The organism is Clavibacter rahimiani, assembly GCF_052654495.1.
In genome coordinates this window covers 1062168-1173070 of sequence record NZ_CP199790.1, presented here as the reverse complement: position 1 = coordinate 1173070, position 110903 = coordinate 1062168, and the positions used below count along the sequence as shown (strand labels likewise).

Annotated in this window: 109 protein-coding genes and 4 tRNA genes (1 of these 113 only partly in view); 36 read left to right on the top strand and 77 right to left on the bottom strand. The window is 73.7% G+C overall.

All coding sequences use genetic code 11. The annotated features are described in order from the left end of the window. On the top strand, window positions 1-390 hold the 3' portion of the coding sequence (locus tag ACT7CP_RS05670; RefSeq protein WP_445443685.1) for a methylated-DNA--[protein]-cysteine S-methyltransferase. The gene continues 222 nt to the left of window position 1, outside the view; only the last 390 of its 612 coding nucleotides appear in the window; its start codon lies beyond the left edge, outside the window; it ends in the stop codon at window positions 388-390. Continuing rightward, window positions 387-980: a DNA-3-methyladenine glycosylase I gene (locus ACT7CP_RS05665; RefSeq protein ID WP_445443684.1), complete on the top strand. Its 594-nt coding sequence runs from the start codon at window positions 387-389 to the stop codon at window positions 978-980. The genes ACT7CP_RS05670 and ACT7CP_RS05665 overlap by 4 nt, the downstream gene beginning before the upstream one ends. A 95-nt stretch (window positions 981-1075) precedes the next feature. Here ACT7CP_RS05665 and yaaA read toward each other — a convergent pair whose 3' ends face one another. From yaaA to ACT7CP_RS05605, 12 genes are all read right to left on the bottom strand, one after another. After that, on the bottom strand, window positions 1076-1831 hold the full coding sequence (yaaA, locus tag ACT7CP_RS05660; RefSeq protein WP_445443683.1) for a peroxide stress protein YaaA: 756 nt from the start codon (window positions 1829-1831) through the stop codon (window positions 1076-1078). Between the two features lie 192 nt (window positions 1832-2023). After that, window positions 2024-2293 carry a F0F1 ATP synthase subunit epsilon gene (locus ACT7CP_RS05655; RefSeq protein WP_307502380.1) on the bottom strand — a complete coding sequence of 90 codons (270 nt, stop codon included), beginning with the start codon at window positions 2291-2293 and terminating at the stop codon, window positions 2024-2026. 1 nt (window position 2294) lies between these two features. Continuing rightward, window positions 2295-3755, bottom strand: a complete 1461-nt coding sequence (gene atpD, locus ACT7CP_RS05650; protein ID WP_191148681.1) for a F0F1 ATP synthase subunit beta — start codon at window positions 3753-3755, stop codon at window positions 2295-2297. A gap of 33 nt (window positions 3756-3788) precedes the next feature. Next, window positions 3789-4688, bottom strand: coding sequence for a F0F1 ATP synthase subunit gamma (locus ACT7CP_RS05645; protein WP_445443682.1), 900 nt, complete (start codon window positions 4686-4688; stop codon window positions 3789-3791). Between the two features lie 49 nt (window positions 4689-4737). Then, window positions 4738-6375, bottom strand: coding sequence for a F0F1 ATP synthase subunit alpha (atpA, locus tag ACT7CP_RS05640; protein WP_413964008.1), 1638 nt, complete (start codon window positions 6373-6375; stop codon window positions 4738-4740). A 55-nt stretch (window positions 6376-6430) separates the two neighbouring features. Beyond that, window positions 6431-7222 (bottom strand): F0F1 ATP synthase subunit delta, encoded by a 792-nt coding sequence (locus tag ACT7CP_RS05635; protein WP_413964007.1) that lies wholly within the window; start codon window positions 7220-7222, stop codon window positions 6431-6433. Further along, complete coding sequence (locus ACT7CP_RS05630; RefSeq protein ID WP_445443681.1) at window positions 7222-7788, bottom strand: F0F1 ATP synthase subunit B; 567 nt, start codon at window positions 7786-7788, stop codon at window positions 7222-7224. The genes ACT7CP_RS05635 and ACT7CP_RS05630 overlap by 1 nt, the downstream gene beginning before the upstream one ends. Before the next feature lie 11 nt (window positions 7789-7799). Continuing rightward, on the bottom strand, window positions 7800-8033 hold the full coding sequence (locus ACT7CP_RS05625; protein ID WP_012037850.1) for an ATP synthase F0 subunit C: 234 nt from the start codon (window positions 8031-8033) through the stop codon (window positions 7800-7802). A gap of 46 nt (window positions 8034-8079) precedes the next feature. Further along, window positions 8080-8904 (bottom strand): F0F1 ATP synthase subunit A, encoded by an 825-nt coding sequence (atpB, locus tag ACT7CP_RS05620; protein WP_413964110.1) that lies wholly within the window; start codon window positions 8902-8904, stop codon window positions 8080-8082. Window positions 8905-9082: 178 nt separating this feature from the next. Further along, window positions 9083-9553: a Cg1360 family ATP-synthase-associated protein gene (locus ACT7CP_RS05615; RefSeq protein ID WP_445443680.1), complete on the bottom strand. Its 471-nt coding sequence runs from the start codon at window positions 9551-9553 to the stop codon at window positions 9083-9085. Beyond that, window positions 9550-10869 carry an MraY family glycosyltransferase gene (locus ACT7CP_RS05610; RefSeq protein WP_445443679.1) on the bottom strand — a complete coding sequence of 440 codons (1320 nt, stop codon included), beginning with the start codon at window positions 10867-10869 and terminating at the stop codon, window positions 9550-9552. Before ACT7CP_RS05610 ends, ACT7CP_RS05615 begins: the two co-directional genes overlap by 4 nt. Next, a complete protein-coding gene (locus ACT7CP_RS05605; RefSeq protein WP_445443678.1) occupies window positions 10866-11834 on the bottom strand; it encodes an L-threonylcarbamoyladenylate synthase in 969 nt (322 codons plus the stop codon). The genes ACT7CP_RS05610 and ACT7CP_RS05605 overlap by 4 nt, the downstream gene beginning before the upstream one ends. Before the next feature lie 83 nt (window positions 11835-11917). Here ACT7CP_RS05605 and ACT7CP_RS05600 point away from each other — a divergent pair, with 83 nt between their 5' ends. Then, window positions 11918-12571, top strand: a complete 654-nt coding sequence (locus ACT7CP_RS05600) for an HAD-IA family hydrolase (RefSeq protein ID WP_413964002.1) — start codon at window positions 11918-11920, stop codon at window positions 12569-12571. Window positions 12572-12602: 31 nt separating this feature from the next. Here ACT7CP_RS05600 and prmC read toward each other — a convergent pair whose 3' ends face one another. From prmC to argS, 9 genes are all read right to left on the bottom strand, one after another. Beyond that, entirely contained in the window at window positions 12603-13478 is an 876-nt protein-coding gene (gene prmC, locus ACT7CP_RS05595; RefSeq protein WP_445443677.1) for a peptide chain release factor N(5)-glutamine methyltransferase, read from the bottom strand. A gap of 33 nt (window positions 13479-13511) precedes the next feature. Beyond that, the gene (gene prfA / locus ACT7CP_RS05590; RefSeq protein ID WP_413964001.1) at window positions 13512-14591 is read right to left on the bottom strand and encodes a peptide chain release factor 1; all 1080 of its coding nucleotides are present in this window, start codon (window positions 14589-14591) and stop codon (window positions 13512-13514) included. Window positions 14592-14594: 3 nt separating this feature from the next. After that, window positions 14595-17135 carry a transcription termination factor Rho gene (rho, locus tag ACT7CP_RS05585; protein WP_445443676.1) on the bottom strand — a complete coding sequence of 847 codons (2541 nt, stop codon included), beginning with the start codon at window positions 17133-17135 and terminating at the stop codon, window positions 14595-14597. A gap of 294 nt (window positions 17136-17429) precedes the next feature. Beyond that, a complete protein-coding gene (gene thrB / locus ACT7CP_RS05580) occupies window positions 17430-18383 on the bottom strand; it encodes a homoserine kinase (protein WP_445443964.1) in 954 nt (317 codons plus the stop codon). Between the two features lie 11 nt (window positions 18384-18394). Beyond that, entirely contained in the window at window positions 18395-19471 is a 1077-nt protein-coding gene (gene thrC / locus ACT7CP_RS05575) for a threonine synthase (protein ID WP_413963999.1), read from the bottom strand. After that, complete coding sequence (locus ACT7CP_RS05570; RefSeq protein ID WP_445443675.1) at window positions 19471-20802, bottom strand: homoserine dehydrogenase; 1332 nt, start codon at window positions 20800-20802, stop codon at window positions 19471-19473. Before ACT7CP_RS05570 ends, thrC begins: the two co-directional genes overlap by 1 nt. Next, entirely contained in the window at window positions 20799-22298 is a 1500-nt protein-coding gene (locus tag ACT7CP_RS05565; RefSeq protein ID WP_445443674.1) for a diaminopimelate decarboxylase family protein, read from the bottom strand. Before ACT7CP_RS05565 ends, ACT7CP_RS05570 begins: the two co-directional genes overlap by 4 nt. A gap of 156 nt (window positions 22299-22454) precedes the next feature. After that, a complete protein-coding gene (locus ACT7CP_RS05560) occupies window positions 22455-23303 on the bottom strand; it encodes an LmeA family phospholipid-binding protein (protein WP_445443673.1) in 849 nt (282 codons plus the stop codon). A gap of 11 nt (window positions 23304-23314) precedes the next feature. Continuing rightward, window positions 23315-24979: an arginine--tRNA ligase gene (gene argS / locus ACT7CP_RS05555; protein ID WP_445443672.1), complete on the bottom strand. Its 1665-nt coding sequence runs from the start codon at window positions 24977-24979 to the stop codon at window positions 23315-23317. Window positions 24980-25191: 212 nt separating this feature from the next. Here argS and ACT7CP_RS05550 point away from each other — a divergent pair, with 212 nt between their 5' ends. Next, window positions 25192-25836: a hypothetical protein gene (locus ACT7CP_RS05550; protein WP_445443671.1), complete on the top strand. Its 645-nt coding sequence runs from the start codon at window positions 25192-25194 to the stop codon at window positions 25834-25836. A gap of 16 nt (window positions 25837-25852) precedes the next feature. Here ACT7CP_RS05550 and ACT7CP_RS05545 read toward each other — a convergent pair whose 3' ends face one another. The 4 genes from ACT7CP_RS05545 to ACT7CP_RS05530 form a co-directional block, all read right to left on the bottom strand. After that, the gene (locus tag ACT7CP_RS05545) at window positions 25853-26647 is read right to left on the bottom strand and encodes a transglutaminase-like domain-containing protein (protein ID WP_413963993.1); all 795 of its coding nucleotides are present in this window, start codon (window positions 26645-26647) and stop codon (window positions 25853-25855) included. 48 nt (window positions 26648-26695) lie between these two features. After that, window positions 26696-27466 carry a gamma-glutamyl-gamma-aminobutyrate hydrolase family protein gene (locus tag ACT7CP_RS05540; protein WP_445443670.1) on the bottom strand — a complete coding sequence of 257 codons (771 nt, stop codon included), beginning with the start codon at window positions 27464-27466 and terminating at the stop codon, window positions 26696-26698. A gap of 97 nt (window positions 27467-27563) precedes the next feature. Next, entirely contained in the window at window positions 27564-28256 is a 693-nt protein-coding gene (locus tag ACT7CP_RS05535; protein WP_445443669.1) for a pyridoxine/pyridoxamine 5'-phosphate oxidase, read from the bottom strand. Window positions 28257-28716: 460 nt separating this feature from the next. Then, window positions 28717-28788: transfer RNA gene (locus tag ACT7CP_RS05530), tRNA-Arg, on the bottom strand. Between the two features lie 206 nt (window positions 28789-28994). Here ACT7CP_RS05530 and ACT7CP_RS05525 point away from each other — a divergent pair. The 10 genes from ACT7CP_RS05525 (at window position 28995) to ACT7CP_RS05480 (ending at window position 38232) form a co-directional block, all read left to right on the top strand. Continuing rightward, window positions 28995-29234 carry an antitoxin gene (locus ACT7CP_RS05525; RefSeq protein WP_307502439.1) on the top strand — a complete coding sequence of 80 codons (240 nt, stop codon included), beginning with the start codon at window positions 28995-28997 and terminating at the stop codon, window positions 29232-29234. After that, the gene (locus ACT7CP_RS05520; RefSeq protein WP_445443963.1) at window positions 29231-29800 is read left to right on the top strand and encodes a 2'-5' RNA ligase family protein; all 570 of its coding nucleotides are present in this window, start codon (window positions 29231-29233) and stop codon (window positions 29798-29800) included. The genes ACT7CP_RS05525 and ACT7CP_RS05520 overlap by 4 nt, the downstream gene beginning before the upstream one ends. Before the next feature lie 88 nt (window positions 29801-29888). Beyond that, a complete protein-coding gene (locus ACT7CP_RS05515; protein ID WP_445443668.1) occupies window positions 29889-31934 on the top strand; it encodes a TPM domain-containing protein in 2046 nt (681 codons plus the stop codon). A gap of 99 nt (window positions 31935-32033) precedes the next feature. Next, window positions 32034-32777 carry a PspA/IM30 family protein gene (locus tag ACT7CP_RS05510; protein WP_307502446.1) on the top strand — a complete coding sequence of 248 codons (744 nt, stop codon included), beginning with the start codon at window positions 32034-32036 and terminating at the stop codon, window positions 32775-32777. A 94-nt stretch (window positions 32778-32871) separates the two neighbouring features. After that, window positions 32872-33522: an NADPH-dependent F420 reductase gene (locus tag ACT7CP_RS05505; protein WP_413963988.1), complete on the top strand. Its 651-nt coding sequence runs from the start codon at window positions 32872-32874 to the stop codon at window positions 33520-33522. A 102-nt stretch (window positions 33523-33624) separates the two neighbouring features. Next, a complete protein-coding gene (locus ACT7CP_RS05500; protein WP_445443667.1) occupies window positions 33625-34467 on the top strand; it encodes an arginase family protein in 843 nt (280 codons plus the stop codon). A gap of 92 nt (window positions 34468-34559) precedes the next feature. Beyond that, window positions 34560-35411: a crotonase/enoyl-CoA hydratase family protein gene (locus tag ACT7CP_RS05495; protein ID WP_445443666.1), complete on the top strand. Its 852-nt coding sequence runs from the start codon at window positions 34560-34562 to the stop codon at window positions 35409-35411. Window positions 35412-35534: 123 nt separating this feature from the next. Then, a complete protein-coding gene (locus ACT7CP_RS05490; RefSeq protein WP_445443665.1) occupies window positions 35535-36968 on the top strand; it encodes a dihydrolipoyl dehydrogenase family protein in 1434 nt (477 codons plus the stop codon). Beyond that, window positions 36965-37357: a Fe-S oxidoreductase gene (locus tag ACT7CP_RS05485; RefSeq protein WP_445443664.1), complete on the top strand. Its 393-nt coding sequence runs from the start codon at window positions 36965-36967 to the stop codon at window positions 37355-37357. Before ACT7CP_RS05490 ends, ACT7CP_RS05485 begins: the two co-directional genes overlap by 4 nt. Beyond that, window positions 37354-38232: an SDR family NAD(P)-dependent oxidoreductase gene (locus tag ACT7CP_RS05480; protein WP_445443663.1), complete on the top strand. Its 879-nt coding sequence runs from the start codon at window positions 37354-37356 to the stop codon at window positions 38230-38232. Before ACT7CP_RS05485 ends, ACT7CP_RS05480 begins: the two co-directional genes overlap by 4 nt. Before the next feature lie 60 nt (window positions 38233-38292). On the opposite strand, the gene ACT7CP_RS05475 is transcribed toward ACT7CP_RS05480, so the two are convergent. Beyond that, window positions 38293-38691, bottom strand: a complete 399-nt coding sequence (locus tag ACT7CP_RS05475; RefSeq protein WP_445443662.1) for an SIP domain-containing protein — start codon at window positions 38689-38691, stop codon at window positions 38293-38295. 2 nt (window positions 38692-38693) lie between these two features. Further along, on the bottom strand, window positions 38694-39668 hold the full coding sequence (locus ACT7CP_RS05470) for a siderophore-interacting protein (RefSeq protein WP_445443962.1): 975 nt from the start codon (window positions 39666-39668) through the stop codon (window positions 38694-38696). Window positions 39669-39799: 131 nt separating this feature from the next. Between ACT7CP_RS05470 and ACT7CP_RS05465 the strand changes: the two genes are divergently transcribed. Next, entirely contained in the window at window positions 39800-40537 is a 738-nt protein-coding gene (locus ACT7CP_RS05465) for a TSUP family transporter (RefSeq protein WP_445443661.1), read from the top strand. Between the two features lie 15 nt (window positions 40538-40552). Here ACT7CP_RS05465 and ACT7CP_RS05460 read toward each other — a convergent pair whose 3' ends face one another. The 3 genes from ACT7CP_RS05460 to ACT7CP_RS05450 all read right to left on the bottom strand — a co-directional run bounded on the left by ACT7CP_RS05460 (window position 40553) and on the right by ACT7CP_RS05450 (window position 45709). Further along, window positions 40553-41980 carry an amidase gene (locus ACT7CP_RS05460; protein WP_445443660.1) on the bottom strand — a complete coding sequence of 476 codons (1428 nt, stop codon included), beginning with the start codon at window positions 41978-41980 and terminating at the stop codon, window positions 40553-40555. A 100-nt stretch (window positions 41981-42080) separates the two neighbouring features. Then, complete coding sequence (locus ACT7CP_RS05455) at window positions 42081-44228, bottom strand: bifunctional metallophosphatase/5'-nucleotidase (RefSeq protein WP_445443659.1); 2148 nt, start codon at window positions 44226-44228, stop codon at window positions 42081-42083. Window positions 44229-44338: 110 nt separating this feature from the next. Continuing rightward, complete coding sequence (locus tag ACT7CP_RS05450) at window positions 44339-45709, bottom strand: LuxR C-terminal-related transcriptional regulator (protein ID WP_445443658.1); 1371 nt, start codon at window positions 45707-45709, stop codon at window positions 44339-44341. 120 nt (window positions 45710-45829) lie between these two features. Here ACT7CP_RS05450 and hxlB point away from each other — a divergent pair, with 120 nt between their 5' ends. Continuing rightward, window positions 45830-46441 carry a 6-phospho-3-hexuloisomerase gene (hxlB, locus tag ACT7CP_RS05445; RefSeq protein WP_445443657.1) on the top strand — a complete coding sequence of 204 codons (612 nt, stop codon included), beginning with the start codon at window positions 45830-45832 and terminating at the stop codon, window positions 46439-46441. Window positions 46442-46500: 59 nt separating this feature from the next. Further along, window positions 46501-47124, top strand: coding sequence for a 3-hexulose-6-phosphate synthase (hxlA, locus tag ACT7CP_RS05440; protein ID WP_413963976.1), 624 nt, complete (start codon window positions 46501-46503; stop codon window positions 47122-47124). Between the two features lie 85 nt (window positions 47125-47209). Here the strand turns inward: hxlA and ACT7CP_RS05435 are convergent, their stop codons facing one another. Beyond that, on the bottom strand, window positions 47210-48214 hold the full coding sequence (locus ACT7CP_RS05435) for an NAD-dependent epimerase/dehydratase family protein (RefSeq protein ID WP_445443656.1): 1005 nt from the start codon (window positions 48212-48214) through the stop codon (window positions 47210-47212). Continuing rightward, window positions 48214-48411, bottom strand: coding sequence for a hypothetical protein (locus ACT7CP_RS05430; RefSeq protein WP_413963974.1), 198 nt, complete (start codon window positions 48409-48411; stop codon window positions 48214-48216). The genes ACT7CP_RS05435 and ACT7CP_RS05430 overlap by 1 nt, the downstream gene beginning before the upstream one ends. A 131-nt stretch (window positions 48412-48542) precedes the next feature. On the opposite strand from ACT7CP_RS05430, the gene ACT7CP_RS05425 reads away from it, so the two are divergent. Then, window positions 48543-49715 (top strand): CPBP family intramembrane glutamic endopeptidase, encoded by a 1173-nt coding sequence (locus ACT7CP_RS05425; RefSeq protein ID WP_445443655.1) that lies wholly within the window; start codon window positions 48543-48545, stop codon window positions 49713-49715. On the opposite strand, the gene ACT7CP_RS05420 is transcribed toward ACT7CP_RS05425, so the two are convergent. From ACT7CP_RS05420 to ACT7CP_RS05405, 4 genes are all read right to left on the bottom strand, one after another. Next, complete coding sequence (locus tag ACT7CP_RS05420) at window positions 49597-50286, bottom strand: GNAT family N-acetyltransferase (protein WP_445443654.1); 690 nt, start codon at window positions 50284-50286, stop codon at window positions 49597-49599. The two genes, ACT7CP_RS05425 and ACT7CP_RS05420, sit on opposite strands and share 119 nt — an antisense overlap. Before the next feature lie 52 nt (window positions 50287-50338). Next, on the bottom strand, window positions 50339-51025 hold the full coding sequence (locus tag ACT7CP_RS05415; RefSeq protein WP_413963971.1) for a uracil-DNA glycosylase: 687 nt from the start codon (window positions 51023-51025) through the stop codon (window positions 50339-50341). A 10-nt stretch (window positions 51026-51035) separates the two neighbouring features. Beyond that, on the bottom strand, window positions 51036-51758 hold the full coding sequence (locus ACT7CP_RS05410) for a Type 1 glutamine amidotransferase-like domain-containing protein (protein WP_445443653.1): 723 nt from the start codon (window positions 51756-51758) through the stop codon (window positions 51036-51038). Between the two features lie 140 nt (window positions 51759-51898). Continuing rightward, window positions 51899-51971: transfer RNA gene (locus ACT7CP_RS05405), tRNA-Glu, on the bottom strand. A gap of 168 nt (window positions 51972-52139) precedes the next feature. Here ACT7CP_RS05405 and ACT7CP_RS05400 point away from each other — a divergent pair. The 3 genes from ACT7CP_RS05400 to ACT7CP_RS05390 all read left to right on the top strand — a co-directional run bounded on the left by ACT7CP_RS05400 (window position 52140) and on the right by ACT7CP_RS05390 (window position 54568). Continuing rightward, entirely contained in the window at window positions 52140-52778 is a 639-nt protein-coding gene (locus ACT7CP_RS05400; RefSeq protein WP_413963969.1) for an MBL fold metallo-hydrolase, read from the top strand. A gap of 42 nt (window positions 52779-52820) precedes the next feature. Continuing rightward, window positions 52821-53243 (top strand): sortase, encoded by a 423-nt coding sequence (locus tag ACT7CP_RS05395; protein WP_413963968.1) that lies wholly within the window; start codon window positions 52821-52823, stop codon window positions 53241-53243. A 230-nt stretch (window positions 53244-53473) separates the two neighbouring features. Beyond that, window positions 53474-54568 carry a TerC family protein gene (locus ACT7CP_RS05390; protein WP_445443652.1) on the top strand — a complete coding sequence of 365 codons (1095 nt, stop codon included), beginning with the start codon at window positions 53474-53476 and terminating at the stop codon, window positions 54566-54568. Between the two features lie 88 nt (window positions 54569-54656). On the opposite strand, the gene ACT7CP_RS05385 is transcribed toward ACT7CP_RS05390, so the two are convergent. Both ACT7CP_RS05385 and ACT7CP_RS05380 read right to left on the bottom strand, forming a co-directional pair. Next, window positions 54657-55616 (bottom strand): aldo/keto reductase, encoded by a 960-nt coding sequence (locus ACT7CP_RS05385; RefSeq protein ID WP_445443651.1) that lies wholly within the window; start codon window positions 55614-55616, stop codon window positions 54657-54659. A gap of 80 nt (window positions 55617-55696) precedes the next feature. After that, window positions 55697-56494 carry an SDR family NAD(P)-dependent oxidoreductase gene (locus ACT7CP_RS05380; RefSeq protein WP_445443650.1) on the bottom strand — a complete coding sequence of 266 codons (798 nt, stop codon included), beginning with the start codon at window positions 56492-56494 and terminating at the stop codon, window positions 55697-55699. Window positions 56495-56549: 55 nt separating this feature from the next. Here ACT7CP_RS05380 and ACT7CP_RS05375 point away from each other — a divergent pair, with 55 nt between their 5' ends. The 3 genes from ACT7CP_RS05375 to ACT7CP_RS05365 all read left to right on the top strand — a co-directional run bounded on the left by ACT7CP_RS05375 (window position 56550) and on the right by ACT7CP_RS05365 (window position 59389). Then, window positions 56550-57164 carry a TetR/AcrR family transcriptional regulator gene (locus ACT7CP_RS05375; RefSeq protein ID WP_307502520.1) on the top strand — a complete coding sequence of 205 codons (615 nt, stop codon included), beginning with the start codon at window positions 56550-56552 and terminating at the stop codon, window positions 57162-57164. A gap of 73 nt (window positions 57165-57237) precedes the next feature. Further along, window positions 57238-58248 (top strand): aldo/keto reductase family protein, encoded by a 1011-nt coding sequence (locus ACT7CP_RS05370; protein WP_445443649.1) that lies wholly within the window; start codon window positions 57238-57240, stop codon window positions 58246-58248. Between the two features lie 130 nt (window positions 58249-58378). Continuing rightward, window positions 58379-59389, top strand: coding sequence for an aldo/keto reductase family protein (locus ACT7CP_RS05365; protein ID WP_445443648.1), 1011 nt, complete (start codon window positions 58379-58381; stop codon window positions 59387-59389). Window positions 59390-59526: 137 nt separating this feature from the next. Here the strand turns inward: ACT7CP_RS05365 and ACT7CP_RS05360 are convergent. From ACT7CP_RS05360 to ACT7CP_RS05335, 6 genes are all read right to left on the bottom strand, one after another. Further along, window positions 59527-59598 (bottom strand) — tRNA-Gln (locus ACT7CP_RS05360). A 90-nt stretch (window positions 59599-59688) separates the two neighbouring features. Beyond that, window positions 59689-60654 (bottom strand): NAD(P)/FAD-dependent oxidoreductase, encoded by a 966-nt coding sequence (locus tag ACT7CP_RS05355; protein ID WP_445443647.1) that lies wholly within the window; start codon window positions 60652-60654, stop codon window positions 59689-59691. After that, the gene (gene gltX / locus ACT7CP_RS05350) at window positions 60647-62167 is read right to left on the bottom strand and encodes a glutamate--tRNA ligase (RefSeq protein WP_445443646.1); all 1521 of its coding nucleotides are present in this window, start codon (window positions 62165-62167) and stop codon (window positions 60647-60649) included. The genes ACT7CP_RS05355 and gltX overlap by 8 nt, the downstream gene beginning before the upstream one ends. A 13-nt stretch (window positions 62168-62180) precedes the next feature. Then, window positions 62181-62954 carry a hypothetical protein gene (locus ACT7CP_RS05345; RefSeq protein WP_445443645.1) on the bottom strand — a complete coding sequence of 258 codons (774 nt, stop codon included), beginning with the start codon at window positions 62952-62954 and terminating at the stop codon, window positions 62181-62183. A 2-nt stretch (window positions 62955-62956) separates the two neighbouring features. Continuing rightward, window positions 62957-63730: a fumarylacetoacetate hydrolase family protein gene (locus ACT7CP_RS05340; protein ID WP_445443644.1), complete on the bottom strand. Its 774-nt coding sequence runs from the start codon at window positions 63728-63730 to the stop codon at window positions 62957-62959. 10 nt (window positions 63731-63740) lie between these two features. Beyond that, on the bottom strand, window positions 63741-64211 hold the full coding sequence (locus ACT7CP_RS05335; RefSeq protein WP_445443643.1) for a MarR family winged helix-turn-helix transcriptional regulator: 471 nt from the start codon (window positions 64209-64211) through the stop codon (window positions 63741-63743). Window positions 64212-64294: 83 nt separating this feature from the next. On the opposite strand from ACT7CP_RS05335, the gene ACT7CP_RS05330 reads away from it, so the two are divergent. Next, window positions 64295-65152 carry an NAD(P)H-binding protein gene (locus ACT7CP_RS05330; protein ID WP_445443642.1) on the top strand — a complete coding sequence of 286 codons (858 nt, stop codon included), beginning with the start codon at window positions 64295-64297 and terminating at the stop codon, window positions 65150-65152. An 82-nt stretch (window positions 65153-65234) separates the two neighbouring features. Here ACT7CP_RS05330 and ACT7CP_RS05325 read toward each other — a convergent pair whose 3' ends face one another. Beyond that, on the bottom strand, window positions 65235-66347 hold the full coding sequence (locus tag ACT7CP_RS05325; RefSeq protein WP_445443641.1) for a branched-chain amino acid aminotransferase: 1113 nt from the start codon (window positions 66345-66347) through the stop codon (window positions 65235-65237). A gap of 8 nt (window positions 66348-66355) precedes the next feature. Next, window positions 66356-67423, bottom strand: coding sequence for a 3-isopropylmalate dehydrogenase (locus ACT7CP_RS05320; protein WP_413963953.1), 1068 nt, complete (start codon window positions 67421-67423; stop codon window positions 66356-66358). Between the two features lie 114 nt (window positions 67424-67537). Here ACT7CP_RS05320 and ACT7CP_RS05315 point away from each other — a divergent pair, with 114 nt between their 5' ends. Further along, the gene (locus tag ACT7CP_RS05315; RefSeq protein ID WP_307502545.1) at window positions 67538-67792 is read left to right on the top strand and encodes a DUF6458 family protein; all 255 of its coding nucleotides are present in this window, start codon (window positions 67538-67540) and stop codon (window positions 67790-67792) included. Window positions 67793-67884: 92 nt separating this feature from the next. Here ACT7CP_RS05315 and ACT7CP_RS05310 read toward each other — a convergent pair whose 3' ends face one another. Beyond that, complete coding sequence (locus ACT7CP_RS05310; RefSeq protein WP_445443640.1) at window positions 67885-69426, bottom strand: MFS transporter; 1542 nt, start codon at window positions 69424-69426, stop codon at window positions 67885-67887. 120 nt (window positions 69427-69546) lie between these two features. On the opposite strand from ACT7CP_RS05310, the gene ACT7CP_RS05305 reads away from it, so the two are divergent. Continuing rightward, window positions 69547-70149: a TetR/AcrR family transcriptional regulator gene (locus ACT7CP_RS05305; RefSeq protein WP_445443639.1), complete on the top strand. Its 603-nt coding sequence runs from the start codon at window positions 69547-69549 to the stop codon at window positions 70147-70149. An 83-nt stretch (window positions 70150-70232) separates the two neighbouring features. On the opposite strand, the gene serA is transcribed toward ACT7CP_RS05305, so the two are convergent. Next, window positions 70233-71822, bottom strand: a complete 1590-nt coding sequence (gene serA / locus ACT7CP_RS05300; protein WP_413963950.1) for a phosphoglycerate dehydrogenase — start codon at window positions 71820-71822, stop codon at window positions 70233-70235. Window positions 71823-71884: 62 nt separating this feature from the next. Between serA and ACT7CP_RS05295 the strand changes: the two genes are divergently transcribed. After that, a complete protein-coding gene (locus ACT7CP_RS05295; RefSeq protein WP_445443638.1) occupies window positions 71885-72286 on the top strand; it encodes a DoxX family protein in 402 nt (133 codons plus the stop codon). A gap of 10 nt (window positions 72287-72296) precedes the next feature. Here the strand turns inward: ACT7CP_RS05295 and ACT7CP_RS05290 are convergent, their stop codons facing one another. From ACT7CP_RS05290 to ACT7CP_RS05220, 15 genes are all read right to left on the bottom strand, one after another. After that, a complete protein-coding gene (locus ACT7CP_RS05290) occupies window positions 72297-72659 on the bottom strand; it encodes a hypothetical protein (RefSeq protein WP_445443637.1) in 363 nt (120 codons plus the stop codon). Next, window positions 72656-73159: a hypothetical protein gene (locus tag ACT7CP_RS05285; protein ID WP_445443636.1), complete on the bottom strand. Its 504-nt coding sequence runs from the start codon at window positions 73157-73159 to the stop codon at window positions 72656-72658. The genes ACT7CP_RS05290 and ACT7CP_RS05285 overlap by 4 nt, the downstream gene beginning before the upstream one ends. A gap of 138 nt (window positions 73160-73297) precedes the next feature. Further along, window positions 73298-74323, bottom strand: a complete 1026-nt coding sequence (gene ilvC, locus ACT7CP_RS05280) for a ketol-acid reductoisomerase (RefSeq protein ID WP_307502563.1) — start codon at window positions 74321-74323, stop codon at window positions 73298-73300. A 147-nt stretch (window positions 74324-74470) separates the two neighbouring features. Further along, window positions 74471-74980: an acetolactate synthase small subunit gene (ilvN, locus tag ACT7CP_RS05275; RefSeq protein ID WP_012037781.1), complete on the bottom strand. Its 510-nt coding sequence runs from the start codon at window positions 74978-74980 to the stop codon at window positions 74471-74473. Then, complete coding sequence (locus tag ACT7CP_RS05270) at window positions 74977-76785, bottom strand: acetolactate synthase large subunit (protein ID WP_413963945.1); 1809 nt, start codon at window positions 76783-76785, stop codon at window positions 74977-74979. The genes ilvN and ACT7CP_RS05270 overlap by 4 nt, the downstream gene beginning before the upstream one ends. Before the next feature lie 71 nt (window positions 76786-76856). Beyond that, window positions 76857-78551, bottom strand: a complete 1695-nt coding sequence (gene ilvD / locus ACT7CP_RS05265; protein ID WP_445443635.1) for a dihydroxy-acid dehydratase — start codon at window positions 78549-78551, stop codon at window positions 76857-76859. Window positions 78552-78608: 57 nt separating this feature from the next. Beyond that, window positions 78609-79178 (bottom strand): monovalent cation/H(+) antiporter subunit G, encoded by a 570-nt coding sequence (gene mnhG / locus ACT7CP_RS05260; protein WP_445443634.1) that lies wholly within the window; start codon window positions 79176-79178, stop codon window positions 78609-78611. After that, window positions 79175-79450, bottom strand: a complete 276-nt coding sequence (locus tag ACT7CP_RS05255; RefSeq protein ID WP_413963942.1) for an MrpF/PhaF family protein — start codon at window positions 79448-79450, stop codon at window positions 79175-79177. The genes mnhG and ACT7CP_RS05255 overlap by 4 nt, the downstream gene beginning before the upstream one ends. Beyond that, window positions 79447-80121 (bottom strand): Na+/H+ antiporter subunit E, encoded by a 675-nt coding sequence (locus tag ACT7CP_RS05250; protein ID WP_445443633.1) that lies wholly within the window; start codon window positions 80119-80121, stop codon window positions 79447-79449. The genes ACT7CP_RS05255 and ACT7CP_RS05250 overlap by 4 nt, the downstream gene beginning before the upstream one ends. Further along, window positions 80118-81710: a Na+/H+ antiporter subunit D gene (locus ACT7CP_RS05245; protein ID WP_413963940.1), complete on the bottom strand. Its 1593-nt coding sequence runs from the start codon at window positions 81708-81710 to the stop codon at window positions 80118-80120. The genes ACT7CP_RS05250 and ACT7CP_RS05245 overlap by 4 nt, the downstream gene beginning before the upstream one ends. Beyond that, window positions 81707-82267, bottom strand: a complete 561-nt coding sequence (locus ACT7CP_RS05240) for a Na(+)/H(+) antiporter subunit C (protein ID WP_445443632.1) — start codon at window positions 82265-82267, stop codon at window positions 81707-81709. Before ACT7CP_RS05240 ends, ACT7CP_RS05245 begins: the two co-directional genes overlap by 4 nt. Next, window positions 82264-85269, bottom strand: a complete 3006-nt coding sequence (locus ACT7CP_RS05235) for a Na+/H+ antiporter subunit A (protein ID WP_445443631.1) — start codon at window positions 85267-85269, stop codon at window positions 82264-82266. The genes ACT7CP_RS05240 and ACT7CP_RS05235 overlap by 4 nt, the downstream gene beginning before the upstream one ends. An 86-nt stretch (window positions 85270-85355) precedes the next feature. Then, complete coding sequence (otsB, locus tag ACT7CP_RS05230; RefSeq protein WP_445443630.1) at window positions 85356-86183, bottom strand: trehalose-phosphatase; 828 nt, start codon at window positions 86181-86183, stop codon at window positions 85356-85358. Window positions 86184-86188: 5 nt separating this feature from the next. After that, window positions 86189-87784: an alpha,alpha-trehalose-phosphate synthase (UDP-forming) gene (locus ACT7CP_RS05225; RefSeq protein ID WP_445443629.1), complete on the bottom strand. Its 1596-nt coding sequence runs from the start codon at window positions 87782-87784 to the stop codon at window positions 86189-86191. A 100-nt stretch (window positions 87785-87884) separates the two neighbouring features. Next, the gene (locus tag ACT7CP_RS05220; RefSeq protein ID WP_445443628.1) at window positions 87885-88703 is read right to left on the bottom strand and encodes a fructosamine kinase family protein; all 819 of its coding nucleotides are present in this window, start codon (window positions 88701-88703) and stop codon (window positions 87885-87887) included. Window positions 88704-88855: 152 nt separating this feature from the next. Here ACT7CP_RS05220 and ACT7CP_RS05215 point away from each other — a divergent pair, with 152 nt between their 5' ends. Together ACT7CP_RS05215 and ACT7CP_RS05210 are read left to right on the top strand one after the other, a co-directional pair. Further along, window positions 88856-89731 carry a sugar phosphate isomerase/epimerase family protein gene (locus ACT7CP_RS05215; protein WP_413963934.1) on the top strand — a complete coding sequence of 292 codons (876 nt, stop codon included), beginning with the start codon at window positions 88856-88858 and terminating at the stop codon, window positions 89729-89731. Window positions 89732-89837: 106 nt separating this feature from the next. Further along, complete coding sequence (locus tag ACT7CP_RS05210; RefSeq protein WP_445443627.1) at window positions 89838-90140, top strand: putative quinol monooxygenase; 303 nt, start codon at window positions 89838-89840, stop codon at window positions 90138-90140. 72 nt (window positions 90141-90212) lie between these two features. Here ACT7CP_RS05210 and ACT7CP_RS05205 read toward each other — a convergent pair whose 3' ends face one another. From ACT7CP_RS05205 to ACT7CP_RS05190, 4 genes are all read right to left on the bottom strand, one after another. After that, window positions 90213-92108 carry a YhgE/Pip family protein gene (locus ACT7CP_RS05205; RefSeq protein WP_445443626.1) on the bottom strand — a complete coding sequence of 632 codons (1896 nt, stop codon included), beginning with the start codon at window positions 92106-92108 and terminating at the stop codon, window positions 90213-90215. Further along, window positions 92105-95029 (bottom strand): MMPL family transporter, encoded by a 2925-nt coding sequence (locus ACT7CP_RS05200; RefSeq protein ID WP_445443625.1) that lies wholly within the window; start codon window positions 95027-95029, stop codon window positions 92105-92107. Before ACT7CP_RS05200 ends, ACT7CP_RS05205 begins: the two co-directional genes overlap by 4 nt. A gap of 35 nt (window positions 95030-95064) precedes the next feature. Continuing rightward, entirely contained in the window at window positions 95065-95643 is a 579-nt protein-coding gene (locus tag ACT7CP_RS05195) for a TetR/AcrR family transcriptional regulator (RefSeq protein ID WP_445443624.1), read from the bottom strand. A gap of 83 nt (window positions 95644-95726) precedes the next feature. Then, entirely contained in the window at window positions 95727-96881 is a 1155-nt protein-coding gene (locus ACT7CP_RS05190; RefSeq protein WP_445443623.1) for an SLC13 family permease, read from the bottom strand. A 154-nt stretch (window positions 96882-97035) separates the two neighbouring features. On the opposite strand from ACT7CP_RS05190, the gene ACT7CP_RS05185 reads away from it, so the two are divergent. Then, a complete protein-coding gene (locus ACT7CP_RS05185; RefSeq protein ID WP_413963928.1) occupies window positions 97036-97224 on the top strand; it encodes a hypothetical protein in 189 nt (62 codons plus the stop codon). Window positions 97225-97284: 60 nt separating this feature from the next. Here the strand turns inward: ACT7CP_RS05185 and ACT7CP_RS05180 are convergent, their stop codons facing one another. Then, on the bottom strand, window positions 97285-98514 hold the full coding sequence (locus ACT7CP_RS05180) for a mechanosensitive ion channel family protein (RefSeq protein ID WP_445443622.1): 1230 nt from the start codon (window positions 98512-98514) through the stop codon (window positions 97285-97287). 223 nt (window positions 98515-98737) lie between these two features. Here ACT7CP_RS05180 and ACT7CP_RS05175 point away from each other — a divergent pair, with 223 nt between their 5' ends. After that, complete coding sequence (locus ACT7CP_RS05175) at window positions 98738-99370, top strand: hypothetical protein (RefSeq protein WP_445443621.1); 633 nt, start codon at window positions 98738-98740, stop codon at window positions 99368-99370. 65 nt (window positions 99371-99435) lie between these two features. Here the strand turns inward: ACT7CP_RS05175 and ACT7CP_RS05170 are convergent, their stop codons facing one another. Continuing rightward, window positions 99436-100818, bottom strand: coding sequence for a glucose-6-phosphate dehydrogenase (locus ACT7CP_RS05170; protein WP_445443620.1), 1383 nt, complete (start codon window positions 100816-100818; stop codon window positions 99436-99438). 57 nt (window positions 100819-100875) lie between these two features. On the opposite strand from ACT7CP_RS05170, the gene ACT7CP_RS05165 reads away from it, so the two are divergent. Beyond that, complete coding sequence (locus tag ACT7CP_RS05165) at window positions 100876-102750, top strand: glycoside hydrolase family 15 protein (RefSeq protein ID WP_445443619.1); 1875 nt, start codon at window positions 100876-100878, stop codon at window positions 102748-102750. Window positions 102751-102784: 34 nt separating this feature from the next. On the opposite strand, the gene ACT7CP_RS05160 is transcribed toward ACT7CP_RS05165, so the two are convergent. Together ACT7CP_RS05160 and ACT7CP_RS05155 are read right to left on the bottom strand one after the other, a co-directional pair. Beyond that, on the bottom strand, window positions 102785-103603 hold the full coding sequence (locus ACT7CP_RS05160) for an alpha/beta fold hydrolase (RefSeq protein ID WP_445443618.1): 819 nt from the start codon (window positions 103601-103603) through the stop codon (window positions 102785-102787). 76 nt (window positions 103604-103679) lie between these two features. Further along, on the bottom strand, window positions 103680-103865 hold the full coding sequence (locus tag ACT7CP_RS05155) for a hypothetical protein (RefSeq protein ID WP_445443617.1): 186 nt from the start codon (window positions 103863-103865) through the stop codon (window positions 103680-103682). Window positions 103866-104051: 186 nt separating this feature from the next. On the opposite strand from ACT7CP_RS05155, the gene ACT7CP_RS05150 reads away from it, so the two are divergent. Next, window positions 104052-104474 (top strand): MarR family winged helix-turn-helix transcriptional regulator, encoded by a 423-nt coding sequence (locus ACT7CP_RS05150; protein WP_413963921.1) that lies wholly within the window; start codon window positions 104052-104054, stop codon window positions 104472-104474. After that, window positions 104471-105799, top strand: a complete 1329-nt coding sequence (locus ACT7CP_RS05145; RefSeq protein WP_445443616.1) for an MFS transporter — start codon at window positions 104471-104473, stop codon at window positions 105797-105799. The genes ACT7CP_RS05150 and ACT7CP_RS05145 overlap by 4 nt, the downstream gene beginning before the upstream one ends. Before the next feature lie 76 nt (window positions 105800-105875). On the opposite strand, the gene ACT7CP_RS05140 is transcribed toward ACT7CP_RS05145, so the two are convergent. Further along, window positions 105876-106445 carry a hypothetical protein gene (locus ACT7CP_RS05140; RefSeq protein WP_445443615.1) on the bottom strand — a complete coding sequence of 190 codons (570 nt, stop codon included), beginning with the start codon at window positions 106443-106445 and terminating at the stop codon, window positions 105876-105878. Window positions 106446-106541: 96 nt separating this feature from the next. Here ACT7CP_RS05140 and ACT7CP_RS05135 point away from each other — a divergent pair, with 96 nt between their 5' ends. After that, window positions 106542-108074: an amino acid permease gene (locus ACT7CP_RS05135; protein WP_445443614.1), complete on the top strand. Its 1533-nt coding sequence runs from the start codon at window positions 106542-106544 to the stop codon at window positions 108072-108074. Window positions 108075-108084: 10 nt separating this feature from the next. On the opposite strand, the gene ACT7CP_RS05130 is transcribed toward ACT7CP_RS05135, so the two are convergent. The 5 genes from ACT7CP_RS05130 to ACT7CP_RS05110 all read right to left on the bottom strand — a co-directional run bounded on the left by ACT7CP_RS05130 (window position 108085) and on the right by ACT7CP_RS05110 (window position 110903). After that, entirely contained in the window at window positions 108085-108525 is a 441-nt protein-coding gene (locus ACT7CP_RS05130; RefSeq protein WP_445443613.1) for a hypothetical protein, read from the bottom strand. Window positions 108526-108676: 151 nt separating this feature from the next. Further along, entirely contained in the window at window positions 108677-109498 is an 822-nt protein-coding gene (locus tag ACT7CP_RS05125; protein WP_413963916.1) for an HNH endonuclease family protein, read from the bottom strand. A gap of 173 nt (window positions 109499-109671) precedes the next feature. After that, complete coding sequence (locus tag ACT7CP_RS05120; protein ID WP_413963915.1) at window positions 109672-109902, bottom strand: hypothetical protein; 231 nt, start codon at window positions 109900-109902, stop codon at window positions 109672-109674. Between the two features lie 134 nt (window positions 109903-110036). Further along, complete coding sequence (locus ACT7CP_RS05115) at window positions 110037-110531, bottom strand: CarD family transcriptional regulator (RefSeq protein ID WP_012298114.1); 495 nt, start codon at window positions 110529-110531, stop codon at window positions 110037-110039. A 296-nt stretch (window positions 110532-110827) separates the two neighbouring features. Beyond that, a tRNA-Lys gene (locus ACT7CP_RS05110) sits at window positions 110828-110903 on the bottom strand.

The following is a 110903-nucleotide window of genomic DNA, read 5'->3' as shown; positions in this document are numbered from 1 at the left end:
CTCCTGCCGCTCGACCACCTCGACGACCGCCCGAGTCCCGTCCTCCGGGAGGCCGCACGCCAGCTCGACGAGTGGTCCGCCGGGCGGCGGCAGGCCTTCGACGTGCCGCTGCGCCTCACCGGCACGCCCTTCCAGGTCGCGGTGTGGGAGGCGCTCCTGCGGATCCCCCACGGCGGCGTCACGACGTACGGGGCCCTGGCGCAGGCCGCCGGTCGGCCGGGCGGCGCGCGAGCGGTGGGCGGTGCCGTGGGCGCCAACCGGCTGTGCATCCTGGTGCCCTGCCACCGCGTCCTCGGTGCCGACGGCCGCGTCACGGGCTTCAGCGCGGGTGACGGCGTCGCCACGAAGGTGCGGCTGCTGGCGCTCGAGGGATCGGTGCTGGCGTCGTGACCCGGGAGTCGATCGTCGTCGGCGACGACGGCGTCGCGCGCTGCGCCTGGTCCGCCGCCGACCCGGAGTACCGCAGGTACCACGACGAGGAGTGGGGGCGGCCGCTGCACGGCGACCGGCCGCTCTTCGAGAAGCTGTGCCTCGAGGGGTTCCAGGCGGGTCTGTCCTGGATCACCATCCTCCGCAAGCGCCCGCGCTTCCGGGAGGTGTTCCACGGCTTCGACATCGACGCGGTGGCCGCCATGGATGAGGACGACGTCGAGCGGCTCATGGGCGACGCCGGGATCATCCGCAACCGCGCGAAGATCCTCGCCGCCTCCGGCAACGCCCGGGCGGTGCGCGCGCTCGTCGACGAGCGGGGCGACGGCGCGCTGGATCGCCTCGTCTGGGCGTACGCGTCCGACCCGTCGTCCCGGCCCCGTCCCGCCACCGCCGACGACATCCCCGCGGTCACCCCGGAGTCCACCGCGCTCAGCCGGGAGCTCAAGGCGCACGGACTGCGCTTCGTGGGGCCGACGACCGTGTACGCGCTCATGCAGTCCTCGGGACTGGTGGACGACCACGTCGTCGGGTGTCACCGGGCGGCCTGATCCGCGCGTCGCACGCGGCCGGTCCGGCCTTCCGCCCGGAGCGGACGCGAGTCCCGCGCGCGCGACGGCGGCGCGGCCGGGTCAGCGCGGCCGGATCAGTGCGGCGCGGTCACCAGCACGAGATCGCCGGATCCGCCGCGCGTGAGCTCGACGCCGGCCTCGGCGGCCCAGTCGAGCAGCTCATCGACGGAGGCGAGGTCGCGACCGGCGAGTACCAGCGCCCGCACCAGCTCGCCCTTGGCCTTCTTGTTGAAGTGGTTGAGCGCGCGCACCGTCCCGTCCTCGCCGCGGGCGACGACGCGCACCACGGTCGAGTCGGCGTGGTCGGGCCGCGGCCCGAGCGCGGCGTAGCCGTCGGAGCGGAGGTCGAGGACGAGGCCGGGGATCCCCTCGAGCACCCGACGGACGGAGGCCATCCAGTGCGCCTTCATCCGGAGGCCCGGCACCCGGCTGTCGTGGGACAGCCGGTACGCGGGGATCGGGTCGGTCGCCATGACGGGCCCGAACAGGGCCGAGTGCACGGCGACGTGGCAGCCGGCGAACGCGAGCTGCCCCTCGTCCAGCGCGTCGGCGCCGATGGGGTCGTAGAGCACGCCGGTGTAGCGCCGGAGCGCCGGCATGGTGGGCGAGGACTCCACGAGGCGGTCGCGCTCCACCTCGCCCGCCTGACGCGGACCCAGCTTGAGGGCGCGCGCCGCCGCGTCGGGGTCCCGAGCGAGGTCCGCGACGGCCCGGACGATCGTCCTCCGCTCGGCCGTCAGCTCGGGGAACGCGAGCCGCCCGAGGTCCAGGCGGGATCCCTCGTCCCCGCCGTCGCGCTTGGTCTCGGACGGGGGCAGCAGGACGAGCACGGGACCTCCGGGGTCGGTCGGCGGGACGGGACGGGATGCGGCGGGACGGGGTGCGGCGGGACGGGATGCGGCGGGACGGGGTGCGGCGGGACGGGGTGCGGCGGCGGCCCCGCCCGGCGCCGCCCACCGCCCCGGGACGCACGAAGGCGGACGGCCCCCGAGGGGACCGTCCGCCGTCGGACGGATGCGGCGCTACGCGACCAGGGAGGCCTGGCGCGCGACCACGGTCACGTTGTCGTTCTCCACCGAGAGGAAGCCCTCGTCGGCGTCGGCCGTGATCACGGATCCGCCGTCCTGCGTGATGCGGACGTTGCCGGTCGCGAGGATCGCCAGGAGCGGCTCGTGACCGGCGAGGATGCCGATCTCGCCCTCGCTGGTGCGCGCGACGACCATGGACGCCTGCCCCGACCAGACCTGCTGGTCGGCGGACACCACGGTCACCGTGAGATCAGCGCGGGCCATGTCAGCCGTTCTCCTTCTGGATCTCGGACCAGCGGCGCTCGACGTCGTCGAGGTCGCCGACGTTGAAGAACGCCTGCTCGGCGACGTGGTCGTAGTCGCCGTCGGCGATCTTCGAGAACGACTCGATCGTGTTCTTCAGCGGCACGGTCGAGCCCTCGACGCCCGTGAACTTCTTCGCCATGTAGGTGTTCTGCGAGAGGAACTGCTGGATGCGGCGGGCACGGGAGACCGTGACCTTGTCCTCCTCGGAGAGCTCGTCGACGCCGAGGATCGCGATGATCTCCTGGAGCTCCTTGTTCTTCTGCAGGATCGCCTTGACGCGGGTGGCCGTGTCGTAGTGCGCCTGGCCCAGGTACCGCGGGTCGAGGATGCGGCTGGTGGACGTCAGCGGGTCGACGGCCGGGTAGAGGCCGCGCGAGGCGATCTCGCGGCTGAGCTCCGTGGTCGCGTCGAGGTGCGCGAACGTGGTGGCCGGTGCCGGGTCGGTGTAGTCGTCCGCGGGGACGTAGATGGCCTGCAGCGACGTGATGCTGTGGCCGCGGGTCGACGTGATGCGCTCCTGGAGCACGCCCATCTCATCCGCGAGGTTCGGCTGGTAGCCCACCGCGGACGGCATGCGGCCGAGCAGCGTCGAGACCTCGGAGCCGGCCTGCGTGAAGCGGAAGATGTTGTCGATGAAGAGCAGCACGTCCTGGTTCTTCACGTCGCGGAAGTACTCCGCCATCGTGAGCGCGGACAGGGCGACGCGCAGGCGCGTTCCCGGCGGCTCGTCCATCTGGCCGAAGACCAACGCGGTCTTGTCGAAGACGCCGGCCTCCTCCATCTCCATGATGAGGTCGTTGCCCTCACGCGTGCGCTCGCCGACGCCGGCGAACACGGACACGCCGCCGTGGTCCTGCGCGACGCGCTGGATCATCTCCTGGATGAGGACGGTCTTGCCGACGCCCGCGCCGCCGAACAGGCCGATCTTGCCGCCCTGCACGTACGGGGTGAGGAGGTCGATGACCTTGATGCCGGTCTCGAACAGCTGCGTCTTGGACTCGAGCTGGTCGAACATCGGGGGCTTGCGGTGGATGGGCCAGCGCTCGGTGATCTCGATCGGCTCGCCGCCGACGTTGTTCAGGATGTCGCCGGTGACGTTGAAGACCTTGCCCTTGGTGATGTCGCCGACGGGGACGGAGATCGCCTCGCCGGTGTCGCGCACCTCCTGGCCGCGGACGAGGCCGTCCGTGGGCTTGAGGGCGATGGCGCGGACCAGGTCGTCGCCGAGGTGCTGGGCGACCTCGAGCGTGATCTCCGTCGACTCCTCGCCGATGGTGATCGTGGTCTTCAGGGCGTTGTAGACCATGGGGATCGAGTCGTGCGGGAACTCGATGTCCACGACCGGGCCGGTGACGCGTGCGATGCGTCCGACGCCGGCCACCCTGTCGGTGTCGACCGGCGCAGTGGCGGTGTCAGTCATTGTCTCTCTCTTCTTTCGTGAAGCGGGGAAGTCTTACTTGGCGGAAGCGAGCGCGTCCGCGCCGCCGACGATCTCGGAGATCTGCTGCGTGATCTCGGTCTGACGCGCGTTGTTGCGCAGCCGCGTGTACGTGGTCACGAGCTTGTCGGCGTTGTCGCTCGCCGACTTCATGGCCTTCTGGCGCGCGGCGTGCTCGGAGGCGGCCGACTGCAGCATGGCGTTGAAGATGCGGCTCTCGATGTAGACGGGCAGCAGCGCGTCGAGCACGTCGCCCACCTCGGGCTCGAACTCGTAGAGCGGCAGGACGGCGCCGTCACCGGGAGCCTCCACCCCCTCGACGACCTCGAGCGGCAGCAGCCGGACGACCTCGGGCTTCTGCGTGGCGATCGACACGAAGCGGTTGAAGACGATGTGGATCTCGTCCACGCCGCCCTCGGACGCCTCCGTCACGAACTTCTCGACGAGCGCGTCGCCGATCGACTTCGCGGTCTCGAACTCCGGCTTCTCCGTGCTGCCGGTCCAGATGCGCTCCGAGGAGCGCTTGCGGAACTTGAAGTACCCGACGGCCTTGCGGCCCACCAGGTAGTACACGATCTCCTTGCCCTGCGAGCGGAGCAGCTCGGCGAGCTGCTCGGACTCCTTCAGGACGCTGGAGCTGAACGCGCCGGCGAGGCCGCGGTCGGAGGCGAAGATGACGATCGCCGCCCGCTCCACCTTCTCGGGCTCGGTCGTGAGGATGTGGTCGACGTTGGAGAACGTCGCCACCGCCGAGACCGCGCGCGTGACGGCGCGGCTGTACGGCGCGGACGCCGCCATCCGCTGCTGCGCCTTCTGGATGCGCGACGCGGAGATCAGCTCCATCGCGCGGGTGATCTTCTTCGTCGTCTGCGCGGACTTGATCTTCTGCGTGTAGACCCGGAGTTGCGCTCCCATGAGTCTCCCTATCGGTCTCGGTCGGTGGCGGATCGGTGAGGCGAGCGCGTCAGCGCTTGCCCTTGACGATCTGCTCCTGGTTGACGTCCTCGGCCTTGGCGGGCTCGAACTTCTCGGATCCCACGGAGGCGAGCGGCTTGCCCTCGCCCGTCTGGAACTCGAGCTTGAACCGGTCCACAGCCTTGTCGAGCGCGTCGGTGATGTCGTCGGTGAGGACGTTCTTCTCCTTGAGCTGCGACAGCACCTCCGTGTTGCGGTGGAGGTGGTCGAGCAGCTCGCGCTCGAAGCGCAGGATGTCCTCGACGGGGACCTCGTCGAGCTTGCCCTTCGTGCCCGCCCAGATCGAGACGACCTGCTCCTCGATGGGGAACGGCGAGTACTGGGGCTGCTTGAGCAGCTCGGTGAGGCGCGCGCCGCGGGCGAGCTGGCGACGGCTGGCCGCGTCGAGGTCGGACGCGAAGATCGCGAACGCCTCGAGGGAGCGGTACTGCGCGAGCTCGAGCTTCAGCGTGCCGGAGACCTTCTTGATGCTCTTCACCTGGGCGTCGCCGCCGACGCGGGACACCGAGATGCCGACGTCCACCGCGGGACGCTGGTTCGCGTTGAACAGGTCCGACTGGAGGAAGATCTGGCCGTCGGTGATCGAGATCACGTTGGTCGGGATGTACGCCGAGACGTCGTTCGCCTTCGTCTCGATGATGGGCAGGCCCGTCATCGATCCGGCGCCCAGCTCGTCCGAGAGCTTGGCGCAGCGCTCGAGCAGGCGGGAGTGCAGGTAGAACACGTCGCCGGGGTACGCCTCGCGTCCCGGCGGGCGGCGCAGGAGGAGCGAGACGGCGCGGTAGGCCTCGGCCTGCTTCGACAGGTCGTCGAAGATGATGAGGACGTGCTTGCCGCCGTACATCCAGTGCTGGCCGATGGCCGAGCCGGTGTAGGGCGCCAGGTACTTGAAGCCGGCGGGGTCGGACGCGGGGGACGCGACGATGGTCGTGTACTCCATGGCGCCGGCCTCCTCGAGGGCGCCGCGCACGGAGGCGATGGTCGAGCCCTTCTGGCCGATGGCGACGTAGATGCAGCGCACCTGCTTGTTCGTGTCGCCGGACTCCCAGTTGGCCTTCTGGTTGATGATCGTGTCGATCGCGATGGCCGTCTTGCCGGTCTGGCGGTCGCCGATGATGAGCTGGCGCTGACCGCGGCCGATCGGGATCATGGCGTCGATGGCCTTGATGCCGGTCTGCATGGGCTCGTGCACGCTCTTGCGCTGCATGACGCCGGGCGCCTGGAGCTCGAGGGCGCGGCGGCCCTCGCTCGCGATCTCGCCCTGGCCGTCGATGGGGTTACCCAGCGGGTCCACGACGCGGCCGAGGTAGCCGTCTCCGACGGGGACGGAGAGCACCTCGCCGGTGCGGCGCACCTCCATGCCCTCCTCGATGCCGGCGAACTCGCCGAGCACGATCACGCCGATCTCGCTCTCCTCGAGGTTCTGGGCGAGGCCCAGGGTCCCGTCGGCGAACGTGATGAGCTCGTTGGCCATGACGCCGGGCAGGCCCTGCACGTGGGCGATTCCGTCGCCCGCGTCGAGCACGTAGCCGACCTCGGTGGTCGAGGCCTTGCCGGGCTCGTAGGACTGCACGAAGTCCTTGAGCGCGTCCCGGATCTCGTCGGGGCTGATCGAAAGTTCTGCCATCTTCTTTCCCTTTGCATTCACGGGAGCCGACGGCCCCCGAGGTGACGCCCGCCGGTCAGGCGAACTGGAGTCTCAAATCGTTGATCCTGGTGGCGACGCTGCCGTCGATGACGTCGTCGCCGATCTGGACGCGGAGGCCGCCGACGAGGTCGCGGTCCACGACCTGGTTCAGCTCGACCCGCCGGGAGTACCGGCGGCTCAGTGCCTGCGCGAGGCGCTCCGACTGCTCGGGCGACAGGGGCGAGGCGACGCGGACGGTGGCGATGGTGAACCCCGCCTGGTCGGCCACGAGGGTGGCGGCGTGGCGGACGAGCTCCCCGATGCGGCGGCCGCGGGGCTGCTGCACGATCTGCTCGACGATGACCACCGTCTGCGCGGACGCCCGGCCGTCGAGGAGACGGTGGACGAGCGTCGACTTGGCGTCGGCGTCCCCGAGCTTGTCCCCGAGCGCGAGCTCGAGGGCGTCGTCCGAGGCGACGGCGCGACCGAAGGTGAACAGCTCCGCCTCGACGGGCGTGCCGTGCGGTGCCGAGATGGCGGCGGCGCGGATGCCGAGCTCCTCGATGCCCGCCAGCAGCTCGTCGTGCGACGACCAGCGGCCGTCGACGACCGCGCGGATGACGCGCAGCGCCGGCTCCTGCACGGTGGAGCCGAAGATCCGGCCCACGATGCTGTGCTTGACCTCCGGCGCGATGCCGGTGTCCGCCAGGGCGGAGAGCAGGTGCGTGGATCCGCCGATGGCGCGACCGGCTCCGAGGAGCTGATCGGCCGTCGACAGGTCGACGCCCCCGAGCTCCGCGAGGACGCGGCGAGCCGCGTCCAGCGACGCGCGCGATGCACTCCCCATCAGCTGGCGGATCCCGTCCTGCCGGCGGTCTCGCTGGCCTCCAGGTCGGCGAGGAACCGGTCGACGAGCGCGGTGGAGCGCTGGTCGTCCGTGAGGCTCTGGCCGATGACGCCCGACGCGAGGTCGATCGCGAGCGAGCCGACCTCCGAGCGGAGCGAGACGACCGCCTGCTGGCGCTCGGCCTCGATCTGCTGCTGGGCGCTGGCGGTGATCCGGGCGGCGTCGGCCGTGGCCTGCTCCTTGATCTCCGCGGCGATCGCCGTGGCGTCGACGCGGGCCTGCTCGCGGATGCGGCCGGCCTCGACGCGTGCCTCGGCCAGCTGGGCGGTGAGGTCGGCCTTCGCGGCGTCGGCCTCGGCCTGGGCGCGCTCGGCCTTCTCGATGCCGCCGGCGATGGCCTCGGTGCGACCGTCGAGCATGGCGTAGACGCGCGGGAGCGCGTACTTCCAGACGACGACCAGGAGGACGACGAACACGACCGCCGACCACACGATGTCGTAGACCGCGGGAAGGAGGATGCTCGGCGCTTCTTCACCTGCCGCCATCACGTTGTGGGGCGTGAGCATGTGCGTGTCCCCTAGTTGGTGAAGATGAAGTAGGTCGCGAGGCCGATGAGCGCGAGCGCCTCGGAGAACGCGATGCCGAGGAACATCGTGGTGCGGAGGCTGCCGGCCATCTCGGGCTGGCGGGCCATGGCCTCGACGGTCTTGCCCGCGACGATGCCGACACCGATGCCGGGGCCGATCGCTGCGAGGCCGTAGCCGACGGTCGCGATGTTGCCGTTGATCTCGGCGAGAATGATGGGGTCCACTGGGGTTTCCTTCCGGTTGGGTGATCTCGTTGGTCGACGAGATCGCTTAGTGCTCCTCCGCCACGGCCATCTGGATGTAGACGGCGGTGAGGAGGGCGAAGATGTAGGCCTGCAGGACGGCGACGAGCAGCTCGAAGAGCGTGAACGCGAACCCGAGGACGAGGGTGCCGGCGCCCAGGATCTTGAACGCGCCCTCCGCCTCGAAGAGGAAGAACCACGTCGCGGAGAAGCAGAGCACCAGCAGGAGGTGCCCCACGACCATGTTCATGAGGAGTCGCAGCGTCAGCGCGACGGGCCGGATGATGAAGGTCGAGAGGAACTCGATCGGCGTCAGCAGGATGTAGACCAGCTTGGGCGCCCCGGGCGGGAAGAGCGTGTTCTTGAAGAACCCGACCCCGCGGTCCTTGATGCCGGCGTAGATGAACGTGACGTACGCCACGGCCGCCAGCAGGAGCGGCAGGCCGATCACCGACGTGCCGGCGATGTTGAGGAAGGGGATGACGCCCGTGAGGTTCATGCCGAGGACCAGGAAGAAGATGGTCATCAGGATCGGCAGGAAGCGACGCGCGTCCTTCTTGCCGAGGATGTCCTCCGCGATGTTGACGCGGACGAAGTCGACGCCCATCTCCACGAGGTTCTGGCCGCGGCCGGGGACGAGCGCGAGCTTGCGCGTGCCGACGACGAACAGGACGACGAGGACCGCGAGCACCAGGAGCCTGATGAGCATGATGCGGTTGAGGTCGAAGCCCGTGCCCTCGAGGAAGGCGATCGGCGGGAAGAACTCCGACAGCGTGGGAGCGTGGAACCCCTCACCCGAGTCTTCAGCGGCGAGGGTGATGATGCTGGGTGCAGCGGTGGCTAACAGCGCTATCTCCTGTTTCGGGGCGTGGAGCGCGAGCTCTCGCGGCGACGAACGGATGGGGTGAGAAGACGCCGGCGTGAGGTGGATCTGGGCACGGCCCGACGGGAATCGTCACGAGAGAGACTATCAACAATGAGGGTGCCCTGACTAATCGCGTCCGCCCTGCCGGCACCCGGGCGGCGTGCGCCTAGCGTCCGGGCAGCTGCGCGTCGCTGACGTAGCCGACGCGGGCCTTGGTGATCACGATCATGTCCATCACCAGCGCGCCCACGACGCCCACGATCACGGTCACGAACAGGACGACCAGGTTGATCCACGGCTGCTCCTTGAGCGCCAGGGCGATCCCGAGGAACACCACGAACTTCAGCAGCCACGCGCCGAGCACGACGGAGAAGAAGATCGTCGGGTACACGGGCGACGACTGGTACCGGTTGGCGAAGAGGATGCTGCCGGCCGTGAGCCCGAGGAACACCAGGGCCATCGCGCTGCCGATGACGGCGCTCAGGAGTCCGCGGCCGCCGTCGACCGCGAAGCCCACGATGCCGCCGACCACCGCGATGGCGAGGGCGAGCAGGGCGCCGCCGAGGAGGATGCGCGCGAACACGTCCTTCTTCGCGGGACGCTCGGCGGGGGCGGGGGCGCTCGGGCTGTCGGTCATGCTGTCTCCTTGCTGGTCCCGCCGTGCGGGAGGTCGGTCGGTCGGATCGCGGCGGCCCCGGCGGCGAGGTCGGCGTGCTCGCGCTCGACGGCCTCGAGCTCGGACTCCGTGAGGCGCGCGAGCGGGCGGTCGACGGCGGCCTCGTCGAGCGGGTCGTAGGCGGCGGCGTCCTCGGACTCCGCGTCGGCGGGCACGAGCTGCGCGGCGGCCTCGAGGCGCTTGCGGCGGCTGAGCGGGGCGAGCGTGAGGACGGCGCAGACCACCATGCCCACGGCGATGAAGGCCACGCCCCACGCGTACGGCTGCACCACGAACATGAGCAGGCAGCCGGCGGAGACGACGCCCGTCCACGCGTAGAAGATGAGCGTCGCGTGCAGGCGCGAGTGCCCCATGTCGAGCAGGCGGTGGTGGAGGTGCTTGCGGTCGGCGCTGAACGGGGACTTGCCGGCCTTGAGGCGCCGGAAGACGGCGAGGGCGAAGTCGAGCAGCGGCACGATGAGGATCGCGAACGGCAGGAGGATCGGCAGGAACGCGGGCAGCAGCTGCGACCGGCCGAAGGTCTCGGGGTTCGGGTCGATCTCGCCCGTTACCGCGATGGCGCTCGTGGCCATGAGCAGGCCGACGAGGAGCGCGCCGGCGTCGCCCATGAAGAGCTTCGCGGGGTGCCAGTTGAACGGGAGGAAGCCGAGGCAGGCGCCGATGAGGATCGCGCTGATGAGCGAGGCGAGGTTGAACCGCTCCGTCTGGCCGGTGTCCGTGTCCGAGAGCAGGAAGCTGTAGAGGAAGAACGTGCCGTTCGCGATGATCGCGACGCCCGCCACGAGGCCGTCGAGGCCGTCGATGAAGTTGATGGCGTTCATGACGAGGACGATCGCGAAGATCGTCAGCATGATCGACATCTGCGACGAGCCGACCGTGAGGCCGCCGATGGGGAGCGAGGAGATCGCGACGCCCTGCCAGGCGAGGAGGCCGGCGGCGAGGATCTGGCCGGCCAGCTTGATCATCCAGTCGAGGTCGTAGATGTCGTCGAGGACGCCGATGACCACGATCATGAGCGCGGCGCCGAGGATCGCGATCACGGGGCCGGGGCGGTCGAAGACCAGGCCGAACCAGGAGACCTGCGAGGCGACGGCGAAGGCCACGAGGATGCCCGCGAACATCGCCACGCCGCCGAGGCGCGGAGTGGGGCGCGTGTGCACGTCGCGGGCGCGGATCGCCGGGTAGAGCCGGTAGCGGTAGCCGAGCTTCATGACGATCATCGAGAAGACGAGCGTGATGACCGCCGAGACGACCGCCATGGCGGCGTAGTAGGTCACCGGGGGTGCGCGGGCGGATCCGCGGGGGGCTCGGTCGCGGACTGCTCGGCGGGCGCGGCGTCGGGCTCGACGAACTCGGGGTAGGTGGGGCCGGCCTCGGGCGACGGGTCCGCGGGCTCGGCGGCCGGGTCCGCGGATCCGTCGACGCGCTCGGCGCCGCTCGCCGTGCCGCGGGGGGCCTCGGGCTCGTCGGGGGTCTCGGTGCGCTCGGTCGACGCCTCGGGCTCCCCCGGCTCGGTCGCTGCCGGCTCGGTGGCCGCCGGCTCGGCCGGCTCGGCCGGCTCGGCCGGCTCGGACGGCGCGGCGACCACCGGCTCGAGCTCGTCGCCGATGAGCTGCTGGATCTGCGCGCGCGTGATGGCGCCCTCGCGGACGATGCGGACGCGGCCGCCCGCCTGCGTGACGCGCGACGCGTCGACGATGGTCGAGGCCGCTCCCCCGGCGGCGCCGCCGTCGAGGAAGATCGAGACGGACTCGCCCAGCTGCTCGGCGGCGTCCTGCGCGGTCGCGGCGGCGGGCTGCCCGGTCCTGTTGGCGGACGAGACTGCGAGCGGGCCCGTCTCGGCGAGGAGCTCGAGCGCGAAGGAGTTCGCGGGCATGCGGAGCGCGACGGTGCCGCGGGTCTCGCCGAGGTCCCACACGAGGGACGGCTGCGCGACGAGGATCACCGTCAGGCCACCCGGCCAGAACTCGTCGACCAGGCGGCGGACGACATCGGGTACGAAGTCGGCCAGCGCGTCGAGCGTGGACTGCCCGGGGATGAGCACGGGCGGCGGGGCGTCGCGCCCGCGGCCCTTCGCGTCGAGGAGCCGCTGCACCGCGTCGGGGTTGAACGCGTCGGCGGCGATCCCGTACACGGTGTCCGTGGGGATGACGACGACCTCGCCGCGGCCCACCGCCTGTCGGGCGAGTCTCATGCCGGTGAGGAGGTCGGTGTCGACTGAGCAGTCGTAGATGCGCGCCATGTCGTCGCTCATCGTAGCCGAGCGCGTCGCCCCGGCCCTGAGCGGCGGATCCGCGCCGCGCCGACGCCCGCATACTGGGTCGGGTGACGTCCCGCCCCTCCTCCCCCGCCCCCGACGGGCTCCTGTTCGTCTTCGACATGGACGACGTGCTGTACGACCACGACTGGCGGGGGCCGGCGGACCGGATCACCGCCGCGACCGGCCACGACCTCGCGGAGCTGCGCCGCCGCTGGTACAACGACGACGGCGAGTGGGCCGCGGAGGCGGGGCGCTTCGACGCCGACTCCTACCTCGACGCGTTCTGCGCGGCCGTGGGCGTCGACCTGGACGAGGAGGAGTGGGTGCGCCGGCGCCGCGCGTCGATGGTCGTGCGGCCGTCGGCGCTCGAGGCCGTGGCGCGTGCCCGCGAGGCCGGGCGGATCACGCTGCTCACCAACAACAACGCGCTCGCCGCCCGGCACCTGCCGACGCTCGCGCCCGAGCTCGTGCCGCTGTTCGGCGTGGAGCACCTCCGGACGTCGAGCGGGTACGGCGCCCGGAAGCCGGACCCGGCGGTGTTCCGCGGCGTGCTCGCCGCGTACGGGCAGCCGGCCGCGCGCACGTTCTTCGCGGACGACCGGCTCGACAACGTCGCGTCGGCGCGCGGGCTCGGGATCACCGGGCACCACGTGCGGGGGCCCGGCGACCTGCTGCCCGCGGTGGAGGGGTTCATCCGGGCGCAGGCCTCGCGCGGTTGACCCGACGGACGGCTCCCCCGCCGGACCCGGCTCAGCGCAGCGCGGTGGTCGCGCGGTCGCGGCGCGTGAGGTCCTGGTGCGTCGCGGTGGCGCGCCAGCCGTCGGCGTCGAGGAGCGCGCGGATCGCGTCGCCCTGCAGCTCGCCGTGCTCGATCACCAGCGCGCCGCCCGGGTGCAGGAGGCGCCTCGCCGTCGTCGAGACGAGGCGGACGACGTCGAGGCCGTCCGGGCCGCCGTAGAGCGCGAGCGCGGGATCGTGCAGGCGCACCTCCGGGTCGCGCGGCACGGCGTCGACCGGGATGTAGGGCGGGTTGGACACGACGACGGACACGGTGCCGTCGAGCTCCGGGAACGCGTCGGCGAGGTCGCCGAGCACGAGGTCGACGTCGGTTGCCAGGCGGGCGACGTTCCGGGAAGTCCACGCGTGCGCCGCGGGCGAGACCTCGATCGCGTGCACGCGGGCGTGCGGCACCTCGGTGGCCAGCGCCAGCGCGAGGGCGCCGGATCCGGTGCCGAGGTCGACCGCGACGGGCGCCTCGCCGGGGGCGGCGCCCAGGGCGTCGATCGCCAGCTGCGCCACGTGCTCCGTCTCGGGCCGCGGCACGAAGACGCCGGGACCGACGAGGAGCTCGAGCGAGCGGAAGTGCGCCACGCCCGTGATGTGCTGGAGGGGCTCGCGGCGGGCGCGGCGCGCGGTCAGCTCGAGGACGCGCCCGGCGTCCGCGGCGGCCACGGCCGCGCGCGTGATCGCGCGCGACTGCACCTGCCCGCGGGAGAGGCCGAGGACGTGCCCGATGAGGAGCTCCGCGTCGACCGCGGGGTCCTCGATGCCGGCCGCGGCGAGCGTCGTGCCGACGCGCATGCGGAGGGCGTCCACGGTGTCCGGGACGCCCTCGCCGTCAGCCACGCGCGAGCGGGCGGCGCGCGGTGACCGCATGGATCACGCGTCGCCCCCGAGCGCGTCGAGGCGCGCCTCCTCGTCGGCCTGGATGCAGGACTCCACGACCGGGTCGAGGGCTCCGTCCATCACGGCGTCGAGGTTGTACGCCTTGTATCCCGTGCGGTGGTCCGCGATGCGGTTCTCCGGGAAGTTGTACGTGCGGATGCGCTCGGACCGGTCCATCGTGCGGATCTGGCTGCGGCGCACGGCCGAGGCCTCCGCGTCGATCTCCTCCTGCTGCTTCGCGAGGACGCGCGCCCGGAGGACGCGCATGCCGGCCTCGCGGTTCTGCAGCTGGCTCTTCTCGTTCTGCATCGCCACCACGATGCCCGTGGGCAGGTGGGTGATGCGGACGGCGGAGTCGGTCGTGTTCACCGACTGGCCGCCGGGGCCGGACGAGCGGTAGACGTCGATCTTGAGGTCGTTGGGGTCGATGGCGACCTCCTCGACCTCCTCGACCTCGGGGATCACGAGCACGCCCGCGGCCGAGGTGTGGATGCGGCCCTGCGACTCGGTCGCCGGCACGCGCTGCACGCGGTGCACGCCGCCCTCGTACTTGAGGTGCGCCCACACGCCGAGCGCGGGGTCGTCCGAGGTGCCCTTGATGGCGACCTGGACGTCCTTGTACCCGCCGAGGTCGCTCTGCGTCTGGCTGAGGATCTCGGTCTTCCAGCGGCGCGACTCCGCGTAGTGCAGGTACATCCGGAGGAGGTCGGCGGCGAACAGCGCGGACTCCGCGCCGCCCTCGCCCATCTTGATCTCCATGATGACGTCGCGCGCGTCGTCGGGGTCGCGCGGGATCAGGAGCCGCCGGAGCTTCTCCTGCGCCTGGTCGACCTCCTGCTCGAGGCCCGGGATCTCGTCGGCGAACGCCGCGTCCTCCTGGGCGAGCTCGCGCGCCGCGGCGAGGTCGTCGGTCAGCTGCGTCCACTCGGCGTGGGCCGCGACGATCCGGCTCAGCTCCGCGTAGCGGCGGTTGACCTTGCGCGAGCGCGAGGCGTCGGCGTGCAGCTCGGGGTCGCCCAGCTGCTGCTGGAGCTCCTCGTGCTCCTCCAGCAGCTGGACGACGGACTCGAACACGCGTCAGCCCTTCTCGTGCGCGCCGTGCCCGTGGCTCTGGTGGGACTGGCCGTTCGCGGTGTTGGGCATGGACGCCTGGACCTTCATCAGGAACTCGACGTTGGACGTCGTCTCCTTCAGACGGCTGAGGACGATCTCGAGGGCCTGCTGCTGCTCGAGCCCGGCGAGGGCGCGGCGCAGCTTCCAGGTGACCTTGACCTCGTCGGCGCCCATGAGCATCTCCTCGCGGCGCGTGCCGGAGGCGTTGACGTCGACGGCCGGGAAGATGCGCTTGTCGGCGAGGGCGCGGGAGAGGCGGAGCTCCATGTTGCCGGTGCCCTTGAACTCCTCGAAGATGACCTCGTCCATCTTGGAGCCGGTCTCCACGAGCGCCGTGGCGAGGATCGTGAGCGATCCGCCGTGCTCGATGTTGCGCGCGGCGCCGAAGAAGCGCTTCGGCGGGTAGAGCGCCGACGAGTCGACGCCGCCCGAGAGGATCCGACCGGACGCCGGGGCCGCGAGGTTGTACGCGCGGCCGAGGCGGGTGATGGAGTCGAGCAGCACGACCACGTCGTGGCCGAGCTCCACGAGGCGCTTCGCGCGCTCGATGGCGAGCTCGGCGACCGTGGTGTGGTCCTCGGCGGGACGGTCGAAGGTGGAGGCGATGACCTCGCCCTTCACCGTGCGCTGCATGTCGGTGACCTCCTCGGGACGCTCGTCGACCAGCACGACCATGAGGTGGACCTCGGGGTTGTTGGTGGCGATGGCGTTCGCGATGGCCTGGAGCACGAGCGTCTTGCCGGCCTTGGGCGGCGAGACGATGAGGCCGCGCTGGCCCTTGCCGATCGGCGACACGAGGTCGATGATCCGCGTGGTCAGCTTGGCGGGCTCGGTCTCGAGGCTCAGGCGGTCCTGCGGGTAGAGCGGCGTGAGCTTGCCGAACTCGACGCGGTTCGCGGCCTCCTCGGGCGGCAGGCCGTTGACCGAGTCGATCTTCACGATCGCGTTGTACTTCTGGCGGCTCTGGCTGTCGTCGCCGCGCGGCTGGCGGATGGCGCCGACGATCGCGTCGCCCTTGCGCAGCGAGTGCTTCTTGACCTGGCCGAGCGAGACGTAGACGTCGTTCGTGCCGGGCAGGTAGCCGCTCGTGCGGACGAAGGCGTAGTTGTCGAGCACGTCGAGGATGCCCGCGACGGGCAGGAGGACGTCGTCCTCGGTGACCTCGGGCTCGAACTCGTCGCCGCCCTGGCTGCGGCCGCGCTTGCGGTCGCGGTACCGGCTGCGGCCGCCGCGCTCCTCGTCGCGTCCGAGGTCCGCGCGGGCCTGGTCGGCGCGCACGTCCTGCGTGCGGTCGCCCTGGCCGCGGCCGTTCTGGCGTCCGCGGCCCGTGCGGGCCTCCTCCTGCGCCTCGTCGTCGGCGTCGGGCTCGCGCGGGGCCTGCTCGCGGGGCGCCTGGTCGCGGCCGCCCTGCTGCTCGTCCTGGTCGCGTCCGCGGTCGCGGTTGCGGCGGTTGCGGCTGCGGTTGCGGCCGCCCTCGCGACCCTCGCGGCCGTCGCGGCCGCCCTGGTCGTCGGAGTCGCGGTCGCGGTCGTCGCCGGACGCCTGCGCGTCGGAGGCGGCGGGCGCCTGCTCGGCGGCGGCCTCGACGGGCGCGTCCTGCGCGGGGGCCTCCTGGGCGTCGCGTCCGCCGCGGCGGCGGCCGCGGCCGGAGCGCTGGGCGGGGGCCTGCTCGTCGGTCGGCGCGTCGGCGGCGGGCGCCTCGGCCTCGGCGGGGACGAGCTGGTCGGCCGTCTGGCCGCTGTTCACGTGCTGGACGGCCTGGCGCGGGGCCTCGGTCGCGGGGTCCACGACGCCGGCGCTGCTGGCGCGGCGGGATCCGCGACGACCGGCGGGCGCTTCGGTGCGGGAGTCGTCGGCGCGGGGCGCGTCGGCGCGGGGCGCGTCGGCGCGGGGCGCCTGGGTGTCGGTGGCGGCGCGGTCGCCGGTGGCCTGCGCGATGCGCGCCTCGAGGCCGGTGCTCGCGGGCTCGGCGACGGCGGGTGCCTCGACGGGCTCGGCGATGCGCTCGGGCACGATGCGGGCGGTGCTGGCGCGGCGGGATCCGCGGCTGGAGCGCGCCGGCTGCTCGGCGGGCGTCTGCTCGGCCGGCGCCTGCTCGGCGGCCGGTGCCTCGGCGACGGGCGCCTCGGCGGGTGCGGTCGCGTCGGCGACGGTGTCGGCGGCAACGGGCGCCTCGTCCGCGACCGGGGCGGCGTCGACGGCGACGGGCTCCGAGGCGGGCGCCTCCTCGACGACGGGCGCGTCCTCGACGGGGCTGGTCGCGGCGTCCGCGGCCTCGGGGGTCGCGTCGCCGGCGTCGGCGGGCGCGTCGGAGGCGGGGATCGCCTCGTCGGCGGGGACGACGAGCCCCCGGGCGGCCCGGATCTCGGAGATCGCCGTGACGAGCTCGCCCTTCCGGAGCTTGGAGCCGCCCGGGATCCCGAGCTCGGAGGCGATGGCCTGGAGCTGGGAGACGCGGAGCGTGCTCAGGTCCGCGTCAGTGGCGCGGGTGTCGACATCTGTCATGTGCGTGGGTCCTTTCCCCGGCCCGCCGGGACGAAGCCCGTGCGGGGGAGAGCCGATCGCGTGCGTCTCTGCCGAGCGGCGGGCGGTCTGATTCCGTCCGGAGCTGCTGTCGGGCACGAAGGCACGGGATCTTGCAGAGACGACAGCGGATGAGTGGTGAGAACGACCACCGGGACCGGATCTCCGACGCGCATGCGTGGATCCGTTGATCTCGAGGTCGTGAGGAGCCTAGCACCCGGCGCCCGATCCGCGGAGGATCGGCGCGCCGGATGCGGGACCAGCAGGAGCCGCGGCTCAGGAGGAGGGGACGACGCGTCCCTCGTCGACGACCTGCACCTGGCAGCCCTTGACGTCGACGGCGAGCATGAGCGCCTGCCACGGGGTCGCGCTGTGCGCGGCGACGAGCTCGGCGGCCGTGAGCCGCTGGCCCGGGTCGCTTCCGAGGACGAGGAGCGACGGGCCGGCGCCGGACACGACGGCCGCGAAGCCGCTCTTGCGCAGCAGGTGGATGAGGGAGTTCGTCTCCGGCATCGCGGCGGCGCGGTAGTCCTGGTGCAGGCGGTCCTCCGTCGCCGCGAGCAGCAGCTCGGGGCTCTGGATCAGCGCTGCGATGAGCAGGGCCGAGCGCGACACGTTGAAGATCGCGTCCTCGTGCGGCACGGACTCCGGCTGCAGGCTCCGCGCGAGCGCGGTGGACATGGTCGCGACGGGCACGAGCACGAGGGGCGAGACGCCGCGATGCACCGCGAGCTTCTTGTGCTGCGGGCCCGTGCCGTCGACCCACGCGATGGTGAGGCCGCCGAAGAGGGCGGGCGCCACGTTGTCCGGGTGGCCCTCCATCTCGGTGGCGAGGCGGAGGAGCGCGTCGGCGTCGATCTCGACCGTGCCGGCGAGGAGGCCCTGGGCCGCCTTGATGCCGGACACGATGGCCGCGCCGGACGAGCCGAGGCCGCGGCCGTGCGGGATCCGGTTCTCGGCCACGAGGTCGAGGCCGGGCATGGGCTGGTCGAACGCGGCGAAGGTGTGGGCGATGGCCGTGACGACGAGGTTGGTGGCGTCCGTCGGGACCTCGCCCGCGCCGACTCCGCGGACGTCGACGGTCGCGCCGGGCTCGTCGCGGACCGTGACCGTCAGGTCGTCGTACAGCGCGAGGGCGAGGCCGAGCGTGTCGAAGCCGGGGCCGAGGTTGGCGCTCGTCGCGGGCACGCGCACCTGCACGCGCCGCCCGACGGGGAGCGCCGAGGCCATCGGACCGTCGGTCACGACGCGACCAGGTCGAGCACGCCCGCGATCTCGGCGATGTCGACGCCCACGCTCGTGGGGGCGACGTCGGAGCCGTCGGCGGTGCGGAGGGCCCACTGCGGGTCCTTGAGGCCGTGGCCCGTGACCGTGAGGACGACGCGGGCGCCCTTCGGGATCTGCCCGGCCTCCGCGCGCTCGAGGAGCCCGGCGACGCTGATCGCCGACGCGGGCTCGACGAAGATGCCGACCTCGGCCGAGAGGATGCGGTGCGCCTCGAGGATCTTGGCGTCGGAGATGGCGCCGAAGTAGCCGTCGGTGAGCAGCTGGGCCTCGAGGGCGAGCTTCCACGACGCGGGGTTGCCGATGCGGATCGCGCTGGCGATGGTGTCGGGGTCCTTGACGATCGCGCCGTCGACGATGGGCGCGCTGCCGGCGGCCTGGAAGCCGAACATGCGGGGCAGCTTCGTGGCGTTGCCGGCCTCGAGGTCCTCGCGGTAGCCGCGCGTGTACGCGGTGTAGTTGCCGGCGTTGCCGACGGGGATGAAGTGGAAGTCGGGCGCGTCACCCAGCACCTCGACGACCTCGAACGCGCCCGTCTTCTGGCCCTCGATGCGGTCGTTGTTGACCGAGTTCACGAGGTGGACGGGGTAGTTCGCGCTGAGCTCGCGCGCGATGTCGAGGCAGTCGTCGAAGTTGCCGCGCACCTGGAGCAGCTGCGCGTCGTGCGCGACGGCCTGGCTGAGCTTGCCCATCGCGATCTTGCCCTCGGGCACGAGCACGGCGGCGGTGATGCCGGCGTGCGTCGCGTAGGCGGCGGCCGACGCGGACGTGTTGCCGGTGCTCGCGCAGATGACGGCCTTGGCGCCGTGCTCGACGGCCTTGGAGATCGCCATGGTCATGCCGCGGTCCTTGAACGACCCCGTGGGGTTCATGCCCTCGTACTTGACCCACACGTCGGCGCCCGTGCGGGCGGACAGCGCGGGCGCGGGGATGAGCGGCGTGCCGCCCTCGCCGAGCGTGATGATCGGGGTGGCGTCCGTGACGTCGAGGCGGTCGGCGTATTCGCGGAGCAGTCCGCGCCATTGGTGGGCCATCAGGCTCCTTCTACTCGGAGGACGCTCGCGACTGCCGTCACCGCGTCGAGGTTCGACACCGCGTCGACGGTGGCCCGGAGGGCCGCGTCGGTGGCGCGGTGCGTGCCGATCACCAGGCTAGCGGTGGGTCGGTCGCCCGCCCCTCCCGCCACGGGCGCCTGGTGCGTGGTCTGCTCGAGCGTCTCCACAGAGACGCCGTGCTCGCTGAACAGGTGCGCGATGCGGGCGAGGACGCCCGGCTCGTCGGCCACCTGGAGCGTGATCTGGTACTGGGTCGTGATCGCGCCGACCGGCAGCGTCTCGAGGTCCGCGTGGGTCGACTCGGCGACGCCCGGCCCGCCGACGACGTGGCGGCGCGCGGCCGAGACGACGTCGCCGAGGACGGCGGACGCGGTCTGCACTCCCCCGGCGCCCGCGCCGTAGAACATGAGGTCGCCGGCGGCCTCGGCCTCGACGAACACCGCGTTGTTCGCGCCGTGGACGGCGGCGAGCGGGTGGTCCCGCGGCACGAGCGCCGGGTAGACACGGGCGGAGACGCCGTCGCGGCCGGTGTCGGGATCCGTGAGGCGCTCGCAGATCGCGAGGAGCTTGATCACGTAGCCGGCCTTCCGGGCCGACTCGAACTGCGTGGACGAGAGGCCCGTGATGCCCTCGCGGTGCACGGCCTCGACGGGCACGCGCGTGTGGAAGGCGAGGCTCGCGAGGATCGCGGCCTTCTGGGCGGCGTCGTAGCCCTCGATGTCGGCCGTCGGATCCGCCTCCGCGTAGCCGAGCTCGGTGGCGGTCGCGAGGGCCTCGTCGAAGCCGAGCCCGTGCGCGTCCATCTGGTCGAGGATGTAGTTCGTGGTGCCGTTCACGATGCCGAGGATCCGCTGGACCCGGTCGCCCGCGAGGCTGTCGCGGAGCGGCCGGATGATGGGGATCGCGCCCGCCACCGCGGCCTCGTAGTAGAGCTGCGCGCCGACCTGCTCGGCCGCCTCGAAGAGCTCCGGGCCGTGCGTCGCGAGCAGGGCCTTGTTCGCCGTGACGACGTCGGCGCCGGAGGAGATGGCCGCGAGGATGTGGGTGCGCGCGGGCTCGATGCCGCCCATCAGCTCGATGACGATGTCGGCCCCGAGGATGAGGGACTCCGCGTCGGTGGTGAGGAGCTCGCGCGGGACGGACGGGTCGCGCGGTGCCTCCGCGTCGCGCACCGCGATGCCCACGAGCTCGAGCCGGGCGCCGACGCGCTGCGCCAGCTCGTCGCCGTGCTCCCGCATGAGGCGCGCCACCTGGGTGCCGACCGAGCCGCAGCCCAGGAGGGCCACGCGCAGGTTCCGGTACTCGATCATCGTGCTCCGTTCACGTCGGGGGATGCGGCGACGGGCGTGCCCGCGTCGCGTGCCAGGAGGTCGTCCACGGTCTCGCCGCGCACGATGACCCGCGCCCGGCCGTCCCGCACGGCGACGACCGGGGGCCGGCCGATCCAGTTGTAGTTGCTCGCCAGGGACCAGCAGTAGGCGCCGGTGGCGGGGACCGCGACGAGGTCGTCGGGTCGCACGTCGCCGGGCAGGTAGTCGGCGAGGACGACGAGGTCGCCGCTCTCGCAGTGCCCGCCGGCGACGCGGACCAGCGCGGGCTCGGCGTCGGACGCGCGGCCGGCGAGGCGCACGCCGTAGTCGGCGCCGTAGAGGGCGGGCCGGGCGTTGTCGCTCATGCCGCCGTCGACGCTGACGTAGCGGCGGACGGCCGTCTCCGCCTCCTCGGCGACCCGCGGGTCCTCGACGTCGCCCGTCGCGGACTCCGCCTCGGCGACCGCGCCGTCGACGCCGCCGACCGTGACGAGCACGTCCTTGACGGTGCCCACCGTGTACAGCGTGGAGGTGGAGGGACCGACGATGCTGCGGCCGGGCTCGACCGCGATGACGGGCACGGCGATCCCCCGCCGGGCGCACTCGTCGGCCACGATGCGGGTGAGCCGCCGGGCGATCTCCGCCACGGGCACCGGGCGGTCGACCGACGTGTACGCGATCCCGAATCCGCCGCCGAGGTTCAGCTCCGCCACGGATCCCTCGCCGAGGAGCCGCTCGTGCAGGTCGAGGAGGCGGCGGGCGGACTCGACGAAGGCGTCGGTCTCGAAGATCTGGCTGCCGATGTGCGCGTGCAGGCCCGTGAAGGAGAGGGAGGCGTGCGAGCGGATGCGCGCGACGACGCCGGGCGCGTCCGCGATCGTGATCCCAAACTTCTGGTCCTCGCGCGCCGTGGCGAGGTACTCGTGCGTGTGGGCGTGCACGCCGCTGTTCACGCGCAGGCGCACCGCCTGGACGCGCCCGTGCGCCGCGGCCGCGGCGGCGACGCGCTCCACCTCGATCTCGCTGTCGATGACGATCTGGCCGATGCCGGCGCCCACGGCGCGGTCGATGTCGGCGACCGACTTGTTGTTGCCGTGGAAGCCGAGGCGGGCCGGATCCGCGCGGGCGGCGAGCGCGACGACCAGCTCGCCCCCGGAGCACACGTCGATGTGGAGCCCCTCCTCGACCATCCAGCGCGCCATCTCGATGCTGAGGAACGCCTTGCCCGCGTAGTAGACGCGCGCGGTCGTGCCGACGGCGGCGGCCTCGCGCTCGAACGCGGCAAGGGTCTCCGCGGCGCGGCCGCGGACGTCGTCCTCGTCCATCACGTAGACGGGGGTGCCGAAGCGCGCGGCCAGCTCGGTGGCGGGGACGCCGGCCACCCGGATCACGCCGTCGTCATCGCGGGACGTGCCGCGGGACCAGACCCCGGGGTCCAGCGCGTTCGCGTCGTCGGGCGGGAGCAGCCAGGACGGGGCCAGCGGGTTCGCGGTCACGAGATCACCTGTTCGTACGCGGGGCGGACGTGCGGGATGGCGAGCGGACCCGGTGTGGTCCCTGAAGCCGGAGGGGGGCGGTGACAGCATCCTACCGACGCGACGCCGGGCCCCCGGTGCATGTGACGGCGCCCCGCGGGCGTCGGCCGCGGGCGGCTAGCCGCAGCTGCCGGTGACCCCGAGGGAGTCGCGCGTGAGCTTCAGGTCGGACGACTCCAGGGTCATCGACGCGCGCCCGTCGGCCACCGTCACGTCCTGCACCGCGACGCCGGCGGGGAGGTACTGCGCGATGCACACGGGGTACGTGACGTCGCGGATCCCCTGGATCGTCTGCGCGAGGTCGACCTGGAACGAGCCCGCCTGGAGCTCCACCTCGGTGGGCGTGATCACGACGGTCGAGCCGTCGCGCAGCACGGGCTCCGCGGCGACCGTGTAGCCGAAGGTGATGCCGAGGACGCGGGTGGAGCCGGCGTAGCCGAGCGTGCCGTCGCCGAAGCGCAGGTCCGGGGGCGTCCCGGCCGTCCTCGCGAGCAGCGCGCTCGCGGGCGCCTCGTCCATGGACACGGTCGCGACCACGTTCCCGATGGTGCGTTCCTGGTCGGTGGGCACGTCGGTGGCGACGATGTGCGCCTGGAACGGCGTGCCGTCCGTCTGGAGGTTCGGCCCGTCGAGCACCACGCGGTCGAGCGTGCCGCGGATCAGCTGCGGGATCACCCACTCGCCCTCGATCGACACGTTCACGCGCCCGGTGACCTGGCCCGGGAGCTGGTCCTCGATCTGCTTCTCCGCCTGGTCCTCGGCGACGCCGCGCACGGTCTGGTCGACGATGCGGAGGCCGAACGCGAGCCCCACGCCGATCACGGCGAGGACGAGCAGCCAGATCACGATCGTGCCGCCGCGCGGCCCGCGGCGGCGCCGGCGAGCCTCCCGCGGGTCGCGCGGGTCGCGCGGGTCGCGCGGCTCGGGCGCCTCGAAGACCTCGGTGCCCAGGAACCGCCCCGACATGGTCCGCTCCCCTACATGCGCTCGGGGGCGGAGACGCCCACGAGGTCCAGGCCGTTCGCGACGACCTGCCGCACCGCGTCGTTCAGCCACAGGCGCGTGCGGTGCAGGTCGGTGACCTCCTCGTCGCCCCGCGGGACCACGCGGCAGCTGTCGTACCAGCGGTGGTAGGAGCCCGCGAGCTCCTCGACGTAGCGGGCGACGCGGTGCGGCTCCCGGAGCTCGGCGGCCTGCGCGACGATGCGCGGGAACTCCTGCAGGAGCCCGAGCAGCGCCGACTCGGTGGGATGCGTGAGCAGCTCGGGAGCGAAGGCCGTGCGCTCGACGCCCGACGCGGCCGCGTTGCGGTCCACGGCGCAGGTGCGCGCGTGGGCGTACTGCACGTAGAAGACGGGGTTGTCGTTGGTGCGCTTGCCGAGGACCGCGAGGTCGATGTCGAGGTTCTGGTCGGCCGAGGAGCGGACGAGCGAGTAGCGGCCCGCGTCCACGCCCACGGCGTCGACGAGGTCGTCGAGCGTGACGATGGTGCCCGCGCGCTTGCTCATCTTCACGGGCTCGCCGTCCTGCAGCAGGTTGACCATCTGGCCGATGAGGATCTGCAGGTTGACGCCCGGGGTGTCCCCGAAGGCCTGGACCATGGCCATCATGCGGCCGACGTAGCCGTGGTGGTCGGCGCCCAGCATGATGATGTTCTGCTCGAAGCCGCGCTCGCGCTTGTCGAGGTAGTAGCCGAGGTCGCCCGAGATGTACGCGGGCTCGCCGGACGAGCGGATCACGACGCGGTCGCGGTCGTCCCCGAACGTGGTGGTGCGGAGCCAGACGGCGCCGTCCTCCTCGAAGACGTGGCCGAGCTCCTTCAGGCGCGCCACCGCGCGGTCGACCGCGCCCGACTCGTGCAGCGAGTCCTCGTGGAAGAACACGTCGAAGTCGACGCCGAAGTCGTGGAGCTTCTGCTTGATCTCGCCGAACATCAGCTCGGTGCCCGCGCTGCGGAACACCTCCTGCTGCTCGTCGCGCGGGAGGGCGTCGAGGTCGCCGTCGTACCCCTCCACCACGCGCGCCGCGATCTCGCCGATGTAGGCGCCGCCGTAGCCGTCCTCGGGCGTGTCCTCGCCGAGGTGGCTGGCGAGCAGGCTGCGGGCGAACCGGTCGATCTGGGATCCGTGGTCGTTGAAGTAGTACTCGCGCGTGACGTCCGCGCCCTCGGCCTGGAGGATCCGCGCGAGGCTGTCGCCCACGGCCGCCCAGCGGACGCCGCCCAGGTGGATGGGGCCGGTCGGGTTCGCGGAGACGAACTCGAGGTTGATGCGGATCCCCTCGAGCGTCGTGCCCCGCCCGTACGCCGGTCCGGCGTCGACGATGGTGCGCGCGAGGGCGCCCGCGGCCGCCGCATCGAGCGTGATGTTGATGAAGCCGGGCCCCGCGACGTCGACGCGCGCGACCTGCGGCAGGGCGCCGAGCGCCTCGGCGATCTCGGCGGCCAGCACGCGGGGGCTCTCCCCCAGCGGCTTGGCGATCCGCATGGCGATGTTGGTGGCCCAGTCGCCGTGGTCGCGGTTGCGCGGACGCTCGAGCACGACCATGTCCGGGCTGATCACGAGGGCGTCGCCGCCCGGTCGTCGTCCGACCGTCCCGGCCACGATCTCGAAGAGGGCACCGGTCAGGTCAGGGGTCGTCATGGGGATCGATCCTACCGGCGCGGTCGGCGCCGTCCGGCTCCCGGGCGGCCGGCCCGGCCCTCGGCGCCGCCGCCCTGTCAAGGCCGGGGAGCGTCCCAGCGCGGCGTCGCCCGGGGTCGGTACAGTGGCGGATCCCGCCACCCGCTCGCGGCCCGCCGCCGTGCGCCGAGCGTCGCACCCCGCGGCGCGCCCGGATCCGAAGGAGCACCACCATGCCCGTCCGCCTCCCCGCGCCCGCCCGCTCCCGCCGCGCGCGCACCGCCCCCGTGGCGGCGGCCGCCGGCCTCGCGGTGGCCCTGCTCCTCGCGGGCTGCTCGAACCCCGCCCCGCTCCAGCCGTCCACCCCCGACCCCTCGGCGAGCGCCGGCGGCGGGCAGGCCGCGGGCGGCGGATCCGGCACCGGACCCACCGCCTCCCCCACGCCCGCGCCGCCCAAGGGCACGCCGGTCACCACCACCTGCGACCAGCTGCTGCCGGACCTCGCGGCGTTCGGCCCCGGCTTCGCCACCGAGACGCTCCCGGCCGACACCGCCACCGACGGCGCGCGGGAGGACGTGCTCGCCATGCAGGGCATCGCGTGCGCCTTCCGCGCGACGGACGGCACCACGGTCGAGATCGACGTGGCCCAGCCCGTCGCGGCGGAGCTCCAGGCCCGACGCGACGCCGCCATCCTCCAGGCCGACCCCATCGCGGGCTACCCGGCGGGCGTCGAGGCCTACTTCGAGCTGCAGGACGCGGTGGGCGTCGCGACCATCTACTCGCCGAAGCACATGGTCGTCATGCGGTCCGGGGCGTTCTACGAGCCCGGCGACCACGCCGACCTCGGCAACGCGGTGCTGACGAGGGTCGGCGGCTGATCCGACGCGCGGCGCCTCAGCCGAGGCGGACGGGTGCGGACACGTCGTCGACCGGGAGCTCGTCGACCGTGGCGAGCACCTCCATCCGGGAGATGGTGACGAGGCTCCGCGTGTTGCTGAGGAACGCGGTGTCGGACGCGTCGCGGCCCGTCGAGATCCGCAGCAGGCTCTGCCGGGGCGCGAGCCCGGTCGCGTCGACCACGTGCCAGGCGCCGTCGACCCACGCCTCGGCGACCGCGTGGAAGTCCATGGGGCTGAGGCCCGGCGCGTAGACGGCCGCGAGGCGCGCCGGCACGTCGAGCGCCCGCAGCATCGCGATGACGAGGTGCGCGTAGTCGCGGCAGACGCCCCGGCGCGCGAGCAGGGTGCGGACAGCGCCGTCCGTCGGGAGGCTGGATCCGGGCGCGTAGCGCAGCGACCCGGCGACGAACGCGCGCACGGCGTCGAGGAGCGGCAGGCCGTCGAGGCCGCGGAACTCGCCGCGCGCCGTGGGGAAGAGGGTGTCCGACTCGCAGTACCGGCTCGGGCGGCGGTAGATCCAGAGGTCGACGTCGTCGACGGGCGCGGGGTCGCGGCGACCCGTGACGGTGGCGCGGTACTCCATCGTGAGGACGCCCGCGCCGACGTCGAGCACGTGCAGGCGCGTGTCGTGGCGGTCGACCACCTCGGTCGCCTCCACGGGCACGCCGTCGAGGGCGAAGGCGAGGTGCTCGGAGGCGATGTCGGCACCCCGGGCGACGGCGACCGCGAAGGCCATCTCGCTCTCGCCGGAGACCTGCAGCTCGAGGGAGGAGGAGACGTCGCGGCGCATGCGTCCATCGTGGCACCGGAACCGCGCCGGCGGTGCCGCGCGGGAGGGTCAGGCGGCCGCGGTGCCCGCCGGGTCGACCGCCTCGCGCAGCGCGCACGCGTCGGCGAGCGCGCCGAGGAGGGCGGGCAGCTGGTCGCGCGCGGCTCCCGCGTCCTCCGGGTGCCACTGCACGCCGATGACGGGCGCGGTCTCGTGCTCGACCGCCTCCGGCACGCCGTCGGGCGCGACCGCGACGACGCGGAGGCCCGCTCCCGGCCGGTCGACGGCCTGGTGGTGGGCGCTCCGCACCGACAGCGCGGTGGATCCGAGCACGCCGGCCAGGCGGCTGCCCGCCGCGACGCGCACGTCGTGGTCGCGCATGACGGCCGTGATCTCCGGCGCGTCGTTGCGGTGCTCCCCCACGCCCTCGATGTGCTGCTGCAGGGTGCCGCCGAGCGCGACGTTGACGATCTGGGCGCCGCGGCAGATCCCGAGCAGCGGCGTGCCCTCGGCGACGGCACGGCGCACGAGCGCGATCTGGCCGGCGTCGGCGACCTCGCGGTGCCGCGACCGGCCCTCGTACTCGGCCGGTCCGCCGTAGAAGCGCGGCGCGACGTCCTCGCCGCCCATGATGACGACCGCGTCCGCGTCGCGCGTGCGGGCGAGGAGCGCGTCCACGCCCACGTCCTCCGCCGCGAGGTTCTCGACCTGCCAGCCGGCGTCGCCCGCGACCTCGGCCACCCGCATGTTGAAGCCCTGCACCAGCGCGTGGTATGCGGCGGCCTCGGGGCGGGAGCGGGTCACCTGCACGACGGCGAGGCGGCGGGGGGAAGCGGGCATGGGTCCAGTCTGCGTGCCGCGCCTGGGCGCCGCACGTCGGGCGTCATGTTCCGCAACACGGGACGGGCATCGCCCCCGTGCCGCGCTGCCGTCCGCGTCAGGGCCAGACGAGCGTGTGCGACCAGTCGCCGTCGGGCCCGGACCGGTACACGATCCGCAGCTGCCCGTGGTCCGCGGTGGCCTGCCAGAACTCGACGGCGGTCGGCTGCAGCACGTACGCCTGCCACGACTCCGCGACGAGGTCCGGATCCGCCTCGACGGCCTCCCGGGCGCGCGCGATCCGCGCGTCGCGCTCGTCCGCGTCGGGCATCGGCTCGCTCTGGTCGCCCGCGATCACCTCGGCGCGCGACGCCGGGTGCCGCGACAGGAAGTCGCGCTCGCTCACCTCGCGGTCGCCGTGGAACACGGGACCGGTCGCGCGGATCTGGCGCCCACGCTCCCGCCAGTACGCGACGAGGGCCGCGCGCGGGTTCGCCTCGAGGTCGCGGCCCTTGGGGCTGTCGGCCAGGGACGAGAACCAGAGGGCGCCGGGCTCGTCGTCGACCGTGGGCGTCACGTCCTTGAGCAGCAGGGTGCGCGCGCTCGGGCGGCCCTCCGCGTCCGCGGTCGCGAGGACGACCGCGTTCGGCTCGGCGGCGTCGTGCGCCACGGCGTCGCGGATCCACTCGATGACGAGGTCGATCGGGTCCTCCGGCAGGTGCGCCGGGTCGAGCTCGGGGAAGTCGTGGGGCTTCGGCTTCGCGCCCCTCAGGAGGTCGCGGACCGGGGTGGAGTCGTCGTCGTCTGCCATGCGCCGAGCCTAGGCCGAGCGGCCGGGGACGCTCCGGACGCGGGCCGCCGGAGGACACGGCACCCCGCGCGGGGGCGCTCTTCGAGGCCGCGTCGGGATCGGATTGGTCCGGATCCCACTGGGTTTTTCCAGTACCGGGGAACTTGGCTGCCCGCCGCGGGCGTCGCTACATTCATCACCAGGCCCGCTCCCCCAGTTGGGCCCAGCACCACGCGGCGGGCGCCCGAGACCCGTCTCGGGCCCTGCCGCGTGTGTTCTCCGCGTCCTCCGCACCGCTCCCGCGCGTGCGTCGAGGCGATGACGCGGGATGACGGCGCCGCGACGGTCAGCCGACCGACAGGGCGCGTGACGACGGCGGCCGTGCCGCGCACGGATCCTGACCCCGGACGCAGGAGAGGCCGGCCCTCCGCTGACGGAGGAACCGGCCTCTCCCCGCACCAACACGGGATATGGGAAGGTGTGCCCCCAGGAGGATTCGAACCTCCGCCCCTGCCTCCGGAGGGCAGTGCTCTATCCCCTGAGCTATGGGGGCCAGGGTGCGCGTGAGCGCGGGTCCCAGGGTAGCACCGGCCCGGACGGTCCCCGCGCCGCCCCCGCGACCCGGGTCGCGCGATGCGATTCCCCCTCCCGAGGAGACTCCCCGCTCCAGCACAGCCGCGACCCGCCAGGATGGAGGCAGGACGACCGCCGCGCCGCCCGGGCGCGGCACCGAAGACCATCCCCACGAGGAGCGAACCCGTGAAGCTGTCCCGCATCGCCGCCGCCGCCACCGGCTTCCTGCGCACGTCGAAGGGCCAGGACGTCGGCCGCACCGCCATCGACAAGGTGTCGGGCATCGCCGACAAGGCCACCGGCAGCAAGCACGCCGACAAGATCCAGAAGGCGCGCGAGGCCGCCGATCGCCAGCTGCGGAACCTCGGCCCCGACGGCGGCCGCGGCCAGGGCCCCACGCCGCCCTCGACCCCGCCCCGCCCCTGAGCGCCGGCAGCCTCGAGCTCACGCTGGACGCGGCGTCCGACGCCGCGGTCCGCGCCTCGTGGCGCGACCTCGCGGACGCCGGGCTGCCGAGCCTCGCCGACCACGCGAGCGACACCAACCGCCCGCACGTGACGCTGCTCGCGGCCGAGGGGCTCGGCGGATCCGCGGACGCGGCCGTCCGGGAGATCGCCGCGTCGTATCCCCTGCCCGTGCTCCAGCTCGGCGGCCTCGTCGTGTTCGGCGTGCCGCCCCGGGGCCTGGTGCTCGCGCGGCAGGTCGTGGTGGACGCGGCGCTGCTCGACCTGCACGCCCGGGTCCACGCCGCCGTCGACCGCGCGACCGACGAGGCCCGGGCCGTGGACCCGGACGCCGGCCCCGCGGCCGAGGTCATCCCCCACACGCGTCCCGGCTCCTGGACGCCGCACGTCTCCCTCGCGCTGCGGCTCACCGCCGAGCAGCTCGGGGCGGCCGTGGCGGCCCTCGGGCGGATCGAGCCGCTGGACGCGCCGGCGGCGGGGCTCCGCCGCTGGGATCCGCGCGACCGCACGACGACGGAGCTCGCGTGACCCGGATGCGGGCCGTCCGCACGGCTCCGGCACGCACCTGCGCCACTAGCCTGGAGGGAGCACGACCTTGAGACGACGGAGGAGTCGCATGCCGCGGTCCGCGAGATTGCTGGGGGCCGCGCTCGCGCTCGGCCTGTTCGGGGCCCTGGTGCCCACCGCCGCGCAGGCGACGGGGCCCGTCGACTTCGGCGGGGCGTCGATCCTCGACCAGGTGGACGCGGTGTCGCCCGCCGAGGAGCAGCAGATCCAGCAGGCGATCGACCAGCTGCAGGAGCAGACGGGCGTGACGCTGCACGTGGCGTACGTCGACACGTTCACGGGTGCGTCCGACCAGGCAGCCTGGGGGCAGGCGACGAAGGACGCGAATGGGTTCGGCGCGAACGAGGCGATCCTCGCCGTCGCCGTCGACGGACGCCAGTTCACCCTCGGCGTCCCGGACAGCGTCTCCGTCGCCCAGCGCACGCAGCTCACGGACCAGGTGGTGGCGCCGCGCCTGCGCCAGGACGACTGGTCCGGGGCGGCCGTCGACGCCGCCCAGGGGATCCAGTCCATCGCGCAGTCCGGCACGGTCGCCGAGACCGGCACCGGATCCACGCCCTCCTCCGGCACCGAGTCGGGCGTCGACTTCGGCGCGGTCCTCCTCTACGTGCTCGGCGCGATCCTGCTGGCTGCCGTGGTGACCACGCTCGTCGGCCGCCGGAGGAAGCGGAAGGCCGTCGCCGCGAAGCGCCAGGCGGCGCTGAAGGAGATGCAGTCCGCCGAGCAGCGCGCGGGCAGCATGCTCGTGCAGCTCGACGACGCGCTAGAGACCAGCGAGCAGGAGGTCGGGTTCGCGGAGGCGGAGTTCGGATCCGGCGCCGTGGGCCCCTACCGCGAGGTGCTCGCGTCGGCCGGCGGCAAGGTCCGCGAGGCGTTCGCCCTCAAGCAGAAGCTCGACGACGCCATCGAGGACACCGACGAGGAGCGCCGCACCTGGACGGCCCGCATCGTGGAGCTGTGCGAGGAGGCCCGCGCCGAGCTCGACGCGCAGGCCAAGTCGTTCGAGGAGCTGCGGGCGCTCGAGAAGAACGCGCCGCAGACGCTCGCCGCGATCGTGACCGACGCGGAGGCGCTGCAGACGCGCATCGAGCGCACGCAGGAGGCCGTCGGCCTCCTCGGCCGCCGCTACGCGGGTCCGTCCATGACGACCGTCACGGGCAACGTCGACCAGGCGCGCTCCCTCCTCTCCTTCGCGACCGACACCGCGCAGGACGCAGCCGGGGCGATCCGCGGGGGCGACCGCACCGGGACCGGCGAGATCGCCGTCAAGGTGCGCGCCGCGCAGCAGGCCGTCGGCCAGGCCGGCAAGCTCCTCGACGTGGTCGACCGCGTCTCGTCCGACCTCGAGCACGCGTCGACCCGCGTGCAGGAGGAGATCGCCGACGTCCGCAGCGACATCCAGGACGCCCGCGCCGCCCAGCGCGGCGGGCGCATGCCGGAGCTCACGCGCCTCGTGCAGGCGGCCGAGCAGGCCATCGCCGACGCGAAGCCGCTGCAGGGGCGGCTCGCGGATCCGCTCACGAGCGTCACGCTGCTGCAGGAGGCGGAGGCGCGCCTCGACGAGGCGCTGGCGCCCGTGCGGGAGCAGCAGGAGCAGGTGGAGCGCGCGATCGGCTACCTGCCCCGCGCCCTGTCCACGGCCGAGAGCCAGGTCGCCACGGCGCGCGACTTCATCTCCACCCGCCGCGGCGCGGTGGGAGAGGAGGCGCGCACGCGCCTCGCACACGCCCAGCGCGCCCTCGACGACGCGCACGATGCCGCACCTCGCGACCCCGTGCGCGCGGTCGCCGCGTCGCAGGCCGCCACCGCCTACTCGGCCCAGGCCATCGAGGCCGCCCAGCGCGACCTCGACCAGGGCGGCGGGTACGGCGGCTACGGCGGCGGAATGATGGGCGGCCGCGGCGGAGGCGGCGACGCCTTCGGCGGCGCCATCATGGGCGGCATCATCGGCGGCCTCCTGAGCGGCGGCGGGGGCGGCTGGGGAGGCGGCGGAGGCGGCGGCTTCAGCGGAGGCGGCTTCGGCGGCGGAGGGGGCGGCGGCTTCGGCGGCGGCGACTTCGGCGGAGGCGGCGGCTTCGGCGGCGGCGACTTCTAGCGGCGGCCCACCCGCGCACGACCAGCACGACGACGAGAACGAGAGCGACCCATGATCAACCCATTCCGACGCACCACACGACGAGTAGGAGCAGCACCCATGTCCAAGCAGTCCATCCTCGGCCGCATCGCCCAGCTCGCGAAGGCCAACATCAACAACCTCATCGACCAGGCCGAGGACCCGCAGCTCATGCTGGACCAGATGGTCCGCGACTACACGGAGAGCATCCGCGAGGCCGAGAGCGCCGTCGCGCAGACCATCGGCAACCTCCGCATGATCGAGGAGGACCACCGCGAGGACGTCCAGGCCGCCGGCGACTGGGGTCGCAAGGCCCTCGCCGCGAGCCAGAAGGCGGACGAGTACCGGAACTCCGGCAACACCGCGAACGCCGACAAGTTCGACGCGCTCGCCCGCGTCGCGCTGCAGCGCCAGATGCAGTCGGAGAGCGAGGCGAAGGGCGCCGAGCCGACCATCGCGTCGCAGACCGAGGTCGTCGAGAAGCTCAAGCAGGGCCTCGACACCATGCGGAACAAGCTCCAGGAGCTGTCCTCCAAGCGGAACGAGCTCAACGCCCGCCAGAAGACGGTCCAGGCGCAGGCGCAGGTCCAGGACGCCATGAAGAGCATCGACATCATGGACCCGACCAGCGAGGTCAGCCGCTTCGAGCAGAAGATCCGCCGCGAGGAGGCCCGCGTCCGCGGCGCCGAGGAGCTGCAGGCCTCGAGCCTCGACGCGCAGTTCGAGGAGCTCGAGGACCTCGGCGAGCTCACCGAGGTCGAGGCCCGCCTCGCCGCGCTCAAGTCCGGCGGATCCGCGCCGAAGCAGGTCACGTCGGGCGAGTAGCTCTCCCTGTCCGGTCCACGGGCGCCGTCCTCCGGGGCGGCGCCCGTCGTCGTCCGCGGGGAATGCGGTCCCCGCGGATCCGGTTCCCCTCTCCATGACCACCATCGGAATCATCGGCGCCGGGCTCATCGGCAGCCAGCTCGCCCGCCTGTCCACCTCCACCGGCCACGACGTCGTCATCGCGAACTCCCGCGGCCCGGAGACCCTCACCGACCTGATCGACGAGCTGGGCGACCGCGCCCGGGCCGCCACCGTCCAGGAGGTCGCCGAGGCTGGCGAGATCGTCGTGGTGACGATCCCGCTGAAGGCCATCGACACCGTCCCGGTCGCGCCCCTCGCCGGCAAGATCGTGATCGACACCGACAACTACTACCCGGAGCGCGACGGCCACATCGCCGCGCTCGACGACGAGACCACGACCACCGCGGAGATGCTGCAGAGCCACCTCCCCGAGTCGAAGGTCGTCAAGGCGTTCAACCACATCTACGCGGCCGACCTCGTCGAGCACGGCCAGCCCGCCGGCACGCCCGGCCGGCGCGCGCTCGTGATCGCGGGCGACGACGCCGACGCCAAGGCGACGGTCACCGCGCTCATCGACTCGTTCGGCTACGACGTCGTCGACGCCGGCCCGCTCGCGGAGGGCTGGCGCATCCAGCGCGACACCCCCGGCTACGGCCCGCGCCTCGACGCCGACGGCCTCCGGACCGCGCTCGCGGAGGCGAAGCGGTACCGCGACATGCCGTAGCGGGCCCCGCGTCCCCTCCTCCCCACGGCGATGCCCGCCCTCCCCGCTCCGGCGGTGACGGCGGGCATCGCCATGTCCGGCGGCGCACGGGATACTGGGGGCGTGCCCGCCTCCTTCGTCGTCGTCCCCCAATGGCAGGGCTCGGGCTCGTCCCGCGCCATGAGGCTCGCGGACGGGGCGGAGGCGATCCGCGGCGACCTGCCCGCGTCCGCCACGCGCGTCGTCGAGGTGCCCGTCGAGGCCGGCGAGTCGCTCGGCACCGGGATCGACCGCTACGCGTCGCTGCTGGCGGTGCGCACGCGTCAGGCGGCGGCGCTCGAGGCGGCGTCGGCCTCCGCGACCGGCCCGCTCGTGACCGTCGGCGGCGACTGCGGCGTGGAGCTCGCGTCCATCGCCCACGCGGCGGGCGCGCATCCGGGCCTCGCGGTGGTGTGGCTCGACGCGCACGCCGACCTCAACACCCCCGCGAGCTCGCCGTCCGGCGCCTTCCACGGCATGGTGCTGCGCGCCGTCCTCGGCGAGGGCGTCGACGGACTCGTGCTGCCGGTCGGCACGGTCACGGCCGACCGCGTCGTGCTCGCCGGGGTGCGCGCTCTCGACGACGCGGAGTCCGACCACGCCGACGCGCAGGGCATCGCCCGGCTGGGCGTCGACGCCGTGGGGCCGGAGGCGCTCGTCGCCGCCGTCCGGGCGACCGGGGCGAGCGACGTCTACGTGCACGTGGACCTCGACGTGCTCGACCCGGGCGGCATGTCCGGCGTCGGCTACCCGGAGCCGTTCGGCCTCGAGGTGCAGACGGTCACGGAGTCGATCAAGGCGCTGCGCCGGTCCTTCGGGCTCGCGGGCGCGGGCATCACCGAGTTCGCGCCCTCCTCCCCCGCCGCCGCGGTGGAGGACATGGGCACCATCCTGCGGATCATCGGGGCGTTGACCGGCCCGGTCTGATCCCGTCGCGCACGGCTCCCGCGCCTCCCGCCCGGGGTCGCGCCGCGCGCGCCGCCCTGGGAGGCTGGGACGGACCCCACGAGGAGACCGCTGTGACCGACGACGCCCGCACCGCATCCGCCCCCGATCCCGCCGTCCCGGCCGCCGACGGCGACGGGCCGCGCGTGCGCGTCGAGCGCCGGGGCCATCTGCTGCTCATCGGCCTCGATCGGCCCGCCAAGCGCAACGCCGCCGACATGCGGATGCTCCGCGAGCTCGCGAGCGCCTACGGGCTGCTCGCGCGCGACCCGGAGCTGCGGGTCGGCGTCGTGCACGCGATCGGCGACCACTTCACGGGCGGGCTCGACCTCGCCGACGTCGCGCCCCACATCGGCCGAGGCCCCGGCGGCGGCCTCGACGCGGTCCCGGACGGCGGCATCGACCCGTGGCAGGTCAGCGGTCCCGCCCTCGGCAAGCCCGTCGTCCTCGCCGTGCAGGGCACGTGCCTCACGCTCGGCGTCGAGCTGGCGCTCGCGAGCGACGTCGTGGTGGCGGCCGCGGGCACGCGCTTCGGGCAGATCGAGGTGGCGCGCGGGATCCTGCCCTTCGGCGGCGCGACCCTCCGCTTCCCCGCCGTCGCGGGCTGGGGCGACGCCATGCGGTGGATGCTCACGGGCGACCTCTTCGACGCCGAGGAGGCCAGGCGGATGCGCATCGTGCAGGTCGTCGTGCCCGACGGCGAGCAGCTCGAGGCCGCCGTCGGCATCGCCGAGCGCATCGCCGCGCAGGCGCCGCTCGCCGTCCAGGCGACCCTGCGCAACGCCCGCGCCGCCCTCCGGGACGGGCACGACGCCGCGGCCGCCGCGCTCCCCGCGGAGCTCGTGCGGCTGGCCGGATCCGAGGACGCGGCCCGCGGCATGCGCGCAGCGGCGACGCGGACGCCGGCGGAGTTCGTCGGCCGCTGACCCGCCCGCCGACGACCGCGATCAGGCCGGAGACCGCCTCCCGGGCGGACGGCCGGTGACGGCCGCCTCGGAGCGCGCCTCCGACGGGCCGGTGCGTCGGGGGCCGCCGGTAGGGTCAGGACCATGACCTCCTACGACCTCATCGTCATCGGTGCCGGCCCCGTCGGCGAGAACGTCGCCGACCGCGCGAAGCAGGGCGGGCTCTCGGTGCTCGTCGTCGAGTCCGAGCTCGTCGGGGGCGAGTGCTCCTACTGGGCCTGCATGCCCAGCAAGGCGCTGCTCCGCTCCGGCAGCGCCCTCCGCGCGGCGCGCGCCGTCGCCGGATCCCGGGAGGCGGTCACGGGCGGGCTCGACGTCGCCGCGGTGCTGAAGCGCCGCGACTCCTTCACCAGCTCGTGGTCCGACGAGGGACAGGTGAGCTGGCTCGAGGGCATCGGCATCGACCTCGCGCGCGGCCACGGGCGCATCTCCGGGCCGCGCCGCGTCACCGTCACCGCGCCCGACGGCTCCGTCACCGAGCACGAGGCGACCCATGCGGTCGCCGTCTCCACCGGCACCGCGGCGCTCCTCCCCGACATCCCCGGCCTCGCCGAGGCCCAGCCCTGGACCAGCCGCGAGGCGACCAGCGCCGAGATCGTGCCCGCCTCGCTCGTCGTCATCGGCGGCGGCGTGGTCGCGGCCGAGATGGCGACCGCCTACGCGTCGCTCGGCAGCACCGTCACCGTCGTCGCCCGCAGCGGCCTGCTCGGAGGGCAGGAGCCCTTCGCGGGCGAGCTCGTCGGCGACGGCCTCCGCGGCTTGGGCGTCGACGTGCGCCTCGGCGCCTCGCCCTCCCGGGTCACGCGCGACGGCGACGAGGTGCTCGTGGAGCTGTCCGACGGATCCTCCGTCACGGCCGCCGAGGTCCTCGTCGCGACCGGCCGCACCCCGCGCACGGACGACCTCGGGCTCGAGACGGTGGGCCTCGAGCCCGGCGCGTACCTCGACGTGGACGACACGATGCTCGTCACGGGCGCCGTCAACGCGGACACGCCCTGGCTGTACGGCGTCGGCGACGTCAACCACCGCGCGCTCCTCACCCACCAGGGCAAGTACCAGGCGCGGGCGGCCGGCGAGGTCATCGCCGCCCGCGCGACCGGCGGCACCGTGGACGACGCGCCCTGGGGCGTGCACGTCGCCACCGCCGACCACCGGGCCGTCCCGCAGGTCACCTTCACGGACCCGGAGGTCGCGAGCGTCGGCCTCACCGCGAAGGCCGCGGACGACGCCGGGATCCGCACGCGCGTCGTCGACTACGACCTCGGCGCGATCGCCGGCTCCAGCCTCCACTCGGACGGCTACGCGGGCCAGGCGCGCATGGTGGTGGACGAGGACCGCGGCGTCATCGTCGGCGCCACGTTCGTCGGCCCCGACGTGGCCGAGCTCCTGCACTCCGCGACCATCGCGGTCGTCGGCGAGGTGCCGCTCCGGCGCCTCTGGCACGCGGTCCCGTCGTACCCCACCATCAGCGAGATCTGGCTCCGCCTGCTCGAGACGTACGGTCGGCCGACCGCGTGATCCGCGCGGGTCTCGGTGCCGTCGCGGGCGCCGTCCGCGGCGTCCTCCTCGACTCCCCCGTCTCGCGCGCCGGCAGCGGCGTCGCCACCGCGGTGGGCCTCGCGGTCGGCCTGCCGCTCAGCACGGGCGAGGTGCGCCGCCACGGCGACCTCATCGTCCTGACGGGCCTGCCGTCGTGGGTGTTCGGCCGCGGCGGCACGTGCGTCGGACGCGTCTACCTCACGCGCGACAACGCCGGTCCCGACGTGCTCGAGCACGAGGCCGTCCACGTCGTGCAGTGGCGGCGGTACGGGCTCCTCATGCCGTTGCTCTACTGGTGGGCGGGGCGGGATCCGCTCCGCAACCGGTTCGAGATCGAGGCGGGGCTGGAGAAGGGCGGGTACCGGTGACGGGTCCGCTCGCCGGTCGCACGGTCGTCATCACGGGCGCGAGCTCCGGCATCGGCCGCGTCGCCGCGCGCGAGCTGCACGAGCGCGGGGCCGAGGTCGTCGTCGTGGGCCGCGACCCGGAGCGCACGCGCGGCGTCGCCGCCGAGCTGGGGGCGCGGCACGTCCTCGCCGACATGGACCGGCTCGCCGAGGTGCGGGCGCTCGCGGCGACGCTCCTGGAGACGTGCCCGCGGATCCACGTGCTCGCCCTCAACGCCGGCAGCCTCGTGCCGCGACGCGCCACCACGGTCGACGGCCACGAGACCACGTTCCAGCGCAACGTCCTCGCGCCGTTCCTCCTCACGCACCTGCTCCTGCCCCGGCTGGAGGAGACGCAGGGCGCCCTCGGCGCCGGCGAGAGCCCGGTCCGGGTCATCGGCACCGCGAGCCGGGCGAACCTCTGGGGCCGCGTGCGGCTCGACGACCTCGACTGGCGGAAGCGCCCGTGGCTCGGCGGCTGGCAGGCGTACGGCACCTCGAAGGCCATGATGATCCTGATGATGCGCACCCTCGCCGAGCGCGTCGGGCCGCGCGGCATCGAGGCGCTCTCGTTCCACCCGGGGCTCGTGCGCACGTCGTTCGGATCCGACAGCACCGTGATGCGGGCGATGCTCGCGCTCTCGATGGGCGCCTACGGGATCTCCGCCGAGGCGGGCGCCGTGCCCCTCGTGCAGCTCGCCTCGGTGCCGGACGTCGCGGCGCCGAACGGCACCTACTTCGACCAGCTCACGCCCGACGGGCGGACCACCGCGCAGGCCGCGGACCGCCTGCTCGGCCGGGACCTGTGGGCCGCGCTGGAGCTCGCCGCGGGCGTGGACGGGTCCGCGCGCCGCTGAGGCGGGGCGTCGAGCGTCTCAGCCGCGACTCCCCGCGCCGGGCAGGCGGCTGCGACGACGTCAGCGCGTCGCGAGCAGGTGCAGCAGGTCGTCGTGGCCGCCCACGTGGCCGCCGAGCAGCACGCTGACCTCGGTGACCGGGTGCTCGTCGGAGATCGGGGCCGTGAACACCATCATCTCGCTGGCCCACGCGCCGACGGCCCGGGCGACCGCGGACATGGGCGCGGCCGGCTCGCCGTCGACCCCGCGGCCGTCGCGCGCGATCACGGTGACGACCATGCGCGGCGGATGCACCAGCTCGACCGCGACGGACGCGTCGGGCACCTCCACGAAGACGCTGCCGCGCGTGCACAGGGGCAGCGCCGCGAGCGCGGCCTGCGTCTCGGCGAGGCCCGTCTCGTCGGTGACGAGGAGGACCTGGCGCGTCGTGCGCCGGCGGGTGCGGGTGGCTCCGGCCACGGTCAGGATCCCTCGGCCGCGCCGGCGCGCCAGTAGCCCATGAAGGCGACCTGGCGGCGGTCGATCCCGGTGTCGCGCACGAGGAAGCGGCGCATGGCCTTGATGCAGCCGGACTCCCCCGCGAGCCACGCGTAGAGCGTCGAGCCCTCGTGGACGACGGGTGCGTCCCAGACGATGGCCTCCGCGTCGTCCTCGGCGAGCGGCTGGGCCTCGTCGGCGAGCGCGACCTCGGGCTCCACGGCATCCGGCGCGGCGAGGGCGCCGACCTTCACGTGGCAGTCGACCCAGCGGCGCACGGCCTCCTCGAGGCGGGATCCGTTCGGGCGGCCGTCGCGCGGCAGCCAGGTGAGGTTGACGCCCTTCGGCACGCGCACGTCGAGGCGGTCGCCCGTGACGGGCACCTCGATGAACGCGCAGCCGACGGCATCGTCCGGGAGCGAGGAGAGGATGTTGCAGATGGCGGGGGCGGCGGTCTCGTCGCCCGCGAGGAGCAGCGAGCGGGCGTGGCCCGGGTGCCACTCGATGCCGAGGCCGCGCGCCGGGCTCAGGGCGTCGGGGCCGATGACGACGATGTCGTCGCCGACCTGCGCGGCGCCGGCCCAGCGGGAGGCGGGGCCCATGTCGCCGTGGAGCGCGAAGTCGATGTCCAGCTCGCCGAGGTCGCGGCGGACGGCGCGCGACGTGTAGGTGCGGAGCGGGTTGCGCTCGGCGTCGGGCAGGGCGCGCCACCAGGCGAACCAGTCGTCGCCGCCGACGCCCGAGAGATCGGGCAGGCCGTGCTCGGCCACGGGCAGCAGCAGCTTGATCCGCTGGTCGAGGCACTCGTCGCCGAAGTCGCGGAGGTCGTCGCTCTGGAACGTGATGCGCAGGAACGTGGGGCTGAGCCGCTGGGTGCGCGCGACCCGGGCCGCGAAGGGCCGGTACGCCGGGCGCTCCGCCTCGGGGGCCGCCTGCACCGCGGGTTGCTCCTCGACCACGGCCTCGACGGCTGCCGTGCTGCTGGCGAGGGTCGCGGTGGAGGTAAGCACAGCCTAAGTATGGCATGCCTTACCTCAGCGGTCGAGGGCGGCCGGGGCATCGGGGCTCGGATCCACGGGAGGATGTCAGGGTGATCGCCCCCGTCCTCGTCGCCGTGTTCGTCGGCGCGGTGGCGCAGCGGGTCACGGGCCTCGGCTTCGCGCTCGTCGTGGCGCCCGTGCTCGTGCTCCTGCTCGGGCCCTTCGACGGGGTGATGATCGTCAACCTGTGCAGCGTGCTCTCGGCGTCGCTGGTCCTCTCGGCCGTGTGGCGGGACGTGGAGTGGCGGCGCTACCGGCTGCTCGCGGGGCCCGCGGTCGTCGGGATCGTGCCGGGCGCGCTCCTCGCCTACCTGCTGCCGGAGCCGGCCCTCGAGATCGGCATCGGCGGCCTGCTCGTCGCCGCGCTCACCACCTCGCTCGCGCTCCGGCGGACGACCCGGGTGATCGACGGCCCCGGCGTGATGGCGGGCTTCGGCTTCTCGGCGGGCGTGATGAACGCGGCGGCCGGCATCGGCGGCCCGAGCGTGAGCGTCTACGCGGTCGTCAGCCGGTGGGAGCAGCGCGGCTTCGCGGCGACGCTCCAGCCGTTCTTCCTCACGACGGGCGCCGTCTCGCTCCTCGCGAAGCTCGTGCTCGCCCCGGACCGCTGGCCCGACCTCGGAACAGCGGCGTGGGTGGGGATCGTCGTGACGCTGGTCGCCGGGGTCGGCGCGGGGACGCTGCTGACGCCCCGGATCCCGACGCGCGGCGCACGGGCCGCGGTCCTGGTGATCTCGTTCGCGGGCGCGATCACGGCGATCGTCAAGGGCGTCGACGCGCTCCTCTAGGGGATCCGCCGTCGCTCACCACTGCGGCGGGTGCCGCCGCTGCCAGTGCAGCCGCCGCTCGAGCTGCCGCCCGATCGCGAGGAGGGTCGCCTCGCCGCCGGGCCGCCCGATGAGCTGCACGCCCATCGGCAGGCCGTCGTCGGTGAGGTGCACCGGCAGCGTGATGGCGGGCAGCCCCGTGACGTTGGCGAAGGACGTGTAGGGCGTGTACTGCACCTGCTGCGCGAAGTTGCGCTCGCCGTCCTCGGCGTCGTACCAGCCGACCGGACGCGGCTCGAGCGCCAGCGCGGGCGTGAGCACGGCGTCGACGTGGGCGAACTGCGTGATCACGCTCCGCTCGAACGCGGTCAGCTGCGCGAGCGCGCGGGCGAGGTCGCGCGCGGAGAGCGCCCGGCCGCGCTCGACGAGCCAGCGCGTGAGCGGTTCGAGGAGGTCGAGCTCGGCGCCCTCGGCGGGGATCCCGGCGGCGCCCGCCTGCCAGATGGTGCGGAACGCGGGCGCGTAGGTGGGGTCGGGGCGGAGCGCGAGGTCCTCGAGGCCGTGGCCCACGGCGGCGAGCTCGCGCACGGCGACCGCGAGAGCCTCGTCCGCGGACGGATCCCGGACGATCTCGTACGCGTCGTCCCAGGGCGAGGTCGTCATCACGCCGATCTGGAAGCGCCCCTCCCCGCGGACGGCCGCGCCGAGCAGGTCGCCGTCGCCGTCCTCGGGCGCGCGCAGCGTGAAGGGGTGCGGGATGCGGCCGTTGACCCGGCCGATCATCGCGTCGAGCAGCATGGCGGCGTCCGCGACGCTGCGGGCGAGCGGCCCCGGCACGACGAGGCCCGCGAGCGACTCCTGGCCGGATCCCGCGGGCACGAGGCCGCGGGAGGGCTTGAGTCCCACGAGCCCGGTGGCCGCGGCGGGGATGCGGACCGAGCCGCCGCCGTCGGATCCGGGCGCGAACGGCAGGAGCCCGGCGGCGACCGCGACGGCCGCTCCCCCGCTCGATCCGCCGGCGCCGCGCGTGGTGTCCCACGGCGTCCGGGCGGGCGGGGCGACGAGGCTCTCGGTGTACGACGGGAGGCCGAACTCGGGCGCGCTCGTCTTGCCGAGGCTGATCCCGCCGGCGTCGTCGAGCGCCTGCGGGATCGGGTCGGTGCGCTCGGAGACGTGGTCACGGAAGAGGCGCGAGCCGAACGTGGTGCGGACTCCCGCGCGCTCCGACAGGTCCTTGTCGCCGAACGGGAGGCCCCAGAGCGGCGCGGTGCGGGGCACCTCGCGCTCGACGTGCCGGGCGCGCGCGAGGGCGCGGTCGGCGGTGACGGTCGTGAAGGCGCCGAGACCCGGATCCAGCCGCTCGATGCGCTCGAGGTAGTGGGTCACGAGCTCGGTCGGGGTGACCTCGCCGCGCTGCAGCTGGTCCCACTGCTCCTGGGCGCTGAGGTGGTGGAGTTCGAACACGGCTCCAGCGTAGGCCGGGCGGATGCGCGGACGGGGCGGGCGCCGGTCGTCCCGGTGCCCGCCCCGTCCGTGTCGCGAGGGGTGCTGCGTCCGCCTGGCGTCAGCGGCGCGCGGCGACCGACGCGCGGCGGCGCAGGGCGACGAGCGCGAGGCCGGCGATCAGCGCCGCGAGCGAGGTCCCGAGGACGGGGCCCGCCTCGGATCCGGTCGCCGCGAGGGTCGGCACCGTGCTCGGCGCGGGCACCACGCCCGTGCCCGACGGGACGACGGATCCCGCGGCCGTGTCGAGCGCGTAGAGCACCGAGGCGCCCGTGCTCGGCAGCAGGAACGCGAGCTGGTGCGATCCCGCGGCGAGGTCGGCCGGGACGGTGAAGCGGACGCTCGCGCGGCCCTGCTCGTCGGTCGTGTCGACCACGGCGGCGTCGATCGGCGTGCGCGCGACCTCCTGGCCGTCGATCATCGTCACGACCTCGGTGTCCTGCACGGGCGCGTTCGAGACGAGCAGCGAGGAGAGCTCGTAGGAGCGCTCCTGGCCCGCGCGCGGCGCGGCGCCCGTCGTGTCGACGATCCCGATGGAGCGCGTCGCCGAGTCCGGGTCGACGGGCGAGAACTCGGTGATGTAGTCGACGAACGCCGTGAGGTCGACGCGGCCGGAGTCGCTCTGCTCGGTCGTGTTGCCGAGCTCCGTGAAGTTGTCGCCGCCCTCCGCGAGGAAGCTGTTCGCGACCATCGTGAAGACGCGCGCGGGATCCACCGGCTCGCCCTGGAAGAACACGCCCGTGATCCGCTCGCCGCGCGCGGCCGTCGGGTCGTACGTGTACGTGAGGTCGCGCGAGAGGCCGAGCTTGAGGAACGGACGCGACGAGCCCTCGGGCTGCCACTGCTGCTCGAGCACGGCCTTGACGCCCGCGCCGGTGATCTTCGCGGTCGTGAGCGTGTTGGCGAACGGCTGCACGATGGCGGCCTCCTTGTAGGTCACCTCGCCCTCGGCGTCGCCCGCGCCGGAGGACGCGAGGGTGAGGTCCTGGCGGATGCCGCCCGGGTTCATGAAGGCGATCTCGGTGCCGAGGTCCGCCTGCGTGGCCCACAGCTGCGCGTCGGCGACGAGGTTGCCGATGGTGGACTCGCCGCCGCGGTTCTCGGAGCCGTCCGTCTGGCGGGCGCGCGTGATGTCGCCCGAGACCTCGCCGACCGTGCGGCTGCCGATGACCTCGGCCTTCGCGACCGCGTCGTCGACGATGCGCTGCACCGCGGGATCCGCCGGGAACGCCGGCTCCCCCTCGGCCGTGAGGAGCGGGACGAGCTCGGAGGAGATGGAGGTGAGCGCCTTGGTGGCGGGGTCGACCGTGAGCGAGAGGTGCCCGAGGTTCGTGCCGTAGCTGCCGGTCTGGAGGACCGGGAGCGGGAGCGCCTTGCCCGCGACGGGCAGCTCGTAGTCGTAGCCGAGGTGCGTGTGGCCGGAGACCACCGCGTCGACGTCGGCCTGCACGCCCGTGACGATGCGGCCGAAGACCGAGTCGTCGGTGAGCGAGGACTCGTCGGAGGTGGACGCGCCCTCGTGCACGACGAGCACGACCACGTCGGCCTCGCCGTTCGCGTCGTCGCCGTCGCGGAGCGCGCGGGCGGTCGCGGTGGACGCGTCGACGACGCTGCCGACGTCGATCGTCGCGAGGCCGGCCGGGCTCACGAGCTCGGGCAGCGACTCGGTGGTCGCGCCGACGAACGCGACGCGCACGCCGCCGATGTCCTGCACGTCGAAGGCCGCGTAGGCGTGCTCCGTCGTGCCCTTCTCGTAGAGGTTCGCGGAGATGTAGGGGAAGTCGGAGGCGGGCACGACGCGCTCGTCGACGTCGTCGCGGCCCTGGTCGAACTCGTGGTTGCCGAGCGTGGACACCGAGACGCCCATGGCGTTCAGCGCGTCGAGCGTGGGCTCGTCGGCTTGCGAGAGCGAGGTGAAGGTGCTCGCGCCGATGTTGTCGCCCGCGGAGATCAGCGTGCTGTTCGGGTTCTCGGCCTTCGCCTGCTGGAACGCGCCCGAGATGACGGCGGCGCCCGCGGTGGACGACGTGGTCTCGAGGCGACCGTGGAAGTCGTTGATCGAGTAGACGTCGATCGCGACGTCGCCCTCGGCGGCGGACGCGGGGGCGACGCCGAGGCCGAGGACCGCGGTGGCGGAGAGCCCCGCCACGAGGGCGATGGCGCCGGAGCGCGCGGCTCCGGACGGGTGGCGGGTGGGAGCAGGGCGCATCGGGGACATCCTCGTTCGGGGGCGGTGCTCAACACCCTACGGATCGGAGGTTTCCATGGGGTTAACTCCGGCATCCCCTCGCCCGGCCCGTCATCGGCCGTCGGGCCGCGTCAGCCGCGCACGAGCCCCGCGAGCTCCGCGCGGGTGGAGGCGCCCATCTTCCGCAGCAGGTTCGCGACGTGGAACTTGACGGTGTTCTCGCTGATCCCGAGCGACTCGGCGATCGCGCGGTTCCGGGATCCGCCGGCGACGAGCGCGAGCACCTCCCGCTCGCGGGCGCTGAGGCCCGCCTCCCCCGCGGCGTCGAGGCCCGCGGCGGGCGCGTCGAGCGGCAGGCGCACGGCGATCTCGGATCCCCAGCCGGGCGTCGCCGACACGTCGAGGGTGCCGTCGAGCGCGGCGACGCGGTCGGTGAGGCGGCGGAGCGCGTCGAGGTCGGCGGTGGTGGACCCCGCGCCGTCGTCGCGGATCCCGACGAGGAGGTTGCTGCCGTCGCAGTCCCACTGGATGCGGACGCGCGTCACGTCCGGCTGCTCGACGAGCGCGAGCACGGCGCCGCGGACGATGGCGCGGCCCGCGTGCGCGACCTCGCCGGGCAGCGCGCGGCCGTCCACGGGCGGCTCGACGAACTGCACGTCGAGGTCGCGGAACCGCACGAGCGGGCGGAGGTCGTCGCGGAGCCGGGCGAAGGCGCGGGCGACGGGCTCCTCGCCGAGCGAGCGGTCCCGGTCGCTCGCGGCACGGAGCTCGACCATGGCGTTGGTCGCGAGGTCGGCGGCGGTCTGGCGGGCGGCCGCGTCGCCGGTGCGGGAGGAGCGCAGCACCGCGAGGAGCGACTCGAGGGTCGCGGCGTGGGCGTCGCCCAGCTCGGCGACGACGCGGGCGCGCTCGGAGGAGACGGCGCGCGCCTCGGCGAGGTAAGCGGGCGGGGCCGCGGCGACCTGCTGCCGGATCCCGTGGGCGACGCTCCGCCACAGCGCCCGGACGAGCGCGCGGGCGGCGGGCACGTCGTCGTGCGCGGCGACGGGATCCACCAGCACGAGGAGCGCGCCCGTGTCGGCGCGCCAGGCCGCGACGGTGCGCGGACGGCCGCCGACGGGGTGCTCGACGGCCCACGCGGCGCCCGTGCCGGCGTCCGGCGCGGCGGCGTCCGCGGCGTCGGCGTCCGGCCCGGCGGCGTCGAGGCTCGCGAGGATCCGGTCGAGCTCCGCGATGGTCACGTTCTCGACCACCTCGGCCTCACCCGCCTTCTTGCGCGGGCGCCCGGTGCAGTCCTCCGTGAAGATCACGAGGGCGCGGTGCGCGACCACCGGCTGCAGCAGGCCGGACAGCGCCCCCGCCACCTCCTGCAGGGGCGCGGCGAGCGCGTCGTGCAGGCCGTCGAGCAGCGCGACCGGGACGGCGGCCGGGGAGGCGGCGAGCGCGACGGGACGGGCGACAGGACGGGCGGTGGGATCGGCGGGGTGGGTCCGGGAGGGCATCCTGCCACCGTACGCCCACCCGCTCCCGCCCCCGGGACGCCCGGCACCTCCTCGGACGGGTAGGCGGATCCACCCGTCGGGTGGGCGACGCGGAGGGCCCGGGAGGAGCACGATCGTCAGGTGACGAACTCGACGCCCGCCCCCCGGCCGACCGGCGACGCCCCCGTCGACGTGGCCGCCGCCCTCACCCTCATCTCCGACGAGAACGCCCGCGTCGCCCGCGCGCTCACCTCCCCGGACCTCGCGGCGCGCCTCGACGAGGCCGCCCGCGTGATCCGCGACGGACGCCGCGTCTTCGCGCTCGGCGCCGGCCGCTCCGGCCTCGCCCTGCGCATGACCGCCATGCGGTTCATGCACCTCGGGCTCGACGCGCACGTCGTCGGCGAGGCCACCTCGCCCGCCATCGAGGAGGGCGACGTCCTCCTCGTGGCGAGCGGATCCGGCACCACGGCCGGCATCGTCGCCGCGGCGGAGACCGCCCACGGCGTCGGCGCCCGCATCGTCGCGCTCACCACGGCCGACGGCTCGCCGCTGGCCGACCTCGCCGACGTCACCGTCCTGATCCCCGCGGCCGCCAAGCAGGACCGCGGCGGCCAGGTGTCCCATCAGTACGCCGGCGGGCTCTTCGAGCTCTCGGTCGCGCTCGTCGGCGACGCCGTGTTCCACGCGCTCTGGCAGGCGTCCGGCCTCTCGGCCGACGAGCTGTGGCCGCGCCACGCGAACCTCGAGTGACCGACGGTCACCCGATCCCCCACCACCACGACACGCATCACGACAGGAAGAGGAACCACATGAAGCTCCAGGTAGCCATGGACGTGCTGACCACCGCCGACGCTCTCGAGCTCGCCGGCAAGGCCGCACCGCACGTCGACATCATCGAGCTGGGCACCCCGCTCATCAAGGCCGAGGGCCTCTCCGCGATCACCGCGATCAAGGAGGCGCACCCCGACAAGATCGTCTTCGCCGACCTGAAGACGATGGACGCCGGCGAGCTCGAGGCCGACATCGCGTTCTCCGCGGGCGCCGACCTCGTGACCGTCCTCGGCGTCGCGGGGGACAGCACCATCGCGGGCGCCGTCAAGGCCGCGAAGAAGCACGGCAAGGGCATCGTCGTCGACCTCATCGGCGTCCCCGACAAGGCGAAGCGCGCGAAGGAGGTCACCGAGCTCGGTGCCGAGTTCGTGGAGATGCACGCGGGCCTCGACGAGCAGGCGGAGGACGGCTACACGTTCGGCGACCTGCTCGAGGCCGGCAAGGCGTCCGGCGTCGCGTTCTCCGTCGCGGGCGGCGTGAAGCCGGGCACCATCGGCGACGTGCAGGACGCGGGCGCCGTGGTCGCCGTCGCGGGCGGCGCGATCTACTCCGCCGAGGACCCGGCCGCCGCGGCGGCCGAGCTGCGGGCAGCCATCCGCTGACCCACCTCAGCACCCGAGCGCCGCGCACCCGTCCCCGGACGGTGCGCGGCGCTCGTGCGTACGGGGACGTCCGCGACGGGTGGGATCAGGCCCGGCCGCCGAGCGAGGCCAGGACCTCGAGCTCCTCGTCGCGCGTGAGACCGGCGCGGCGCGGCCGGTCGAGGCCGCGGGCCCGCTCGTCCGCCAGCACGTCGCGCATGGTCTCGGCGAGGGGCCGCCGTCGTGCCCCCAGCGCGCGGATCCGCGCGTCGCTCCGGGCCGCGAACCCGTCCGCCTCGCGCGGCAGCCACAGCGGCAGCGAGCGCGGTCCCGCCCAGTGCCGCACGTCCGCGTCGGCCAGCTGGCCGTCGGTCGCGACGACGCGCTCGCCCGTGGATCCCGCCGCCTCCGCCGCCATGTCCAGCACGTCCGCGAGCGGCACGCTCTCCCCCACCGCGTCGACCACGCCGTCGAGCCCGCGCACGCCGACGTCGACCACCAGGTCGGCGAGGTCGCGCGCGTCGATGACCTGCGCGCGCAGCTCCGTCGCGTCGGGGACGAGCACGGGCCCGTCGCCCGCGAGCGCGAAGCGCGCCGGCCAGTGCCCGAAGCGGTCGCTGTCGTCGCCCGGCCCGACCACGAGCCCGGGGCGCACGATCATCCGCCGTCCGGCGAGCGCCGCGGTGACGGCCCGCTCCGCCGCGACCTTGGCCTGCCCGTACTGCGTGAGGTCCACCGGATCCACGAGCGCCGCGGTCTCGTCGTCGCCCGGCCGCTCCACGGACGCGTAGACGGAGACGGTGCTCACGAGGGTCCAGTGGCGGGCCCGGTCGGCGAGCGCCGCGACGGCGGAGCGCGCGTGCTCCGCGGAGGAGGTGAGGTCGACGACCTCGTCCCAGTCGGATCCCGCGACGGCGGCGTAGGCGTCGGGCCGGTCGCGGTCCGCGGGGAGGAAGCGGGTGCCGTCGGGCGCGGATCCGTCGGTGCCGCGGGCGAGGCAGGTCACGCGGTCGCCGCGGGCCGCCAGCCGCTCGGCGACGAGCCGGCCGATCCAGGCGGTGCCGCCGAGGACGAGCACGTCGCGGGGCGGCGTGCCGCCGTCGGCCGACATCAGGCGTCGCGCGTCGGGGTGGGCTTCCCGGGCCGGACGGCGGCGCTGTCCGCCACGTCGATCCGGGTCACGCCGTCCTCCTCCTCGGTGACGTCGATGCGCGGGTCCGCGTCCGACTCCACCGCCTTCGGAGCCGTCGTCAGCTGCTCGTGCCGCTTCGCGTCGAAGTCGCGGGTCTGGTCGTCGTCCTGCTGCATGGGATGCGCCTCTCGTCCCGTCCACCGTACGCGGGCCGCGAGGCGCTCCCGGCCCGCGCCGCGCGCTCCGCCGACCGGCCTCCGCCCTCCGGTGGATCCCCGCGTCCGCCCGTCCCGCGTACCGTGGCGGCATGAGCGCACCGGAGCCGACCTCCCCCGACACTCCCCCGACGCCCCCGCCCGCCGCGGGGCCGCCCGTCGCCCCGCCGTTCGCGCCGCCGGTCGCCGCCCCGGTCGCCCCCGGCGGTCCCGCCCTCGGCGCCCCGCACGCGTCGATCCCCGCGCTCCCGCCGCTCCCCGAGCGCCCGCCGGTCCCGTACCACCACGGCCTCCGCGACACCGGCGGCCCCTGGCGCGGCATCGTCGCGATCGTGCTCGGCGGGATCGCGTTCCTCCTGCTCTCGGTCGTCTTCGGCGGGGCGGCCATCCTCATCGAGGTCCTCGCCGGACGCATGGATCCCCAGGACGAGCAGTCGCTCACGACCATGACGCCGATCCTCCTGCTGGCCACGAACCTGTCGCTGGCCGCGCTCATCCCCGTCTCGATGCTCCTGCAGCGCTGGCTGTTCGGCGTGCGCATGGGCACCCTCTCCTCCATCGCGGGCCGCTTCCGCTGGCGCTGGCTCGGCCGCGTCGCGCTCGTGATGGTCCCCGTCTTCCTCCTCTACATCGGCGTGACCTTCGCGCTCGACCCCACGGGCGAGATCCGGTTCGACGGCGAGGTCGTGCTGTACCTGGCGATCGTGCTGCTCACCACGCCCCTGCAGTCGGCGGGCGAGGAGTACGGCTTCCGCGGCCTCGTGGCGCGCTCCGCCGGATCCTGGTTCCGGGACACGCGCGTCGCCCTCGTCGTCGGCACGGTCATCTCCAGCGCGCTCTTCGCGCTCGCGCACCTCGCGGGCGACCCGTGGCTCATCGCGTACTACTTCGTCTTCGGGGTCTCGGCGACCCTCTCGGCCCGGCTCACCGGCGGCCTCGAGGCCCCGGTCCTCATCCACGCGCTCAACAACACGCTGCTGTTCATCCCCACCGTGCTCCTCGGCCAGATGTCCGAGAGCTTCGACCGCAGCGCGGGCACGGGCGGGCCGTTCATGCTCCTGCCGATGGCCGTCGTGCTGGGATCCGCGCTCCTCACCGGCTGGTGGGCCCGCCGTCACCGCGTGGCGACGACCGCGCCCCGCCCGCTCACCGCGAAGGAGGAGCGCCGGGAGCGGGAGCGGGCGTGGTGGGACGCGGAGCGTCGGCGCCAGGAGACGCTCGCCGCATGGCCCGCGCCCACCGGCCCGGGGATTCCGCCGGCTTGAGCGTCAGCTGCATCGTGACGGTGCCGAGCCAGCGCCCGAACTTCCAGCCCACGCGGCCCATGCGCCCGCTCTCGGTGAAGCCGAGCGACGCGTGCAGCCGGATGCTGGCGTCGGCGCCCTGGTCGGCGATGACGGCGATCACCTCCCGCAGCCGCGCCTCGCGGCACGCGTCGAGGAGCGCCTCCAGGAGCGCCCGGCCGAGCCCCTTGCCCGTGGACGCGGCGCCGAGGTAGATCGAGTCCTCCACCGTGGTGCGCGACGAGCGCCGGTTCCCCACGGGCTCCACGAGCGCGTAGCCGAGCACCTGCCCCGAGGGCGAGACGGCGACGAGGAACGGCATGCCCATCCGCTCGAGCTGGCTGAAGCGGCCCCGCCAGCGGGCGAGGGTCATGCGCGTCTCGTCGAAGGTGACGGTGCTGTTCATGACGTAGTGGTTGTAGATCTCGCGGATGTCCGGGAGGTCGGAGGACGTCGCCCGGCGGATCTCGTACGAGAAGACGGGCACGGGCGGTGCGGGCTTCCGGAGGTGCGCCGGCAGGCGTCGGCGGGTCTGGTATTCCTCCTCGAGCATGCCGCGATCCTACGGGGAGCGCCGCGGGCGGCGACGGATCGGGCGGGCGGCGTCAGAGGCGCCAGTCGACCGGATCCGCGCCCTGCTCCGCGAGCAGCGCGTCCGCCCGGCTGAAGGGCCGGGATCCGAAGAACCCGCGCGACGCCGACAGCGGGCTCGGGTGCACGGACGTGATCGACGGCACGGGCGCGAGCATCGGCGCGAGCGACCCCGCGTCCTTGCCCCAGAGGATCGCGACGAGCGGCCCCCCGCGCTCGGCGAGCACCCGGATCGCGCGCTCGGTCACGGCCTCCCAGCCCTTCCCGCGGTGCGAGGCGGGCGCGCCCGGTCGCACCGTGAGCACGCGGTTGAGCAGCAGCACGCCGCTCCGGGTCCACACGGTGAGGTCGCCGTGCTCGGGCGTCGGGATCCCGAGGTCGTCGCGGAGCTCCCGGTGGATGTTCACGAGGCTCCGCGGCACGGGCCGCACGTCCGGCTCGACCGAGAACGACAGGCCGACGGGGTGGCCGGGCGTGGGGTACGGATCCTGGCCGACGATGAGCACGCGCACGTCGGCGAGCGGCTGCTGGAACGCGCGCAGCACGCGGTCCCCCGCGGGCAGGTAGGGGCGGCCGGCGGCGACCTCGGCGCGCAGCCACTCCCCCATCCGCGCGATGTCGTCGGCGACCGGCGCGAGGGCCTCGGCCCAGCCGGCGTCCATGAGCCCGCGCTCGACGAGCTCGGGCAGCGTCAGCGCCACGCGCGCCGGATCAGGAGGCGCCGGCGGAGCTGACGGTGACGCCCGTCTCCGAGCCGATGACCGACCAGACGCTGCCGCGCCCCTGCACGACCAGCTGGCCCTCGCCCACGATGAGCACGGTCCCCTCGTCGATGGCGACGCCGCCCTCGACGAGCCCCGCCTCGGTGGCGGCGATGAGCCGCGTGAGGGTGCCCCACTGGGCGGCGTGCACGTCGACCGCGACGTCGATGAGGCCGATGCCCTGCTCGACGGTGACCTCGTCGAGGTCCTCGCTCGCGGACTCCTGCACGACCTCGACGTCGCCGATGCGCCAGCCGCCGACGAGGGCGGTCTCGGCGGCCACGGCCGCGCCGGCGGAGAAGCCGAGGTACGGGACGCCCGCGGTGACCTGCCTGCGGATCTCGCCGAAGACGGGCTCGAGCGCCTGGCGGTACGCGGGGGTGAGGCCGCCGCCGACGACGATGCCGTCGACGTCCTGCAGCTGGGCGACCTCGACGGATCCGCCCTCGGGCACGAGCACGGCGACCGGCTCGCACGCACCGGCGGCACGGAGCGCGGCGGCGTAGCGGTCGAACTCCTCGGCGCCGAGGCCGTCGTGGACGAGGATCACGGCGATGCGCGCCGGCTCCAACCGGGCGGCATCGGTCGCCCTCGTCGTCGCCTCGGACAGGAACCGCGCGAGGAGGGGGGTGTCGTCATCCGACAGGCCGCCTCCGACCAGGTGCACACTCACCCCTTGACGGTACAGGGCCGGGCCGCCGACCCGGGCCGCGGAGGCGGGAAAGGGAGGGGGCGGGAGACGGACGGGGCCGGGGAACACGAAAGCCCGGCACCTCCGTGAGGAGCTGCCGGGCTGTCCGGGCACTGCGTCTGTGACCCCAACCGGATTCGAACCGGTGTTACCGCCGTGAGAGGGCGGTGTCCTAGGCCGCTAAACGATGGGGCCGTTTTTGCAACTCGTCGAGTATGCCACAGCGCGTGCAGCCGGACCAAATCGAGCCCCGACCGGGCCGGATCCGCCTCTCCGCTCCGCCGTCCCGCACCCGCGAACGCCGCCGTCGACGCCCCGCGCGCCCGGTTTGCTCCGCCCGCCCGGACGGTGTTGGCTCCTCTCATGCGATTGACGAAGCTCGAGCACGCCGCCCTGGTCCTGGAACTCAACGGGCGGAAGCTCTTCATCGACCCGGGTGCGTTCACCACCCCGATCACGGAGGCGATGAACGCCGACGCCATCGTCATCACGCACGAGCACCCCGACCACTGGACCCCCGAGCAGCTGAAGCGCATCCTCGACAAGAACGAGGGCGTGCCCATCTACGCCCCCGAGGGCGTGGCCGCCGCCGCGACCGACTTCGACGTCACGGTCGTGCACGCCGGCGACGCGATCGAGGTCGGCCCCTTCGCCCTCCGCTTCTTCGGCGGCACGCACGCAGTGATCCACGAGTCGATCCCCGTGGTCGACAACCTCGGCGTGCTGGTCAACGACACGCTCTACTACGCGGGCGACTCGTTCGTGATCCCCGAGGGCATCGAGGTCGACCTCCTCGCCGCCCCCGCCGGCGCCCCCTGGATGAAGATCAGCGAGTCGATCGACTACGTGCTCGCGGTGAAGCCCCGCCGCGCGTTCCCGACGCACGAGATGGTGCTGTCGACCGCCGGCAAGGCCATGTCGAACGGCCGCCTGCAGTGGGCGACGGAGCAGGGCGGCGGCGAGTTCCACGCCCTCGAGCCCGGCGATAGCATCGACCTCTAGGCCCTGTTCGGGCTCTCGACGAGCGGACGCGGGGTCAACGGCATGGACGGACTCGGCGCGGTGTCGCTCATCGTGGAGTTCCTCACGTGGATCGCGCTGGTGCCGGGCATCGCCCTGTACGTCGCCGGGCTCTCGGTGCGGGTCGTCGGCCGCCGCTGGACGCCGACGGAGGGCCTCGTCGCGGACGGCGCCCCGGCGCGTGACGGCGACGCGGCTCCCCCGCGCGTCCTCCGCTGGTTCGACGGCGACGGCGACGTGCACGAGGCGATCGCCGACACCCCCGAGACCCGCGACCTCGCCGCCGGATCCGACGTGCGCGTGTGGTTCTCGCCGCGCGCGCCGTGGCGGGTCCGCACCCACGCGCCCGAGCTCGACGGCCGCGCGCTCCGCGTGACCGGCCTCGTGCTCATCGGCATCGGCGCCGTGGCCGCCGTCGCCGGGATCGTGCTGCTCTTCCTCGAGTAGCTGCGCGCCCGGCGCCTGGGCATCCGCCCGCGTGGTCGGGACCGGTCCATGCAGCCGTATAGGGTGATCTCTCGAAGGGGAGTACTCCCATCCGGCGGTCGTGTCGTCAGTACGGTCGGACCACTCCGACCCGTGCGACCGGTTCCGCGGACATCGTCCGCGGGGTGGAGGAGACCTTCAGTACCCCACCGGACCCCGCAGCGGGTCCGAGTACTGGAGAACCCCCGAAAATGGATGTCCCCTTCTGGCTCTGGGCCGCGACCATCGGCGCCGTCCTCGGCCTGCTCGTCTTCGACTTCTTCGCGCACGTCCGCAAGGCGCACGAGCCGACGCTCAAGGAGTCCGCCACCTGGTCGGTCGTCTACATCGTCATCGCGCTCGTCTTCGGCGTCGGGATCGGCGTCTTCTCGAACTGGACCTTCGGCGGCGAGTACTTCGCCGGCTACGTGACGGAGAAGGCGCTGAGCGTCGACAACCTCTTCGTCTTCCTCATCATCATGTCGAGCTTCGCCGTGCCGCGGGCCTTCCAGCAGAAGGTGCTGCTCGTCGGCATCGCGATCGCGCTCGTGATGCGCGGCCTGTTCATCGCCGCGGGCTCCGCCATCATCGACAACTTCTCCTGGGTCTTCTACATCTTCGGCGCGCTGCTGCTCGTCATGGCGTACAAGCAGATGAAGGAGACGCACGACGAGAGCGAGTCCGACTCGAAGCTCATCCGGGCCCTCCGCCGCGTCATTCCCACCTCCGAGCACTACGACGGCGACAAGCTCACGACCCGCATCGACGGCAAGCGCCTGTTCACCCCGATGTTCCTGGTGATGCTCGCCATCGGCCTCACCGACGTCCTGTTCGCGCTCGACTCCATCCCCGCGATCTTCGGCCTGACGCAGGAGGCGTACATCGTCTTCACCGCGAACGCCTTCGCGCTGCTCGGCCTCCGCCAGCTCTACTTCCTGATCTCCGGCCTCCTCGAGCGCCTCGTGTACCTCTCGCAGGGCCTCGCCGTGATCCTCGGCTTCATCGCCGTGAAGCTCGTGCTGCACGCGCTGCACGTCAACGAGGTGCCGTTCATCAACGGCGGCGAGCACGTCGAGTGGGCGCCCGAGATCCCGATCTGGTTCTCGCTGTCGTTCATCCTGCTCACCATCACGGTGGCGACCATCGCGAGCCTCGCGAAGACGAAGCGCGACGCGACCGCCGTGGAGGGCACCGATTCCGCGACGGCCGTCGAGGGCGAGAGGGCCCCCGCCGACGCGGACGACGACGCGGCGCGCGACTCCGGCCGCAGCGTCGACGCCGATCGCGACGTGGACGCGCGCCGCTAGCGCTCCCCCGCACCACGACGACGCCCGCTCCCGGATCCGGGGGCGGGCGTCGTCGCGTGCGGGCCCAGGGTGATCGCCGGGCCCGGGATCAGGACAGCGGGCCCTCGGGGATCATGCCCTCGGCGGTGAGCTCGGCCCACAGCTCCTCGGGCACCAGCCGCGTCGCCCGCGTCACGCCCTCTCGCACCTCGTCCACGGAGGCCAGGCCGAGCGCGACCGTCGTGACGGCCGGGTGGCGCAGCGGGAAGCGGATCGCGGCCTGCGGCAGCTCGACGTCGTAGCCCGCGCAGATCTCGGCGATGCGCCGGGCCCGCGCGAGGACCTCCTCGGACGCCGGCCCGTACTCGTAGGTGGCGTCGTCGGCCGGCGAGTCGGTTGCGGTGACGCCGCTGTTGAATACGCTGACCGCGACGACGCGCGTGCGGGTCTCCTCGGCGGCCGGCAGCACCTCGTGCAGGGCGGACTGGTCGAGCAGCGTGTAGCGGCCGGCGACCATCGCGACGTCGAGCTCGCCGGTGCCGATGAGCGCCGCGAGCGAGCGCGGGGTGCCGGATCCGACGCCGATGGCGCCGACGACGCCCTCGTCGCGCAGCCGCACGAGCGCGGGCACCGCCTCGCGGACCGCCTGGTCGAGGTGCTCGTCGGGGTCGTGGATCAGCAGCACGTCGACGCGGTCGAGCCCGAGCCGCGCGAGGGAGTCGTCGAGCGAGCGCCGCACCCCGTCGGCGCTGAAGTCCCAGCGGCGGACGTGGTCGCCCGGCACGTCGAAGATGTCGTCGTCGCGGCGGCCGTGGGCGTCGACCGGCTCGAGGACCCGCCCGATCTTCGTGGAGACGACGTACGCGTCCCGCGGGTGCTCCCGGAGCGCCCGTCCGAGCCGGCGCTCCGCCAGGCCGAGGCCGTAGTGCGGCGCGGTGTCGAAGTAGCGGAGCCCCGCGTCCCACGACGCCTGCACGACGCCGTGCGCCTCGTCGTCGCCGATGGAGCGGTAGAGGTTGCCGAGGGGCGCGGTGCCGAGGCCGAGCTCGGGCAGGTCGATGCGGCTCATGGATCCAGCATGCTCCGACCGGGCGGCGTCGCCCGCGCCGGGTCGGGGGCGGGCGACGCGGTCGGGGCCGGGCCCGCCGGTCAGCCGAGGCGCGTGCTGGCGATCCCGCCGTCGACGTCGAGGCGCGCGCCGTGCACGAACGCGGCCTCGTCCGACACGAGGAAGCGCACCGCGTACGCGATGTCGACGGGACGCACGGGCACGCCCGCCACGGTGGTCGCGGTCATCGCCGCGAGCACGTCGGCGGAGTCCGCGTTGCCCGGGGTCGAGGTCGCGCCCGGCGCCACCGTGTTCACGCGCACGCCGCGCGGCCCGTACTCCGCGGCCCACGTGCGGGTCATCTGCTCGACGGCCGCCTTCGAGGCGGTGTACGCGGCGCCGAAGGGCACGCCGACGCGCGACATCCAGGATCCGATGTCGACGATGGCGCCGGACCCGCGCTCGGCCATGGCGGGGGCGAGCTCCGCGACGAGCACGTGGGGCGCGCGGACGTTGATCGCGAGCACGGCGTCGAGGTCGTCGTCCGCGAGCGCGGCCGTGGGCCCGACCGGGTAGACGCCGGCGTTGTTCACGAGGATGTCGACCCGGCCGCCGAGGGCGGCGGTCGCCTCGCGGGCGAAGCGGCGGACCTCCTCGGGGTCGGCGCCGAGGTCGACCGTGACGGCGTGCGCCCGGCCCCCGCTCGCGGTGATGGCGTCGACGACGGAGGCGGCGCGCTCGGCGCTGCGTCCGCTGACGACGACCTCGGCGCCGGATGCGGCGAGCACGCGGGCGATCGCCTCGCCGATGCCGCTGGTGGATCCGGTGACGACGGCCGTGCGGCCGGCGAGCCGGGTGTCGGGGGTGAGGGACTGGAGGATCTCGTTGTTGGACTGCATGGTCCAATGAATAGCACGGATTGGACCGGCCGGTCCAGGACGGTAGGATCGGAGCATGGCGGAGTCGGGGATCACGGAGCGCGGCCGACGCACCCGCCAGCGGATCATCGAGGCGACGGGCGAGCAGATCCTCGCCTCGGGCATCGGCGGCACGACCCTCGACGACGTGCGCGCCGCCACCCTCACCAGCAAGAGCCAGCTCTTCCACTACTTCCCGGGCGGGAAGCTCGAGCTCGTGCGCGAGGTCGCCGCGTGGGAGGGGCAGCAGCTCCTCGAGGCACAGGAGCCGCACATCCACGACCTGGGCTCCTGGGAGTCGTGGGAGGCGTGGCGCTCCGCGCTCGTCGACTACTACATCGGCCGCGGGCGGTGGGCGTGCCCCATCGGCTCGCTCGCCACGCAGGCGGCCGCCACCGATCCCGAGCTCGAGCGCAGCATCGCGGAGGGGATGCGGGCCTGGCGCGCCTTCCTCGCCCGCGGGGTCGAGCGCATGCGCGAGGCGGGGTTCGTGGCCGCGTCGGCGGATCCGCAGCGCACTGCCACGGTGATCCTCGCGGCCATCCAGGGCGGCCTCGTGCTCAGCCAGCCCGAGCGCTCCGCCTGGCCGCTCGAGGCCGCGCTCGACACGGCCCTCGCGCCCCTGCACGTGGCCGGCTCCCGCGCGGCCTGATCGCGGCGGGCGCCCGGCGTCCGTCGCACACTTTCGTGGGAGCCGGTCCACGGGCCCGGCGTACGGTCGGAGCATGGAATTCAGATACCTCGGCAACTCCGGCTTCAAGATCTCCGAGATCACCTACGGCAACTGGCTCACCCACGGATCGCAGGTCGAGAACGACACCGCGACCGCGTGCGTGAAGGCCGCGCTCGAGGCGGGGATCACCACCTTCGACACCGCGGACGTCTACGCCAACACCAAGGCGGAGACCGTGCTCGGCGAGGCGCTCAAGGACGAGCGGCGTGCCTCGATCGAGATCTTCACCAAGGTCTTCGGCCCCACCGGCCCCAAGGGGCACAACGACACGGGTCTCTCGCGGAAGCACATCATGGACTCGGTCGACGCGTCGCTCACGCGCCTGCAGACCGACTACATCGACCTCTACCAGGCGCACCGCTTCGACTACGAGACGCCGCTCGAGGAGACGATGCAGGCCTTCGCCGACGTCGTCCGCCAGGGCAAGGCGCTCTACATCGGCGTCAGCGAGTGGACGAGCGACCAGCTGCGCGCCGGCCACGCGCTCGCGACCGACCTCGGCTTCCAGCTCATCTCGAACCAGCCGCAGTACTCGGCCCTCTGGCGCGTCATCGAGGAGGAGGTCGTGCCCACGTCGACGGAGCTCGGCATCTCCCAGATCGTCTGGTCGCCCATCGCGCAGGGCGTGCTGACCGGCAAGTACAAGCCCGGCCAGGAGCTCCCCTCGGGCTCGCGCGCCACGGACGACAAGGGCGGCGCGAACATGATCAAGCGCTTCATGAACGACGACACGCTCTCCCGCGTGCAGGAGCTGCAGCCCGTCGCCGACGAGCTCGACCTGTCGCTCGCGCAGCTCGCCGTCGCGTGGGTGCTGCAGAACGAGAACGTGGCGTCCGCGATCATCGGCGCGTCCCGTCCCGAGCAGGTGCACGAGAACGTGAAGGCGTCCGGCGTGAAGATCCCGGCCGAGCTCCTGACCCGCATCGACGACGTCCTCGGCGACATCGTGGAGAAGGACCCGCGGAAGACCGACGAGAGCTCGCCGAAGACCCGCGAGGCCTGATCCGCGCTCTCCCCCGCACGACCGCGGCCCCGCCCGAGATCCTCGGGCGGGGCCGCACGTGCACCTCCCGGTCACCGCGCGGACAGCGCGCGCCGCGGGGCCGCCCGCGCACGCGGCGTAGGGTCGGGACATGGAATTCCGCTACCTAGGCAACTCAGGCTTCAAGATCTCCGAGATCACGTACGGCAACTGGCTGACCCACGGGTCGCAGGTCGAGAACGACACGGCGACCGCGTGCGTGAAGGCGGCCCTCGAGGCCGGCATCACCACGTTCGACACCGCGGACGGCTACGCGAACACCGTCGCCGAGAAGGTCCTCGGCGATGCGCTGAAGAGCGAGGACCGCGACGGCCTCGAGATCTTCACGAAGGTCTACTTCCCCACCGGCGCCAAGGGCCACAACGACACCGGCCTCTCGCGCAAGCACATCATGGCGTCGATCGACGGCTCGCTCGGCCGCCTCCAGACCGACCACGTCGACCTCTACCAGGCGCACCGCTACGACTACGAGACGCCGCTCGAGGAGACGATGCAGGCCTTCGCCGACGTCGTCCGCCAGGGCAAGGCGCTGTACATCGGCGTCAGCGAGTGGACCCCCGCGCAGCTCCGCGAGGCGCACGCCCTCTCCCGCGAGCTCGGCTTCCAGCTGATCTCGAACCAGCCGCAGTACTCGGCCCTCTGGCGCGTCATCGAGGAGGAGATCGTCCCGACCTCCGCCGAGCTCGGCATCTCGCAGATCGTCTGGTCCCCCATCGCCCAGGGCGTCCTCACCGGCAAGTACAAGCCGGGCCAGGACCTGCCGCAGGGTTCGCGTGCCACGGACGACAAGGGCGGCGCCGACATGATCAAGCGCTACATGAACGACGACGTCCTCACCCGCGTCCAGGAGCTGCAGCCCGTCGCCGACGAGCTGGACCTCTCGCTCGCCCAGCTCGCCGTCGCCTGGGTCCTCCAGAACGACAACGTCGCCTCGGCGATCATCGGCGCCTCGCGTCCCGAGCAGGTGCACGAGAACGTGAAGGCCTCGGGCGTGACGATCCCCGCGGAGCTCCTCACCCGCATCGACGACGCCCTCGGCGACGTCGTGGAGAAGGACCCGTCGAAGACCAGCGAGAGCTCGCCCACGACGCGCCTCTCCTGATCCGCACGCGCTGAACGCGCCGACGGCCCCGCTCGAGCAGATGCTCGGGCGGGGCCGTCGTCATGTTCGCGAATGCTCGAGCGGGGCAAAAGGAAAAGGCCCGGATATCCGGGCCTTCGTTTCCTGACGATTCAGTGCTGGGGTACCTGGACTCGAACCAAGAACAAAAGAATCAGAATCTTCCGTGTTGCCAATTACACCATACCCCAAGGCCCCGATGCGCGATCGGGCCTCGTCGAGTGTAGCCCATCAGCCGGATCCTCGCCAAACCGGTGCCCGCCCGACGGACCCGTGACGCGTCAGATGGCGGGCAGCAGGTCCCGGTTGATCGCGCTGGCCGCGCGTGCGCCGAAGCCGGCCGCGATGATCAGCTGCTGCGGGCCCGGCTGCGAGCTGTCGCCCGCCGCGTAGACGCCCGCGTGCGACGTGCGGCCCTCCGCGTCGACGGCGATGTGGCCGTCGTCGTCGGTGTCGAGGTCGAGACCCGCGAGGAAGTCGAGCGCGGTCGAGTAGCGCGGGCGCACGAAGCCGCCCGTGCGCGGGACGACGGAGCCGTCCTGCATCCGGATGCCCGTGACGGCCGCGCGCTCACCCTCGATGTCGGCGACGGGCCGGCGGTCGACGCGGATGCCGAGGGACGCGAGTCCGCGCTCCCCCGCCTCGTCGATGCGGGCGACGCCGTTCGTGAAGACGATGATGTCGCGCGACCACTGCGAGAGCAGCAGCGCGCGCTCCACGAGGTCGTCGGTCTCGCCGATGAGGGCGAGCGGCTCGTCGCGCTTCTCGTAGCCGTCGCACTCCATGCAGCTGTGCACGGCGGTGCCGTAGTACGCGCGGATGCTCGGCAGGTCAGGCAGCGTCTCCACGAGGCCCGTCGCGATGAGGATCCGGCGCGCGTGCACCTCGCGGTCGGGCGCGCGGCGCACGCCCTTCGCGCGGACCGTGAAGCCGCCCTCGGCGGGCTCCGCCGACTGCACGACGGCGAGCTGGAACTCGCCCTCGTCGTAGGACTCCACCTCGACCTGGCCGAGCTTGCGGAGCTCGAGCGGGGAGATCCCGTCGCGGGTGACGAAGCCGTGCGACATGAGCGTCGCGGCGTTCCGCGGGCGGCTGCTGTCGAGGACGAGGGTGCGGCGCCGGGCGCGCACGAGGTTCAGCGCGGCGGAGAGGCCCGCGGGTCCCGCGCCGATGACGACGACGTCGTAGGAGTCACCCGTCGCGGTGGAGCCGGCGCCGGTCGCCCCGGCACCCGCGGCGTCAGGCACCGAGCGTCCCGGCCAGGCGGTCGAGGCGCGCGATGGTCTCGTCCTTGCCGAGCAGCACCATCGACTCGAACAGCGGCGGCGAGATCCGGCGCCCGGAGACGGCGACCCGGAGCGGCCCGTACGCGAGGCGCGGCTTCATGCCCATGCCGGTGATCAGCGTGTTCTGCAGCACCTCCTGCACCAGGTCGATGTCCCACTGCGTGTGCGGCACGCCGTCGAGCGCGCCGCGCGACGCCGCGAGCACCTCGGGGGCATCGTCCTTGAGGGCCTGGACCGCGGCGTCGTCGTAGGGCAGCTCCTCGGCCGTGGTGAAGAGGAACGACAGGAGGTCGGGCGCCTCGCCGAGCAGCTGCATGCGCTCCTGCACCAGCGGGGCGGCGGCGGCGAGCATCCGTCGCTCCTCGTGCGTGGGCTCCGCGCCGATGACGTCGGCGGCCTGCAGGTACGGCACGAGCCGGCCCGCGAAGTCGTCGAGCGCGAGCAGGCGGATGTGGTCCCCGTTCAGCGACTCCGCCTTCTTGAGGTCGAAGCGGGCGGGCGCGGGCGTGACGTCGGCGACGTCGAACGCGGTGATCATCTCCATCCGCGAGAACACGTCGCGGTCGTGCGTGAGCGACCAGCCGAGGAGCGCCAGGTAGTTGATGAGGCCCTCGGGGATGAAGCCGCGGTCCCGGTGGTGGAACAGGTTCGACTCGGGGTCGCGCTTGGAGAGCTTCTTGTTGCCCTCCCCCATCACGTAGGGCAGGTGGCCGAAGCGCGGGATGGCATCGGCCACGCCGATTTCGATGAGCGCGTGGTACAGCGCGATCTGGCGGGGCGTGGAGGAGAGGAGGTCCTCGCCGCGGAGCACGTGCGTGATCCCCATGAGCGCGTCGTCGACGGGGTTCACGAGCGTGTAGAGCGGTGCGCCGTTGGGCCGCACGAGCACGAAGTCGGGGAAGGACCCGGCCGGGAACGTGACCGTGCCACGGACGAGGTCGTCGAAGGAGAGGTCGGTGTCCGGCACGCGGAGGCGGAGGGCGGGCGAGCGGCCCTCGTCGCGGAACGCCTGGCGCTCCTCCTCGGTGAGGTCGCGCTCGAAGTTGTCGTAGCCCATCTTCGGGTCGCGGCCGGCAGCGCGGTTGCGCGCCTCGATCTCCTCGGCCGTCGCGTAGCTCTCGTAGAGGTGACCCGATGCCGTGAGCTTCGCGATGACCTCGAGGTAGAGGTCGGTGCGCTGGGACTGGCGGTACGGCGCGTGCGGTCCGCCCACGCCCTCGCCCTCGTCCCAGTCGATCTCGAGCCAGCGCAGCGCCTCGATCAGCTGCTCGTAGCTCTCCTCGCTGTCGCGCGCGGCGTCGGTGTCCTCGACGCGGAAGACGAGCTTGCCGCCCGTGTGGCGCGCGTACGCCCAGTTGAAGAGCGCCGTGCGGATGAGCCCCACGTGCGGCGTCCCGGTCGGGGACGGGCAGAACCGGACGCGGACGTCGGTCCCGGTAGCGGTGGTCACGGGGTGCGCGGTTGTCTCAGTCATCCTGCATCCGATCCTAGGGCTCGGGCTGCCGCTCCCCCGCGGCGGGCGCCGCCTCGTCGGCGCAGTACGGCTCGAGGAGGTCCCACCGGTCGTACTGGTCGCCGGGCGGCACGCCGCACTCGAGGAGGACGGCGCCGGACGCGCGCGTCGGGTCGGTGCCCGCGAGCGTCCCGACGGACCGGAAGGCGCCGTCGCAGCCCGTGACGGTGAAGCGCGCGGCCTGCGACGTGCCCAGGTACCCGATGACGTACCGCGCCTCGCGGTCGACCACCGGGTCGAAGGACGTGATCTGCAGCGGGCGCCCGAACCGCGGGCCGACGAGGTCGCGGTCCCGCAGGTCGTCCCGGAGCGTCTCGGACCAGGAGGCCGCCGGCGTCAGCGGATCCGCCCCCGTCACGGTCCCCTCCCCGCTCGCGTCCACGACGAGGTCGAGCGCCGGGACGAGCACGGTGTCGGTGCGCGTCACCGCCTGCGGAGTGGATCCGAGGCCCACCTGCTCCCCCGCGCTCGGGACGCGCACCTGCATCACGCGCACCGCGAGCAGCTCGTCGGCGGGCCCGGCGACGGGCTCCGCCCAGTCGATCGCGAGGTCGGCGGGCACGCAGCCGTCGGGCAGGTCGAGCGGGGGCGGCGCGTCCACGGTCGGCGTCGCCGTGGGCGAGCCGTCTGCCGCATCGGGTGTCGGCGTCTCGAGCCCGTAGTCGGACACGTCGTAGACGCACCCGGAGAGGAGCGCGACCGCCGCGGCCGCCAGCGCGACGCGCGCCGGACGGCCGAGGCGGGCCACGGTCAGGCGCGAGCGCGCGCGGGGTTCGAGAGCGTGCCGATCCCCTCGATCGACACCTCGACGACCTGGCCGTCGGTGAAGGGGCCGACGCCCGCGGGCGTGCCCGTGAGGATCACGTCGCCGGGCAGCAGGGTCCAGACGCGGGAGGCGAACGCGATGAGCTCGGGCACGCTGTGCACCATCTCGCTCGTGCGGCCGGACTGGCGGAGCTCGCCGTCGACGCGCGTCTCGATGAGCGCGTCCTCGAACGAGCCCTCGGTCTCGATCACGGGGCCGAGCGGGCAGAAGGTGTCGTAGCCCTTGGCGCGGGCCCACTGGCTCTCGGAGTGCTGGATGTCCCGGGCCGTCACGTCGTTGCCGATGGTGAAGCCGAAGATCGACCGGTGCGCGTCCTCGACCGAGACATCGCGCGTGATGCGGCCGATGACCACCGCGAGCTCGCCCTCGTGCTCGACCTGCTGGCTGTCGGCGGGGAGGCGGATCGCGTCGTCGGGCCCGACGACCGAGGTGTTGGGCTTCAGGAAGATGAGCGGCGTGGTGGGCGCCTCGCTGCCGTGCTCCGCCGCGTGCGCCCGGTAGTTGCGGCCGACGGCCACGACCTTGGAGCGCGGGATCACGGGCGCGAGCAGCCGCGCGTCGGCGAGCGGCACGCGCTCCCCCGTGGTCTGGTACCCGCTGAACATGGGGTCCCCGGAGAGGACGACGAGGTGGTCCTCCTCCTCGTCGAGGATGCCGAAGCGGGGGTCGGTGCCGGTGCTGAATCGCGCGATCTTCACGCTGTCGACCCTAGCCGTGCGGCGGCGTCGGCAGACCCGGTCCGGCCGTGGCGATCCGGAGGAGCGCGTCGGCGACGACGTCGCCCGTCGCCCGGTCGACGCCGAACCCCGAGAGGTCGTTCGTCGCCGTCGCCGGTCCCCACGCCGCGCGCAGCAGCGCGAGGCCCGCGTCCGTGAGCGCCACGGGGTTCCGGCGGCCCCGTCCGCGCTCGGCCGAGCGCGACACCAGCCCGCGTGCCTCGAGCCCGGCCAGCAGCGGATCCATGCTCTGCGGGCGCACGGCCACCTCGCGGGCGAGCGCCGCCTGCGTGATCGACGGCCGCACCGCCAGGTGCACGAGCACACCGAACTGCACGGGCGTGAGGTCGTGCACCGCGAGGACCTCCGTGAGCATCCGCTCGAGCCGCCGGGCCGCGCGCGCGGCGCTCCACGTGATGACGCTGCCGAGGTCGTCCTCGGTGAACCGGTGCGGGGACGTCATGCGGCCAGCTTAGGTGCTACCGTGTCACGTATCAGGCATCTGATACTGACGACGGAGGCAGCATGGACGGGTCGAGGATCCTCGTGACCGGGGCGACGGGCGGGGTGGCGGGCCGCGTGGTCGCGCTGCTCGCCGAGCGGGGCGAGCCGGTGCGGGCGCTCTGCCGCCGTCCCGACCAGGTGGAGGCGTTCCGGGCGCGCGGCATCGACGCGGTGCTCGGCGACCTGGGCCGGCCGCAGACGCTCCGCGACGCCCTGGAGGGCTGCGACCGGATGTTCCTCCTCACGCCCGTGACGCCACGGCAGGCGGAGCTCGGCCGGAACGCCGTCGAGGCGGCCGAGGCCGCGGGTGTCCGGCGGGTGGTGCACCTCTCCGGCGGCGACGCGACCCTCGACTCGCGGCTGCCGTGGGCGCGGGCGTGCGCGGAGACGGACGCGCTCCTCCGCGCGTCGACGCTCGGGTGGACGCTGCTCCGACCGTCCGCGTTCATGCAGAACGTCCTGCAGTCCGCTCCCGCCATCCGCCGGGGCCTCTATCCGCAGACGACCGGGACGAGCGCGATCGGCTGGATCGACGCGGCCGACATCGCGCGCGTCGCCGCGCAGGTCCTCACGGAGGAGGGGCACGTCGGCCGGGACCACGTGCTGACGGGGCCGGAGGCGCTCACCTCGCGGCAGATCGCGGATCGGCTGTCCGCGGCGCTCGGGCGGCGGATCCGGTACGTGCACCTCCCCGGGCCCGTCTTCGGCCTGGCCCTGCGTGCGGGCGGCGCGGACGCGTGGCTCGCGCGCGGGCTCGTGCGGCAGTACGCCGAGGTGGTGCGCGAGGGCCTCGACGACGTGCGGGTGATGTCCGATGCCGTGACGCGGATCACGGGCACGCCGCCGCGGTCGTTCCTCGACTTCGCGCGAGAGCACGCGGCCGAGCTCGGCCGCGCCTGAGCCGTCAGCGGCGCACGTCGGAGCGACGACGACGGCCGACCCCGTGAGGGGCCGGCCGTCGTCGTCGATGCGGGAGCGCGCGCTACGCGTCGAGCCGCGTGAGCCACCCGTGGCGGTCCGGGATCCGGCCGTACTGGATGTCGGTGAGCTCCTGGCGCAGCGACATCGTCAGCTCGCCGGCGGGCGCGTCGGGGTCGCCGACCGAGAGGCCCTCGCCCAGCAGGCGGCCGATGGGCGTGATGACCGCCGCGGTGCCGCACGCGAACACCTCGGTGATCTCGCCCGACTCGACGCCCTCGACCCACTCCGACAGCTCCACGCGCCGCTTCTCGACCGTGAGGCCGCGGTCGCGCGCGAGCTCGAGGATGGAGTCGCGCGTGATGCCCTCGAGGATGCTGTCGGAGTCCGGCGTGACGAGGCGGCCGTCCTCGTACACCAGCACGATGTTCATGCCCCCGAGCTCCTCGAGGTAGCGGCCCTCCTGCGAGTCGAGGAAGAGCACCTGCGCGCAGCCGTGCGACGCGGCCTCGGCCTGCGGGAGGAGCGACGCCGCGTAGTTGCCGCCGGTCTTCGCCGCGCCCGTCCCGCCCTTGCCCGCGCGCGAGTAGTCGCGGGACAGCCAGATGGAGACGGGAGCCACGCCGCCCGTGAAGTACGCGCCCGCCGGGCTCGCGATGACGTAGTAGCCCACGCGCTGGGCGGCGCGCACGCCGAGGAAGCTCTCGTTGGCGATCATGAACGGGCGCAGGTACAGGCTCTGCTCCGCGGCGCGCGGCACCCAGCCGATGTCCGCGCGGACGAGCTGGCGCACCGACTCGACGAAGTCCTCGGTCGCGAGCTCCGGGAGCGCGAGGCGGCGGGCCGAGCGCTGGAGGCGGGCGGCGTTGCGGTCGGGGCGGAAGGTCCAGACGGATCCGTCGGCGTGCGCGTACGCCTTCATCCCCTCGAAGATCTCCTGCGCGTAGTGCAGGACGCTCGCCGCGGGGTCGAGCTGGAGGGGGCCGTACGGGACGACGCGCGCGTCCTGCCAGCCGGCGTCGAGGGTCCAGTCGATCTGGACCATGTGGTCCGTGAAGTGCTTGCCGAAGCCGGGATCCGCGAGGATCGCCTCCCGCTCGGCGTCGGCGCGGGCGGTCTCCGACGGGGTCAGGTCGAAGGAGAGGGGGAAGGCGGCGTCGGTGCTGGTGGTGCTCATGGGGTCCTTCAGCGGGTCGTGGAGAGGGCGCGGATGACGGCGTCGCCGACCTCCGAGGTGGATCGGGGTGCCGGGTCGCCCGCCGCACGCGCGGCGAGGTCGGCCGTGACGGCGCGGGTGACGTGCGCGGCGGCGTCGGGGAGGCCCAGGTGGTCGAGGAGGAGCGCGACCGAGAGGATCGCCGCGGTCGGGTCGGCCTTCTGCTGGCCGGCGATGTCAGGCGCGGATCCGTGCACCGGCTCGAACATGCTCGGGAACGCGCCCGTGGGGTTCACGTTGCCGGACGCCGCGAGCCCGATGCCGCCGCTGATGGCCGCCGCGAGGTCGGTGATGATGTCGCCGAACAGGTTGTCGGAGACGATGACGTCGAAGCGGGACGGGTCGGTGACCAGGAAGATCATCGTGGCGTCGACGTGCAGGTAGTCGACGGCGATGCCGGGGTGCTCGGCGGCGACGCGGTCGACGGTGCGCTGCCACAGGGATCCGGCGAAGGTGAGCACGTTCGTCTTGTGGACGAGGGTGACGCGCTTGCGCTCCCGCTTCTCGGCCAGCTCGAACGCGAACCGCACCACGCGCTCCACGCCGTGCGCGGTGTTGACGGACACCTCGGTGGCGATCTCGTGCTCGGTGCCGCGGCGGAGCACGCCGCCGTTGCCGGCGTACGGGCCCTCGGTGCCCTCGCGGACGACGACGAAGTCGACGTCGCCGGGGGCGGCGAGCGGGGAGGTCACGCCCGGCAGCAGGGTGGTCGGCCGCAGGTTGACGAAGTGGTCGAACGCGAAGCGCAGCTTGAGCAGCAGGCCGCGCTCGATGATGCCGCCGGCGAGGCGCGCGTCCCGGGGGTCGCCGCCGACCGCGCCCAGGAGGATCGCGTCGTGCTGGGCGAGCGCCGCGAGGTCGGCGTCGGTGAGGATCTCCCCCGTCTCGAGGTAGTGCCCGGCGCCGAACGGGTACTGGACGGTGTCGAGCGCGACGTCCGCGGGCACCGCCTCCCGGAGCACGCGCAGGGCCTCGTGGACGACCTCCGGGCCGATGCCGTCCCCGGGGACGACGGCGAGCGAGATGGTGCGGGGCATGGATCCTCCCGGAGCTCGTGGGGTGTCGGGCCAGGTTACCCGTCCCTCGCGCGCACCCGCGCGCTACGGTTGACCGGTCCGACACCCGGCGGGCACGACACAAGGAGCACTCCCATGAGCATCGGCCTCGGCATCTTCCTCGTGGTCGTCGGCGCGATCCTCGCGTTCGCCGTCGACCTCACCGTCCCCGGCGTCGACCTGCAGCTGGTCGGCTACATCCTGATGGGCGGCGGTGCCCTCGTGATCATCATCGGCATCGCGCTCCTCGCCCGCCGCCGCACGGCCGTCAGCGAGACGCGCACGCGCATCGACCCGGCCACCGGCCAGCGCATCACGCGCAGCGAGCGCTCGGACGACAACCTCGTCTGATCCGCTCCCCGGCACGCATCGGGCCCGTCACCTCGCGAGGTGACGGGCCCGATCCGCGTCCGGCGTCCGCGCATCCGCGCGGCTCGCGGTGATCAGTCGTGCGAGCTCGCGCGGCGGAGGCTCGTGAGCGAGATGACGATGGCGCCCACCATCAGCACGGCGCCGATGATCGAGGTCGTCACCACTCCCCCGTCGAACGCCGTGTGCGCCGACGCGAGCAGCGCCTGGCCCACGTCCGACGGCACGCGCTCGGACACCGCCACCGCGCCGCCCAGGGTCTCGCGGGCCGCGACGGCGTCGCCCTCGGACAAGCCGGCCGGCAGGACGAGGCCCGTGCGGTAGCTCGCGGTGAGGATGCTGCCGAGCACGGCCGTGCCGAGCACAGCGCCCACCTCGTACGCCGTCTCCGACACGGCCGAGGCGGCGCCGGCCTTGGCGGGCGGGACGGCGGCGATGATCAGGTCGTTCGAGATCGTCTGGGACGCTCCGATGCCCGCCCCCAGGAGGCAGAACGCCACCACGAGCAGCGCGACCGAGGCGCCCTGGCCCGCGACCGCGAGGATCACGTACGCGACAGCCGTGAAGGCGAGCGAGACCGCGACGACCCGCGACGGCCGGGCCCGCGCCACGATCGGCACGATCACGAGGCCCGAGACGATGACCACGACCGACCCCGGGATCAGCGCGATGCCGGCCGCGAGCGGGTCGAGCCCGGCGACGAGCTGCAGGTGCTGCGTGACGAAGAAGAGGAAGCCGACGAGCGAGACGACGCTCAGCAGGTTGACGAGCACGGCGCCCGTGAAGACCGGCTCGCGGAACAGCGCCACGTCGAGCATCGGGTTCCGGGTCCTCGACATGCGCCGCACGAAGAGGATCCCCGCGACCACCCCGACGACGGGCGCCGCCATCGCGAGCGGCGTCACGCCCTCCGTCGCGAAGGTCTTGATGGCGTAGACGATCGGCGCGACCGTGGCGAGAGACAGCAGGATCGCCACCACGTCGATGGGCCCGGGCGCCGGGTCCTTCGACTCGGGCACGAGCGCGGGCGTGAGGATCAGCAGGGGCAGCAGCACGGGCACGGCGATGAGGAACACGGATCCCCACCAGAAGTGCTCGAGGAGCACGCCGCCGACGAGCGGGCCGAGGGCGGATCCGCCGGAGAAGCCGGACGCCCAGATCGCGATGGCGAGGCGGCGCTGCCGGCGGTCGGTGAAGACCGAGCGGAGGAGCGAGAGCGTGGAGGGCATGAGCATCGCGCCGAAGAAGCCGAGGGCGGCGCGGGCCGCGATGAGCTGCGACGCGTCGGTCGCGAACGCGGCGAGGGCCGAGACGAGGCCGAAGCCGGCGGCGCCGATCATGAGCAGGCGGCGGCGGCCGTAGCGGTCGCCCATGTTGCCCATCGCGACGAGGAGGCCCGCGAGCACGAGCGGGTACGCGTCGATGATCCAGAGCTGGGCCGCGCCCGACGGCTCGAGGTCGCGGGCGATGGACGGCATCGCGAAGCTGAGCACGGTGTTGTCGATGGACACGAGCAGCACCGGGAGCATGAGCACCACGAGCGCCGCCCACTGCCGACGGCCGGCCCGGGCGGGGGCGGCGGTCGCGGGGACGGAGTCGGTGCGGGGCGTGGACATGACGGGGCTTCCTGACGTCGTGGGCGACGGCGCGGGGCGCGCGGACGGGGCCGCGTGCACGGCCGGGATCACTGTACCGTCCGGTCGGTACAGTGGGCAACCCGTGACTACGCTGGGGCCATGCCCGACGCACCGCCCGAACCGCCCGCACCCGACGCCCCCGCGGCCGGCACGACCGCCACCGCCCGCGACCGCATCCTCGACGCGTTCGAGGAGCTCCTCGTGCAGCAGGGCGAGCGCGGCACGACCCTCGAGGCGGTCGCCCAGGCGGCGGGCGTCTCCAAGGGCGGCCTGCTCTACCACTTCGGCGGCAAGGAGGCCCTCGTCGACGGGCTGCTCGCCCGCATGGCGGCGTTCGCCCGCGAGGACGTCGAGCGGCTGCGGCAGGCGGAGCGCGGACCGGTCGACCGCTGGATCCGCGGCTCGCTCTCCACCGCCACGCCCTTCGACCGCGCCTACGTCGCGACCTCCCGCCTCGCGCAGGGCAACCACCCGCGCGCCCGGGACACCCTCACCCACCTGCAGGACGAGTGGGCGGCCGTGATCCTCGAGGCCGTCGGCGACCCGGCGGTCGCCCGCGCGGTGCTGCTCATCGGCGACGGCCTCTACTACAACTCGGCGCTGCAGCCGTGGCTCGGCGGATCCGCCCCCGCCGACGACGCGCTCGACGCGCTCATCCGCGTGGTCGACGACCTCGTGCGGCTCCGCTCGACGCGCGGCTGACCCGCCCGGCGCGACCCGCCCCGGACACAGCGGGAGGGCGGCCGCCGGAGCGACCGCCCTCCCGGGTGCTGCGTGCCGTGGCGTCAGTCGGCGATGTCGATCTCGCGCAGCGACGTGGCCCGGATCGCCCGCCGCACGTTCTCCAGCACGCCGTCCGGCACGGGCGAGTCGACGCTCAGCACGCTGAGCGCACGGCCCCCGGCCTCCTGGCGGGCGATCTGCATGCCCGCGATGTTGACCTCGGCGTCGCCGAACTCCTTGCCGTAGACCGCGACGATGCCGGGACGGTCCTCGTACTTCATGACGATGAGGTGGCGGCTGAACGGCACCTCGACGTCGTACCCGTCGATCTCGACGAGCTTCTCGATCTGCTTGGTGCCCGTGAGCGTGCCCGAGACCGACACCTGCGTGCCGTCGGACAGCGCGCCCCGGATGCTGAGCACGTTGCGGTACTCCTCGGAGACCGCGTCCGTGATGAGGCGCACCTCGAGCCCGCGCTGCTCGGCGAGGAGCGGCGCGTTGACGTAGGAGACGTTCTCGCTCACCACGTTCGTGAACACGCCCTTGAGCGCCGCGAGCTTGAGGACGCTGACGTCGTAGCCGGCGAGCTCGCCGCGCACGACGACGTCGATGCTCGTGAGCGCCTCGTGGGCGAGGCCGGCGAACACCTGGCCGAGCTTCTCCATGAGCGGGATGCCGGGGCGCACGTACGGGTCGATGACGCCGCCGGCGACGTTGACCGCGTCCGGCACGAGCTCGCCGCCGAGGGCGAGGCGCACGCTCCGCGCGACCGAGACGCCCGCCTTCTCCTGGGCCTCGTCGGTGGAGGCGCCGAGGTGCGGCGTGACGATGATGTTGTCGAGCTCGAGCAGCGGCGAGCCCGTGGGCGGCTCGCTGACGAACACGTCGAGGCCGGCGCCCGCGATCCGCTTCGACTTGAGCGCCGTGTAGAGCGCGTCCTCGTCGATGATGCCGCCGCGGCTGGCGTTCACGATGCGGAGGCTCGTCTTCGCGAGCGCGAACTGCTCCGTGGAGATGAGGCCCGTGGTGTCGGGCGTCTTCGGGATGTGGATGGTGATGAAGTCGGAGACCCTCATCAGCTCGTCGAGCGGGAGGAGCTGCACGCCGAGCTGCTGCGCGCGGGCCGGCGTGACGTAGGGGTCGTACGCGACGAGGGTGGCGCCGAAGCCGGCGAGGCGCTGGGCGACGAGCGTGCCGATGCGGCCGAGGCCGACGATGCCGATGGTCTTCTCGTAGAGCTCGACGCCCGTGAAGGACGAGCGCTTCCAGAGGCCCTGCTTGAGCGACGCGCTCGCGTCCGGGATGAAGCGGGCGAGCGAGAGGATGTGGCCGATGGCGAGCTCGGCGGCCGAGATGACGTTCGAGGTCGGCGCGTTGACGACCATGACGCCCGCGGTGGTCGCGGCCTTGATGTCGACGTTGTCGAGGCCCACGCCCGCGCGGGCGACGACCTGGAGGCGCGGGGCGGCCGCGATGGCCTCCGCGTCGATCCGGGTGGCGGAGCGCACGAGCACGGCGTCCGCCTCCGCGAGGGCCGCGAGCAGCGCCGGGCGGTCGGTGCCGTCGACGGATCGGACGTCGAAGTCGGGCCCCAGGGCATCGACGGTGGCGGGCGAGAGTTCTTCGGCGATCACGACGACGGGCTTGGTCAAGAGCGGTCCTTCGGGCGGGGGCGGCTGGGACCCTCACATGCTAGTGGCCCCATGATGGGGCGATGAGCGATGTGACGTGGGGCGCGATCCAGCTCGCCGTGCGGATCCTGCTGGCCCTCGTCTTCATCGGGATGGGCGTGAACCACTTCGCGCCGCGGGCCGCGCGCACCATGGCGGCGATCATCCCGCCGTCGTTCCGGCGGCCCGGGGTGCCCTCTCCCCTGGCGCTCGTGCGGATCACGGGCGTGTGCGAGATCGCCGGCGGGATCGGCCTGCTGGTCGAGCCCGTGCGCCTCGCCGCGGGCATCGCGCTGGCCGTGTTCCTCGTCGCCGTGTTCCCCGCGAACGCCTTCGCGGCCCGGCATCCCGAGCGCTTCGGCCGCATCGCGATCCCGCTGGTGCCGCGCCTCGTGGCGCAGCTCGTGCTGATCGCGCTCGTGCTCTTCGCGGGCTGGCCGATCTAGCCGGGCGCCGCTAGACCAGCGGCAGCAGGGCGGCGAGGCCGACCGTGAGCGCGCTCGCGACCGCGAGCCCGGCGAGCATCACGAGGACGCGCGCGGCGACGGGACGGCCGCGGGTGGCGCGCGCCGCGACGACGAACGCGACGACCGGCACGAGGATCGCCGCGATGAGCGCCGCCAGGGTGCCGGGGCGGAGCGCGCCGCCGAACGCGGTGGCGATGTCGCGGAACGCCGTGTACTGGTCGACCGCCTGCCACACGAGGATCCCGTGGGCGATCGCGCCGACGACGCCCACGACCCAGCCCGCCCGCGTCGGGCGGCCGCGCCGGGTGCGCGCGGGGGCGGGGACGGCGGCGCCCGTGCGGTCGGCGCTCACCGGGTCACCAGCCAGGGCCACGGGAAGAGGACGACGGCCCCGGCGGCCAGCACGGCCGCCCGGCGGCCGAGGCGCATGCCGCGCCCGGCGACGATGACGGCGGCGAGCCAGAGCGGGGGTGCGAGCACCGTGAGCGCCTCGGTGGCCTGCGCGACGGCGACCGCGAACGCGGATCCCGCGCTCGACGGGTTGTCGCGCACGACGAAGAACCAGGCGATGGCCTCGAGGATCGCGACGGCGCCGAAGAAGGCGAGCACCACGACCTCGGGCGACGCCTCGGGGGCCGCCTGGTCCGGGCCGTCGTCGACCAGGCGCTCGCGCGGGGCGCCGGCGCGGCGGGCGGCGGTCGCGCCGAGGGCGGATCCGCGACCCGTCCCGTCGCCCGCGCCGTGCGCCAGGGGGCGTGGTGCCGCGCGCTGGGGCTCGGGCGAGCGGGCGAGGGTGGGATCCGCCTCCTCGCCGGCCCAGCTGAGGGCGTCGTCGTCGGGGGTGCGGGGCATCCCCCGATGGTACGTGCTCGCGTCCGGACGACCGCCGCGCTCCCCGGGGCCCGAGGCCCCGGAGCGACCGCGTCCGGACGCGCGGACGCCCGGCCGCGCGAGGCGACCGGGCGTCCGGTGATGCGGGTGGGGCGTCGGCTAGCGGGCGACCGAGCCGTCCGTGTAGTCGTCGTCGGCCTTGTTCCACGCGAAGAGCTTGCGCAGCTCGCGACCGGTCGACTCGATGGGGTGCTCCTCGCCCTTCTTGCGGAGCGCGAGGAACTCGGGCGCGCCGGCGTCCTGGTCCTCGATGAAGCGCTTCGCGAACGCGCCGGACTGGATGTCGGCGAGGACGGCCTTCATGTTCTCCTTGACGTCCGGCGAGATGACGCGCGGGCCGGAGACGTAGTCGCCGTACTCGGCGGTGTCGGAGATGCTCCAGCGCTGCTTCGCGATGCCGCCCTCCCACATGAGGTCGACGATGAGCTTCAGCTCGTGCAGCACCTCGAAGTACGCGATCTGCGGCTGGTAGCCCGCCTCGATCAGCGTCTCGAAGCCGTACTGGACCAGCTGCGACGTGCCGCCGCAGAGCACGGCCTGCTCGCCGAACAGGTCGGTCTCGGTCTCCTCGGTGAAGGTGGTGCGGATGCCGCCGGCGCGGAGGCCGCCGATGCCCTTGGCGTACGACCAGGCCAGGTCCCACGCCTTGCCGGTCGCGTCGACCTCGACGGCGACGATGACGGGGACGCCGCGGCCGGCCTCGAACTCGCGGCGCACGGTGTGGCCCGGGCCCTTGGGGGCGACCAGGACGACGTCGACGCCCTCGGGCGCCTCGATGTAGCCGAAGCGGATGTTGAAGCCGTGCGCGAAGACGAGCGTCTTGCCCTCGGTGAGGTTGTCGCGGACGCTGTCGGCGTAGAGGCCGCGCTGGTGCTGGTCGGGCGCGAGGATGACGATGACGTCGGCCCACGCGGACGCCTCGGCCGGCGTGTGCACGGTGAAGCCCTGCTCCTCGGCCTTGGCGCGGCTGGGCGAGCCCTCCTTGAGGCCGATGACGACCTCGACGCCGGAGTCGCGGAGGTTCAGCGCGTGCGCGTGGCCCTGCGAGCCGTAGCCGATGACGGCGACCTTGCGACCCTGGATGAGCGAGAGGTCGGCGTCCTTGTCGTAGACGATGTCAGTCACGTGATGGATCTCCTTGTTCTGTCGTCCCCGCGGGAAGGGCGAGGGGCGGTCGTGCCGAGGCGCCGCGCTCGCGCGGGCGTGGGTCGTGCGGTACGTGCGGCGCGCGGGGAGCCTAGCGGCTGGCCCGTGCGGTCCGTCGGGATCGTCCTAGGCGGTGCGGAAGACGCGGTCGGTGATGGACTTGGATCCGCGTCCCATGGCGAGGAGGCCCGACTGCGCGAGCTCCTTGATGCCGAAGGGCTCGAGCACGCGGAGGAGGGCCTGGACCTTCCCCGAGTCGCCCGTGACCTCGATGATGAGCGCGTCGGTGGCCACGTCGACCACGCGCGCGCGGAAGAGGTTCACCGCCTCGAGCACCTGCGAGCGGGTCGTGTTGTCCACGCGCACCTTCACGAGCAGGTGCTCGCGCTCGACCGCCTGGCCGGGATCGAGCTCCACGATCTTGATGACGTTGATGAGCTTGTTCAGCTGCTTCGTCACCTGCTCGAGCGGCAGCGCCTCCACGTCGACGACGACGGTGATGCGCGACAGCCCCTCGATCTCGCTCGCGCCGACGGCGAGCGACTCGATGTTGAAGCCGCGGCGGGCGAACAGCCCCGCCACGCGCGTCAGAAGTCCGGGCTTGTCCTCCACCAGGAGGCTCAGGATGTGGCTCACTTCTCGGTCCGTCCCGTCTCGGCGAGGTCGTCGTCCCAGTCGGGCGCGTGGTCGCGCGCGTACTGCACGGCGCTGTTGCTGAGGCCCTGCGGCACCATCGGCCACACCATCGCATCGCGGCTGACCACGAAGTCGATGACGACGGGGCGGTCGTTGGTCGCGAGCGCCAGGCGGATCGCGTCGTCCACCTCCTCGGGCTTCGTCACGCGGATCCCGAGCGCGCCGTACGCGTCGGCCATCTTCACGAAGTCGGGCACCATGCGCGTGCCGCCGCCCGTGTTGAGGTCGGTGTTGGAGTAGCGGCCCTCGTAGAAGAGGGTCTGCCACTGGCGCACCATGCCGAGCGACGAGTTGTTGATGATCGCGACCTTGATCGGGATGTCGTTGATCGTGCAGGTGGCGAGCTCCTGGTTGGTCATCTGGAAGCAGCCGTCGCCGTCGATCGCCCACACGTGGCGGTCGGGCTGGGCGACCTTCGCGCCCATGGCGGCGGGCACCGAGTAGCCCATGGTGCCGGCGCCGCCGGAGTTCAGCCAGGAGTTGGGGCGCTCGTACTTGATGAACTGCGCCGCCCACATCTGGTGCTGGCCGACGCCGGAGGCGAAGACGCCCTCCGGGCCCGTGATCTCGCCGATGCGCTGGATGACGTACTGCGGGGCGAGCTGGCCGTCGGCGGGCGGGGTGTAGCCGAGCGGGAACTCCTCGCGGAGTCCGTCGAGGTACGTCCACCAGTCGGCGATGTCCTGCTCGACCGAGGAGGCGGCCTTCGCGTCGCGGAACGCGACCACGAGGTCGGCGATGACGTCCTTCGCGTCGCCCACGATCGGGACGTCCGCGATGCGGATCTTGGAGATCTCGGCCGGGTCGACGTCGACGTGGACCACCTTGGCGTGCGGCGCGAACAGCGACGCCTTGCCGGTCACGCGGTCGTCGAAGCGCGCGCCGAGCGACACGAGCAGGTCGGACTCCTGCAGCGCGAGCACCGCGGGGACCGTGCCGTGCATGCCGGGCATGCCGAGCTGCTGCGGGTGCGAGTCCGGGAACGCGCCGCGGGCCATCAGCGTCGTGACGACGGGCGCGCCGACCGCCTCGGCCAGCGCGAGGAGCTCCTCGTGCGCCTTCGCGCGGATCACGCCGCCGCCGACGTACAGGACGGGCTTCTTCGCCTCGACCAGCAGCTGCGCCGCGGCCTGGATCTGCTTGCCGTGCGCCTTGACGACGGGCCGGTAGCCGGGCAGGTCGATCTTCGGCGGCCAGTGGAACGGCGCCTCGAGCTGCTGCGCGTCCTTCGTGATGTCGACGAGGACCGGGCCCGGGCGCCCCGTGGAGGCGATGTGGTACGCCGCGGCGATCGTGGACGGGATGTCCTCGGGCTTCGTGACCAGGAAGCTGTGCTTCGTGATGGGCATCGTGATGCCCACGATGTCGGCCTCCTGGAAGGCGTCCGTGCCCATGAGGGTCGAGAACACCTGGCCGGTGATCGCGAGGAGCGGCACCGAGTCCATGTAGGCGTCGGCGATGGCGGTCACGAGGTTCGTGGCGCCGGGGCCGGACGTGGCGATGCAGACGCCGGTGCGTCCGCTCGAGGACGCGTAGCCCTCGGCGGCGTGGCCGGCGCCCTGCTCGTGGCGGACGAGGATGTGGCGCAGCTTCGTCGAGTCCATGAGCGGGTCGTAGGTCGGGAGGATGGCACCGCCCGGCAGGCCGAAGATGTCGTCGACCCCGAGGAGCTCGAGCGTGCGGACGACGGCCTCGGCCCCCGTGAGGATCTCGTCGCCCTGGTGGGCGGTCGGGGCCTGCGGCATGGGGGGCGGGGTGGGCAGAGCTGGCATGGGTGCGCGATTCCTGGGAGAGGGTGCGGAAGGTGAGGAGGGGGTCATCCGGTGATCGCGCCCTCGGCGGCCGAGTGCACGAGCTTGGCGTACTTGGCGAGGACTCCGCGCGTGTAGCGCGGCGGGAGAGGTGCCCACCCCTCACGGCGGGCGGCGAGCTCGGCCTCGTCGACCAGTAGGTCGAGCGTGCGAGCGGCGATGTCGACGCGGATCCGGTCTCCATCGCGCACGAAGGCGACGGGACCTGCGTCCACCGCTTCGGGAGCCATGTGGCCGATGCACAGTCCGGTTGTGCCGCCTGAGAATCGACCGTCCGTCAAGAGTAGTACATCCTTGCCGAGCCCAGCGCCCTTGATGGCGCCGGTGATGGCGAGCATCTCGCGCATGCCGGGGCCGCCCTTCGGGCCCTCGTAGCGGATGACGACCACGTCGCCCGCGGAGATGCGGCCCTCGGTGAGGGCGTCCATCGCGGCGCGCTCGCGCTCGAAGACGCGGGCGGGGCCCTCGAACACGTCGAGGTCGAAGCCGGCCGTCTTGACGACGGCGCCCTCGGGGGCGAGCGAGCCGTGCAGCACGCTGATGCCGCCGGTCGCGTGGATCGGGTCGTCCATCTTCCGGATGACCGTGCCGTCGAGGTCCGCGAGGTCCATCGACTCGAGGTTCTCGCGCATGGTGCGGCCGGTGACCGTCATGACGTCGCCGTGCAGGAGGCCCGCGTCGAGCAGGGCCTTCATGACGACGGGGACGCCGCCGACGCGGTCGACGTCGTTCATGACGTAGCGGCCGAAGGGCTTGAGGTCGCCGAGGTGCGGCACGCGGTCGGCGATGCGGTTGAAGTCGGACAGCTGCAGGTCGACCTCGGCCTCGCGCGCGATGGCGAGGAGGTGGAGGACGGCGTTGGTGGATCCGCCGAACGCCATGACCACGGAGATCGCGTTCTCGAACGCCTCCTTCGTCATGATGTCGCGGGCGGTGATGCCCTTCGCGATGAGGTTGACGACGGCCTCGCCGGAGCGGTGGGCGAAGTAGTCGCGGCGGCGGTCGGCGCTCGGCGGGGCCGCGGATCCGGGGAGGCTCATGCCGAGGGCCTCGGCGACGCTCGCCATGGTGTTCGCGGTGTACATGCCGCCGCAGGCGCCCTCGCCCGGGCAGATGGCCTTCTCGATGCGGGTGAGGTCCTCCTGGCTCATCGTGCCGGCCTTGCACGCGCCGACGGCCTCGAAGGCGTCGATGATCGTGACCTCCTTCTCGGTGCCGTCCGAGAGCTTGACCCAGCCGGGCGCGATGGATCCCGCGTAGAGGAACACCGAGGACAGGTCGAGCCGCGCGGCCGCCATGAGCATGCCGGGGAGCGACTTGTCGCAGCCGGCGAGGAGGACGGACCCGTCGAGGCGCTCGGCCATCATGACCGTCTCGACGCTGTCGGCGATGACCTCGCGGGAGACGAGCGAGAAGTGCATGCCCTCGTGGCCCATCGAGATGCCGTCGCTGACGGAGATGGTGCCGAACTGGAGCGGGTAGCCGCCGCCCGCGTGCACGCCCTCCTTCGACGCCTGCGCGAGGCGGTCGAGGCTCAGGTTGCAGGGGGTGATCTCGCTCCACGAGCTGGCGACGCCGATCTGGGGCTTCACCCAGTCCTCGTCGCCCATGCCGACGGCGCGGAGCATGCCGCGGGCCGCGGTGGCCTCGATCCCGTCGGTGACGTCGCGGCTCCGGGGCTTCATGTCGATCTCAGGCATGGCACGAGTTTAGGTCCTCGGAGCGAGCAGTCCCGGCGGCGCGGGGACGGCGCGGGATCAGCCGACGCCCGGGGGCAGCCGCCCCTCGCCGCGGTCGTCGGCGCGGGGGTCCTCGGCCACGGGCGCGGTGAGGTGCGTCTCGGCATCGCGCGGCCCGGCGCCGCCGGCGACGTGGCCGGCCTCCTCCGCCGCGATGTTCTCCGCGGACCCGACGGGCAGCGACGACGCGTCGACCCCGTCGGCCGCCCGCAGCTCGTCGTGGGCCCGGTCGATGGCCTCCTCGAGCTCGTCGACGAGGAGCTCCTCGCGCAGGAAGTGGCGGAGGCGGTAGCCGGCCCGGCCGACCATGTGCGCGGAGATCGGGGCCGTGAGCATCTGGAACAGGAGGACGGGCACGAGGATCGCCGCGGTGCTGAGGCTCCGCGATTGGAGGGCGAGGGCGAGGAGCACGAGGATCACGCCGAGGATCTGCGGCTTCGTCGCCGCGTGCATGCGCGCTAGCGGGTCCGGGAAGCGGAGGAGGCCCACGCCCGCCGCGACCGACAGCACGCCGCCGAGGATCAGGAGCACGAGGCTCACGAGGTCGAGGGCGTCGGCCAGGGGGCCGGACGCGAGGACGTCGTTCACGAGGGGTCCTGCTTCGAGACGTAGCGGGCGACGGCGACGGTCGCGAGGAACGCGGTCATCGCCAGCACGAGCATGACGGGGACGGTGCGGGTGTGTCCGTTGTAGACCATCTCCGCGCCGAGCACGCAGATGAGCGTGGTGAGGAGCACGTCGGAGGCGATGATCCGGTCGAGGATGCTCGGGCCGCGCACGATGCGCACGAGCGCCATCGCGGACGTCGCGAAGAACAGCGCGCCGACGACGACCCAGCCGACCTGCATGACGACGCTCATGAGAGCTCCTCCCCCGTGGTGCTGATGAGCCCGGCCTCGAGGTCGCGGTCGCGCACGAGCTCGTGCGCGCGCTGCCTCCGGCTCTGCAGGAGCGGCGCCCGCCCGGTCTCCCGGCGGTCGCGGTTGACGCGCCAGATGTCGTCCGCGGTGCCGAGCGTGAACACGATGCGGCTCTCCACCTCCAGCGTCGTCCGGCGCACGCGCTCCACGTCCTCCGCGGTCGAGGTGCCGAGCGCGTGCAGGTACAGGATCGAGCGCTCGCGGTCGGCCTCGACCACGATCGAGCCGGGGACGAGCGACACGAGCTCGGCCGTGAGCGTCATGACGAAGTCGCTGCGCGTGTGCAGGTGCACCGCGATGACCGAGTTGACCGGCACCCCGCGCCAGTCGAACGCCTGCACCGCCACCTGGTACGACGCGCGGACGAGGTCGACCGCGAAGCGCGCGAGGAGGATCGCCGCCCACCGGATGTCGAAGCGGCCGGACAGCTCCACGGGCGGCAGGTAGAACACGCGCGTCACGAGGAGCGCGAGCACGATGCCGGTGACCACCGAGATCACCGTGACGTGGCCCCAGAGGAGGAGCCACAGGATCACGAGCCAGACGAGGAGCGGCAGCTGCACCAGGAGGGACAGGCGCTCGGCACGGGCGCGGGCGCGGCGCGGGCTCACCGGACGCCTCCCGGGAACACGGTCTCCACGTAGCCCTGCTCGCCGGAGCCGACGCCGGACCCGGGGCCCGTGAGGCTCTCCCCCGCGCGCTCCGAGAGGGCGTAGACGGGACCCGCGAACACCGTGAGCGCCACGCTGACCACGACCATGCCGGCCGTCGCGCTCGTCATGAGCACGGGCGTCTTCCGCACGGTCGTGGTGGCCTCGCCGCCCGGGCGCTCGGAGAGCTGGTCGAGCAGGGGCGACTCGTAGTCCTCGACCTCCTCCGCGCCGCGCCAGAACGCCATGTTCCAGACGCGCGCCAGGGCGTAGAGGGTGAGGAGGCTCGTTGCCGCGCCCGCCGCGATGACGGCGTAGGTGAGCCAGCCGCCGACCTCGGCGCCCGCGCCGAACAGCGCGACCTTGCCGATGAAGCCGGAGAAGGGCGGGATGCCGCCGAGGTTGAGCGCGGGGATGAAGAAGAGGATCGCCATCACGGGCGCGGCCTTCAGCAGCCCGCCGAGCCGGTTGATCGACGTGCTGCCGCCCGTGCGCTCGATGAGCCCGGACGCGAGGAACAGCGTCGTCTGCACGACGATGTGGTGGATCACGTAGTAGATGGTCGCCGTCATGCCGGCCACGGTGTTGAGCGCGATGCCGAAGACCATGTAGCCGATGTGGCTGACGAGCGTGAACGACAGCAGCCTCTTGATGTCGGCCTGCGCCACCGCGCCGAGGATGCCGATCACCATGGTGAGCGCCGCGACCACCATGAGCGCAGTGGACAGCTGGTCGGTGGGGAACATGACCGTCTCGGTGCGGAGGATCGCGTAGACGCCGACCTTGGTGAGGAGCCCCGCGAACACCGCGGTGACGGGTGCGGGCGCCGTCGGGTAGGAGTCCGGCAGCCAGAACGACAGCGGGAAGACGGCCGCCTTGATGCCGAACGCGACGAGCAGCATGATGTGCAGGATCAGCTGCACGTCCGGCGGGATCTCGTCGAGCCGCACCGAGATCTGCGCGATGTTCACGGTGCCGAGCGCGCCGTAGATCATGGCGATCGACGCGAGGAACAGCATCGACGAGACGAGGCTCACCACGATGTAGGTGACGCCCGCCCGGATGCGCGCCTCCGTGCCGCCGAGGGTCAGCAGCACGTAGCTCGCCACGAGCAGGATCTCGAACCCGACGTAGAGGTTGAAGAGGTCGCCCGCGACGAAGGCGTTGAAGACGCCGGCCGCGAGGATCAGGTAGGTCGGGTTGAAGATCGACACGGGCGTCTCGCCGTCGCCGTCCTCGAGGCCCTGGCCGATCGAGAACATGAGGACCGCGAGCAGCACGATCGACGAGATCAGCAGCATGAGGGCCGACAGCCGGTCGACCACGAGGACGATGCCGAACGGCGCCGCCCACCCGCCGACCTCGACGGACTGGCCGCCCTGCTGGTCCACCAGCGCGAGCAGCACGCCGCTGATCGCGACCACGATGACGAGCGCGAGCACCGACACGGCGACCTGCAGGCGGCGCTGGCGCGCGGCCACGAGCGCGGCGGCGGCGCCGAGCAGCGGCACGAGGACGACGAGCGGGATGAGGGTCTGGAAGATCGTCACCGGTCGCCCCCCTCCCCCTGCTCGGCGCGCCTCGTGCGGAAGTCGCGGTCGTCGTCGTCGTCGGCCGAGTCGTCGATGGCCTCCTCCAGGTCGGAGCGGTTGTCGCGGAGCTTCCGCGCGGAGGCGATCGCGGCCTCGGCGTTGGTGCCGAACTCGGTGTCGTCGTCGTCGGGGACGGTCGGCTCCTCGCCGAGGCCCGTGCGGGGGCCGCGCATCGCGAGGTCGTCCTCGTCGTCCGTGACGACGTCGGCGTTCGCCAGGCGCCAGGAGCGGTAGATGAGCGCCATGAGGAAGGCCGAGACGCCGAAGGTGATCACGATGGCCGTGAGGATGAGCGCCTGCGGCAGCGGGTCGGCGTACTCCGACGGATCCAGGTCGGGGTCGTAGATGGGGGCGAGGCCCACGCGCCCGGACATGATGAGGATGAGGATGTTGGTCGCGTTGCCGACGAGCAGGAACCCGAGCAGCACGCGCGTCATGCTGCGCTCGAGCATGAGGTAGATGCCGGTCGCGTACAGCGAGGCCATGATCACGATGAGGGTGAGGGAGACGCTCATACGCGCACCCCCTGCTCGGTCTCCATGCCGTCCGCCCCCTGCTCGACCGTGCGGTCGTTCTCCTCCTGGCGGTCGACCTCGGCGCCGAGGCTGCGGAGCACGTCGAGCGTGAGGCCGACGACGACGAGGTAGACGCCGACGTCGAAGAAGGTGCTGGTGACGAACTCGACGTGGCCGAGGAGCGGGACCTCGGTGTCGATCCACGTGGACGTCAGCGCGTCGGCGCCGAAGACCAGCGGCAGCGCCGCCGTGCCGACCGCGAAGACGAGGCCCGTGCCGAGGACGCGTCCCGCGTCCACCGGGGCCGCGGCCCCGAGCTCGTAGCGCCCGCCCGCGAGGTAGCGCGCGACGAGGGCCATGCCCGCGAGGAGGCCGCCCGCGAAGCCGCCGCCCGGCAGGTTGTGGCCGGCGAAGAGGAGGTAGACGGACACGACGATGAGGCTGTGGAAGAGGAGCCGGACCACGACCTCCAGGAGGATCGAGCGGTTCTGCGGCGCGAGCGTGCGGCCGGCGAGGAGCCAGGGGCTGCGCTCCTCGCGGCGGGTGTCGGCGATCGCCGCGCGCGTCGTGCCCTGGGGGCCGTCCGCCCCGGGCTCGGCCTCGACGACCTCGGGCGCGGCCGGGTCGCGGCGGCCGGCGAGCCGGGCCAGGAGGCCGTGTCGTGCGGGCGCCTTCAGACGCGGCAGGTTGTCGGTGCGGCGGTTGAGGAAGATGAGGCTGGCGACGCCCGTGGCCGCGACGATGAGCACCGAGATCTCGCCCATGGTGTCCCAGCCGCGGAGGTCCACGAGCGTGACGTTGACGACGTTGCTGCCGTGGCCCTGCTCGTAGGCGAGGCGCGGGAACTCCAGCGAGATGGGATCCGCGACCCGGGCCCCGAGGGCGACGACCGCGACGGTCGACATGAGGGCCGCGACCGCGATCCCGATGGCCGCGCGCCACACCGGGTGCACCGAGCGGTTCCGCTCCCCCAGCCGCACGGGCAGGCGGCGGAGCACCAGGACGAAGGCGACCAGCGTGATCGTCTCGATGAGCACCTGGGTGAGCGCGAGGTCGGGCGCGCCGTGCAGGGCGAAGAGGGCGGCCATGCCGTAGCCGGTGACGCCCACGAGCACGACGGCCTGGAAGCGCTTGCCGGCGCGGGCGGCGGCGGCCGCCGCCACGATCATCACGACGCCGATCACGGGCTGCGCGGGGTGGTCGAACGGCACGGCGGTCGTCGGCCACGAGCGGTTGAGCGCGAGCGCGGATCCCACCGAGCCGATGAGCACGAGCAGGATCACGCCGAGGTAGAACGGCAGCGAGCCGCGCTGCGTGGTGGCCGTGGTGCGCGCCGCGACCCGGTCGATGAGGCGCATGGACGCCCAGTAGATGCGGGCCGCGTCGATCCACGCGGGGACCCGCGACTGCAGCGCGAAGACGCCGTCGCGGAGGCGGAACAGGGCGAGGCCGACGACCAGCGTGCCGGCGGAGATGAACAGGGCGGGCTCCAGGCCGTGCCAGAGCGCGAGGTGGTACGTGTGATCCGGCTCGCCCGAGGCCCCCGAGCTCACCGCGGGGAGGGTGTCGGCGTAGCCGGCGATCCAGCCGTCGACGCTCGACGCGAGGAACCCGAGCACGAGGCCGGCCACGGCGAGCACGGCCGGCGGCACGAGGAAGTCGAGGTGCTCGTGCACGGGCTGGACCTCGTCCACGCCGCGCTTGCGGGCGAAGGCGCCCCACATGAAGCGGGCGCTGTAGGCGACGGTGAGGCACGAGCCGATCGAGACGCCCACGAGCGCGACCCCGCCGAGGCCGCCGCCGAGCTCGGCGTCGAGGAGCAGCGCCGAGAGCACGGCCTCCTTGGCCACGAAGCCGAGGAAGGGCGGCAGGCCCGCCATCGACGCGAGGGCCAGGGCCGTGATGACCGCGAGCACGGGCGCCTTCCGGCCGAGTCCGCTGATCTTGCGGAGGTCGCGCGTGCCCGCGCGGTGGTCGACGACGCCGACGACGAGGAACAGCGTCGCCTTGAAGAGCGCGTGCGCGAGGAGGAGCGCGACGCCCGCGAGGGCGGCGTCGCGCGTGCCGTAGCCGACGACCACGGTCAGGAAGCCGAGCTGGCTCACCGTGCCGTAGGCGAGGACGAGCTTCAGGTCCATCTGCTTGAGCGCGCGCCAGCCGCCCACGAGCATCGTCGCGACGCCGAGGGAGACGAGGAGCACGCGCCACCCGGGCACGTCCGCGTAGCCGGGGGCGAGGCGGGCGATGAGGTAGATGCCGGCCTTCACCATGGCGGCGGCGTGCAGGTACGCGCTCACCGGGGTCGGCGCGGCCATGGCGGCCGGCAGCCAGAAGTGGAACGGGACGAGGGCGGACTTCGAGAGCGCGCCGAGGAGGATGAGGACGACCGCCACGGGGATGAGCGGGCCGCCGGGCGGGTCCGCCACGAGCGCGGCGAGGCTCGTCGTGCCGCCCGCCGCCGCGAGGATCACGAGGCCGACGAGCATCGCCAGCCCGCCCGCCGTCGTGACGAGGAGCGCCTGCAGCGCGGCGCCGCGGCTGGCCTTCCGGCCCGTGTAGTGGCCGATGAGCAGGTAGGAGAGGACGCTCGTCGCCTCCCAGAAGGTGAAGAGGACGAACACGTCGTCGGCGAGGACGAGGCCGTACATGACGCCCGCGAACGCGAGCAGCAGGCCCGCGAACCGGCCGAGCCCCTCCTCGCTGGAGCGGAAGTAGCGCGCGCAGTAGAGGAGGACGAGGGCGCCGACGCCCGTGACGACGAGCGACAGGATCCAGGACAGGGCGTCCATGCGCATGTCGAGCGTGATGCCGAGCGACGGGATCCACTCGAGGCGCTCGACGACCTCGCCGTCGGGCAGCACGGCCGGCCCCTGCGCGACCGTGTACGCGAAGGCCGCGGCGGGCACGAGGGCGGCGACGACGAACGCGCGGACGCCCACGGCGCGGGCGAGGAGCGGGAGGACGACGGAGGCGACCAGGAACACCGCGAGGAGGACGATCACGTGCGGTCTCCTCTCGCGAGTCGGCTATTTCCCCATTCTACCTGGGTCCTCCCTGAGAGGGCCTGGCGGTGCCGTCGCCGTCGGGCTCAGTCGAGGCGGACGGCCGGCTCGGCGCGGAGGTCGGCGAGCACCTGCAGCACGCGCGCGACGTCGTGCGGTCCGTCGACGCGGAAGTCGGCCGCGGTCGCGCCCGACCCGCTCTTGAGGCCGAGGTCGCCGGCCTGGAGCGCGGCGAACGCGTCCTCGTCGGTGACGTCGTCGCCCGCGTAGAAGACGGCGGTCGCCTCGGCGTACCGGCGGAGGTGCTCGACCGCCTCGCCCTTCGTGGCCTGGCGGATGCTGAACTCGAGCACGTCCTTGCCGGAGCGGACCTTGAGGCCGTCGACCTCCGCGTTCGCCTCCTGCGTCGCGACGAGGTGCGCGATGCGGCTGTGCTTCTCGGTGGCGAGGCGCGTGTGCAGGGCGAAGCCCGCGGGCTTCTCCTCGATCCAGACCTCGTCGAGCGAGTCGGCGACCTGGCCGAGCACGTCGGAGAGGACCCCGCGCTGCGCGAGCTCGCCCTCGTCGAGCACGAGCTCGATGTCGTCGCTGTCGAGGCGGATCTCCACGCCGTGCGATCCCACGAGCAGCACCTCGTCCGGCAGGTCCGCCACGGCCTCGAGGCTCCGCAGCGCCCGACCCGAGACGAGCGCGACGCGGGTGTCCGGCAGCGCCAGCAGCGCGAGCACGGCCGCGCGGGCCTCGGGCACCGCGCGCGCCTTCTCGGGGTCGTCGACCTCGGGCGCGAGCGTGCCGTCGAAGTCGAGCGCCACCAGCAGGCGCGGGGTGCGCGCGAGCTCGGTGAGCGCCTCGAACAGCCGTCCCGGGAAGCCGCGACCGCCCTTCGCCTGGATGTCGGTGGTCAGCTCGGCCACGCGGTCTACCAGCCCTCGTCCATGAGCGGCTCGACGACCTCTTCGTCGGGCCCCTCGTGGATCGAGGCGGCGTGCGTGCGCCCGAGGTCGGCGAGGAAGGCGCTCGACCAGGCCGCGACGTCGTTCTCGAAGACGCGCTTGCGGAGCGAGCGCATGCGCTTGCGCTGCTCGGCCTTCGGCATCTCGATGGCGCGGAGGATCGCCTCCTTGAGGCCCTCGATGTCGTGCGGGTTCACCAGGAGCGCGGCCTTCAGCTCGTCCGCGGCGCCCGCGAACTCGCTGAGCACGAGCACGCCCTCGTTGGAGTGCTTCGTGGCGACGTACTCCTTGGCGACGAGGTTCATGCCGTCGCGGAGGGCCGTGACGAGCATCACGTCGGCCGCGAGGCACAGCGCGACCATCTCCTCCTTCGGGTACCCGTGGTGCAGGTAGCTGATGGCGGTGTGGCTGATGGAGCCGTAGTCGCCGTTGATGCGGCCGACCGTCAGCTCGATCTCGTCCCGCAGCTGGCGGTACGTCTCGACGCGCTCCCGGCTGGGGCTCGCGACCTGCACGAGCGTCGCGTCCTCCACCTTCACGCGCCCCTCGGCGAGGAGCTCGCCGAACGCCTTCAGGCGGTGGCCGATGCCCTTCGTGTAGTCGAGCCGGTCGACGCCCAGGAGGATCGTCTCCGGGTCGCCGAGGTCGGCGCGGATCTGGCGGGCGCGCTCCTGGATGGCCGGGTCCTTGGCCATCTCCTCGTAGCTGCGCGCGTCGATGGAGATCGGGTAGTGCTTGGCCACGACCGGGCGGGTGCGGAGCTCGCGCACGGGCTTCGACGGCTTGGTGCCGGGGACGGTGAGCGCGATGCCGCCGCGCACGGGCACGTCGACCGTGGTCCCGCGCGTCGTGTACCCGAAGAGCCGCCGGACGGCGCGCGTGAAGTTGCCGGCGTCGGCGACCCGCTGGAAGCCGATGACGTCGGCGCCGAGGAGGCCCTCGATGATCTGCGTGCGCCACGGCAGCTGCGAGTAGATGCCGTAGGGCGGGAACGGGATGTGGTTGAAGAAGCCGATGGTGAGGTCCGGCCGCTGCTCGCGGAGCATCTTCGGCACGAGCTGCAGCTGGTAGTCCTGCACCCAGACGGTGGCGCCGGGCGCCGCGGCCTTCGCGGCCGCGTCGGCGAACCGCTGGTTGACCTTGACGTAGGTGTCCCACCACTCGCGGTGGTAGCTCGGCTGCGCGATGACGTCGTGGTAGAGCGGCCACAGCGTGTCGTTCGAGAAGCCCTCGTAGTACTCGGCGAGGTCCTGCTCGCTGAGCGTGACGGGGATGATCGAGATGCCGTCGTCGACGAAGGGCTCGACGTCGTGGTCGGCGATGCCCGGCCAGCCGACCCACGCGCCCTCGTTGGCGCGCATGACGGGCTCGAGGGCCGTGACGAGGCCGCCCGGCGAGTGCCGCCAGGAGGTGGTGCCGTCGGCGGCGACCACGCGGTCGACGGGGAGGCGGTTGGAGACGACGACGAGGTCGTAGGCGCCGGGCTCGACGTCGGGGACGCCGCTCGCGTCGGCGGTCGTCGGCTCGGTCGCGGAGGGCGTGGATGAGGGTGGCGGAGTCACGGTTCCCGTCTCGGTTGCGCAGAGCTCTGTGGTACCTGCTCGGTGGGTCGAGGCTACCAGCCCGGCGGTGCCGCGAGCGGGGGCGGCGGGTCCCCCGGCGTCACATGCGGAGGACGGCCCGTGCGGCGTCGTGCAGCGCGTCGCCGTAGGACGGGCCGTGCGACGCGGCGTGGACGGCGAGCGGGTGCAGCTGGTGCAGCGGCACGCGGGCGCGCCAGCCCGGGGCGAGGGAGCCGGTGTCCGCGTAGGCGCCGAGGACCTCGTCGAGGCCCGGGCAGCCGAAGAGCGCGAGCATCGCGAGGTCGGTCTCCCGGTGGCCGCCGTGCGCGGCCGGGTCGATGAGGACCGCCCCGGCGGCCGTCCACTGCACGTTGCCCGACCAAAGGTCGCCGTGGATCCGCGCGGGCGCCGCGCCGTCGTCGAACCGGCCGTCGGCGGCGGTCACGCAGGCGCGCTCCACGTCGGCGGCCTGCGCGGGGGTCGCATGGCCGACGTCGACCGCCCGGCGCAGGTAGGGCAGCACGCGCTCGCGGGCGTACCAGGCGCCCCATCCCTCCCCCGGGCCGTCGTCGCCCGCGCCCCGGACCGACAGCGGCTGCCGCCCGATGAACGCCGGGCCGTCGAGGCCGGCGGGCGGGGATCCGAACGCGGGGGCGCCGGCGGCGTGGGTCGCGGCGAGCGCCGTGCCGAACGCCCGGGCCGCCGCGCGCGTGGGCCGCGCGGTCTCCAGGCGCTCGAGGTCGATGCGGCCCGGCGCGACCGCGCGCACGCGGACCACGCGCGCTCCCCCGGCGGGCTCCGCCTCGGCCAGCCACGCGAGCCCCGCTGCCTCGGCTTCGAAGAACCCGCGCGGGGCGTCCGCGCGCTCCTTCCGGTAGGCGTCCCCGCCGTCGTGCCCGCCCGATCCCGCAGCCGCCATGCCCGTCCCCCTCCCGTCGCGGCCGGCGTGCCGCCGTCCCGTCGCCTCCACCCTGCCTCCCGGCGGCGGCCGCTGTCCGCGTCGCGCATCCGACACGCGCCGGACCGCCCGCGTACCCCGTGCGCTCAGCGGCGCCGGGTACGCTCGCCGACGTGATCCGTGTCGGAATGAGCACGACCTGCGTGTACCCCCAGCCCGTCGCCGCCGCCTTCTCCATGGCGAGGCGCGCGGGCTTCGACGGCGTCGAGATCATGGTGACGAACGACGAGGTCACCCAGGACGCCGCGGCCCTCCGCGCGCTGTCGGAGGAGCACGGGCTGCCGATCCTCTCCATCCACGCGCCCGTCCTGCTGCTCACGCACTTCGTGTGGGGGCGGGATCCCCAGGTCAAGCTGGAGCGGTCCGCCGAGCTCGCGCACGCGGTCGGCGCGCCCGCCGTCGTCGTGCACCCGCCGTTCCGCTGGCAGGCCGGCTACGCGGAGTCGTTCCTCGACATCGTGCGCTCGATCCAGACGTCGACCGGCGTCGAGATCGCCGTCGAGAACATGTTCCCGTGGCAGGTCGCCGGCCGCAGCATGAAGGCGTACGCGCCCGGCTGGGACCCCACCGCCATGGACTGCGACGCCACCACGCTCGACTTCTCGCACGCCTCGCTCTCCGGCCAGGACGCCCTCGAGATGGCCAAGGCCCTCGGCCCGCGCCTGCGCCACGTGCACCTGTGCGACGGATCCGGGTCGCAGGACGACGGCCGCATCTTCGACGAGCACCTCCTCCCGGGCCGCGGCACGCAGCCCGTCGCGGAGACGCTCCGCTGGCTCGCCGAGCAGGGCTGGCAGGGGGGCGTCGTCGCCGAGGTCAACACCCGCAAGGCCAAGACCGAGGAGCAGCGGCTCGCCATGCTCATCGAGACGCGCGAGTTCGCGCAGCGGCAGCTCCGGCTCGACACGGCGCCGGAGAAGACGCCCGTCGCGCCGCCCGCGGTCTCCGGGTACCAGCGGCTCCGGACCGCGCTGCGCCGCGAGCGGTGACGCGCGCGCCCAGGCGCACGCGGTTGGATGGGCGGAGGGGAACGCCCCCGCACATGATCGACGCCGCGCGAGGCCCCGCCCGCCCGGCGTCGGGACCGGAGACACCATGAGCACCACCGTGCACCTCGAGATCCAGGTCGACGAGAGCCGCCTGGCCGACGTCGCCGACGTCCTCGCCGAGACCCTGCAGGCGACCCGCGCGTTCGCGGGCAACGAGGGCCTCGAGGTCCTCGTCGACGACGCCGACCCCGCCCGCATGATCGTCGTCGAGCAGTGGGCGTCCAACGCGGACCACGACGCCTACGTCGCCTGGCGCGCCACGCCCGAGGGCGCCGCGCGCCTCGGCGAGGTGCTCGCGGCGCCGCCCGTGACCCGCGTGTTCAGCGGGCGCATCGCGCTCGCGCTGTAGCGCGCCGCACGCACGACGAGGGCCGCCCGGATCACCGGGCGGCCCTCGTCGTCGATGCGGTCGTCCCGCGGGTCACACCGCGACGGCCACCGACGACGGGGCCGCGCCGGGCACCAGCCCGAGGCTCCGCGCCCGGCGCGAGCGACGGGTCACGAGGTAGGACACCGCGAGGCTCAGCAGCAGGAACACCGCGAGGACGCCCGCCGACCCCCAGGCGACGCCCGGGGCGCCGCCCGCGATGATCGCCTGCATGCCGGCCACCGCGTAGGTCAGCGGCAGGAACGGGCTGATCGCCTGGAACGGCTCGGCCACGAGCTGGAGCGGGATCACGCCGCCCATGGCCGCCGCCTGCACGGCCAGGAGGATCAGCGACACCACGAGACCCGTGCGCCCGAGCGCCTGCCGGAGCAGGTAGTGGATCGCCGTGAAGGCCGCCGCCGTCACCGCCGCGAAGCCGAGGGTGGCGGGCAGCAGCGCGAGCGACAGCCCGAGGGCCGCGTGCACGAGCGCGACGAGGAGCACGACCTGCACCAGGGCGATCAGGGCGGCGCGCGCGAGCACGCGGCCCATCACGCGGCCGGTCGCGGCCGAGGACGCGAGCAGGCGGCGCGCGGCCGGGCGCAGCACGAGGAACGTCGCGAAGGCGCCGAGCCACAGGCCGACGGGCACGAAGATCGCGGCGATGGCGTCGCCCGGGCTGCCGATCTCGTTCTCGCGCTCGACCGTGAGGCCGACCGGGTCGGCGACGACGCCCGAGGCGGACGAGGCCTGGTCGGCGTCGAGCGACGGGATCTGCTCCGCGCCCTGCGTGAGCCCCGAGCCGAGCTCCGTCGCGCCCGAGGAAAGCGCGTCGGCGCCCGTGGCGAGGTCGCCCGCGCCCGTGGCCGCGCCGGTCGCGCCGGCGCGGAGCTGGCCGAGGCCGTCGCCCAGCTGGCGCGCGCCGGAGACGAGCGCGCCGCCGTTGGCCGCGAGCTGCGACGCACCGGACGCGCTCTGGCCGATGCCCTGCTGCACGCCCTGGATCCCGGCCGCAGCCTGGGTCGCGAGGGTCGCGCCCTGCGCCGCGTACTGGTCGAGCCCCTGCTCGAGCGGCTGGAGCTGCGCGGCGAGCGGCGCGGTCTGCGGGTCGGCGGCGAGCTGCTGCCGGATCCCCGCGACCTGCTGGGCGATCTGCCCGGCCCCGCCCGCGTACTGCCCTACCCCGTCGGACACCTGCGACAGACCGGCGGCCCCGGCCTGCAGCTGGTCGAGCCCGGAGGAGAGCTGCCCGACGCCGCCCGTGTACGCGCCGAGGCCGTCGGCGAGCTGCGACGCGCCCTGCTCGGACTGGCCGAGGCCGTCGCCGAGCTGCGTGATCCCGTCGCCGAGCTGCGTCGCGCCCGAGGAGAGCTGGGTCGCGCCGTCGGCGAGCTGCTCGGCGCCCGAGCCGGCCTCGGTGAGCGAGCCCTTGAGGCTGCCGAAGGTCGTGTAGATGCCGGAGACGAACTGCGACGTGATCGCGTTGCCGAAGACGCTCGTCATGCCGACGCCCACGGCCTGCGTGGCCGCGCCCGTCAGGTAGCCGTGCGCGTCGTCGGTCGCCACGGTGATCTGCGCGCGCTGCGGCGCGTCCGTCGACAGCGACACGATCGACGCGGAGAAGTCCTCGGGCACCGTCAGCACCGCGTAGACCTCGCCGTCGTCGAGCATCCGCTGGGCCTCGTCGGCGTTCGTGATGGTCCAGTCGAAGGCCTGGTTGTCGTCGGAGGTCAGCTGAGTGACGAGCAGGCGGCCGGCCAGCACGGGCGACTCGGTGCCGTCCGGCGCCGTCTGCTGCACCATCTCGTCCTGGTTGACGATGGCGGCGGGCACCCGCTCGACGCCGTCGGCGACGTTGGAGAGGGAGCCGATGAAGAGGCCGGCGACCGCGAGGGGCACGATCGCGACGAGGGCGACGGCGAGCCGTCGGCGTACGGAGCGGGTGGTCATCGGCGGGTCTCCTTGCCGGTCGTGACGGGCTGGTCGATGTCGGGGACGGCGGCGTCATCCGCGCCGAGGCGGAGGCGCACGGTGGGGCGGCCCGGGATCCCGTGGTCGTCGGGGAACCACGGCGCGCCCAGCAGGACGGTCGTGCTCTCGTGGACGAGCGCGGGCAGGGCGGCGAGGAACGCCCGCTCGGCGGCGGCGTCGGGGAAGGGGTCCACCACGTCGAGCACGAGCACGGGGGCCCTGCCGGACGCGGCGACCGCGGTCAGGGCGATGGCGCGCTCGAGCGGCAGGAGCGATCCGACGGGGTCGTCGGCGCCGATGCGCCGCGCTCCCGCCGCGTCGGCGGCCTCGTCGATGCGCGCGAGCCACTCCGACTGACGCGCGCGGGCCCCGCGGCGGCGGCCCATCGGCTCCGACAGGTCGATGCGCTCGGCGAGGAGGTCCCCCACCGTTACGCCCGAGTCGACGCGGTCGACGCGGCCGAGGTCGGCCATGGCGACGCTCGTGAGGACGCGGCCGGACTCGGACGCGAGCGGGTGGCCCGCGACGTGCGCACGGCCGGACAGCGGCGCGAGCCGGGCCCCGAGCGTGGCGCCGAGGAGCCGGCGGTCGGCGACGTCGCCCTCGACGAGCACGAGGGATCCGGCCGGGGCGCTGAGGTCGACCGGCGGGAGCCGGCGCCCGGGCACGCCCACGACGAGCCGCTCGGCCGCGACGGCGGCGCCGGACGCGCGGGCCCAGTCGACGTCGTCCTGGTGCTCGCGGAGGCCCTCGCCCTCGATGTCGACGTCGGGGAGGATCCGGTCGAGCCAGCGCGGGATCCACCAGGCGCGCTTCCCGAGCAGCGCCATGGCCGCGGGCACGAGGGTCATGCGCACGAGGAACGCGTCGAAGAAGATGCCGACGGCGAGCCCGAGGGCGATGGTCTTGATGACGCCCGCGCCCTCGGGCACGAAGGCCGCGAAGACGAAGAACATGATGAGGGCGGCCGCCGTGACCACGCGGGCGGCGCCCGAGAAGCCCGTGACGATGGCACGGCGCGCGTCGCCGTGGTGCACGAAGTCCTCGCGCATGCCCGAGACCAGGAAGACCTCGTAGTCCATGGCGAGCCCGAACAGGATCGCCATGAGGAGGATCGGCATGAAGCTGAGGATGGGGCCGGGCGTCACGCCGAGGACGTCCGCGAACAGGCCGTCCTGGAAGATCAGGACCACCGTCCCGAACGACACGATGACGCTCAGCAGGAAGCCGACCGCGGCCTTCACCGGCACGAAGATCGACCGGAACACGATCATCAGCAGGATGATCGACAGCCCCACGACCACGACGCCGAACGGCACGAGGGCCTGGTCGAGCCGCTGCGAGATGTCGTTCTGCACGGCGGTCGTGCCCGTGACGGAGACGCGCGTGTCGTAGCGGTCGTGGAGCCCGGGCGCGAGGTCGCGGATGGACTGCATGAGGGCCGTGGTCGCCGCCGACTCGGGCGGGCTGTCCGGCACGACCTGGATGATCGCGGTGTCCACGGACGGGTTCGGCGTGCCGGCGCCCACGAACGCGACGTCGTCGAGCCCGCGGATCTCGTCCCCGATGTCGCCCAGCACCCCGATCGGGTCGGTGGTCTGCGTGATGTCGACGAGGACGACGAGCGGGCCGTTGTGGCCGGGGCCGAACGCGTCCGAGACGGTGTCGTACGCGACGCGGCTGGTGGATCCCTCGGGGTCGGTCGCGCCGCTCGGCAGACCGAGCTGCAGCTGCGAGGCGGGGACGGCGAGCAGCCCGGCGATGCCGATGACGATCACGACGGGGATGATCGGCACCTTCGTGACGATCGCGACCCAGCGCGCCCCGAGGGTCCGCTGCGTCCCGGCTGCCTGCGCGGTGGCGCGGCGGGCGGCCCGCGAGCCCTCCTTCGGCCGCAGGCGCTCGCCCGCGAAGCCGAGCATCGCGGGCAGCAGCGTCGTCGCGACGCCCATGGCGAGCAGCACCGCGAACGCGGCGCCGAGGCCCATGACGGTGAGGAACGGGATCTGCACCACGAGGAGCCCGAGCAGCGCGATGATCACCGTCACGCCCGCGAAGATGACGGCGCTGCCGGCGGTCGCGACCGCGGTGGCCGCCGAGCGCTCCACGGGCATGCCGTTCGCGAGCTGCGTGCGGTGCCGCATGAGGATGAAGAGGGCGTAGTCGATGCCGACCGCGAGGCCGATCATTACGGCGAGCAGCGGCGACGCGCTCGAGACCGTGACGAAGCGGGCCGCCGCGAGCAGGGCCCCCGCCGACGCCGCGACGCCCACGAGCGCGCCGATGAGCGGCAGGCCCGCCGCGAGCAGCGACCCGAAGGTGAGCACGAGCACGAGGCCCGCGAAGAGCACGCCGAACGCCTCCGTGACCGTGACGCCGTAGTGGATGTCCTGGAACACCTGCCCGCCGAACGAGACGGCCAGCCCGGCGTCGGTCGCCGCCTGCGCGGAGTCCTTCAGCGCGTCGAGCGTGGCCTCCGTCACCTGGTCGCTCTGGCCCGAGAACTGCACGGTCGTGATCGCGACGGTGCCGTCCTCGGAGACCGCGTCGGTCGCGTACTCGGAGAAGGGCGAGAGCGCCGTCTCGACGCCCGGCGCCTCGCCGGCGGCCGTCGCGGTGGCCTCGATGGCGGCCCTCTCGGCCTCGTCGGTCACCTTCGCACCGGCCGGCGCCTCGGTCACGATCTGCGCGCTCGCGCCCGCGGCCTGCGGGAACACGGCCGCGAGCCGGTCGATGGCCTCCTGCGACTCCGTGCCCGGGATGGCGAACGCCTCCTGCGTCTTCCCGCCGAGCGCGAGGCCGCCGCCGAGCAGGATGCCGAGGACGAGGATCCAGGCGGCGACGACGCGCCACGGGTGCAGGAACGAGATCCGGCCGAGCCGGTACAGAAGCGTTGCCATGGGCGGGGGCTCTCCTTGCGAGGGGACGTGCGGGGTCAGGCGGTGCGGGCGCCGAGGGGGGCGAGGAGCTCCCCCACGACCACGACGAGAGCGGCCCTGATCTCGTCGTCGGGGAGGGGCTCGTTGGTGGACCAGTCGTCGCTGGCGGCGAGGATGTACGCCGCCCCGCCGAGCGCCACGCCGAAGCGCAGCTGGTCGAGGGTGCTGTCGAGCGCGCCGGCGGTCTCGCCGAGCGTGCGGACGAGGTCGTTGGCCCGCTCGATCACGGCGAGGTGCCCGAGCGAGCGGCCCTGCGTGATGAAGAGCGCGACCTCGTGCCGGTGCAGCAGCAGGAAGTCGATGAAGCGCTCGACGAACAGGCGTCGCGCCTCCTCGTCGCCGCGGATGGAGTCGGCCCGCTCGATGACCTCGGCGAGCGCGTCGATCGTCGGCTCGAGGAGGGCGTCGAGCAGGGCCTCCTTGGAGGCGAAGTGGTAGAGCACGCTCGACTTCGAGTAGCCCGCCTCGTCGGCGATCTGCTGCAGCGAGGTCGCCTGGAACCCGTCCCGGGCGAAGCGGGCCGCCGCGATGGGGCGGAGCTCGGCGCCGGCGGATGCGCGGGGGGTCCTGGTCACGCGTGGAGCCTACGCTGACCGAGCGGTCAGTGCCTGACTGATCGGTCAGATGCCCGGGGGCTTGACAGGGAGGGCCTCCGCGGTCAGCGCGTGAGCACGAACGCGAGCATCGCGAGGCCGACGGTGAGCGGGGCCACCACGAGGCCGAGCAGCACGTAGCGCGACCACCTGATGTGCACCCCCATGCTCACGAGCCGCTCGTGCCAGAGCAGCGTCGCGAGCGACGCCCACGGCGTGATGAGCGGGCCGGCGTTGACGCCGACGAGGATCGCGACGAGCCGCTCCGGGGATCCCGCCACCGGCTCGAGCGCCAGGTACGCCGGCAGGTTGTCGACCGCGTTGGCGCTCAGCGTCGCGACGCCGGCGAGGCGGAACAGCGCCGCGGCGTCCTGCCCCTGGCCCGACACCGCGGCCATCACGGCCGTGAGCCCGAGCGACTGCGCGGCCTCCATGACGACGAACAGGCCCGACGCGAACACCACGAGCTGCCACGGCAGGAGCCCGAGCCGGAGCGCGCGCGGACGGCGCAGGGCCGTGAGGACCGCGAGCGCCACGGCCGCGGCGAGCGCCGGGATCCACACCTCGACGCCCGAGACGAGCGCCGGCACCAGGAGGCCCACCACCACGGCGCTGCCGACGAGCAGCACGCGGTCCGTCGGCGCGGTGGGCGCCCCGACCTCGTAGCGCGTGAGGAGGTCCCTGCGGTGGATCACGAGGATCGCGAGCACGGGCACCGCGATGGCGACGAGCGCCGGGGCGACCGTGAGCGCCGCGAACCCTGCCGGGCCGAGCCCGCCGAGCTCGTGCTCCGCGAGCAGGTTCGTGAGGTTCGAGACGGGGAGGAGGAGCGACGCCGTGTTCGCCAGCCACACGGTGGTCAGCGCGAACGGGAGCGGCGGCAGCCCGCAGTGCCGCGCGAGCACGACGACCACGGGCGTGAGCAGCACCGCCGTCGTGTCGAGCGACAGGAACACGGTGCAGAGGCACGCGAGCAGCACGGTCGCGAGCCAGAGGGCCCAGGTGCGTCCACGCCCGAGGCCAGCCGCGCGCTCGGCGATCCAGGTGAACAGGCCCGCCTCGCTGGCGAGCTCGGTGACCACCGTGATGGCGACCACGAAGAGGAGGATCGGCCAGACCCGCTCGGACAGGACCCCGAGGGAGTCGAGCGGCAGGGCTCCCGTGGCCACGGCGACCGCGCCGACGACGAGGAGCACCACCCCGATGAGGGCTGTGCGCACGGGCGCCTCCTGTCTGATCCGCGATCACTGTACTCATCGCCCGCCGGGAGCCCGCGCCGCCTGCGGAGAGGGGACGCGGCGGGCCCGTCGGCGGCCGGGCGCGGCGGTCGCGGCCCGCGGATCCCGGTACCGTGGAAGCACACTGGGAGGTGTCATGCGCAAGTACATCCTGAACGGCAGCGTCCTCAGCGCCCTCATCGGCGGCTGGAGCACGCTCCAGACCACCCGACGCGGACCGCGCGACTGGAAGCTCGGCCTCATGTGGCTCAGCTGGGGCATCACGGTCGCCATCGCCATCGGCACCGTCATCGAGGACTCGCGCGACGGGCAGATCGGCAACTAGCCGCTCCTCCCCTCGCGACGCGCGCACCCGACGGGTGCGCGCGTCCTCTGCGCGTGCCCGTCACTCCTGCGTGCGCCACCTCGAGCCGTCGACCTCCAGGTCGATGCGCTCCTCGGCGGGCACGGTCGAGATCGGCCCCGTGAACAGGCCCGCGCGCGTGTCGCCCTGGGCCGTCCCCGAGAACAGGCCCGTCGGCTCGGCCTCCGCGGCGCGCCGACCGGGCCGGGGCGCGTCGTCGCGCGCGTGCGGATCCACCATCTGCACGCGCGTGCGCGGCAGCGACTGCGGGCTGTGCTCGTGCAGGAACGCCACGAGGCGCTCGCGCACCAGGCAGCGCAGGTCGAAGAGCGTCGGCGCGTCGACGGCCGAGACGAGCACGCGGATCCGGACGTAGCCGCCCACCGCGTCCGTCACCTGCAGCACCGAGACGCGGCCGTCCCACAGGTCGGTGCCCGCGAGCACCCGGTCGAGCTCCTCGCGCATGCTGGCCGGGGTCGCCCGCCAGTCGAGGTCGAGCTCCACCGCGCCGAGCAGCTCCGACTTGGTGCGGGTCCAGTTCTGGAACGGCGTGGTCGTGAAGTACGTGGACGGCAGCACCATGCGCCGGTCGTCCCAGATGTGCACGACGACGTAGGTGAGGGTGATCTCCTCCACGCGCCCCCACTCCGTCTCGACGATCACGACGTCGTCCACGCGGATCGCGTCGCTGAAGGCGAGCTGCATCCCGGCGAACACGTTGGCGAGCGTCGACTGCGCGGCGAGGCCCGCCACGATCGACACGAGGCCGGCGGAGGCGAGGACGCTCGCGCCGGCGGCCTGCGCGCCCGGGAAGGTCAGGAGGACCGCGCCGATCGCGATGACGACGATCGCGACGACCGTGAGGCGCCGGATGATGAGCACCTGCGTGCGCACGCGGCGGGCGACCCGGTTGTCGGCGACGTCCACCCGGTAGCGGCTGAGCCCGAGGTCCTCGAAGAAGATGGCGAGCGCGCACACCAGCCAGGCGGCGGCGACGATCGTGACGACGTGCAGCAGGTGGTCCACGCCGTCGCGCACCTCCCCCGGCGCCATGGAGGAGCGGAGGGCGATCCACACGGCCACCACCACGAGCAGCACGCGGAACGGGCGGCGGGCGCGCCGGACGAGGCGCGCCGCCCACTCGCGTCGGCGCGCGACGAGGCGCACGACGAGGGCGACGACGGCGGTGACGACGAGGGCGGCGGCCACGGCGGCGAGCACCGTGACGATGACGGCGACGGCGGGCACGGCGAGCAGGGCGGGCAGGTCCACGGATCCTCCTGGGGGTCGAGCGGACCGCGCTGTCCCGGGCTCCCAGTCTCGCAGGCGCTCCTCCGCGTGCGCCGTCGGCGGCCGTCGGGTCGCCGCGGGGGGGGGGGGGACGGGGCCGGGCGCCCCACCCCCGGGATCCCCGGCGTGTCGCGGGTGAGCCCGGGCGTGTCGCGCACGATGATGGTCCCGATCGTCACCGTCGCGATCGGGGAGGCCGTGGATCATGTTCCGGTGGCGCAGAGGCAAGTCCGTCCCGACCGAGGTCGCGCCCGCGGCGCCCGATCCGGGCCACGCCGAGGGGCGCCCGGCCCCGACCGGCGCGGGTCCCGCGCCCACCCCCGCCGTCTCGCTCGCCACCGGCGAGCTCGCCGCCATCGCCGCCCGCCTGCACGGCGGTCCGGTTCGTCCGGCGCACGTCCCGGCGCACAAGGCCGAGCCGGTGGACGCCGGCGCTCCCCCGGCCGACACACTTCCGACTCCGGCCCCCGAGCCCGACCTGCGGCCGCTCGCCCTCGTCGTCCAGGCCGCGCTCGCCCATCACTTCGGCCCCGACGGCGCGTGGGCGCTCGTGCGCCGCACGCCCGACACCACCGCGGGCTTCTTCGACGAGCTGATGACGGCGCACATCGCGCGCGACGTCGCCCTGGCGCTCGGCGCCTCCCCCGCGACCGCCGGCCTGCCGCTCGAGGACGCCCGGGCGTCGGGGCACGCCGGGGACGACGTGGCCGCGCGTCGGGACGCCGTCGCGCGTGAGCTCGCGGTGTTCGACGAGGATCCGCTCGACGGCTCCATCGCGGAGCTCGCCGGCGACCCGCGCCGGGTGCCCGCGGTGCTCCGCGCCGTCCGCAGCGCCTAGGGGCACCGCGCTGGCGGGGCCCCGGGCCCGCGCTCCGCGTCAGCGCTCCGGGTCGGCGCTCCTGGTCAGCGCTTCGGCGCCACCTGCGGGCCGCCCCACGGTCCCGCGGATCCGGCCGGGTACTCCTCGAGCGGCACCTCGCCCGCGCGCCACGCGGCGACGACCGGCTCGACGATGCGCCAGCACTCCTCGGCCGTGTCGCCGCGCACCGAGAGGCTCTCGTCCTGGGAGATGATGCCGTCGATCACCTGGCCGTACGGCGGCAGGTCGCCCGCGTCGAACGCGGTGGCGAGCTCCGCGCGGTCGATCACGTCGGGGTCGGCCGGGCCGTTGACGTTGACCTCCAGGTGCAGCTCGTCGGGCGCGAGGAGGATGCGGATCCGGTCGGGCTCCTGCGCCCCCGCCAGCCCGGTGGGCACGTGCGGCGCCGGCTGGAAGGTCACGACGATCTCGCGCCGGTGGTCCTCCATCGCCTTGCCGGAGCGCAGCCGGAAGGGCACGCCCGCCCAGCGCCAGTTGGCGATCTCGACGGTCATCTCGGCGAGGGTCTCGGTGCCGCGCGCGGGATCCACGCCCTGCTCGTCGGCGTAGGCGGGGAGCTCGCGCCCCTCGACGTCGCCGGCCGTGTAGCGCGCGCGGCGGGAGGAGGCGACCGGGTCGCCGCCCCACGGTCGGGTCGCCCGGAGCACGAGGGCCTTCTGGTCGCGGATGTCGCGCGCGTCCGTGGTGGCGGGCGGCTCCATCGCGAACACGGCCATCACCTGCAGCAGGTGGCTCTGGATCATGTCGGCGAGCGCCCCCGCCCTGTCGTAGTAGCGGGCGCGGCCCTCGAGCGCGAGCTGCTCGTCGTAGACGATCTCGACGCTCGCGATGTGCTGCGCGTTCCAGACGGGCTCGAGCATCCGGTTGGCGAAGCGGAGGCCGAGCAGGTTCCGCACGGTGGAGCGGCCGAGGAAGTGGTCCACCCGGTGGGTGCGCTCCTCGGGCACGAGCGTGGCGAGCAGCCGGTTGAGCGCCTGCGCGCTGGCGAGGTCGGTGCCGAACGGCTTCTCGAGGCACAGCGACGTGCCCTCGGGCAGCGCGATCCGCGTCATCGCCTCGCACGCGAGTTCCGTGACCGCGGGCGGCAGCGCGAAGTACACGGCCGGCGCGGCCTCGCAGACGGCGAGCAGGCCCTCGAGGTCGGCCTCCGCGGTGACGTCGGCCGAGCGGTACGTGGTGCCCGCGACCACGCGGTCGACCGCGGGCCCCTCGGCGCCGAGCGACGCGAAGGACGTGCGGACGACCTCGCGCCACCGCTCGTCGTCCCACTCCTCCGTCCCCGCGCCCACCAGCTGGAGGTCGAGGTCGGGGCGGTGGGCGAGGAGCTCGCCGAGGCCGGGGAGGAGGAGGCGCGCGGAGAGGTCGCCGCTGGCGCCGAGGATCAGGAGCGTGGAGGAGGCGGGCATGCGGCCAGGCTACGCGCGGTGGCGGGGATCGGCAGGTGCGCCGTGGGACCATGGCGCATGGCCATGCGCATCGAGGACTACGCACTCATCGGGGACTGCCACACGGGAGCGCTGGTCGGGCGGGACGGCTCCATCGACTGGCTGTGCCTGCCGCGCTTCGACTCGGCGTCCATGTTCGGCGCGCTCCTCGGCACGGAGGAGCACGGCGCCTGGAAGCTCGCGCCCGACTCCCCCGACGCGACCGTCGCCATGCGCACGTACCTCGGCAACACGTTCGTCCTCTGGACGCGGTGGGAGACGCCCGAGGGCGCGGTCGAGGTCACCGACTTCATGTCCATGGGCGACCGGCGGGCCGACGTCGTGCGCCGCGTCCGCGGGATCAGCGGCACCGTCCGGATGCAGGGCGACCTCCGCCTGCGCTTCGGCTACGCGACCGCGCTGCCGTGGATCCGCAAGCTCGACGGCGACGACCCGCGCCTCGTCGCCGTCGCGGGCCCCGACGCGGTCGTCGTCCGCGGCCCCGAGCTCACGGCGACGAACCACCACCACGGCGTGTCCTTCGACGTCGCGGCCGGCGAGTCCGTCGACCTCGCGCTCACCTGGTACCCCTCGCACCGCAGCGAGCCGCCGGCGTTCGACGTCGACGCCGCGCTCGAGCACACGACCGAGTGGTGGGAGACCTGGGCGAGCTCCATCGAGCACTCCGGCCCCTACCAGGCCGCCGTCCGCCGGTCCCTGCTCGTGCTCCGCGCGCTCACGCACGAGGACACGGGCGGCATCGTCGCCGCCGCGACCACGAGCCTGCCCGAGCAGTTCGGCGGATCCCGCAACTGGGACTACCGCTACGTCTGGCTCCGCGACGCGTCGCTCACCCTCGAGGTGCTCCTCGCCCACGGCTTCGACGACGAGGCGGACGAGTGGCGCACGTGGCTCCTGCGCGCGATCGCCGGGGACCCGGGCGACGTGCAGATCATGTACGGCCTGAGCGGCGAGCGGTACCTGCCCGAGCGCGACCTCGACAGCCTGCCCGGCTACCAGGGGTCCGGCCCCGTGCGGGTCGGCAACGGCGCGTTCGAGCAGTACCAGGCGGACGTCATCGGCGAGGTGATGCTGGCGCTCCAGGCGGCGCGCGACGCGGGCGTCGGCGAGACCGAGTTCTCCTGGCCGCTGCAGCGCGCCCTCATCGGCTTCGTGGAGGAGAACTGGGAGCGGCAGGACAGCGGCATCTGGGAGATCCGCGGGGCCGAGCAGCACTTCACGCACTCGCGGGCCATGATCTGGGCGGCGCTCGACGCCGCCGTGCAGGGCGTGGAGCGGCACGGGCTCGAGGGGCCGGTGGAGCAGTGGAAGGCGCTGCGCGACCGGGTGCGCGACGAGATCCTCGACCGGGGCGTCGACCCCGCGACCGGCGCGTTCCGGCAGCACTACGGGACGACCGAGGTGGACGCGTCGCTGCTGATCCTCGCCCAGGCCGGCTTCTGCGCCTACGACGACCCGCACATGCTCGCGACGGTCGAGGTGATGGAGCGGACCCTCATGCACGAGGGCTTCCTGCTCCGCTACGACACGAGCGCCGGCGTCGACGGCCTGCCCGCGGGCGAGTACCCGTTCCTCGCCTGCTCGTTCTGGCTCGTCGAGCAGTACGCGCGATCCGGCCGCCAGGCGGACGGCCGCGAGCTGATGGACCGGCTGGTGGGGCTCTCCAACGACGTCGGGCTGCTCTCCGAGGAGTACGACCCGGTCGGTCGCCGCCAGGCCGGCAACGTGCCGCAGGCCCTGTCGCACCTCGCGCTCGTGCGGGCGGCGGACGCGCTGCAGGCCGCGGGCGCGGCGCACCCGGACGAGCTCGACCGCGCGCACCGGGAGGGCGGCGCGGCGGCCGCGCACGCGGACGCGGCGCGGCGGCGGACGACGACGGTCCCCGCGGGCTGATCCGCGGGGCACGGGCGCGCGACACTGCCCCCTGTCAGAGCGCCGCGAGGAACCGCTCGACCGCCGACAGGGCGCCCGGATGCCGCGGGGTGCCGGCGTGGGTCGCCCCCTCGAGCTCGACGAGCGCCGCGTCCGGCCGCAGCGCCCGCACGTGGTGCGCGGCCCGCAGCCGCTCGGCGTCGCGCGTGCCCGCGACGAGGAGCAGCGGCACGGCGGATCCGGCGACGACCGCGTCGGGCACGCCCCGGTCCCGCTCCGACTCGCGCATGTAGGCGGCGAGCGCCCGGGCGTCGTCGGCGAGGAACGCCCCGCGCGTCGCGGGGTCGACGGGCGCGCCGCTGTGCCGCTCCCACGCGTCGAGGAAGCCGGGCATGCCGCCGGCCTCGAGCGCCTCGATGCAGCCGGGGAAGAACACGCGGTCGAAGACGCCGACGCCGCTGCGGGGGGATCCGCCGAGGCTGGACGTCGAGAGCAGCCGGTCGGGGTGCGCCGCGGCGAGCGAGAACCCGACGCGGGCGCCGAGGCTGTAGCCCACGTGGTGGACGACCGCGACGCCGACCGCGTCGAGCACAGCCACGACGTCGGTCACCATCAGGTCCATGGCGTAGGCGGCCGACTCGTGCGGCGTCCCGCTGCGCCCGTGGCCGCGGAGGTCGAGGGTGATCACCGGCCGCGCGGGCGAGAGCGCGCGCACCCAGCCGAAGCCCCGCCAGATCGCCTGGGACAGCGCCGTGCCGTGCACCAGGACGACGGGCGCGCGGGCGGGGTCGCGCGGATCCTCGTCGTCGGGTCGGGCGCCGAAGGCCCGGTAGGCGATGCGCGTGCCGTCGAGGGGGTTGGTCGCGGTGTCCACGGGGGTCCAGGGTACGCGGGCCGCGGCGCCGGACCGGCCGGGTGGCCGGCCGGGGCGCGCGCGGTGGTCGAGCGGGCTAGGCGGACGCGCCGTCGCCGTCCTCGTCGGTGCGGTGGGGCGTGTCCTCCTCGGGCTCGAAGTGGTCGGATCCGCCGTCGTGGCCGGCCGCGACGCCCGTCTCGCCCGCCGGGATCGTGCCGTCGCCGCCGAGCTTCGCGTCGTCGTCGCCGTGCGCGTCGGTCGTGCCGTCGTGGTGGGTCATGTCCGTGCCTCCTCGTCGTCGCACGGCCCGCGCCCCGCGTCGTCGCGGCGCACCGTGGCCGGCGGTGTCCTCCCATCCTGCCCGCTCGCCCGGGCGGCGCCACCCCGCCTGTCCGGCGTCCGCCCGCTCGCAGGATCCCGTCACCGTCCGCGATCGTTAGCCGAACTAATGAGCTACCCTCAGCGCATGCCCGCCTCCCCCGACCTCAGCCAGAGCCTGCGCGCGGGAGTCATGCGCCTCTCGCGTCGCCTGCGCGCCGAGAAGGCCGACCACGAGCTGAGCGACAGCCAGTTCGTCGTGCTCGCCCTCCTCCTCCGCGACGGGCCGACGAGCCCCGGGCGCCTCGCCGAGATCGAGCGCGTCACCGCGCCGAGCATGAACCGCACCGTCAACCAGCTCGTCGACGCGGGCTACGCCGGGCGCGCCCCCGCGCCGGACGACGGCCGCCGCGTCACCGTGTCCGTCACCGCGTCCGGCCGTCGCGTCGTGCAGGAGACCCGCCGCCGCCGGAGCGCCTGGCTCTCGCTCCGCCTCGCCGAGCTCACCGACGAGGAGCGCGCCACCCTCGCCGACGCCGCCGTCCTCCTCGACCGGATGGCCTCCGCGTGAGCGCCGTCTTCCGGAGCCTCCGCGCCCCGAACTACCGCATCTGGTTCGCCGGCGCCCTCGTCTCCAACGTCGGCACGTGGATGCAGCGCACGGCCCAGGACTGGATCGTCCTCACCGAGCTCACCCGCTATGACGCGACGGCCGTCGGCATCGTCATGGCCCTGCAGTTCGGGCCCATGCTGCTGCTGTCCCCCTACGCCGGCCTCATCGCCGACCGCTACGACAAGCGACGCGTGCTGATGGTCACGCAGGGCACCATGGCGGTGCTCGGCCTCGGCCTCGGCCTCGTCGTGCTCTCCGGCCGCGCGGAGCTCTGGCACGTGTACGCCTTCGCGCTCCTGCTCGGCGTCGCGTCCGCCCTCGACGCGCCCGCCCGGCAGTCGTTCGTCTCCGAGCTCGTCTCCGACGACGACCTCTCGAACGCGGTGGCGCTCAACTCCGCCTCCTTCAGCGCCGCGCGCATGATCGGGCCGGCCGTCGCGGGCGTGCTCATCGCGGGCGTCGGCACGGGCTGGGTCTTCCTCATCAACGCGGTGAGCTTCATCGCGGTGCTCGTGGCGCTCACCCGCCTCCGCGTGGGCGAGCTCCGCCGCCCGGAGCACATCGCCCGCTCGCGCGGCCAGCTGCGCGAGGGCTTCCGCTACATCGGCGGGCGCCCGGACATCATGGTGATCCTCGTCATCGTCTTCCTCGTCGGCGCCTTCGGCTACAACTTCCCGATCTTCACCTCCACCATGGCGAGCGTCGAGTTCGGCAAGGGCGCGACCGAGTTCGGCCTGCTGTCGTCGAGCCTCGCGGTCGGATCCGTGGCCGGCGCGCTCCTGTCCGCCCGCCGGGAGCGCCCGCGCATCCGCCTCGTCTTCGTGGGCGCCGCGCTCTTCGGCCTGGCCACCGCGCTCGCCGCGATCGCCCCCACCTACCTGCTGTTCGCCGGTGCGCTCGTCATCGTCGGCGTGGTCTCCCAGACCCTCATGACGAGCGCCAACAGCACGGTGCAGCTCACGGTCGAGCCCCGCATGCGCGGCCGGGTCATGGCCGTCTACATGGCGATCTTCGTGGGCGGCACGCCGCTCGGCGCGCCGATCGTCGGCTGGATCGCCAACGAGTGGGGCCCGCGGGCGGCGCTCATGGTCGGCGCGGCGAGCGGGATCGTCTCCGCCCTCATCGCGATCGCCTGGCTGGTGCTGCACCGGCACCTGCGCGTGACGTACCGGATCCACCGCACGCCGCACCTGCTCGTGACGCACGACGGCGACGGCCGCGACCGACGCGAGGACGCACGCGAGGACATCGAAGCCGACGAGGCGGTCGCCCGCCGCACCTGACGCGGCGGCCGACCGCGGCCGGTCTGCCCTGGTCGCCCCGGGCCCCGCGGCGCCCCGCCGGCGCGGCCCCTCCGGCTCAGGGCGCGGGCGTCGTCGCGGCGCTCGGGGGCACGTAGCCCACGTCGTCGAGGCAGTAGTCGAGGAAGCCGTCGACCGCGCGGAGGTACTGCCCGGTGTCGAGCGAGGCCCCGTCGGTGTCGGTGCCGGACCGGAGCGCGTCCAGCTCGTCGACGATCCGCGAGAACGACGCCACGAGCGGCGCCATGTTCTCGGGCGCCATCTCCGCGAGGGACGCGTTCCCCTGGCTGACCCGCTCGAGGAGCGTCGGGTCCACGGCCTCGCCGTCGCCGAGCGCCTGCACGAGCCTCGTCGAGTCGGGCAGCACCTGCGCGAGCGTCGAGCAGGTCGCGAGCTCGTCCTCGGTGGGCGGCCCGGGCGCGCGCGTGACCTCCGGCTCGGGGACCGCGGTCCCGCCGCCGTCCTCCGGGGCACCCGTCTCGGCAGGCGCGCCGGCGATCGGCGGCGCGGTCGTGGGAGCCGGCTGCCCCGGATCCGCCGTGCACCCCGCGAGGACGAGCGCCCCCGCGACGACGATGGCGGCGACCCAGGACGGGGCCCGGCGTGACGTCCTTCGCGTGCGGGGCAAGCGGGCCTCCTCGGCGCATATCACGGATGTCTCGGCCCGCGGAAGGCCACCGACGCGGGTGCCGGGGCGCATGCCCCGTGCCACTACCGTATTCGGATGACACGAAGCGAGAGCGACCGCAGCGCCGTCCAGCCCGACCCCGACTTCGTGGCGCAGGACTTCAGCCACGAGCAGGAGGGCTACCAGCACGGCCTCAAGCCCCGGCAGCTGCAGATGATCGCCATCGGCGGCGCGATCGGCACGGGCCTCTTCCTCGGCGCCGGCGGGCGCCTCGCCGCCGCGGGCCCCGCGCTCGCCATCGTCTTCCTGATCTGCGGCGTCTTCGCCTTCTTCATCCTCCGGGCGCTCGGCGAGCTGGTGCTGCACCGCCCGAGCTCCGGCTCCTTCATCTCCTACGCGCGCGAGTTCTTCGGCGAGAAGTTCGCCTACGCCGCCGGCTGGATGTACTTCCTCAACTGGGCGACCACCGCCATCGTCGACGTCACCGCGGTGGCGCTCTACATGCACTACTGGTCGGCGTTCACGGCCGCGCCGCAGTGGCTCCTCGCCCTCATCGCGCTCGCCATCGTGCTCGCGCTCAACCTCGTGGCCGTCAAGGTCTTCGGGGAGATGGAGTTCTGGTTCGCGCTCGTGAAGGTCGCGGCCCTCGTGGTGTTCCTCGTCGTCGGCATCGTCTGGCTCGCGTGGAGCTTCCCCGTCACGGTCGGCGGCGCCCAGGTGCAGACCGGCTGGACCGTGCTCCAGGAGAACGGCGGCGTCTTCCCCACCGGCCTCGTGCCCGTGGTGCTCGTCGTGCAGGGCGTCGTCTTCGCGTACGCGGCCATCGAGCTCGTCGGCACCGCGAGCGGCGAGACCCAGGACGTGGAGAGGGTCATCCCCCGCGCCATCAACTCGGTCGTCTTCCGCATCGCGATCTTCTACGTCGGCTCCATCGTGCTCCTCTCGCTGCTGCTCCCCTACACGGCGTACAGCGCCGACCAGAGCCCGTTCGTCACGTTCTTCTCCAGCCTCGGCTCCCCCCAGGTCGGCGCGATCGCCGGATCCGTCATGAACTTCGTGGTGCTGACCGCCGCCATGTCGAGCCTCAACGCCGGGCTCTACAGCACCGGCCGCGTCCTGCACTCGATGGGCATGAACGGCTCGGCGCCGCGCTTCACGACCGTCATGTCGAAGGGCGGCGTCCCCTTCGGCGGGATCCTGCTCACCGGCTCCATCACCCTGCTGGGCGTCGGCCTCAACGCCGTCGTCCCCGACCAGGCCTTCGAGATCGTCCTCAACGTGGCCGCGCTCGGCATCGTCGCGGGCTGGGCGACCATCATCCTGTGCCAGATGCGCCTGCGCACCTGGGCCAAGCAGGGCAAGGCGAAGGAGCCGACGTTCCGCCTGCCCGGCGCGCCCGTCACCTCGTGGCTGACGCTCGCGTTCCTCGTGAGCGTCCTCGTGCTGATGGCGATCGACTGGCCCATCGGGACCCTCACGGTGGCGTCGCTCGTCGTGATCATCCCGCTGCTCGTCGTCGGCTGGTACCTGCAGCGCGACCGGATCCTCGAGATCGCGCGCGTGCGCGAGGGCATCACGGGCCCGTTCCCGGTCACCGGACGCGACGCGGCCGACCAGCGCAAGCGCTGACCGGCACCCGTCACCGCGACCCGACGCCGCCGTCCTCCGCTCCGGAGGCGGCGGCGTCCGCGTCCCCGCCCTCATGGTCCGCTCGCCCTCTCCTCGCGTCCCGATGGCCGGCGGGAGCCGCCGACCCGGGCGCCGCGGGCTGCGCCGGATCCGGCCGGAGCCCGCGTCCGAAGGCGAGCAGCTCGTCGCCGTGCTGCACGACCCACGCGACCGCCGCGTTGAGCGAGTCGCGCCGCGCGACCCAGACCCGCAGTCCGTCCGATCCGAGCCCGCACGCGTACACCTCGTAGGTGAAGGGGTCGGCGAGGTCCGCCCGGTGGCGGAGCACCCACCCGAGCGCCGGCCCGTCGCCGATCCGCACGATCCACGCGCCCCGCACGGGATGGGCGTGCGGGTGCCGCGGCACCGGGCTGATCGCCCCGGCGGCGTCGCCGCTCTGCTTGCTCCACATGCGGATCCCCTCGGGTCGTCCGACGCGGACCCCGTGCCCGCGTCGACGCCCGGCCGCGTCGCTCCGAGCGTACGCGCGCGCACCGACGCCGCTCGGGGATCACCCGGTGCTGAGGTCGCCGCCCCCTGTCGCCTCCGGCGCGCACCGACGGTCACGTGCACGCACCCAGCACGCGGTCGACGGCGGCGCGGTCCGCGTCGTCCATCCCGAGGTCGTACCGGCTCACGACGAACGCGAAGCGCGTGACGTAGAGGCACCGATAGGCCGCGTCCGGCGGGAGCCACGTGGCGGGTCCCTGGTCCGACTTGTCCTGGTTCGTGGGTCCGTCGACGGCCTGGAGCTCGTCGACGTCGGTCGCGAGCCTCTCGCGCCGCTCGTCCGACCACGCCCACGCGCCGTGCCGCCACGCCCAGGACAGCGGCACGAGGTGGTCGATCTGCACGGCGGCGCTCGTGCGGGCACCACGCGTGAAGTCGATGCCGCGCCCCGTGTAGGCGTCGTCGAGGTGCCCCGCGACCACCGTGCACCCCTCGTCGACGGACGAGCGGTTCACGTCCGTCATGTCCCGGGCGAGGACGTCGTCGCGCTGGTCGCAGCCGTTGCCGTCGGCGTCCGCCCACGCGGGCCCGAAGGCGTCGCGGTCGTAGCGGGGGTACCGGTCGCGTCCGTCGGCCCGGATCCGGTCGGTCATGGCCCGGGCGGCCGCCGTGTCGATCCGCCCGTCGCCGACGAGCCCCGCGCGCGCGAGCGCCTCGACGACGGCCCCGTCGGCGACCTCCGTGGTGAGCCCCGCGGGGTCGCCGCCCGGCCCGAGCACGGCCTCCCTCGCCCCGACGACCACGGATGCGGCGACGACCAGCACGGCGAGGGCCGCCAGGGCGACGCGGATCGCATGGCGCCGATCCCCGCGGATCCTCGCGAGCGCACGCACCAGCCGGTCGCCGGCCCGCCGTCGTTCCCCACGCTCCCTCATCCCCGTCCCCTCCCGGGGACAGGGGTACCGCATCGCCCGGACGCGAACATCCCGTCCCGCGTCGCGCGTGGCTCAGGGCATGCGAGACGGGAGTGGGGAGGGGATGCCGAGCACGTCGCAGATCACGTGAGCGTGACCCGGGCGACGCGTGGCGCCGAGGACAGCCGGTCGCGCTAGAGCAGGGAGCGCGCCGCCAGGACGAGGTCCGCGACCGCCCCGAGCGATGAGGGCCCGGGGGTGTTCTGCCCGGCGGTGGCCAGGCGGACGAGCGCGAAGGCGATCACGGCGATCACGATGACCGCGCCGATGACGTAGATCCACACCTTCAGGCCGCGACGCGCGGGCTGCAGGGGGTTCTGCTCGAGGGGTCCGTCGTGGTCGGGTCGTTCGGGGTGTTCGCGCATGATCGCACCCTACGCCGGTCGCTCCCCCGGTCGACGCGGCGTCGGCCCGCCGCGCGCATGCGCCGACGGGCGGTCCCCCGGATCCGGGAGACCGCCCGTCGGCGGGAACGCGTCGCGAGGACGCGCGGGGAGGGTCAGGCGGAGATGCTCTGCGCGAGGACGCCGTCGAGGACGACGGACGCCTCCTCGTCGGTGGACTTCTGCGCGAGCGCGAGCTCCGAGACGAGGATCTGCCGGGCCTTGGCCAGCATCCGCTTCTCGCCGGCCGAGACGCCCGAGTCCTGGTCGCGACGCCAGAGGTCGCGGACGACCTCGCTGACGCGGCGCACGTCGCCGGAGCCCATCTTCTCGGTGTTGGCCTTGAAGCGGCGCGACCAGTTGCCGGCCTCCTCCTCGACGTCGCCGCGGAGGACGTCGAACACGGCCTCGACGCCGGAGCTGTCGATCACGTCGCGCAGCCCCACCAGCTCGGCGTTGTCGACGGGCACGTCGATGACCAGCTCGCTCTGGTGGATCTGGAGGGTGATGTACTTCTTGTCGACCCCCTTGATGGTGCGGGTCTTGACCGCGGTGATCGTGGCTGCGCCGTGGTGGGGGTACACGACGGTCTCCCCTACTTCGAAAATCATGTAGTGCTGTCCTTCGATCCCTCGAGATGTGTGCCGGAGATGTCGCGCACGCGCATGCACAGCCGCGTGGGCGCCGACGTCCCGCGCCGCGCCGCGCGCCGTGCGGCGTCGTCGTGGAGCGTGGCCGGTGCACCGAGATCACCGGCCGCCGCGGGGCTCCGCCAGGGGGCGTCCGCGGTGATGGTCCGACCGGTATTCTCTCACGGTTCTCCCCCGCCCACCGACGCGGTCGGCCGACGTGCGCCGCGGGAGGAGGGGAGCGACCTCAGGACGAGCTGCCCCGGATGCGGAGCGTGTGGTGCACCCCCTCGGACTTGAACCGAGAACCCACTGATTAAGAGTCAGTTGCTCTGCCAATTGAGCTAGAGGTGC

What these genes read in the sequence shown, in the direction of transcription:
- ACT7CP_RS05655 (WP_307502380.1), bottom strand. Translation starts at nt 2,293, where the DNA reads ATGGCCCGCGCTGATCTCACGGTGACCGTGGTGTCCGCCGACCAGCAG.
- atpD (WP_191148681.1), bottom strand. Translation starts at nt 3,755, where the DNA reads ATGACTGACACCGCCACTGCGCCGGTCGACACCGACAGGGTGGCCGGC.
- ACT7CP_RS05645 (WP_445443682.1), bottom strand. Translation starts at nt 4,688, where the DNA reads ATGGGAGCGCAACTCCGGGTCTACACGCAGAAGATCAAGTCCGCGCAG.
- atpA (WP_413964008.1), bottom strand. Translation starts at nt 6,375, where the DNA reads ATGGCAGAACTTTCGATCAGCCCCGACGAGATCCGGGACGCGCTCAAG.
- ACT7CP_RS05635 (WP_413964007.1), bottom strand. Translation starts at nt 7,222, where the DNA reads ATGGGGAGTGCATCGCGCGCGTCGCTGGACGCGGCTCGCCGCGTCCTC.
- ACT7CP_RS05630 (WP_445443681.1), bottom strand. Translation starts at nt 7,788, where the DNA reads ATGCTCACGCCCCACAACGTGATGGCGGCAGGTGAAGAAGCGCCGAGC.
- ACT7CP_RS05615 (WP_445443680.1), bottom strand. Translation starts at nt 9,553, where the DNA reads ATGACCGACAGCCCGAGCGCCCCCGCCCCCGCCGAGCGTCCCGCGAAG.
- ACT7CP_RS05605 (WP_445443678.1), bottom strand. Translation starts at nt 11,834, where the DNA reads ATGGCGCGCATCTACGACTGCTCAGTCGACACCGACCTCCTCACCGGC.
- rho (WP_445443676.1), bottom strand. Translation starts at nt 17,135, where the DNA reads ATGACAGATGTCGACACCCGCGCCACTGACGCGGACCTGAGCACGCTC.
- thrB (WP_445443964.1), bottom strand. Translation starts at nt 18,383, where the DNA reads ATGGCCTCGGCGCTCCCCGTCGGGCGGCGCGTGCAGGTGCGCGTGCCC.
- thrC (WP_413963999.1), bottom strand. Translation starts at nt 19,471, where the DNA reads ATGGCCCACCAATGGCGCGGACTGCTCCGCGAATACGCCGACCGCCTC.
- ACT7CP_RS05570 (WP_445443675.1), bottom strand. Translation starts at nt 20,802, where the DNA reads ATGATCGAGTACCGGAACCTGCGCGTGGCCCTCCTGGGCTGCGGCTCG.
- ACT7CP_RS05560 (WP_445443673.1), bottom strand. Translation starts at nt 23,303, where the DNA reads ATGTCGGGGCGGTTCCTGGGCACCGAGGTCTTCGAGGCGCCCGAGCCG.
- argS (WP_445443672.1), bottom strand. Translation starts at nt 24,979, where the DNA reads ATGACGACCCCTGACCTGACCGGTGCCCTCTTCGAGATCGTGGCCGGG.
- ACT7CP_RS05550 (WP_445443671.1), top strand. Translation starts at nt 25,192, where the DNA reads ATGCCCGTCCGCCTCCCCGCGCCCGCCCGCTCCCGCCGCGCGCGCACC.
- ACT7CP_RS05545 (WP_413963993.1), bottom strand. Translation starts at nt 26,647, where the DNA reads ATGCGCCGCGACGTCTCCTCCTCCCTCGAGCTGCAGGTCTCCGGCGAG.
- ACT7CP_RS05540 (WP_445443670.1), bottom strand. Translation starts at nt 27,466, where the DNA reads ATGCCCGCTTCCCCCCGCCGCCTCGCCGTCGTGCAGGTGACCCGCTCC.
- ACT7CP_RS05535 (WP_445443669.1), bottom strand. Translation starts at nt 28,256, where the DNA reads ATGGCAGACGACGACGACTCCACCCCGGTCCGCGACCTCCTGAGGGGC.
- ACT7CP_RS05515 (WP_445443668.1), top strand. Translation starts at nt 29,889, where the DNA reads ATGCCGCGGTCCGCGAGATTGCTGGGGGCCGCGCTCGCGCTCGGCCTG.
- ACT7CP_RS05510 (WP_307502446.1), top strand. Translation starts at nt 32,034, where the DNA reads ATGTCCAAGCAGTCCATCCTCGGCCGCATCGCCCAGCTCGCGAAGGCC.
- ACT7CP_RS05505 (WP_413963988.1), top strand. Translation starts at nt 32,872, where the DNA reads ATGACCACCATCGGAATCATCGGCGCCGGGCTCATCGGCAGCCAGCTC.
- ACT7CP_RS05490 (WP_445443665.1), top strand. Translation starts at nt 35,535, where the DNA reads ATGACCTCCTACGACCTCATCGTCATCGGTGCCGGCCCCGTCGGCGAG.
- ACT7CP_RS05455 (WP_445443659.1), bottom strand. Translation starts at nt 44,228, where the DNA reads ATGCGCCCTGCTCCCACCCGCCACCCGTCCGGAGCCGCGCGCTCCGGC.
- ACT7CP_RS05450 (WP_445443658.1), bottom strand. Translation starts at nt 45,709, where the DNA reads ATGCCCTCCCGGACCCACCCCGCCGATCCCACCGCCCGTCCTGTCGCC.
- hxlA (WP_413963976.1), top strand. Translation starts at nt 46,501, where the DNA reads ATGAAGCTCCAGGTAGCCATGGACGTGCTGACCACCGCCGACGCTCTC.
- ACT7CP_RS05435 (WP_445443656.1), bottom strand. Translation starts at nt 48,214, where the DNA reads ATGTCGGCCGACGGCGGCACGCCGCCCCGCGACGTGCTCGTCCTCGGC.
- ACT7CP_RS05430 (WP_413963974.1), bottom strand. Translation starts at nt 48,411, where the DNA reads ATGCAGCAGGACGACGACCAGACCCGCGACTTCGACGCGAAGCGGCAC.
- ACT7CP_RS05425 (WP_445443655.1), top strand. Translation starts at nt 48,543, where the DNA reads ATGAGCGCACCGGAGCCGACCTCCCCCGACACTCCCCCGACGCCCCCG.
- ACT7CP_RS05420 (WP_445443654.1), bottom strand. Translation starts at nt 50,286, where the DNA reads ATGCTCGAGGAGGAATACCAGACCCGCCGACGCCTGCCGGCGCACCTC.
- ACT7CP_RS05400 (WP_413963969.1), top strand. Translation starts at nt 52,140, where the DNA reads ATGCGATTGACGAAGCTCGAGCACGCCGCCCTGGTCCTGGAACTCAAC.
- ACT7CP_RS05395 (WP_413963968.1), top strand. Translation starts at nt 52,821, where the DNA reads ATGGACGGACTCGGCGCGGTGTCGCTCATCGTGGAGTTCCTCACGTGG.
- ACT7CP_RS05390 (WP_445443652.1), top strand. Translation starts at nt 53,474, where the DNA reads ATGGATGTCCCCTTCTGGCTCTGGGCCGCGACCATCGGCGCCGTCCTC.
- ACT7CP_RS05385 (WP_445443651.1), bottom strand. Translation starts at nt 55,616, where the DNA reads ATGAGCCGCATCGACCTGCCCGAGCTCGGCCTCGGCACCGCGCCCCTC.
- ACT7CP_RS05380 (WP_445443650.1), bottom strand. Translation starts at nt 56,494, where the DNA reads ATGCAGTCCAACAACGAGATCCTCCAGTCCCTCACCCCCGACACCCGG.
- ACT7CP_RS05375 (WP_307502520.1), top strand. Translation starts at nt 56,550, where the DNA reads ATGGCGGAGTCGGGGATCACGGAGCGCGGCCGACGCACCCGCCAGCGG.
- ACT7CP_RS05370 (WP_445443649.1), top strand. Translation starts at nt 57,238, where the DNA reads ATGGAATTCAGATACCTCGGCAACTCCGGCTTCAAGATCTCCGAGATC.
- ACT7CP_RS05365 (WP_445443648.1), top strand. Translation starts at nt 58,379, where the DNA reads ATGGAATTCCGCTACCTAGGCAACTCAGGCTTCAAGATCTCCGAGATC.
- gltX (WP_445443646.1), bottom strand. Translation starts at nt 62,167, where the DNA reads ATGACTGAGACAACCGCGCACCCCGTGACCACCGCTACCGGGACCGAC.
- ACT7CP_RS05335 (WP_445443643.1), bottom strand. Translation starts at nt 64,211, where the DNA reads ATGACGTCCCCGCACCGGTTCACCGAGGACGACCTCGGCAGCGTCATC.
- ACT7CP_RS05325 (WP_445443641.1), bottom strand. Translation starts at nt 66,347, where the DNA reads ATGAGCACCACCAGCACCGACGCCGCCTTCCCCCTCTCCTTCGACCTG.
- ACT7CP_RS05320 (WP_413963953.1), bottom strand. Translation starts at nt 67,423, where the DNA reads ATGCCCCGCACCATCTCGCTCGCCGTCGTCCCCGGGGACGGCATCGGC.
- ACT7CP_RS05315 (WP_307502545.1), top strand. Translation starts at nt 67,538, where the DNA reads ATGAGCATCGGCCTCGGCATCTTCCTCGTGGTCGTCGGCGCGATCCTC.
- ACT7CP_RS05310 (WP_445443640.1), bottom strand. Translation starts at nt 69,426, where the DNA reads ATGTCCACGCCCCGCACCGACTCCGTCCCCGCGACCGCCGCCCCCGCC.
- ACT7CP_RS05305 (WP_445443639.1), top strand. Translation starts at nt 69,547, where the DNA reads ATGCCCGACGCACCGCCCGAACCGCCCGCACCCGACGCCCCCGCGGCC.
- ACT7CP_RS05295 (WP_445443638.1), top strand. Translation starts at nt 71,885, where the DNA reads ATGAGCGATGTGACGTGGGGCGCGATCCAGCTCGCCGTGCGGATCCTG.
- ACT7CP_RS05285 (WP_445443636.1), bottom strand. Translation starts at nt 73,159, where the DNA reads ATGCCCCGCACCCCCGACGACGACGCCCTCAGCTGGGCCGGCGAGGAG.
- ACT7CP_RS05270 (WP_413963945.1), bottom strand. Translation starts at nt 76,785, where the DNA reads ATGCCGCAGGCCCCGACCGCCCACCAGGGCGACGAGATCCTCACGGGG.
- ilvD (WP_445443635.1), bottom strand. Translation starts at nt 78,551, where the DNA reads ATGCCTGAGATCGACATGAAGCCCCGGAGCCGCGACGTCACCGACGGG.
- ACT7CP_RS05255 (WP_413963942.1), bottom strand. Translation starts at nt 79,450, where the DNA reads ATGAGCGTCGTCATGCAGGTCGGCTGGGTCGTCGTCGGCGCGCTGTTC.
- ACT7CP_RS05240 (WP_445443632.1), bottom strand. Translation starts at nt 82,267, where the DNA reads ATGAGCGTCTCCCTCACCCTCATCGTGATCATGGCCTCGCTGTACGCG.
- ACT7CP_RS05220 (WP_445443628.1), bottom strand. Translation starts at nt 88,703, where the DNA reads ATGGCGGCTGCGGGATCGGGCGGGCACGACGGCGGGGACGCCTACCGG.
- ACT7CP_RS05210 (WP_445443627.1), top strand. Translation starts at nt 89,838, where the DNA reads ATGAGCACCACCGTGCACCTCGAGATCCAGGTCGACGAGAGCCGCCTG.
- ACT7CP_RS05205 (WP_445443626.1), bottom strand. Translation starts at nt 92,108, where the DNA reads ATGACCACCCGCTCCGTACGCCGACGGCTCGCCGTCGCCCTCGTCGCG.
- ACT7CP_RS05200 (WP_445443625.1), bottom strand. Translation starts at nt 95,029, where the DNA reads ATGGCAACGCTTCTGTACCGGCTCGGCCGGATCTCGTTCCTGCACCCG.
- ACT7CP_RS05185 (WP_413963928.1), top strand. Translation starts at nt 97,036, where the DNA reads ATGCGCAAGTACATCCTGAACGGCAGCGTCCTCAGCGCCCTCATCGGC.
- ACT7CP_RS05175 (WP_445443621.1), top strand. Translation starts at nt 98,738, where the DNA reads ATGTTCCGGTGGCGCAGAGGCAAGTCCGTCCCGACCGAGGTCGCGCCC.
- ACT7CP_RS05170 (WP_445443620.1), bottom strand. Translation starts at nt 100,818, where the DNA reads ATGCCCGCCTCCTCCACGCTCCTGATCCTCGGCGCCAGCGGCGACCTC.
- ACT7CP_RS05165 (WP_445443619.1), top strand. Translation starts at nt 100,876, where the DNA reads ATGGCCATGCGCATCGAGGACTACGCACTCATCGGGGACTGCCACACG.
- ACT7CP_RS05155 (WP_445443617.1), bottom strand. Translation starts at nt 103,865, where the DNA reads ATGACCCACCACGACGGCACGACCGACGCGCACGGCGACGACGACGCG.
- ACT7CP_RS05150 (WP_413963921.1), top strand. Translation starts at nt 104,052, where the DNA reads ATGCCCGCCTCCCCCGACCTCAGCCAGAGCCTGCGCGCGGGAGTCATG.
- ACT7CP_RS05135 (WP_445443614.1), top strand. Translation starts at nt 106,542, where the DNA reads ATGACACGAAGCGAGAGCGACCGCAGCGCCGTCCAGCCCGACCCCGAC.
- ACT7CP_RS05130 (WP_445443613.1), bottom strand. Translation starts at nt 108,525, where the DNA reads ATGTGGAGCAAGCAGAGCGGCGACGCCGCCGGGGCGATCAGCCCGGTG.
- ACT7CP_RS05125 (WP_413963916.1), bottom strand. Translation starts at nt 109,498, where the DNA reads ATGAGGGAGCGTGGGGAACGACGGCGGGCCGGCGACCGGCTGGTGCGT.
- ACT7CP_RS05120 (WP_413963915.1), bottom strand. Translation starts at nt 109,902, where the DNA reads ATGCGCGAACACCCCGAACGACCCGACCACGACGGACCCCTCGAGCAG.
- ACT7CP_RS05115 (WP_012298114.1), bottom strand. Translation starts at nt 110,531, where the DNA reads ATGATTTTCGAAGTAGGGGAGACCGTCGTGTACCCCCACCACGGCGCA.